The sequence below is a fragment of the Brevundimonas sp. MF30-B genome (assembly GCF_004683885.1).
In the GTDB taxonomy this organism is placed as follows: domain Bacteria; phylum Pseudomonadota; class Alphaproteobacteria; order Caulobacterales; family Caulobacteraceae; genus Brevundimonas.
Map to the genome: position 1 here is coordinate 2,706,420 of NZ_CP038440.1, position 94,707 is coordinate 2,801,126.

The window sequence follows — 94,707 nt, forward strand, 5'->3', positions numbered from 1 at the left end:
CATCTGATAGTGCAGTTCGAACTGGTCGTTATCCAGCGCCTCCCGCAGCTCCTGGGCCATGCGACGGCGGCGGCGCACCGCGTCGTCCATCGCCTCTTCATAGAAGCAGACATCCTGGGCCAGCGAGGCCTTGGCGCGGTACATGGCCAGGTCGGCGTTGTTGATCAGGGCCGAGGCCGCGCGGGCGTCCTCGGGCCACATGGCGATGCCGATGGCGGCCCCGCAGGCGATCTCGGCGTGGCCCAGGTCCAGCGGCGTCATGATGGCGGCGCGCAGGCGCTCGGCGGCCTCCATGGCCTCCAGCCGGCTCGACACGGGGGTCAGGCCGATGAACTCGTCGCCGCCCAGCCGCGCCACGAAGTCGCCCGGGTCGCGCGTGTCGAACATCCGGCGCGCGACATGGACCAGCAGGTCGTCGCCCACGGCGTGGCCGTGCACGTCATTGACCTCCTTGAACCGGGTCAGGTCGATCGAGAAAAGGGCGAAGCCCTGCGCCTCGTCCGCCTGTTCGATCTGGGCGTCCAGCGCCTCCAGGAAGGCGGCGCGGTTGGGCAGACCGGTCAGGCTGTCGGTGGTCGCCAGACGCGTGATGCGACGCTCCTGCTCCTGACGCGCGCGCAGGTCGCGCACGGCGAAGATGCGATAGTGGCCGTCGCCGTCCTCGCGCCGCGCGCGGCGCACCAGGACTTCGACCGGCACCGACGCGCCCTGGATCGGGCGGACCTGGCTCTCGACCAGCACGCCGCCGTCCAGGGCCTCCGCCTCGGCGATGAAACGTGCGACCGGCTGGCCGCTCAGCTCGGCGGCGTCCATGCCGCACAGCTCGCCCATGGCGGCGTTGGCGACCAGCACCTTGCCGTCACCCTCGACCAGCATGCCGTCGACGCTGCCCTCGATCAGCTGATGCAGGCGTACCCGCGACAGCTGCTGGGTCTGCTCTTCCAGCGCATGGCTGGCGACGGCGGTGCCCAGAATCAGGAAGCCCACGGCCGCGACGCCCATCGCCAGCAGCGCCTGGGCGGCGTCGGCGTTCAGCGCGCCGTCGGCCGACGCCAGCGGCAGAACCGTCAGGGCGCCCATGCCGGTGAAGTGCAGGGCCACGATGGTGATCACCAGACCGACGGCCGCCAGCAGCGGCGCGCGCTTATCGTCTTCGCCGGCTCCCAGATGGAAGGCGGCCGCCCCGCCCAGAACCGCCGCGATCAGCGAAGCGGCGACATAGCCTGGATGCCAGATCAGCAGCGCCTCGGCGGTGAAGGCCGACATGCCGACATAATGCATGCCCGCGACCGTCAGGCCGAACATCACGCCGCCCACTGCCGGCGCCAGGCGATGACGGCGCGAGGCCGTCCACATCGCCACGGCGCTGCCAGCCACCGCCACCAGCAGCGACAGGCCCGTCATCATCGGCTCATAGGTGGCGGCCACGCCGGGTCGGTAGGCCATCATGGCCACAAAATGGGTGCACCAGATGGTCGCCCCGCCCGACACCGAAGCCATGAACAGCCAGGCCAGATGCGCGTCGCGCCGGCTGATCAGCACTTTTCTATAAAGCCGCGCCGTAACCAGGCTGCCCGCCGCGCCGACCAGGGCCGCCAGCAGCGTCAGGAACAGGTCATGCTGCTGGGTCAGGCAATCAATGATGCGCATTGGAGGGGACACGTCCGCAGTTTCGACGACGGCCTTAGCGCTGCGCCCGTGTCCGGACGGTCAACGGACAGGCTTAACCGCCCTTAACGCACGTCAAAAAAAAGGTCGGGCGCTGAGCCCGACCCCTTTCATTCCGCTGGACCGTGCGATCAGCCCTGACGTGCCGTGTCGAAAAGAGCGTTGACCTTGTTCCAGTTCACCACCGACCAGAAAGCCTTCAGATAGTCGGCGCGGCGGTTCTGGTACTTCAGATAATAGGCGTGCTCCCAGACATCGGCGCCCAGGATGACCGCACCCTTTTCGTCGGCCACATCCATCAGGGGGTTGTCCTGGTTGGGGGTCGAGGTGACCTTCAGCTTGCCGTCCTGCCAGATCAACCAGGCCCAGCCCGAGCCGAATTGGCCGGCGCCGGCGGCGTTGAAGTCTTCCTTGAACTTGTCCATCCCGCCCAGGTCCTTGTCGATCTGGGCCGCCAGCTCAGCGGAGGGCTCGCCGGCTTCAGCCTGGGGCGCCAGCAGCTCCCAGAACAGGGCGTGGTTCCAGTGGCCGCCGCCGTTGTTGCGCACGGCCTTGGGCAGTTTCGACATGCCAGCGAACAGCTCTTCCAGCGATTTGCCCTGCAGGCTCTCGTCGGCGTCGACGGCCTTGTTCAGGTTGTCGACATAGGTCTGGTGATGCTTGTCGTGGTGGAAGGTCATCGTCTCCTTGTCGATGGCCGGTTCCAGCGCGTCATAGGCGTAGGGAAGGGGCGGGAGGGTGAAGGCCATGTCTGTCTCCTGGACGTCTGCTCAAGCTTGGCCTCCATCTAGTGAAGGCCGTCTGCCGATCCAAGGCGTCGGACCGGCTATTGTTCCCGCACGTTAAGCACGTTCCGCGGGAACCGAGATCCTCGGACAGCTGTTCTTCATGCGCACGCAACCTAAGAGCGATGTCGTAGATGGAACCCAAGAGCTTCCTGCAAGCCGCCCCGCCCTGCGCTGATTATCTGGATGACGCCCAGTTCAAACGCGCGTCGACCAAGATCATGGCCCTGGCCGAGAGGCTGGAGGACGAACAGGTGCTGTGTCTGGCCGACGGCCTCCACGACCTGCTGCGCCAGAGGCGCAGACTGCGGGCGCGGGTGTCTGAGCGGCTGGAGCAGAAGATCTGCGACGGCCCAGGGTCTAGATTCCCCAATTAGGGCGTGACGTGGGCCTTGAGGCAGTCGCGGACCGCCTTCTTCAAATCGCCCGGCGCATTGGGCTCGTCCACGCCCTCGGCCGCCAGCACGGCGCGCATGGCGGCGTCCAGACCCTTGGGCAGAGCTTCCAGCACGCGCTTCTGACCCTTCTCATGCAGGCAGAAGCCGACCTCGCTGCACAGGGCGGCGAACAGGGCGTCCGGATCGGCGACGGTGCTCATGCGGCGGGGCCTTTCAGGCGATCGGCGTGGAAGGCAAGGTGGTCGGCCACGAAACTGGCCATGAAGAAGTAGGAGTGATCATAGCCCGGCTGCATCCGCAGCGTCAGCGTCTGACCCGACGTCTTGGCTGCCTCGACCAGCAGCTCGGGCTTCAGCTGTTCGGTCAGGAAGGGATCGGCGTCGCCCTGATCCACCAGGATGTCGTCAAAGACGCCGCGCGCCGCGCCCGCTTCGATCAGCAGCGCCGCATCATGACGCGCCCAGGCCGCGCGGTCGTCGCCCAGATAGGCGCCCAGCGCCTTCTCGCCCCAGGGGCACCGCGTCGGCGAGGCTATGGGGGCGAACGCCGAAACGGACTGGAACAATTCGGGATGGTTCAGCGCCAGGGTCAGGGCCCCGTGGCCGCCCATCGAGTGGCCGAAGACGGAGCGCGTCTTCGTCGTCGGAAACTCGGCGTCGATCAGATCGATCAGCTCGCCGGCGATATAGCTCTCCATGCGGAAGTGGGGCGACCAGGGCGCCTGGGTCGCGTCGACATAGAAGCCGGCCCCCTGCCCCAGGTCATAGGCCGGATCGTCGGCCACGCCTTCGCCGCGCGGCGAGGTGTCGGGCGCCACGACGATCAGACCCAGCGCCGCCGCCGCGCCATAGGCCCCGGCCTTGGTGGTGAAGTTGTCCTCGGTGCAGGTCAGGCCCGACAGCCAGATCACTACCGGAAACGGCCCTTCCCCCGGCGGCGTGAACACCGACAGGGTCATGGGCGTGCCGGTCACGGCGCTGTCGTGCTTCAGATAGCGCAGGGTTCCGCCGTGGACGGCGTGGGTCTTCACAGTGATCATTCCTCTGACGTCGCCTCCGTCAACTCAACCAGGTCCAGGCCTGGCAGCCCGGAGAACTTTCTCGCCAGCTTCCTGTCGGCGGTGATCAGCGGCTTGGCCATTTCGATCGCCATAGCGACGTAGAGACAATCATACACCGCATGGTCCCGCTCTGCGGCGAGCCGAAAAGCGAAGGGCAGTAGGGGTCGTTCATCGTGCAGGCGTATGAGACGCGGCAGGAGACGTAGCTGGTGTTGGCACCAGTCCATCTCATAGCGACCCGCGCGGTGGTGATTCCTCAGGGCGTTGGCCACTTCGCTGCAAAGCAAAAAGGGCGCTTCCGCAACATGGGTCTCGGCGGCCTCGATCGCGGCGGCCGTCAACGGATCATCGACCATCCACCGGATGACGACGCTGGCGTCAAATATCGCCGATGATGCGTCGGTCGCGATCTGCCCGATCCCTTCGATTGTGCTCGAGAACGTCCTCGACCGTCAGGCCGGCGCCGCGCGTCGCTTCCCGCATGCGCGCGGCCAGCCTCCAGAAAGCGTCCCGGTCCGCTCGAGCCGCCTCAGCCACGAGATTGCGCAGCCGCTGCTCGACAGAAATCCCCTCGCTCGCGGCTTGCGCCTTGATTTCCGCCATGTCGGCATCGTCGATGTTTCGGATCAGGGCTTGAGCCATAGACCAACGCTATCACAGCGCTATCGTTTCGGCAAGATCACCCCGGGCGGTGCAGGGCGCAGATCTTGTTGCCGGACGGGTCGCGCAGATAGGCCAGATGCAGGGTGCCGAACGGTCCTTGGCGCGGGCCGGGCGGGTCTTCGATGGACGTCCCGCCGGCCGCGACGCCCGCGTCGTGAAACGCCTTCACCGCCTCCGCATCCCGCGCGCCAAAGCCGATGGTGCCGCCGTTGGCGTGGCAGGCAGGCTCGCCGTCCAGAGGCCGAGTGATGGCGAAGGCGCCGCGCGGCGTGCGCCACCAGACCCGTCCATATGCGTCGTCGGTTCCCGGCGGGATGCCCAAGGCGCCCAGAGCCGCGTCGTAGAATTTGCGCGACGCCTCGATGTCGTTGGCCCCGACGGTCATGTGCGTGAACATGGCGATCTCCTCCCGATCAGGTCCGTTGTTTTAAACAACGCACGGACCGACGCAAGACCCTAGAACACCACCACGCTGCGGATGCTCTTGCCTTCGTGCATAAGGTCGAAGGCCTCGTTGATGCGTTCCAGCGGCAGGGTGTGGGTGATCATCGGATCGATCTCGATCTTGCCGTCCATGTACCAGTCCACGATCCGCGGCGTGTCGGTGCGGCCGCGCGCGCCGCCGAAGGCCGAGCCGCGCCAGACGCGGCCGGTGACCAGCTGGAACGGGCGAGTGGCGATCTCCTTGCCCGCCTCGGCCACGCCGATGACGATGCTTTCGCCCCAGCCGCGGTGGCAGGCCTCCAGCGCCTGACGCATGACGGTGGTGTTGCCGGTGCAGTCGAAGGTGTAGTCCGCCCCGCCGCCGGTCAGCTCGACCAGATGGGCGACCACGTCGGAAACCTGCTTCGGGTTGACGAAATGGGTCATGCCGAAGCGGCGGCCCCATTCTTCCTTGTCGTTGTTGATGTCCACGCCGACGATCATGTCGGCGCCGACCATCTTCAGCCCCTGGATGACATTCAGGCCGATGCCGCCCAGGCCGAAGACGACGCAGTTGGCCCCCGGCTCCACCCTGGCTGTGTTGACCACCGCGCCCACGCCCGTCGTCACGCCGCAGCCGACGTAGCAGGCCTTATCGAACGGCGCGTCCTTGCGGATCTTGGCGAGCGCGATCTCGGGCAGGACGGTGTAGTTCGAGAAGGTCGAGCAGCCCATGTAGTGGGCGATGGCCTGGCCCTTGTAGGAAAAGCGCGAGGTGCCGTCCGGCATCAGGCCTTTCCCTTGCGTGCCCCGGATGGCGGTGCACAGATTGGTCTTGCGCGACAGGCACGACTTACACTGGCGGCATTCCGGCGTGTACAGCGGGATCACGTGGTCGCCGACCTCGACGCTCGTCACGCCCGGCCCGACCTCGACGACGACGCCTGCGCCCTCGTGGCCCAGGATCGAGGGGAAGATGCCCTCGGAGTCCAGGCCGTCCAGCGTGTAGGCGTCGGTGTGGCAGATGCCGGTGGCCTTGATCTCGACCAGCACCTCTCCGGCGCGCGGGCCTTCAAGGTCGACCTCGACGATCTCCAGCGGCTTCTTGGCCTCAAAGGCGACGGCGGCGCGGGTTTTCATCGGGGAGCTCCTTCAGGACGACTGGGGCGAGGGGTCGCGCAGACGCCGCGCCATTTCAAGCCTTGATCGAACTGAGACGCCGGGTCGCAGCCGTTTTACGGCAACGCTGAGGCCCCACAGGTGTTACGCCGCGCAATGATGCAGTCGCTTCCGCCCCCGCCTCCGCCCGCTCCCGCCGTTCAGGCCGCCCCGACGACCGTGTCCGATGTGATCGTCACCGCCGCGCGTCTGCCGCCGGCGGCCGGCGAGGCCGCGTTTTCGGTGGTGCGGATCGGCGAGGAGACGTTGCAGCGATCGGCGCGGCTGGACGAGGCCCTGGGCGGCGTGCCGGCGGTGTCGCTGTTCCGCCGGACCTCGAGCCTGGCGGCCAATCCGACGACCCAGGGGATTTCGCTTCGCGCCATCGCGCCGTCGGGGGCGGGCCGGACGCTGGTGACCCTGGACGGCGTGCCGCTGAACGATCCGTTCGGCGGCTGGGTGATCTGGTCCCAGGTCGCGCCGGAATCGCTGGAGGGCCTGGACATCACGCGCGGCGCGGGGGCCGGCCCCTATGGCGCGGGCGCGCTGACCGGCGTCATCGGCCTGCGCGAGCGGGCGTCGGGCGGCGTGCTGGACGCCTCGGTCGCCGAGCGCGGCGGACTGCGCCTGGCCGGTTCGGCCTCAGAACAGATCGGCGCGGCGCGTCTGACCCTTTCGGCCCTGCATGATCGGTCCGACGGCTACGTCCCCGTGCGCGGTCCGGCCGCCGGCGCGGCGGACACGCCGCTCGATCTGGAGGCCAGCTCGGCCGCCCTTCGCGCCGACCTGCCGCTGGGCGACGCCGCCGTGTCGCTGCGGGCCGGGATCTGGGACGAGGATCGCGGGGCGGGCCTGGCCGGCGCGCGCGCGAAGGCGTCGGGCCATGTGCTCAGCGCCACTGCTGCACGGGCGCCGTCGGGCGACGCCGCCGGATGGCGCTTGCAGGCCTGGCGCCGCGAAAGCGACTTCGCCAACACCTCGGCCGCCGTCGCCGCCGACCGCGGCTCGACCACCCCGGCCAACGACCAGTTCGAGACGCCGGCGACCGGCTGGGGCGTCAACGCCGCCGTGCGCCAGGCGCGCGAGGCGCTGGGCGGCCGGCTGGAAGGCGAACTGGGTCTGGACGCCCGCTTCAACGAGGGCGAGACGCGCGAGCGGTTCCGCTTCATGGAGGGCCAGTTCACGCGCGGCCGTGTCGCAGGCGGCGAAACCTCTGTGGCCGGCCTCTACGCCGAAGGGTCCTGGACGAACGACCTTTGGCTCGTCGCCGGCGGCCTGCGCGTCGATCGCTGGGAGAATGCGGCCGGACGCCGCTTCGAGTTCGACCTGCAGTCCGGCGCGCCGACCCTGGACGAAACGGATGCGGACCGGTCCGGCGAGGTGGTCTCCGCGCGTCTTGCCGCGCGGCGCGATCTAGGCGGCGGCTGGGCGGCGCGCGGAGCGGCCTACACCGGCTTTCGGCCGGCGACGCTGAACGAACTGCACCGTCCGTTCCGCGTCGGCAACGACCTGACCGAGGCCAACGCCGCGCTGGAGCCCGAGCGGCTGAAGGGCGTCGAGGCCGGCCTGGCCTGGACCGGCGAACGCGCCAGCTGGACCGCCGCCGTGTTCTTCAACGAGATCGACCGCGCCATCGTCAACGTCACCATCGGCGAGGGTCCAGGCACCTTCCCGCGCGCCGGCTTCGTGCCGGCCGGCGGCGTCCTACGCCAGCGCCAGAACGCCGGAACCATCGAAGCCGTGGGTCTGGAGCTGAACGGCGAGGCGAGCGCGACCGACCGGCTGACCCTGGTCGGCGCCCTGTCGATCACAGACGCCCGCGTAGACGGCGGGACCTCAGCGCCGCAGCTGACGGGCCTGCGTCCCGCTCAGGCCCCGATCTGGAGCGCCACGGCCGGCGTCGACTGGACCGCGACGGACCGCCTGACCCTGTCGGCCCGCGCCCGCTACGAGAGCAAGCGGTTCGAGGACGACCTGAACAGCCGCGTGCTGAAGGCCGCCGTGGTCGCCGACCTGCGGGCAGACTGGCGGCTGACGGATCGAGCCGCGGTCTGGCTGGCGCTCGACAACGCCTTCGACGCCGATGTGGAGGTGTCGATGACCGGCACGGGCGTCGCCGGCTATGCAGCGCCGAGGGTGTTGAGCGCGGGCATCCGCCGCGCCTGGTAGGCCTACCCTTTCAGTATTGAAAATCGTTCGCAACAATGGCACAGCGTCGCTCGTGACCGACGCCGCCGCCCCGCGAACCGATGCCGCGCCGCCTCCCAAGGCGAGCATGAACGCGCGCCGCTCGTTCTGGCTGAAGCAGCTGCACAGCTGGCACTGGATCTCGGCCGCCGTCAGCCTGGTCGGCCTGATCCTGTTTTCGGTGACGGGGATCACGCTGAACCACGCCTCGCAGATCCCGGCCGAGCCGGTGACGGTCGAGACCACAGCCGACCTGCCCGCGCCGCTGCTGGCCCGTCTGGCCGAGTTCGCGCCCGAGACCACTGACCCGGCGCCCGAGGCCCTGGCGCGGTGGATCCAGTCGGAGTTCGGCGTCGCCGTCGCCGGGCGCGCCACCGAAACGACGCCGCAGGAAATCTACATCGCCCTGCCCACGCCCGGCGGCGACGGCTGGATAACGGTGGATCGCGCCACCGGCGAGGCGCTGCACGAAAGGACCACGCGCGGCTGGATCGCCTACCTCAACGACCTTCACAAGGGCCGTAACGCCGGGGTCGTCTGGTACTGGTTCATCGACGTCTTCGCCGTGGCCTGCGTGATCTTCGCCGTCACCGGCCTGGCTCTTTTGTGGCTCCACGCGCGGGGTCGGCCCTCGACCTGGCCCATCGTCGCCCTGGGCCTGCTGATCCCCGTCGTCATCGCCCTGATCTTCATTCACTGACGAGTTTCGAGATGCGTTTCCTCCCCGCCACCCTCGCCGCCGCCGGTCTCGGTGCGATCGCCGCCCCGACGGCGGCGGCCGACCTGACCGTCACGGTCGAGATCCCGCGCATCGCCAGCGCCAGCTATCACCGCCCCTACGTCGCCATGTGGATCGAGAACGGCGAGGCCGCCCACGTCCGCACCCTGGCGGTCTGGTACGACACCGCCCTGCCCAACGCCGAGGGCAAGGACTGGCTGAAGGACATGCGCACCTGGTGGCGCAAGGGCGGCCGCGCGCTGAGCCTGCCCGCCGACGGCGTGTCCGGTCCGACCCGCGCGCCGGGCCGTCAGACCGTCCGCATTCCCGCCGCCCGCCTGGCCAGCCTGCCGGCCGGCCAATACACCCTGGTCGTCGAGGCCGCCCGAGAACTGGGCGGACGCGAAGCTGTGCGCGTGCCCTTTCGCTGGGGTGCCGCAAACGCTGGTCGAGCGACCGGATCCACCGAACTTGGCGCGGTCTCCGTCGCCGTCACCCGCTAAGGATTAGAGCCATGAAGAAGACCCTCGCCCTGATCGCCCTCGGCGCCGCGCTCGCCCTGCCGCTGTCGGCCCAGGCCCACCGCGCCTGGCTGGCCCCCACCGCCACCGTCCTGTCGGGCGGTGAGGCCTGGGTCGGCTTCGACGCGGGCATGTCGAACGGCGTCTTCATCCCCGACCACGCCGCCATGCGCCTGGACGGCCTGACCATCACCGCGCCCGACGGCTCGGCGGCTCAGGCTCAGAACAGCCATCAGGCGCGCTATCGCTCCAGCTTCGACCTGCACCTGACCCAGCCGGGCACCTATCGCGTCGCCAACGTCGGCTCGGGCTTCATGGCGACCTATATGGAGGCCGGCGAGCAGAAGCGCTGGCGCGGGCGCGAAGCCGACTTCGCCGCCGCCCTGCCTGCGGGCGCCACCGAGGTCCAGACCACGCGCATGAACAGCCGCACCGAGACCTTCGTCACCCTGGGCGAGCCCAACGACACCGCCCTGGCGCCGACCGGCCAGGGGCTGGAGTTGGTTCCCGTCACCCACCCCAACGACCTGGTGGTCGGCGAACCGGCGACGTTCAAGTTCGTGCGCGACGGTCAGCCCGCCGCCGACCTGGAGGTCACCATCGCGCGGGGCGGCACGCGCTATCGCGACAATCCCGAAGAGCAGACGGTGCGCACCGACGCCCAGGGCGCCTTCACCGTGACCTGGAGCGACGCCGGGATGTACTGGCTGAACGCCTCGGTGCGCACGCCCGGCGCCGCCGGCCAGCCGGCCCTGAACGCCAGCTACAACGGCGTGCTGGAGATCCTGCCCTGAGCCGCGCCGGCGACATCGCCCCGCCCCCGCTGGAGATCGGCGGCGACCGGTCGGAGAACCGCGTCCTGATCCCGGCCCTGAAGGCGCCGCCGCAGCGTCCGCCCAGCGATCGCGTCTGGACCCTGAAGGGCGAAAGCATGGGCACGACCTGGTCGGTCCGCTTGGTCCCGCCGCCGGGCGAGCGCGAGGAGACCTTCCGCGCCGCCATCGATCAGGAACTGACCCGCATCGTGGCCCTGTTCAGCCCCTGGGACCGCCGCTCGGAGATCAGCCGTTTCAACGCGGCGCCGGCGGGTACGTGGGAGCTGTCGCCCGAGTTCTGGGATCTGCTGAACGCCTCGCTGGACCTGGGCGACGAGACGAACGGCGCGGTCGATCCGACGCTGGGCGCCCTGGTCGATCTGTGGGGCTTCGGCCCGCCGGGACCGCGCGACGACGCGGCGCCCCTGCCGGCCGACGACGAGATCGAGGCGGCCCTGGCCGTCAGCGGCTGGGGCCGTCTGCGCCTGAACCGCGACGCGCGGGCGGCGATGCAGCCCGGCGGGACACGGCTCGATTTCTCGGGCATCGCCAAGGGCCACGCCGTGGACTGCGTGTCGGATCGTCTGACGGCGCTGGGCGCGACCTCGCATCTGGTCGAGATCGGCGGCGAGGTTCAGGGTCGCGGCGTCAAACCCGACGGGCAGCCCTGGTGGGTCGAGCTGGAGATGCCGGCCGGCACGCCCGCGCCGCGCACCGTGGTCGCCCTGGTCGATGTGGCGATGGCGACGTCCGGCGACTGGCGCCGCGCCTTTCAGGTGGACGGCAAGCTGTATCCCCACACCATCGACGGCCGCACCGGACGCCCGGTCGACAACGGCCTGGCCTCGGTGACGGTGTTCGACGCCTCGGCCATGCGCGCCGACGCCCTGGCCACCGCCCTGACGGTCATGGGGCCGTTCGAGGGGCCGGAGTACGCCGAGGCCATGGGCCTGGCGGCCCAGTTCGTCGAGCGCACGCCGCGTGGTCTGGTGGAGCGCCTGAGCCCGGCCTTCGCCGCCATGCTGGACGAGGGCGAGTGACGACTGAGCCGGAACGCCTGCTCTGGGCCGTCGCCGCCGTCGCCCTCTGGCTCCTGCTGACGGCCGGCGTCGTCTGGCGCGTGCGCCGAGACCGTCGCCGCGAGGCCGAGCGCGCCCAGGCCCTGGCCGGCGATGCGGGCCAGGACGCCGTGCTGGTCGCCTACGCCAGCCAGACCGGCTTTGGCGAGGAACTGGCCTGGATGACCGCTCGCGCCCTGTCGGACGGCGGCGTGGGGGCGCGGGTCCTGTCCTTCGCCGCGCTGGATCTGGAGACGCTGCGAAACGCGCGCCGCGCCCTGTTCATCGTCTCGACCACCGGCGAGGGCGATCCGCCGGATGCGGCCTCGGGCTTCGTGCGAAGGGTCATGAGCCAGGACGCCGCCCTGCCCGACCTGTCCTGGGGCCTGCTGGCGCTGGGCGACCGCAGCTATGACGCCTTCTGCGGCTTCGGCCGGGCGTTGGCCGCCTGGCTGGCCCGCGCCGAAGCCCCGCCCCTGTTCGACCCGGTCGAGATCGACAACGGCGACGCCGGCGCCATCCGCCACTGGCAGCATCAGTTGAACCAGATCACCGGGGCGACGTCAGCGCCGGACTGGACCCCGCCGGCCTACGACCGCTGGCGGCTGGTCGAGCGCCGCCTGCTGAATCCCGGCAGTCCCGGCGGCGAGGCTCACCATCTGGCGTTCGAGCCGGTCGGCGCCGCGCCGGACTGGGCGGCCGGCGACATCGCCGAGATCGGCGTGCCGGCGCGCGACGGCCAGGCCCCCGCCTCGCGCGAATACTCCGTCGCCTCCCTGCCCGCCGACGGCCGCGCCGAGTTCCTGATCCGCCTGATGCATCGACCCGACGGGACGCCGGGCCTGGCGTCCGGCTGGCTGACCCAGACGATCCAGCTGGGCGACGAGATCGACCTGCGCATCCGCGCCAACCGCGGCTTCCACGCCCCGCCGCCCGGCGCGCCTATGGTCCTGATCGGCAACGGCACGGGCATCGCCGGCCTGCGCGCCCATCTGAAGGCCCGCGCCGCCCAAGGCCAGCCCGCCGACACCTGGCTGCTGTTCGGCGAGCGCACCCGCGCCCATGACGCCTTCTACGACGACGAACTACAGGCCTGGCTGGCTGCGGGCGTGCTGACTCGGCTGGACCGCTGCTTCTCGCGCGACGGGGCCGAGCGGACCTATGTCCAGGCTCTGGTCGCCGAACACGCCCGCCCCCTCGCCGACTGGGCCGAGCGCGGCGCCTTCATCTATGTCTGCGGCAGCCTGGAAGGCATGTCGCGCGGCGTGCATGCGGCGCTGCAGGCCGTGCTGGGCGAAGTGGGGCTGCAGGCGCTGACCGAGGCAGGGCGATACAGGCGCGACGTCTACTGAGACCTGGCGTCGTCCGAGCGCGCACGCACCTGGCCGAACTCGGACGTCGGCTTCCAGCCCGGCCAGTCGCTGCCGTTGGCCAATTCCAAGCCCAGGCGATAGAGCAGCGTCAGGTTCTCGACCGCAGACGTCAGGTCCCAGTCGGCCGACCATTCGTCGCTAGGGCGGTGATAATCGGCGGCGAACTTGGCCTGCCAGGCCGCCAGGCCCGCCTCGCGTCCGCCCTCCACCCAATCGACGCCGTGCCACGGCATCAGGGCCGGCACGCCGGCGCGTGCAAAGGGGAAGTGGTCGGAGCGGTAATAGAAGTTCTGCTCAGGCTGGCGGTCGTCGGTGACGTAGCGGCCCTGCGCCTCCGCCAAGACGGCCAGCCGGTCTTCCAGCTCGTTCTGGCCCTTGCCGAAGATGGCCACATCGCGGGTCGACGGCGACAGGGGCAGCATGTCGATGTTGATGTTGGCCACCGTCGTCTCCAGCGGCCACACCGGATCGGCGGCATAGGCGTAGGCACCCAGCAGGCCCATTTCCTCGGCGGCCATGTGGGCGAAGACGAAGCTGCGCTCGGCCGGGCCGGCGGCCTTCAGCTGGCGCGCCATCTCCAGCACGCCGATGGTGCCCGAGGCGTTGTCCCAGGCGCCGTTGAAGATCTTGTCGTCGCCGGGCGCATCCTCTTCGACGCCGACGTGATCCCAGTGGGCGGAATAGACGATGGTCTCGTTCGGCCGCGTCGTGCCGGGGATCCGGGCCAACAGGTTGTGGGTGCGCAGGCTGTCGATGGTCTCGGCCGTCGCGACCGACAGGGCGACACCCTCCAGCGCCGTCGCCTTGAACTGGCCCGACGCCGCCTGGGCGCGCAGGGCCGCCAGGTCCAGTCCTGCGGCCGCGCCCAGGGCCTGGGCCGTGTCGCGGTTGATCGCGCCCGTGAACTCCAGATCGGCCGCGCCCGGCGTCAGGGTGCGCTGGCGGGCGTTGAACTGGGCCTGGCGCGTCCAGGCGGCGTCGCCCGCGCCCGCATCGACTACGGTGATGACGCCGACGGCGCCCCGGCGCTTGGCCTCATCGCCCTTGTAGGCGGCGGACTGGTAGTTTGTGGCGTAGGCGCCGTTGAACAGCTCGCCGTCGGGCTCGCCCGCCAGGACCAGGACGATCTTTCCGGTGACATCGACGCCGCCATAGTCGTCCCAGTTGCGCTCGGGCGCGGTGATCCCGTAACCGGCGAAGACCAGGCCGGCGTTCTGAATGGCGGCGCGGCCGTCGTTTGATACGGCGCGCAGATTGATGTCGGAGCCCGGCGTCAGGGCCTTGGCCGCGCCGTCCGGCCCGCTCCAGCTAACCGAGGTCGAGCCCTCGACGGGGGTGAAGCGTTTCAGGTCGATGGGCTGCAGCCACTGACCGTTCGGCCCGCCGGGCTCCAGCCCCATCGCTTCGTACTGCGCTTGAAGGAACTCCAGCGTCAGGCGCTCGCCGTCGGTGCCCGGATAGCGCCCCTGGAACGCGTCGGCGCTGATCGTGCGGATTTCGTCGCTGATGCGCTGGGCCGAGAAGTCCTGGGCCGAGACCGCGCCGGCGGCGAGCAGCAGCGCCACGGCGGCGGCGGCGGCGCTCAGACGGCGGGCGAAGGCGGTGCGGGGCATGACGTCGGTCTCCAGCGCGGTATGCGGCCGGAAACCTTCTAGGGCGAGGCCGCCTGGCCTCGCCCCTTACTTTTTCGTCATGTTCGTTCGTGGGTCAGCGGCGTGCGGCGGCGCTGACCTCACGCGCCGGGCCAAACTCCGAACCCGGCTTCCAGCCCGGCCAGTCGCGGCTGTTAGCCAGGGCCAGACCCAGATCGTGGATCAGCTGCAAGTCCTCGACCTGGCCGCTCAGATCCCAGTCGGCCGACCATTCATCGGCGGCTTGGTGATAGCGTTTGGCTCCGTACTCCTGACGCGCTGCGAGACGTTCGGCGATCGGCTCGTCGCGGAAGTCGCCTGCCGATCCGACATAGCCCATGGGCACGCCGCGCTTGGCCAGGGGGAAGTGGTCCGAGCGGAAATAGCCGCCGCCCGCGCCGCTGTCCGGCGCGACGGTGCGGCCTTGGGCCGAGGCTGCGGCGGCGATCCGCTCGTCCAGCTCGGACTGCCCCTGCCCCACCGAACTGATGGCGGTGGTACGGCCATAGACATTCATGGAATCGACGTTGAAGCCGCCGGCGGTCGTCTCCAGCGGATAGATCGGGTTGGCGGCGTAATATTCCGAACCCAGCAGGCCGCTTTCCTCCGCAGTGAAGCTGATCATCACGATCGACCGCTCCGGGCGCGGCCCGGCGGCGAAGACGCGGGCCAGCTCCAGCAGGCCAGCCGTACCCGTGGCGTTGTCCACGGCGCCGTTGAAGATGCGATCGCCCGTCTCGTCGGGATCGCCCACGCCGATGTGGTCCCAGTGGGCGGTGTACAGGACGGTCTCGTCCGGATGGGTGCGGCCCGGCAGGCGGGCGATGACGTTGCGCGTCGTGATCTGCGAGGTGGCCACGTCCATGCGGGCGTCCAGCGTGGCGTCCGCCAGGGCGACCGGCTGGAAGTCGCGGCTGCGCGCCTGGACCTTCAGCTGCTCGAAATCCTGGCCCGCGCGGCGGAACAGCTCAACCGCCAGATCGCGCTGGATCCAGCCTTCCAGCGGGATCCGTTCGGCCGAGGCGTTCTGGCGCAGGATGTCGAACTGCGGGCCCGACCACGAGTTGGTCACCGTCTGCCATCCATAGGAGGCAGGCGCCGTCTCGTGGACGATCAGGACGCCTGCGGCGCCCTGGCGCGCAGCTTCCTCGTACTTGTAGGTCCAGCGGCCGTAGTAGGTCATGGCCCGGCCGTTGAAGGTGTTCAGCTCGGGCTGTTCGAAATCGGGATCATTGACCAGGACGACCAGGATCTTGCCCCGCATGTCCTGGCCCTTGAAGTCGTCCCACTGGCGCTCAGGCGCTTTGACGCCATAGCCGACGAAGACCAGCGGCGCGTTCGTCAGGTTCACTGAGGCGCCCGGCAGGCGGGTCGAGAAGACGGCCTCGCGGCCCTGGGTCAGGTCCTGCGACCATCCGCCGACCGTAAGCCGGCCGCGCGCGTTCGAGGCGGTGAAGCGGTTCAGCGTCACGTCCTGGGTCCAGCCGCCGTTCTCGCCGCCGGGCTGGAAGCCGGCCGCCGCGTACTGCTCGCTCAGATAAGCCACCACCTTGTCCTCGGCCGGCGTGGCGATGCCGCGGCCCTCGAAGCTGTCGTCGGACAGGATGCGGGCGTGCTCGGACAGGCGCGCGGCGTCGAAGGCGGGGGCCTGGCCCGAGCCCGGGCCGGTGGCGCAGGCCGCCAGCAGCAGACTGGACGCCAGGGCGGCGACGGTGAAACGCATGAGGACCCTCTCGGACGGCGAAAACGAGGCCGCGACCCTAGCCCGTTTTCCTCCCCTGTCGATGCGCAACGGGCACGAAAAACCCGCCGGAGCGGGCTCCGGCGGGTCGATCGTTCAGCGGTGGGCCGTAGCTTAGTGCGCCACGCCTTTCCATATCCGGCGATAGCTGGCGTAGGTCAGGCCCGCGAACAGGAACAGGAAGATCAGCACGCCGACGCCGGCCTGCTTGCGCTCAACCATCTTGGGCTCCGAGGCCCAGGCGATGAAGGCGGCGACGTCCTTGGACATCTGATCGACCGTGGCCTCGGTTCCGTCGTCGTAGGTGACCTGGCCGGCCGCAAGCGGATTGGGCATGGCGATGAAGCCGCCATAGGGCACGTGGTCCGGATCGCCGGTCCAGAACGGCGTCATGTCGCCGGCCATATAGGGGTTGTAGTGCTGGCCCGGGGCCATCTGCAGACCCGCCGGCGGGTCAACGTAGCCCGAGAGCAGCGAGTAGATGTAGTTGGCGCCGTCGTGGCGCGCCTTGGCCATGACCGAGAGGTCCGGCGGATGCGCTCCACCGTTCGCGGCGGCCGCAGCCGTAGCGTTCGGATAGGGGTTGGGGAAGCGGTCAGCGGTCGTGCCGTCGCGCATCATCGCTTCGCCGGTCTCGCTGTCGATGTCGGCGATCTGGGCCTCGGCGGCCAGGGCCTTCACGACCGGGTTGTCGTTCGGGTTCGGATAGCGCGAATCCCAGAACGGCCCGTGCTTGTCGCCCAGGTTGCGGAAGTACAGCATGTCCATGCCGTGGCAGGACGCGCAGACTTCGCGATAGACCTTGTAGCCGCGCTGCAGCTGGCCCTGATCGAAGGTGCCAAACGGACCTTCGAAGCTGAAGCCGGCGTGGCGCGGGTGCTTGGCGGCGCCGGCGGCCATGGCCGGGGCTGAGACCGCCACCACGCCTGCGGCGGCCACGAGGGAGACGATGATCTTGCGCATGGTCGAAGCGGTTTTGTTGACAGTCATCGCGCTCAGACCTTCTCGGCGGCGACAGGGTCGGAGCCCGGCAGGACCGGCTCGGAGATGGTCGCGGGGATCGGCAACGGTTTCTCCCTCAATCCGACCACCGGCATGATGATCAGGAAGAAGACGAAGTAGTAGATCGTCAGGAAGCGCGTGGCCCACAGATAGGTGTTCAGGTCGCCGTCGATCAGGGTGAAGGTGGTGAAGTTGCCGATCACCGGGGCGTCCGGCAGCTGGGCCCCGCACCAGCCGAGGCCGAAGCAGACGAACAGGAAGATGATGAAGAAGGTCTTCATCGTCGGCCGGTAGCGCATCGAGCGCACCTTGGACGTATCCAGCCAGGGCAGGATGAACAGCACGCCGATCGCCGCGAACATGGCGACCACGCCGCCGAACTTGTCCGGCACCGCGCGCAGCACCGCGTAGAAGGGCAGCATGTACCACTCGGGCACGATGTGCGCCGGCGTCTGCAGCGGGTTGGCCGGGATGTAGTTGTCGGCGTGGCCCAGGGCGTTCGGCATGAAGAAGACGAAGATCGCGAACAGGATCAGGAACAGGATGATCGCGAAGCCGTCCTTGACCGTGAAGTACGGATGGAACGGGACCATGTCCTTCTTGGCGCGATCCTTGGGGATCAGGATGCCGACGGGGTTGTTCTGACCGGCGTGGTGCAGGGCCCACAGGTGCAGCACCACGCAGCCGGCGATGACGAACGGCAGCAGATAGTGCAGCGAGAAGAAGCGGTTCAGCGTGGCGTTGTCGATAGCCGGGCCGCCGCGCAGCCAGATCAGGATCGGCTCGCCGACGAAGGGCACCGCCCCGATCAGGTTGGTGATCACCTCGGCGCCCCAGAAGGACATCTGACCCCAGGGCAGGACGTAGCCCAGGAAGGCGGTGGCGATCATCAGGAAGAAGATCAGGCAGCCGACGATCCAGATCATCTCGCGCGGCGCCTTGTAGGAGCCGTAGTACAGCCCCCGCAGCATGTGCAGATAGACCGCGATGAAGAACATCGACGCGCCGTTGGCGTGGACGTAGCGGATCAGCCAGCCGCCGTTCACGTCGCGCATGATGCGCTCGACCGAGGCGAAGGCCATGTCGACGTGCGGCACATAGTGCATGGCCAGAACGATGCCGGTGACGATCTGCGTCACCAGGCACAGGGCCAGGATGCCGCCGAAGGTCCACCAGTAGTTCAGGTTCTTGGGCGTCGGCAGCGACATGTAGTCGGCGCCGAAGCGGACGATCGGAAGGCGGCTGTCCAGCCACTTCTCGACGCCGGTCTTGGGGACGTAGGTGCTCTCGTGATCGCTCATGTGTCTCGCGTCCGTCCTCAGCCGATCCGCACGCGGGTGTCGGAGACGTAGTCGTAAGTCGGAACCACCAGGTTCAGCGGCGCGGGGCCTTTGCGGATGCGGCCCGAGGCGTCGTAGTGCGAGCCGTGGCAGGGGCAGAACCAGCCGCCGTATTCACCGGCGTTGAAGGTGGGCACGCAGCCCAGGTGGGTGCAGGAGCCGATCACGACCAGATAGGGCTCGTGGCCCGGCTTGGTGCGGGCGGCGTCGGTTTCCGGCGGGCTGCCGACGGCGCCTTCGGCGACCACGCGTTGAATCTCAGCGGCGGTGCGGTAGCGCACGAACACCGGCTTGCCCTGCCACTTCAGTACGACCTGCTGGCCTTCCTGAACCTTGGTCAGGTCGAATTCGATCGACGCCAGGGCCAGGGTGTCGGCCGCCGGATTCATCTGATTGATCAGCGGCCAGGCGGCCATGACGCCGGCGCCGACGGCGGCGGCTCCTGCGGCGATATGAATGAAGTCCCGGCGCGTGGCTTCGGGCCCCTCGCCTTCAGGATGAACGACCGATTCGGCCACGTCTCACCTCATCAACGCCGTGGAGGCGTCGGAAAGGACGCCTGCCGGTACGGCACGAAACATCTGCGGACCTTGCTGGAGCACCGTCCCGGCCCGCGCCGCGCCCATCCATGCAAGCAGCTGACGCCACTTGCGAAACAGTCGCAATTTAGGCCGCGACAAGCCCCCGGGCCGCGCGTATGAGGGCCTTAGAATGCGTCTCGCCCTTTTTCAACCGGCCATTCCCCAGAACGTCGGCGCCTGCATCCGTCTGAGCGCCTGTTTCGGGGTCGAGCTGAATGTCATCGAACCCACCGGCTTCGCCTTCGACGACCGGGCGATGAAGCGCGCGGCGCTGGATTACGGCCCCTTGAGCCATATGCGCCGCCATGCGGACTGGGACGCCTTCCAGCGCGATCGCGGCGCGGGGCGGCTGGTGCTGTTCACGACGCGCGGCGCCGTGTCGCTGCCCGATTTCGTGTTTCAGCCCGACGACGTGCTGCTGTTCGGCCGCGAGGATGCTGGCGCGCCCGACCATGTCCACGAGGCGGCGGACGCCCGGGTGGTGATTCCCTTGAGGCCCGAGGCGCGGTCGCTGAACCTGTCGGTCAGCGCCGGCATCGCCCTGTTCGAGGCCCTGCGTCAGACCAACCGCCTGCCGGGCTCATAGCCGGCTGACGCTGATCCCCTGGGCCGTCAGGGCGGCGGTCAGCTCGGCCACAGCCTCTTCCACCGCCGGCGCGTCGCGTCCGCGCACCACCAGCTGAGTCCCGATCTCGCCGACCGAGCCGTGGCCGAACGGATAGCTGCCGAAGCTGAGGTCGCGCCGCGCGCGAGCCGCTTGGCCCAGGACGTCCGCCACCGCCCCCTCGCCCACGCCCGATACGCGCAGCGTCACGGCGTGCACCACTGCGCCGGTGCGCAGACGCGGCGCCACGTCCTCGAGCATGGCCTGCATGATCTTGGGCACGCCGGCCATGACGAAGACATTGCCGATCTGGAAGCCTGGCGCGTCGGTCACCGAATTGGCGATCAGCGTCCCGCCCTGCGGAATGCGCGTCATGCGCCGCCGCGCGGCGTTGAAGTCGTCGCCATATCGCCGCTCCAGGATGGCCACGGCCTCGGAATGCTCCGGCAGGGCGACACCGAAGGCCTCGGCCACGCAGTCGGCGGTGATGTCGTCATGGGTCGGCCCGATGCCGCCGGTGGTGAAGACATAGTCGTGGGCGGCGCGCAGGGTGTTCAGGGCCTCGACGATCTGACCCTCGCGGTCGCCGACGACGCGGGCCTCCAGCACGTCGATCCCCAACGCGCCAAGAAAGCGGGCCAGGGTGCTCAGATTGGTGTCCTGCGTCCGGCCGGACAGGATCTCATCGCCGATGATCAAGACGGCGGCGGTGGGCGGTGCAGACATGCCAAACCCGATAGCCTAGTCCAGCGACCGCGTCGCCGGGGTTGAGCTTCCGTGCTAGAAATACCATCTGACGGGGCTTCGCCGCCCGCCGAAAGCCGCCCCCAGAGAGCCGATATGTACGAGAGCCAGGACCTGGACACCGAGACCTTCACCCGTTCGCACGCCATCCGCGTCCATGACGCCGAGGGCTTCGAGGGCATGCGCCGCGCCGGCCGCCTGGTGGCCGAGGCGCTGGACATGATCGCCGCCCACGTCCAGCCGGGGGTGACCACGGGCCAGATCGACGACCTGGTGCGCGAGTTCACCCTGGACAACGGCGGCCTGCCCGCCTGCCTGGGCTACAAGGGCTATGAGAAGACCGTCTGCACCTCGATCAACCACGTCGTCTGCCACGGCATTCCCGGCGACCGCGTCCTGAAGGACGGCGACATCGTCAATATCGACCACACCGTCATCGTCGACGGCTGGCATGGCGATTCCAGCCGGATGTATGCGGTCGGAAACATCAATGCGCGGGCCAAGAAGCTGGTCGACGTGACCTATGAATCCCTGCGCCTGGGTCTTGAGCAGGTGAAGCCCGGAAACACCTTCGGCGACATTGGCTACGCCATCCAGAAATACGTCGAGAGCCATCGGATGTCGGTGGTGCGCGACTTCTGCGGCCACGGCATAGGCCGGCTGTTCCACGACAGCCCCAACGTCCTGCACTACGGCCGTCGCGGCGAGGGCGCGGTGCTGAAGCCGGGCATGTTCTTCACCGTCGAGCCGATGGTGAACCTGGGCAAGCCGGCGGTGAAGGTGCTCTCCGACGGCTGGACGGCGGTCACCCGCGACAAATCCCTGTCGGCCCAGTGCGAGCACACCATCGGCGTCACCGAAGACGGCATCGAAATCTTCACCGCCTCGCCGGCGGGACTATTCCGCCCGAACTGATTCCCGCCCCTTGATCTCTGTTCGATCCGCAACGCAATGTTGCATTGGACCAGATTCTCGCGTGCGCGAGGACCGCGCGGGAGGGGTATTTGACGGACAGCGCGCCCAGGACGCCGCCCCGCCATTCCGGCCATCGCGACCGACTGCGCGAGCGGGCAGCCAAGGGGGGGCTGAACGCCCTGCCCGACTATGAGCTGCTGGAGCTGCTGCTGTTCCGCAGCGTGCCGTACAAGGACACCAAGCCCCTGGCCAAGGATCTGCTGGCGCGCTTCGGCGGGCTGGAGGGGATAGGCGCGGCCAGCCACGAGGCGGTCGAGGATCAGGTGGCGCAGTCGATGGGCTATGCGCGGGGCAAGGCCTCGCGCGCCATCGCGCTGGATCTGCAGCTGATCTTCGACGTCACGCGGCGCATCGCGCGCGAGCCGGCGGCCAAGCGGCCGGTGATCTCGTCGTGGAGCGCGCTGGTGGCCTATGTCCGCGTCGCGCTTCAGCACGAGCCGCGAGAGCAGTTCCGTGTGCTGTATCTGGACCGCAAGAACCAGCTGATCCTGGACGAGGTGCAGAACCGCGGCACGGTCGATCATGCGCCGGTCTATCCGCGCGAAGTGGTGCGCCGGGCGCTGGAGCTGTCGGCCAGTTCGCTGATCCTGGTGCACAACCACCCGTCGGGCGATCCCACGCCCAGCCGCGCCGACGTCGACATGACCAGACAGGTGGTGGAGGCCGCACGGCCCCTGAACGTCACCATCCACGACCATCTGGTCGTCGGGCGCGACGGGGTGGCCAGCTTCAAGCAGCTGGGCCTCATGTGACGGCGTAGCCGGGCGTTAAGGTTTACGGCCCATGCTGGGGCGAACCTTCGCCGCACCTCGACGAGCCGCCCCATGCCCATGTCCGCCGAGACGCTTCGCGCCCACCTGGTCGAGGCCTTTCCCGACGCCGAGATCGAGATCACCGACCTGGCCGGGGACGGCGACCACTATCGCGCCCGCATCGTGTCCGAGGCCTTCGCCGGCCTCCCCCGCGTGCGCCAGCATCAGAAGGTCTATGCGGCGCTGAAGGGTCAGATGGGTGGAGAGCTGCACGCCCTGGCGCTGGAGACCGCAGCCCCTACGGAAGGGAACTGACATGCGCTACCGTCCGCTGGGCGCCTCCGGAAACGCCGTCTCGAACCTGACGCTCAGCCTGGGCGATCACACCCTGGCGCGAGGCCCCGCCGCAGCGCGCGAGCTGATCTACTGTGCGCTGGAGGCGGGCATAAACAGCTATCGCCTGGAGAGCGCCAATCCGGTTCTGGCGGAGGTGGCGGGCCAAGCCCTGTCCAACCTGGACCGAAAGCTGGTGGGCGTCAGCCTGACGCTGGGCCGCAGTGACGGCCGGCGCGGGCCGCAACGCGACTTCTCGGCCGAAGGGATGACCGCCGCGATAGACCGCGCCCTGCACGTCTCGGGCCTGGGGTGGATCGACATGGCCCTGCTGGAGGAGCCGGGCGAGGATGAACTGCCACAGTCCTCGTTGAACGCGCTCAAGGCCCTGCGTGCGACCGGCCGCGTTCAGTTGCTGGGCGTCGCCGGCGAGGGCGAAGTCATGGACACCTATGTGTCGACTGGCGCCTTCGATATTCTGGCGACGCCCTACCACGCCAACTCCGACTGGCGGATTCATTCGCGCATCCGCGCGGCGCGTGAGCGTGACATGGCCATATTCGGCTACGACTATTTCCCCGAAAGCCTGTCGAGCGAGAAGAAGGCGCTCGAGGCCAGCGAGGGCAAGAAGAAGCGCGGCCTGTTCGGCTTCGGCGGCCGTTCCAAGAACGACCCCCTGGCCGGCGCCGGCACCTTCGCCTTCCTGCACCGCACGCCGGGCTGGACAGCCGAGGAGATCTGCCTCGCCTACGCCATGGCCGAACCGTCGATCGCCAGCATCATCATAGCGGCGGATCGCGCCGAGCGGCTCAATGGCCTGGCCGCCGTGCCTGAGCGCGACATGCCTCCCGGCCTGGCGGCTCAGGTGGAAATGGCCCGGGTCGGCAAGGCGCGCACCGCGGCCTGATCGGGCCTTTCGCCTTGACCGGAGGGACTGGGCTTCCTAGCTGACGGCCGTCGAGCGACATCGGTCGGGAATGCGATCGCATGCCAACTCAGATATTCGCTCGATGCATTGATGCTTGGACCATTATCTGGATTCGGATCGATCCGATCCGAAGCGATGATGGTCGAGAAAGAGGCCTTCATGACCGACCAAGCCCCCGCCGATCCCGTCCACGCCTTCATCGGCCAGACGGTCGCCGAGCACGACGTCGTGCTGTTCATGAAGGGCACGCCCGATGCGCCGCGCTGCGGCTTCTCCTCCCTGGCCGTTCAGATCCTGGATCACATCGGCGCGCCCTTCGTCGGCGTGGACGTGCTGCAGGACGAGGCGCTGCGCGAAGGCGTGAAGAGCTTCACCGATTGGCCGACCATTCCCCAGTTGTATGTGAAGGGCGAGTTCGTCGGCGGCTCCGACATCGTGCGCGAGATGTTCCAGGCCGGCGAGCTTCAGGCTCTGATGGCCGAAAAGGGCGTGGCCCTTGGCGAAGCTTAAGCTGATCGAGGCCTGAGCCGCGCCATGGCCCGCACTCAGCTGACCCCGCCGGACGACCGCGAGGTTTTCGTGGTTCCGCTGGACGTGCGGCCCGAGCACATCGACGACAACGGCCACGTCAACAATGTGGTCTATGTCGGCTGGCTGCAGCAGGTCGGCACGCAGCATTGGAACGCGCGCTTCGCCGAGGCGACGCGGACGAAGTGGTCCTGGGTCGCCCTGCGTCACGAGATCGACTACCTGCGCGGCATCGCGCCCGACGCGACGGGCGTGGTGGCCCGCACCTGGGTCGGCACGCCCCAAGGCCCGCGTTTCAACCGCTATGTCCGCATTGAGGACGGCGAAGGCCGTCTGTGCGCGCAGGGCGTTTCGGAGTGGTGCCTGGTCGACGCCGCCACCCTTCGCCCCGCGCGCATTCCGCCCGACATGGTCGTCGCGTTCAGCCGCTAGACCGAATACCTGAGTTGACTTGGACTGCGTCCAACTGACCGATGTCGCTCTAATCCAGAGCGCAGATGTCCGGCAGGCCGCGAAGGCCGCCGGCGTGGTCCAGGCCGTAACCCACCAGAAAGCGGTTCGGCGCTTCCCAGCCGACGAAGTCGGGTTCGGGGGCGCGGGCCTCGGGCCAGGGCTTGCGGGCCAAGACGCAGGTCAGCACCCGCGCCGCGCCCGCCTCGCGCGCGATGCGCACGGATTCCGCCAGCGACAGGCCGGTATCGAACACATCGTCCAGAATCAGCACCGTCCGGTCCTTGATCGGGCGTTGGAAACCGGACCGCACCTCGATCTTGCCTCGGCTGGTCTTGTCGTCGCCGTAGGACGCCAACCACAAGGCGTCGAAACGGACGTTCCGGCCATGGCGCGACAGGGCGCGCGTCAGATCGGCGGCGAACCACAACCCGCCGGTCAGCAGGACGGCGACGACTGTTTCGTCGTCGGTTACGGGGGCGATGCGCCGCGCCAGATCGTCGACAATGCGGGCGATCTCGGCTTCAGGCAGAAGGACGGTGCGTTCGGGATCAGCCATGACCCGACGGCGATACCGTCTGGACCGCTGTGCTGTCGAGGGCCGGCGTGGCTTGAACCGGCGTCAGACCGCTCGGGGCATGAACGTCCATAACCAAGGCTGGACGCAGCCCGCCCTCCTCGGCGGTCGAGGCGCGGCGCACGGCTGGGGCGGGGCGCGCCGCCTGTTCGATGGGAGCCGGCTCGGCGTCGGCCGCGAAATCGACGCCCACCCCGGCGGCTCGACCGCCCGGGTCGGGGATCATGACGGCGAAGCCCTGGACGGCTCCGGGCAGCACCGGCGGCCCGTCCAGACGTATGATCCTGTGGCTGATCTCAGCACCCCGCTCGTCCAGGAGGGCCACGCGCAGCGGCGGGGCCACGATCTCGTTGTCCCGCACATTGCGCACGGCGCCCGAGACCAACACCCGCTCGGGGTCATAGGGCGAGGGCCGGCCGCCTACGGCTTCGAAATCCAGCCCGACGACGTTCACTTTCTCACCGACCATGGCATAGGCCTCGGCCGCGCGCGGGAACATCGTCACCACCTCGACGCGGAACAGCCATGCGCTGGCGAGCAGGCCCAGGAAAATCACCGTGAGACCGGCCCAGACGGCTCCGTGCGCGGCGGCGCGGCGCAGGCGGCGCTGCTGCTCGGCGCGGGCGCGGAAGGCCTTCGGCAGTTCCGGCGCAGCCGCCTCGGCCAGGGTTTCGGGTTCGGGCGCTTCGTCGCGGCGACCAAACCCGGCTGATTCGGGCGAATCATTCGCCGCGGCGGTTGTGGCGGTGAGTTCAAGGGGCTCGTCGGAGACCGCCTTCCACACCTCGCCGCACGACTGACAGCGGACCTTGCGGCCGTTCGCACCCACGCTGTCGTCGGGGACGAAATAGCTGGTGGCGCAGGCGGGGCAGGTCAGTATCATGCGCCCACTTCTCAGGCGCCCTGCGGCGCCGCTCCCCTGTCGAGGCGAACGCCTCGTTCCCGAAACCCAATGAACGCTTCGACCCGCCGCGCCGCCGATCCCGTCCCCGCGCCCGACACCGTCCGACTGACGGACGCGGGCTTCGGCTATGCGGACGCGCCCGGCGTGCTTCGGGGCGTTAACCTCATTCTGGAGCGTGGCTCTTTCCACTTCCTTACCGGCCCATCGGGCGCGGGCAAGTCGACCCTGCTGCGTCTGCTGACCCTGGCCGAGCGCCCCACCGAAGGCCGCATCCACCTTTTCGGCGAAGAGGTGACGTCGACGCCGCGCGCCCGAATTCCGCATCTGCGCCGCCAGATGGGCGTCATCTTCCAGGATTTCCGCCTGCTGGACCACCTGTCGGTCTTCGACAACGCCGCCCTGCCGCTGCGCCTGGCGGGCGGCCGCGCGCGCGATCACGGCGCCGATGTCGAGGAGATGCTGCGCTGGGTCGGCCTTGGGCGGCGCATGCACGCCCTGCCCCCGGCCCTGTCCGGCGGCGAGAAGCAGCGCCTGGCCATCGCACGCGCCGTCATCACCCGCCCCGGCCTGATCCTGGCCGACGAGCCGACCGGCAGCGTCGACGCCGCCATGGCCGACAAGCTGCTGCACCTGTTCCAGAGCCTGAACCGCCTGGGCGCCACCGTCCTGATCGCCAGCCACGACGAAGCCTTGGCCCACCGCTCGGGCGCCACGGTGCTGCGCCTCAGCAACGGCCGGCTGGAGGGCGCGGCGTGAACAGAATGCTGCCCGGCTCCCGCCCCGGCCTGCTGCCGCGCGACGCCGCCGGCGAGCCGTGGCTGGCCGTGGTCATCGCCGTGCTGTGCGCCCTGTCGTGTCTAGCCGCCGTCGGCGCCTCGGCGGCCGATCGGGCGGCCTTCGGATGGAGCGGCCGGCTGCGCGCCGAAGCCACCGTCCAGGTGCGCCCGCGCGTCAATGAGACCGGCGCCGTCGCCGCCGCTCGCGCCGCAGAGACCCTATCGGGGGTCACCGGCGTGTCCGAGGCCGAGGCCCTCGACCGCAAGGCGGCCGAGGCCCTGCTGCGGCCCTGGCTGGGCGACGCCGTCCTCCCCGACCTGCCGATCCCCAGTCTGGTGGTGGTGCGGCTCGACTCTGAGGATCCCGCCAGCGCCGCAACCCTCAGCCGCGCGCTGGCCGAGGCGGGGCTGGACGCCAGCGTGGACGATCACTCGCTGTGGCGCGGCGAGGTCGAGCGGTCGGCCGGGACCATCGCCGCCCTGTCGGGCCTAGCCTTTCTGCTGACCGCCTTCGCGGCCGCCTGCGCCGTCGCGTGGGCCACCCGCGCAGGCCTGGCCGCCCAGCGCCAGACGATCGAGACCCTGTCCCTGCACGGCGCCACCGACGGCTTCATCGCGGGCCTGTTCCAGCGACGTTACGGCCTGTTGGCGGCCGGCGCGGGCGCGGCGGGTGCGACGGGCGCGGGCCTGATGATCGTGATGGCGCGGTTCGTCGGCGGATCGGACGGCCTCAGCCCCGTTCTGCCGCTGGCCTGGGGCGACCTGCTGATCCTGCTGCCCTGCCCGATCCTGGCCGCTCTGGTCGCCGTGCTCGCCGCCCGCTGGACAGCGCTGGCACAACTACGCGGCGGCGTATCGCTCCGACCCGGCTGGACGCTTGGCGGCCGGCGCGCGCGCGGCTAGAGCAAATCCATGAAATTCCTCGCCCTGGTCGGCATCGTCGCCCTGATGTGGCTGGTCGGCCTATTCGTCTTCGCCGATCGGGTGCGCGGGCTGTCGCCCGCAGACGAGCCGGCGCGCGCGGACGCCATCGTCGCCCTGACCGGCCCCTCGGCCGAGCGGGTCAACGCGTCCATCCGGCTGCTGGAGCAAGGCAAGGGCGACCGCCTCCTGATCTCGGGCGTCAACCGCGAGGTCCGCCGCCAGGAACTGCGCGCCCTGACGCCGGGATCAAGCCAGCTGTTCAACTGCTGCGTCGATCTGGGCTTCGAGGCGGAGGACACAGTGGGTAACGCCCGCGAAATCGCAGCCTGGGCGCGGCGGCGGGGCTATGACAGCCTGATCGTGGTGACGTCTGACTATCACATGCCGCGCAGCCTGCTGGAGATCCGCAGCGCATTGCCGGGCGTTCGCCTCACGCCCTACGCCGTCTCGACGCCGTCGCTGGACGACAGCGAGTGGTGGCGCGCCGCCGTCACCGCACGGCGCATGACGCTCGAGTATATGAAGTATCTGACGGTTCTGGGCCGTGAAGCCGGGCACCGACTGCGCGGCGTGCATCCCGAACGCGCGGCGACATCCGCTTCGACGGAGGCGGCTTCCGAATGACCACCCTGCGCTCGCTGATCTTCACCCTGTGGCTCTATCTTTCGATGGCGCTCTACGCTGTCATCCTGTCGCCCGCGCTTCTGATGCCGCACCGCCAGGCGATGGGCGTGGTCCGGATGTGGGCCAAGGCGGTGCTGTGGGGCCTGCGCATCTTCGCCGGCGTCAGGGTCGAGGTGCGTGGGCTTGAGCACCTGCCGACCGGTCCGGCCCTGGTCGCATCGAAACATCAGGGCATGCTGGACGTGGTGGCGCTGCTGGCCATCCTGCCCGATCCGTGTTTCGTGCTGAAGAAGGAGCTGATGCCCCTGCCCTTCTTTGGCTGGTTCGCCTGGAAGACGAAGATGATCGCGGTGGATCGCTCGGGCCACGCCAAGGCGCTGAAGGACATGGCCCGGCAAGCGCGCGACCGTCTGTCCGAAGGCCGTCAGATCATCATCTTCCCGGAGGGCACGCGCACGACGCCCGGCCAGCCAGGCCACTACAAGCCCGGCGTGGCCGCCATCTATCGCGACCTCGACGGCCCCTGTTGGCCGGTGGCCACCAACTCCGGCGTATCTTGGCCAGCCCACGGCTTCCGCCGCTACCCTGGCCTGGTTGCGTTCGAGTTCCTGGACCCGATCCCGGCCGGGATGAAGCGAGCACCCTTCATGGCGTTGCTGGAAAGCCGCATCGAGACGGCCTCGAACGCCCTGCTGGAGCCAAAGACCCGGCCCGCGCATTTGGGATGACGGTCCGCGCATCGCGGACGTGTCGGAGCCTCCCCATGCGCCTTCGCGCTCTTGTTGCCGCCGCCCTCATGACCGCCGCGGCCTCGCCCGCCCTCGCCCAGACCCAGCCGTTCGAGCGCGTGACGCCCGCGCCCCAGGGCTGGACCGTCGATGTCGGCGTCGGCGCCCTGTACCGCAAGGATTCCAGCGGCGACACGGGCTCCAAGACCACGGTCCTGCCGGGTGCGATGATCAACTACCGCGACCTGGTCTATCTGAACCCCATCGAGGGCCTGGGCTGGAACGTCGTCAGTCAGGACGATTTCCGCGCCGGCGTGCAACTGCGCCCGCGCTTCGGCGCCGACGACATCGAGGGGCTGAACATCGACCGTCCCGGCTTCGGCGGCGATCTGGCGGCCTATGCCTACAAGCGCCTGCCCGGCAACATCGTTGTCGGCGGCCGCGTCAGCCGCGACATCTCCGGCGAGACCGACGGGACGGAGTACCAGGCCTCCATCGGCCATCAGCGCGTGACGCCGGTTGGCCTGCTGTCCGGCACCGTCTATGTGCGGGGCGGCGACGACAAGCTGGCGAATGCTTACTATGGCGTCAGCGCGGTCGAGGCGGCGGCCAACGGCATTCCCGCCTATTCGCCGGACGGCGGCCTGCAGGGCGCGGGCGTCAACCTGATCCTGCTGGCGCCGATCGCGCCGCGCTGGGCCGTGGGCGGACTGGTCGGCTACGAGCGCCGCCTGGGCGACATCGCCGACAGCCCGCTGTCACAGAATGACGACACCGTGCGCGCCGGCGTCTTCGTGGCGCGGCGCTTCGGGGGCTGATGCCTCCGTCTCGTCAGGTCGCTGCGAACTCGCTCAGGGCGTCGATCACGGCCCGGTTCTGGTCTTCGGTGCCGATGGTGATCCGCAGCGATTCCGGCAGGCCGTAGCCGCCCACCGGGCGCACGATGATGCCCTTGGCGTTCAGATAGTCGTTGGCGGCGGAGGCGCGTTCGGGCGTGCCGAAACGCACCATGACGAAGTTGCCGGCCGACGGCAGCACTTCGAAGCCGAAGCCGCGCAGGGCCTGGGTCAGGCGCGGCCGCCAGGTCTGGACCAGATCGCGCGACGCCTGTTGGTGCGCCTCGTCGGCCAGGGCGGCCGTCGCAGCCTCCAGACCCGGCACCGAAACGTTGAACGGCAGGCGGATGCGGTCCACCGCCTCGGCCACCGCCAGCGGCGCATAGCCAAAGCCGATGCGCAGGCCGCCCAGGCCGTGGATCTTGGAGAAGGTGCGCGTCACCACGATGTTGGCGGCGTCGCGCGCCATCGGCAGGCTGGTCTCCCAGTCGGCCTCGGTCACGAACTCGGCGTAGGCCTCGTCCACCACCAGCAGGATGTCGGGGCGCAGGCCCTCGTGCAGGCGGCGGATTTCGTCGGGCGTGTTGTAGCTGCCGGTCGGGTTCGACGGGCTGGAGACATAGACGATGCGCGTGCGCTCATCGACCAGTGACAGCAGGGCCTCGGGCGTCGCCTTGAACTCGGGCTCGTCGGCCAGACGGACCTCCGCCTCGCAGGCCTTGGCCGAGATTCGATAGGCCAGAAAGCCGTACTGGCCGGTGACGATGTTGTCGCCGGGCCGCAGATAGGTCTGGTTCAGCAGGGCGAAGACCTCGTCCGAGCCATTGCCGAAGATCAGCCGCTCGGGCTCCAGCCCATGGGTTTCGGCCACGGCGTCGCGCAGCTTGGAGGCCCGGCCGTCAGGATAGATGTGAATGTTCTTGAGCGCCGCCTCATAGGCCGCCCGCGCCTTCTCGCCGGCGCCCAGGGCGTTCTCGTTGGACGACAGCTTCATCGGCTCGGCCACGCCGGCGATGGCCGACTTGCCGCCGACATAGGGCGCGATGTCCAGGATGCCGGGCTTGGGCGTGGGAAGGTCGGTCATTCAGGTTTTCCGAAAGCTGTTCAGAACAGGGGCGCGGCGCCGATCACGCCGCTCAGTGCGCCGGGCGCATTCGTCAGCCGCCCGTCCTCGGCCTGCACATAGCCCGTCAGCATGAACAGCTTCAAGCCGCCCGACGTCGCCAGTGGTTCGGCCGCGAGGCCCGCAGCCGAAAGGGCCTCGACGATCTGGCCGTCCGGCCAGGCGCTGTCGGTGATCCAGAAGGTGCGATCGTCGCCGGTTGGCCCCGGCGCGTCGGTCGCGACCATCAAGGCGCGGGGCCGACCGGCCGGGTCGTCCGGCAGGGCGCCGATGACGAACAGGTCGTTGCGCGCCAGAAGCCGCCCCCACCAGGGCTTGGCCGCCGCCACGTCGATCAGGGCGCATCCGCCCGGCGCCAGGGCTGAGAGCGCCGCTTCGGGATCGCCGGTGGGCCGCACGGCGGCGAAGCCGAACCGGTCCGCCGCCAGCGCCGTCGACAAGCCGCCCGCCGTCAGCACAGTGCGCCGGCCCATCCGCCCCAGCAGGGCCTTCACCGCCCCCGCCTCGGCTGGCGTCGCTCCCATCAGCGCTTCGCGCAGCGCCAGGGCCTCGGCGTCCGGCGCGCCGCCCCGACCGGCCGCCAGCCGCGCCCGGACGGCCTCAACGAGGGCGCGGTCCAGTCGCGCGCGCTCCGCGTCGCGTTCCGGTTCGACCAGCATCAGAACAACTTCGGCGCAGGGGCCAGGGTGAACGGCCCCAGGAAGGTCCGGCCGTTGCGGAAGGTCAGCACAAGATCGCCCGCCCCCGGCGTCTGCGCCGCCGCCCGCGCTGCGCCGGGTCGGTCGACGGCCCCCGTGGCCGAATCCGCCAGGCCGGCGATGGCCGCAGACGGCTGTTCGGCCCGCAGCGTCACCTGGCCGATCAGGCGGCCCTCCTCGTCGGCGCGCAGGTCGTCGCTGGCCACGGTGGTGCGGCTGTCGCCGGCTTCGACCTCGCCTCGGATGCCGGTGAAATGGCCGCCGGCCTCGGTCCAGGCGCTGAAGACGCCGGCAGAATCCATGCCCCTCAGCCGAGAGGCGTCGGTGACCACCGCCTCCAACTGGGCGGTCAGCCGCCCGTTTTGGGCCAGGCCGCTGACCGGACCGTCGGGCCGCCCCTCGGCGTCCATCAGGCGAAACAGCACATCCACGTCGTCGCCGGGCGCGTTGCGGCCCTCGATCACATGCGGCCGCATATACAGTTCAATGCGCTCGGCGCCCCCGATGGGAAACACATCGGCGCCGGCGTGGGCGGTGAAGACCGGCTTGACCATTTCGACCGCCACATTGGGCCAGCGCTGCGTCAGGCCCGACACGCTCATGCGGATGGCGTCGCCGCGAACGGCCACCTCGCCCTTGTCGCCCCGACTCAGCACAAGTCCCTCGGGCGCTATGATGACCCAGCGCGTGGGATTGTAGGCATTGGCCTCGGCGATCAGTTGGGGCGCCGCGACGCCATGGCCGGACGGCGCGATCAGCCGCGCGTGCGGGATCGCCAGCCGGGCCCGAAACGGCCAGCCCGTCACCCGCACCTCGGCGTGCTCCACGGCCCAGCCGCTGTCAGCCAGCGTCTCGGCCTGGGCCATCACGCGCGCCTCCACCTGCTGGGCCAGGACGAACCACCAGGCGGTCCACGCTGTCAGCACGGCGAGGAAGATCCCCAGCGGAATATACAGGCCTTTGCGGCTGTGGCGGGGGGCCTGGGCGGGCGGAGTGTCGGACATGGCGCTCCCATAAACGCAATTCGCCCGGCGTCGAAGCAGGCGGGGTCGGAACGCGCCCGACGGCCGCTCGTTCGATGGGCGAAAGGGAGAGCCCTATGGAAATGCAGAGCCTGCATCGCGGACGCTTGGTCGATCACATTCAGCTGGTGGTGAAAGACCTCACCGCCAGCCGCCGCTTCTATGACGCCGTGCTGGGCGTGCTGGGCGTCCCGGTCGATTTCGAGATCGAGGGCATGTTCGGCGCCGACGAACTGGTGGTCTCGACCGCCGACAGCGAAGGCGCGCAGGGTCTGCTGACCGGCCGCACCCACCTGGCGTTCCAAGCCCGCGACGAGGCCATGGTGCAGGCCGCCCATGCCGCTGGCCTGAAAGGAGGCGGTCAGGACAACGGTGCGCCGGGTCTGAGGCCTTATCACCCCGGCTACTACGCCGCCTTCCTTCTGGACCCGGACGGGAACAACATCGAGATCGTCTTCCACGGTCCGGCAGACCGCAGCGCGGACAGCATCAAGATCAGCTTCGAGAACTGACGTCGGGAGCCAGGAACGCTCCCACGCTCTCCACCGCCTCGGCCAGGCCCATGCGTTGCACCTCGACGCCGGGCGGCAGGCTGGCGAACAGTCGGGTCGGGGCGGCCGCATCCAGCATGACGAAGACGCCCCGATCGTCGGCGCGGCGGATCAGCCGGCCAAAGGCCTGGGCGATACGGGCGCGGGCCAGGGCGTCGTCGTACCCCTTGCCGCCCAGACGCTCGCGACGGGCCTTGTGCAGCAGGTCAGGGCGCGGCCACGGCACGCGGTCGAAGGCCAGGATGCGAAGCGAGCGGCCGGGCACGTCCACGCCGTCGCGCACCGCATCGGTGCCCAGCAGACAGCTGTCCTGTTCGGCGCGGAACATGTCGACCAGGGCGCCGACCTCCAGCGGATCGACGTGCTGGGCGTAGAGCGGCAGGCCGTGCCGGGCCAGGTCCGGCCCCAGCCGCTCATAGACCGCCTTCAGCCGACGGATGGCGGTGAACAGGCCCACTCCGCCTCCGCCCGCCGCCAGGAACAGTTCGCGCAGCGCCGCCGCCGTCTGGCGCGGGTCGTCCTTGACCAGATCGTTGACGACGATGACGCGGCTGTTGGCCTCGTAATCGAACGGGCTTTCGACCTTCAGCGTGCGCGCCGGCTGGATCAGCCGCGCCGCGCCGGTGCGCATCCGCGCCAGGTCGAACGGCTCCTCGGCCGCCGGGTCCGACAGGGTGGCCGAGGTCACCAGCACGCCGTGGGCCGGCAGGATCACCGCCGCCTCCAGCGGCACGGTCGGATCGATCCAGTGACGGCGCAGGGCCACGTCGTGGATGCGGCCGAACGCCGTCTCGGCCGACAGCCAGTCCACGAAATCGGGGTCGGGCTGATCCGACGCCTCCTCCAGCGCCGCCAGCATGGAGCGCCAACCCGGCAGGGTCATGCGCGCACGCCGGTCCAGACCCCGCAGCGCGCCCTCGATGCGGGCGCGGGCCGAGCCGTCCAGCTCGGACGCCTCTTCGTCCAGAATATCCTCCAGGTGCCGCGACAGGGCCAGCAGAGGCGCCTCGACGGCGGCGATGGCGCGGGCGGCGGCGCGGGCGGCCTCGACCACCGGCTCGGTGACCGGACGAAGCGCGCACTCCATGCCGAACTCGGCCCCGCCAGGCCCCGAGGCTTCTGAGGTTCGCGCGCGCAGCTGGTCCAGCGCGGCGGCCAGGAACTGTTCGATCGGGCCGACCGGATTGATCTCTCCCGAGGCCGGGGCGATGCGGCCCGACACGCCCTCGCCCGGGAACGCGGCGGCGGCGCGGATGGCGTCGGTCAGGGCCGTGCGGGCGGCTTCATTGTCGGCGCACAGGTCGCCCAGCCGCTGTTCCAGCCCGCGCCCGCGTCGGCCGCGCCCTTCGGGCCCGCGAATCCAGCGGCGCAGCTCGGCCGCCTCCTGACCGGACAGGCAGGCTGAGAAGGCGCTGTCGGCGGCGTCGAACAGATGGTGGCCCTCGTCGAAGACGATCCGCTTCAGCGCCGCCGTCTCGCCGTCCTGCTTCTGACCGCGCGCCGAGCGGGCGCCGTCGAAGGCGGCCTGGGTCATGACCAGGGCGTGGTTTGCCACCACCAGATCGGCCCGGCGGCTGGCGCGGATCGTCTTTTCGACGAAGCACATTCGATAGTGCGGGCAGCCCGCGTGCACGCACTCGCCCCTCCGGTCCACCAGATTGGCGGCCGAAGCCTGATGCGCCGGTGGGGCGGCGAACAGGCCGGGCAGCCAGCCGGGATAGTCGCCCCCGGTCATGTCGCCGTCGCGCGAATGCAGCGCCCAGCGGCTGGCCAGGGCCAGGCCGATCAGGTCGCCGTTGCCCAGCTGGGCCGCCTGAACCATCTCCTGCAGGTTCAGCAGGCAGAGGTAGTTTTCGCGCCCCTTGCGGACGACTGCCTTCTTCTTGCGCTCGGCCGGATCGGGCCACAGGCTGGCGCTTTCGCGGTCGATCTGGCGTTGCAGGGCACGGGTGTAGGTCGACACCCAGGCCGCGCCTTGATTGCGCTCGGCCCACAGGCTGGCGGGCGCCAGATAGCCCAAGGTCTTGCCCGTGCCCGTGCCCGCTTCGGCCAGCAGCATGCGCGGCCGGCCTTCCTCGTCGCGCGGTGAAAAGGCGTAGGCCGCCTCGGCGGCGTAGTCGGACTGGGTCGGCCGCGCCTCGTCCAGCCCGCCGGCCTGAAGCAGCTTCTCCAGCCGGATGCGCGCGCTTTCGCTGTCGACGGGGGCCGAGCCCGCCTCGCCGCGCGGCGCCTCGTCTTCCCACTCGGTCAGGCGCGACCAGACGTCCAGGCCCGAGCCGCGAAGCCGTCGCTCGCGCGCGCCGGTCTCCAGCGCCGCCACGACGCGCGCGCCCCAGGCCCAGCCCGCGCGATCCAGTGTAAGAGCCAGGGTCAGCGCCTCTTCGCGCCCCGGATAGGCGGGCTCGGACAACTCGGCCAGAAGCGCGCCCGCCGCCTCGCGCAGTGCGACCGCCTGCGCCTCCGCGCCCTTGGGCTCAGCCCGCCCCAACGCCAGCGCCAGCCCCGCCGCCGACGGCGCACAGAACCGCGCCGGCCGCACGAAGGCGAACAGCTCCAGCACATCCATCATCTGATCGGAGCGCGCGGGCGGCGACAGGCCCAGCCGACGCGCCGTCAGGCTGGCGTGCGCGACCATGACCCGCCCGCCGGTGAACAGCCCCTCGGCGGCGCCGCGCCCGATCTTGCGCGCCCCCTGATCGTCGCACACCGCCCCGGCGCCCGGCGGCGTCGCCAGGGCGGGCGGCAGATCGGCGACGGCGTTGGAGCGCGCGGCGACCTTGGGGGTTTCAATGAGGGAGTCGTCGGTCACCGCCCCTAGATAGCGTCGAACCGGATGAAACGGAACGGGAACATGCTATGAGCCGGATGTGACGGTCGCCCAATCTCTCGCAACCTTGCCCAGCGCGGTCCTGCCGCCGCTGTTCGACGACTGGTTCGCCTCGCGCGGTTGGGCGCCGCGACGCCATCAGCTCGAGATGATCCAGGCGGCCGAGGGCGGCGACCACGCCCTGCTGGTCGCGCCGACGGGCGGCGGCAAGACGCTGGCGGGCTTTCTGCCCAGCCTGATCGAACTGGCCGAGCGGGGGCCGCGGCCCGAGCATGGGCCGGGGTCGGGGGTGCACACCCTCTACCTGTCGCCGCTCAAAGCCCTGACCACCGACGTCGAGCGCAACCTGATGACGCCCATCCGAGAGATCGGGCTGAACATCCACGTCGAGAGCCGCACCGGCGACACCAAACAGTCCAAGAAGCAGCGCCAGCGCGAAAGTCCGCCCGACATCCTCCTGACCACGCCCGAACAGCTGGCGCTGTTCTGCGCCTGGGACGGCGCCCGCGCCTATTTCTCTGACCTCAAGTGCGTCGTGCTGGACGAGGTGCACGCCATCTGGAGCGGCAAGCGCGGCGATCTGCTCAGCCTGGGGCTGGCGCGGCTGCAGCAGTTCGCGCCGCGGATGCGGCGGGTCGCCCTGTCGGCGACCGTGGACGATCCGCAGCTGATCGCGGACTGGCTGAGCCCTTCGAGGTTGGGCGACGAGGCGGTGCGGATCGTCAAGGGCGATCCGGGCGCGCCGCCGGTGATCGACGTGCTGGTCAGTCAGGGCCAGGTGCCCTGGGCCGGCCACACCGGGCGCCACGCCATCCCCGAGGTCTATGACGCCATCAAGAGCGCGCGGCTGGCCCTGATCTTCGTCAACACCCGCTGGCAGTCGGAGTTCGTGTTTCAGCAGCTGTGGGAGATCAACGACGATGATCTGCCCATCGCCCTGCACCACGGTTCACTGGCGGCCGAGCAGAGGCGCAAGGTCGAGGCCGCCATGGCGCGCGGCGATCTGCGCGCGGTGGTCTGCACCTCGACGCTGGATCTGGGCATCGACTGGGGCGACGTGGACCTGGTCATCCAGATGGCGGCGCCCAAGGGCTCCAGCCGCCTGGTCCAGCGCATCGGCCGGGCCAACCACCGCCTGGACGAACCCAGCCGCGCCCTGATGGTGCCCGCAAGCCGGTTCGAGATGCTGGAGTGCCAGGCCGCGCGCGAGGCGGTGGCCGAGAACGCCTTCGACTGGGAGCCCATCCACGTCGGCACCCTGGATACGCTGGCGCAGCACGTCATGGGCTGCGCCTGCTCCGAGCCCTTCAGCCTGGAGGACCTGCACGCCGAGGTGACGACCGCCGGCCCCTATCGCGCCCTGTCCTATGAGGCGTTCGAGGAGGTGGTCGATCTGGTGGCGACGGGCGGATATGCGCTGCGCAGCTATGACCGGTTCGCTCGCATCGTGCGCGACCGCAACGGCCGCTGGAAGGCGCGCAACGCTCAGGTCGCCCAGCGCCACCGCATGAACGTCGGCGCCATCGTCGCGGCCGGCACCCTGAACGTCCGCGTCGCCAGCCGACGGGGCGGCGGCGCCAAACAGCTGATCGGCGGCCGCAAGGTCGGCGAGGCCGAAGAGTGGTATTTCGAACAGCTGACGCCGGGCGACACCTTCATCTTCGCCGGCCAGGTCTGGGCGTTCCAAGGCATCACGGGCACAGACGCCCTGGTCACCCACGCCGAGGGCAAGGATCCCAAGATCCCGTCCTGGGGCGGGTCCAAGTTCCCGCTGTCGACCTCCCTGGCCAGTCGGGTGCGCGACATCATCCACGACCGCGACCACTGGCGCGTGCTGCCCGGCGACGTGCAGGAATGGTTGGAGCTGCAGGAGGCGCGTTCGGTCATTCCGACGGCGGACTCCATGCTGGTCGAGACCTTTCCGCGCGGCAGCCGCCATTTCCTGGTGGCCTATCCGTTCGAGGGCAATCTGGCCCACACCACCCTTTGCATGCTGCTGACCCGACGGCTGGACCGGATGGGCGCCGGGCCGCTGGGCTTTGTCGTGACCGACTATTCCCTGGCCATCTGGTCGATCCGGCCGATGGACCGGATCGACCTGGACGCGCTGTTCGAGCCCGACATCCTGGGCGACGATCTGGAGGCCTGGCTGGAGGAAAGCTTCATGATGAAGCGCACCTTCCGCAATTGCGCCCTCATCTCCGGCTTGATCGAGCGACGCCAACCCGGCGCCGAGAAGACCGGGCGGCAGGTGACCTTTTCGACGGACCTGATCTACGACGTGCTGCGCCGCCACCAACCCGACCATCTGCTGCTGCGCACCGCGCGGGCCGACGCGGCTGCGGGCCTGCTGGACGTGGGGCGGCTGGGCCAGCTTCTGAGCCGCATCCAGGGCCACATCCGACACGAACCGCTGACCCGCGCCTCGCCGTTCTCGGTGCCGGTGCTGGTCCAGATCGGACGCGAGCGCGTGTCGGGCGACGCCGCCGAAATGATCCTAGACGAGAGCGCCGAGGCCCTGATCGCCGAGGTTCTGGACGAAGAGGCCCCGGCGTGAACGCGGCCCTTCGCGAAACCCTGTCGCCGGCGCGGCGCGACTGCGGCTCGCTGAGCGTGCGGCTGAACGGCGAGCGCGCGCTGCTGCGCTGTTCCGGTGCCCTGTGGCTGATCGAGCACCGCACCCTGATCGCCGCCGACCTGCACCTGGAGAAGGGCTCGGCCTTCGCCAGGCGGGGCCAGATGCTGCCGCCCTACGACAGCCGCGCGACCCTGGCCCGGCTGGCCGAAGAGGTGACGACGCTGAAGCCCGAGCGCGTCGTGCTGCTGGGCGACAGCTTTCATGACCGCACTTCCATCCAGCGCCTGGGCGAGGACGAACGCGCCCTGCTGGCCGTCCTGGCCGAGGGCCGCGACTGGATCTGGCTGGAAGGCAATCACGACCGTGAAGCGCTCGGCGCCGATCTGGACGCCCTTCCTGGCCGGATCGTGGGCGATATGACTGTCGGCGCGCTGGAGCTGACGCACGAGCCGCGCCCCGGCCTGCGTCCGGGCGAAGTCGCGGGCCACCTGCACCCTTGCGCCGTCGTGGCCGCCTACGCCCGCAGCGTGCGCAGGCCCTGCTTCCTGACGGATGGACGCCGCGCCATCCTGCCGGCCTTCGGCGCCTTCACCGGCGGGCTGAACGCGCGAGACGTCGCCTTCGCCGGCCTGTTCGAACATCCGCCGATGGCCGCCGCCCTGGGCCGCGACCGCGTCCATGCCTTGAGCTTCGACCGTTTGCTGTAGGGTGCAGCCATGAGCCAGATGCGCACCCTCAAGACTGACGGCCTGACCCAGGCGATCCTGGAGGCCGGCGAAGGCCCGCTGGTCCTTCTGATCCACGGCTTTCCCGAACTGGCGATCAGCTGGCGAGCGCAGGTTCAAGCCCTGTCGGCGGCCGGCTATCGGGTCGTGGCGCCCGACATGCGCGGCTATGGCGGCACGGACAAGCCCGAGCGCATGGCGGACTACGGCATGCTGAACTTGGTCGGAGACATGGTCGATCTGGTCCGTGCCCTGGGCGAAGAGCGCGCGGTGGTGATCGGCCACGACTGGGGCGCGCCGGTCGCCTGGCACTGCGCTCTGATGCGGCCGGACCTGTTCAGGGCCGTCGCCGGCCTGTCGGTGCCGTTCCAGCCGCGCCGCGCCAGCGGCCCGCCGACACCCGCCATGGCCGCGATCTCCAAGCGCGCCGGACTGGGCGACCTCTACATCAGCCGCTTCCAGGCGCCCGACGCCCATGCGCCGATGGAGGCCGATCCGGCGACGACCCTGCGAAAGATGTTCTGGGCCTATGACGGTTCGACTGACGCCGCGGACCGCTCGACCGGCTTCCTTCCGCCGGGCCTCAGCCTGATGGACTCCATCGCCGACCGCGCCGCCCCGCCGCCGTGGATGGGCGCAGCCCATTTCCAGGAATATGTCGACGCCTTCACCGCCGGCGGCTTCCGGGGACCGGTCGACTGGTATCGCAACCTGGACGCCAACTGGGCCGCGACGGCCTTTTTGCAGGACGCCCGCATCCGCCAGCCCAGCCTGTTCATCGTCGGCGAGAACGACCCCGTGCGCCATTACGCCGGCGCGGCCGAGGCGTCGCTGAAGGACTGGCTGACGGACCTGCGCGGTCAGCCCGTGCTGCCCGGCGCCGGCCACTGGATCCAGCAGGAGCGCGCGGACGAGGTGAACGCCCTGCTGCTGGCCTTTCTCGGCCAGCCGGGCGTCGGCCGGGACTAGAGCCCCGCCATCGCCTCGGCCGTGACCTCCAGGCTGCGGACCCGGTCGTTCAGGTCGTGGATCATGCCGGTGACCATGACTTCATCCACGCCGGTCAGGGCGATGAACTCCGCCAGTCGGTCGCGCACGGTGTCGCGGCCGCCGATGGCGGCGTAGGTCAGGCGGCTTTCGACCGCCGCGATCTGGCGCGCATCCAGCACGGCCGTAATGTCGTCCACCGCCGGCTTCAACCGGCCGGGCTTGCCGGTGACGACGGCGGCGAAGGCCTGCTGCATCGAGGTCGACATCCGCTGCGCCGCCGCGTCCGTGTCCGCCGCAAAGACGTTGAAGGCGGCCATGGCATAGGGCGCGTCCAGTGCTCCGGGCCGGAACTCGGCGCGATAGACTCGCAGCGCCTGCAGCAGCAGCTCGGGCGCGAAATGGCTGGCGAAGGCGAACGGCAGCCCCAGGCGCGCGGCCAGCTCGGCGCTGAACAGGCTGGACCCCAAGAGCCAGATCGGCACCTTGGACCCCGCGCCAGGCCAGGCCGTGACTCTCTGGCCCGGCTGCGGATCGGCCAGGAAGCCCTGAAGCTCCAGCACGTCGCGGGGAAACTGGTCCGCCGCCTCGAAATAGCGACGCAGCGCGCACGCCGTCTCGCCGTCGGTGCCGGGCGCGCGGCCCAGACCCAGATCGATGCGGCCGGGATGCAGAGCCTCCAGCGTGCCGAACTGCTCGGCGATCACCAGCGGCGCGTGGTTGGGCAGCATGACCCCGCCCGAGCCGACGCGGATGCTGGACGTCTGGCTGGCCACATGGGCCAGGACCACCGCCGTGGCCGCCGAGGCGATGCCCGGCATGTTGTGATGCTCCGCCAGCCAGAAGCGGCCGAAGCCCAGCCGCTCGGCGGCCTGGGCGTAGGCGGTGGTTTCCAGCAGGGCGCGTCGGGCGTCGCCGCCCTCTACGATGGGCGACAGGTCGAGAACGGAGAATGCGGTCATGGTTCGTAGATCGGGCCGCGCGCGCCGCGATCAAGGCCCGCGACGGTTGCGATTGTCGCTCGGCGGCCGATAGTGGGGCGGGCAAAGGGGGCCGCCGTCATGATCACCAACCTCATCCTCGCCACGGCGGCCGTCGCCGCGATCCAGGCTGCGCCAGCGCCGGAGCTGGTCGGGCGCTGGGAAGGGCCGTTGACGGTCGGCGGCCAGTCGATCCGCATCGTCTTTCGCGTCGAGGCCGACGGAAAGGCGTTCGCCGACAGCCCTGACCAGGGCGCCAACGGCATACCGGCCCAGGCCAGCCTGACCGACGGGGTGGTGCGCTTCGCCGTCCCAGCCTTCGGCGGCGCCTTCGAGGGCCGGCTGTCCAGTGACGGCCGCACCCTGACCGGGGCGCTGAGCCAGGGCGGCATGACCCTGCCGCTGGTGCTGACGAAGGGCGAGGCGGCCGCGGCGCCCGCACCCGTCGCGGACACGGCGGCCGCGCCGAACCGGCCTCAGAACCCCCAGCCGCCCTATCCCTATCGCGAGGAACAGGTCGCCTATGACGCCGGGCCCGGCGTGCGTCTGGCCGGAACCTTGACCCTGCCGCAGGGCGAGGGCCCCTTCCCCGCCGCCCTTCTGATCACCGGGTCGGGCCAGCAGGATCGCGACGAGACCGTGTTCGGGCACAAGCCCTTCTGGGTGCTGGCCGACTCCCTGACCCGGCGCGGGATCGCCGTGCTGCGCGTCGACGACCGGGGCGCGGGCCAGTCGACGGGATCGCTGGATGGGGTCACCACCGCCGATTTCGCCAAGGACGCCGAGGCCTCCTTCGCCTGGCTGGCCGCGCGCGCCGACATAGACGCCGACCGCATCGGTCTGATCGGCCACAGCGAGGGCGGGACCATCGCGCCGATGGTCGCCCAGGCCGATCCGCGCGTGGCCTGGATCGTGATGCTGGCCGGGCCGGCGGTGCCGGGGGGTGATGTGCTGACCGAACAGTTGCGCCGGATACAGCAGGCGAGCGGGCTGTCGGCCGAAATCGTTGAGGCCAACACCGCCTTGCAGGCCCGGATCATGCAGGCGGTGGCGCAACACGCCGACGACGGAGAGGCCGCAGCCCGGGCCGCCCGAGCGATCCTGGCGGAAACCCCCGTCCCGGCCGCAGCGGCCGATCAGACAGCGACCCAAGTCGCCCTGCCCTGGACCCGCTGGTTCGTGGCTCACGATCCGGCCGAGAGCCTCAGGGCCTTCCAGGCGCCCATGCTGGCCCTCTATGGCGGCAAGGACGTGCAGGTGTCGGCGCAGCAGAGCGCCGAGGCCCTGCGCCGCCTCGCGCCTGACGCCGACATCGTGGTCCTGCCCGATCTCAACCACCTGATGCAGACGGCCGGAACCGGCCTACCCGACGAATACGCGCAGATCGAGGAGACGATCGCCCCCGTCGCGCTGGAGACGATCGTCGACTGGGTCGCGGCGCGGTCGCGCTAAACCCGCTAAACCTTGGCCGACCGGCTGCGGACCCAGGCGTAGAGGACGAAGGCCAGGCCGAAGAAGGCGATGACGCCGGCCACGCCCGCCGGCCAGCTCGAACCTTCGGGCAGCATGGCGAAGGGCGCGTCGTCGCGCGTGGCGACGATGACGCCGGCGGTCAGCACGCCGAACAGGCTCTCGCCGACGATCAGGCCGGACGCCAGCAGCACGCCCATGCGGCGGCCCACGTCGGCGAAGCTCGTACCCTTGATCGTGCGCTCGTACAGCCAGCCCGCGACCGCGCCGATCACCAGCATGGTGGTCACCGCCGCCGGCAGATAGAACCCGATGCCCACGGCCAGCGGCGGCAGCTTCATCCGGCCCTTGGTGGCCGACGAAATGATGACGTCCAGGATGATGACGACCACGCCGATCGCCGCGCCCAGGCCGATCAGATCCCAGCGCAGGTCGCCGCCGATGACGCCGCGCGCCAGGGCCGAGATCAGCGTCGCCTGAGGCGCCGCCAGGGTCTGGGTGCCTTCGACGATGGCGGGCGGGCCGCCCTCGAAGCCGAAGGCTTGGTTCAGCAGGTTCAGGATGAAGGGAATGACCAGGGCGCCGGCGGCCACGCCGACGATCAGCGCCGTCTGCTGGCGCCACGGGGTGGCCTCGACCAGTTGGCCGGTCTTGAGGTCCTGCAGGTTGTCGTTGGCGATGATGGCCACGGCGAACACCACCGAGGTCACGATCAGGGCGAAGGCGATGATGGACGGATCGGCCGGCACGCCCGCCACCGCCATCAGACCCACCATCAGCAGCGAGGCGATGATGACCGCCAGGATGCCGACGCCCGATACCGGGCTGTTGGACGAGCCGATCAGGCCGGCCATGTAGCCGCAGATCGCCGCCACCGCGAACCCGACCAGGACCACATAGACCAGACCGCCGGCCGTCAGCAGCACGGTCGATCCCGCCAGCGCCGGCGCGCTCTGGGCGAACCAGGACAGCAGACCGCCGATGCCGATCAGGCAGACCAGCGACACGCCGCCTACGATGTTGATGGGAATGTCCTGCTCGGTGCGGTCCAGCACCTCGCCGTGACTGCGCCTGGACTGGGCCGCCAGGGCCGAGGTCAGGCCGCCGACCAGCGGCGCGGCCAGCTTGATCAGGGTCCAGATCGCCGCCACGCCGATGACGCCCGCGCCCATGAAGCGGACCTCGTTGCGCCAGACGGTGGTCGCCAGTTCCTCGGCCCCCGTCCCCGCCGGAAGGGTCGCAGCGATGGAAGGCAGGCCCTGGGCCGTCAGCCAGGCGACCACGTCGGGCGAGGTCAGGATCGGCACGATGACGAACCAGGCGGCAAGGAGGCCGAACAACTGCGCGAGGCCTACGGCCAGCCCGATCAGGTGGCCGGCGCCCAGCAATGCGAACTGCAGGCCGAAGCCCAGCCCCGTCGCGCCGCCGCCCAGCCCGGCCGGCAGGGAGACGAACCGCGCCGCCTCGCCCGCGAAAACCCGCCCGGCGGTCAGAAGGGCATAGCCGGCCGAGGCCACCGCGCCGGCCACCACGACCCACAGGCCCGCCTTGTTCTCGTTGACCGCCTGCTCAGTCTGCTCGGCCCCGCGCGACCCGACCTTCAGCACCTCGGCGGCGGCCCGGCCCTCCGGATAGGGCAGCGGGCTGTTGACCACCAGGGCGCGGCGCAGCGGGATCGAGAATGTGACGCCCAGCACCCCGCCCAGGATGCAGATCAGGACCGACTGCCAGAAGGGAAACTCCATCCACCAGCCGATCATGACCAGGCCGGGCAGGACGAAGATGATCGCGCTCATGGAGCCGCCGACCGAGGCCACAGTCTGGACGGTCATGTTCTCCCAGATGGTCGAGGTGCGGAACGCCCGCAGCAAAGCCATGGAGATGACCGCCGCCGGAATGGCCGAAGCGAAGGTCAGGCCAACCAGCAGGCCCAGATAGGTGTTGGCGGCTGTGAAGACGACCGCCAGCAGGGCGCCCAGCACCAGGGCGCGCAGGGTCAGTTCAAGGCGGCGGGCGGGGCGCACGGCCCTGTCGGCGAGGTCGGTCATCGTCGCGGGCTCCTTGGGCCGGTGCGACGAAATGACGCTGAATCCGCCTCTGCGTCCAGAGACTTCAGCCGTCCGCCAGAAAACGCTCCACCGCCGCCATGAAGCGGCGCGGCTGATCGATCATGACCATGTGCTCGGCGCCCTCGATCCGCTCGAACCGGGCAGGGGTTCGCAGCGATCTATAGCCCGAGCGGAACAGCTCATCGATCCGCGCACGCGGGCTGCGGTCGTCTGCGCTCCAGCCGTAGACCACCGTCACCGGGGCGGTGATGTCCGGCAGGCGCGAGCGCAGATCGGTGGTCATCACCTCATACAGGGTCTGGGCGAGGACGCGCCTGTCGCCGCCTTGCCAGCCCAGAGTGCCGAACACCGCCTCAGCCGCCCCGCCCAGATCGGCGCCCATCCTGCGCCCCTGCAGTCTCAGGGCGTCGTCGCCCAGGAACATCACGGCCTGATAGGCGATGCGGGCGATGGGATCGACGTCGCCGACCGTGGCGCCTGGGCTGATAAGGGCCGGAAAGAAGGGAGAGGCGTCCACCACCATGACCCGGCCGACGTCGCCGCGGGCGTCGGCGGCGACGCGCAGCGCCACCTGACCGCCCATCGAATGGCCGATCACGGCGGGACGGTCGAGCCGATGCTCCGCGATGTAACGGCGGATTTCCTGCGCGACGGGCGCGACCACCACGCCTGAGGCGTTGGCGCCGGCGGGCACGTCCCCGAATCCGCGCACCGTGACCAGATGAACCCGTCGCCCGCTGAGCTCATCTGCCGTGCGCCGCCAGACGTCCGCTGTCGAGGCCAGGCCGGGGATCAGGATCACGTCGGGCCCGGACCCTCGGGTCTCCACCAGTATGCGGTCCGATCGGAAAGCCTCCGCGCTCCCCTGCTGTGCGGGGAAGGCCGTCGCCGAAAGCGCGTGCATCGAAAGGATGAGGGCGGCGGTCAGGCCCAGGAGAAGACGAATGATCATCAGACGATGCTGAACCCGCTTTCCGGCCTTTGGTTGACGCGCGATCTTGAAATTTTCGCGAGCCGGGCCTGAATGGTCTTCAGGGATCGGGAGGTTGTCATGATGAGAATTGCGGTGCTGATCGCCCTGGGGTGGGCTGTCGCAGGTTCGACGGAGGCTCGGCAGGCCGTTCCGCCGCAGGAAGAGACGCTGACTCTTCCCGGCGCTCAAGCGCGCTCCGGCCAGAGCCCGGAATGGCAGGTTTTCACACGCACTTCGCAAAGAGCCTATCTGGTCGATCCGTCGACCCTGCGTGAGACTGGCGGGGTCACCTCCATCCAGATCGCGCGCGCCCCCTTCGCGGTCGAAGACGGGGACCCGGCCTGGACGCTGGAGACCTTCGAGTTTCGTTGCAGCGCAGGCGAATACCGCACGACCCAGATCGCCGAGTTCAATGCGGACGGTTCGGCCGCAACCCCGCCGGAAACGCTGGACGAAGCGTTCGAGGCGATCGCGCCCAACGGTCTGTCCGGCTATCTGAAGGCGATCGCATGCGACGGCCAACGCGCTCGCCCGCCCTACTATCCCAGCCTGGCGGCCTGGATAGCCGCAGGTCGAAAATAGGCTAGCCTTGGCGCCCGCGCTGCGCGGCGGGGATAAGCAATCGGTCGTGCAGGTCGTGCAGGCGGGAGACATGGTCATCCCGCTCAGCAACCGGACTGGGGTCCGACGTCATCACCGAGGTAAGGCGCAGGTCTGGCGTGACGAACACCATCTGACCGCCATAACCCCAGGCGTATGCCGTCTGATGGTGTTCAGAGGTCTTGAGCCACCATCCATAGCCATGCGGGGCGCCGGTGAAACGCGAGCGGCCGCGCCCGTTCCAGGACGCCTCCACCCAGCCCTCGGGCAGGATGCGCACGCCGTCGTGGACGCCATCGTTGCGGTAGAGTTCGCCGATTCTCAGCAAGGCCCGCGGGCTCAGCCGCATCTCGTTGCCACCGAAGTAGATGCCCTGCGGATCGGCCGGCCATGAGGGCACGGTGATCCCCAGCGGCTCGCCCAGCCACTCGCGCGTCAACGCCAAGGTGGACCGCCCTGACGCGCGGGTCAGGAGGGCCGACGTGAGGTGCGACGTGCCGGTGGAGTAGATCAGCCTGCCGCCGGGTTCGGCCTCGAACGGCCGCGCCAGCGCCGCCCGCACCCAGTCCCGGCTGGACACCCAGGCGCCGTAGTTCGAGCCCGAGGTCGAGCCCAGCCCCGCCTGCATCGACAGCAGATGTCCCACGGTGATGGCCCGCAGGCGCGAATCCGGGTTCGCCGGGAACCGGTCGGACAGAAAGTCGGCGATAGGCTGGTCCACGCCGTCCACGATCCCGCGACCGATGGCGATCCCGGCAAGGGCCGCCAGCACCGACTTGGACGCCGACTTGACGTTGGCGGGCTGGTCCAGACCCGGGCCGCGCCAGGCGCGCTCGAACACGACCTCGCCGTCCCGAGCCACGATCAGGCTGTGCAGACGAGGCAAGCCCGCCGCTGTCGCCTCGGCCTGTCTCAACAGGTCGACATCGAGCCCGCTGGTCGGCGTCGGGGGCACGATCTGGCGCGCCTCACTGCAGCCGGGTGCGGCCGCGAGCGCAAGCGAGGAGACAAGGAACCGGCGTCTGAGCATGGCCTCAAGAACCCCGTCACGGCTCAGGGGTTGCAGCCGCCTGCGCCCTAGACGTCCACCTCGGCGTCCAAGGCGTTTTCCTGGATGAACTCGCGGCGGGGTTCGACCACGTCGCCCATCAGCTTGGCGAACAGGTCGTCGGCGTCGTCGGCGTGGTTGACCTTGACCTGCAGCAGGGTGCGGGCGTCGGCGTCCAGCGTCGTCTCCCACAGCTGCTCGGGGTTCATCTCGCCCAGGCCCTTGTAGCGCTGGATGGCGACGCCCTTCTTGCCGGCCTCGAGCACGGCGTTCAGCAGGTCCAGCGGACCTCGGATGGTCGTGGACTTGTCCTTGCGGCGATAGACGGCCGGCTTGTCGAACAGGCCGTGGAAGGCGGCGGCGCGCTCGGCCAGGCGGCGCGCGTCCAGCGAGCGAAGCAGCGTCTCTTCCAGGACGATCGATTCCGACACCGCTCGGCGCACGCGGTTGAAGACCACCGCGCCCTGGGCGCCCGGCTCGCCGGACCAGGGGCCGTCGCCCTCTTCGGCGTACAGGTTCAGGCGCTCGGCCGACAGGGCCGGATCGGTGTGGTCCTCGTTGAACAGACCCGCCAGAGCGGCCTGTTCGATGGCGAAGGCCGGCGCGCGCTGGCTGAGGCGGTCGACCGAGGCCTTGAACGCCTTGGCCTCGCGCACCAGGGATTGAAGGTCCATGCCCGTGCGGCGTTCGCCGCTGGCCAGGTCCAGCTCCGCCTCGGACGAGCCTTCCTCGATCAGATAGGCGTCCATCTCGGACTGGTCCTTGAGGTAGCGGCCCTGCTTGCCCTTGGACACTTTGTAGAGCGGCGGCTGGGCGATGTAGACGTGGCCGCGCTCGATCAGCTCGGGCATTTGGCGATAGAAGAAGGTCAGCAGCAGGGTCCGGATATGGGCGCCGTCGACGTCGGCGTCGGCCATCAGGATGATCTTGTGATAGCGCAGCTTGTCGGCGTTGAAGTCGTCGCGGCCGATGCCGGTGCCCAGCGCCAGGATCAGGGTGCCGATCAGGTCCGACGACAGCATCCGGTCAAAGCGTGCGCGCTCGACGTTCAGGATCTTGCCGCGCAGGGGCAGGACGGCTTGGTTCTCGCGGTTGCGCGCCTGTTTGGCCGAGCCGCCGGCGGAATCGCCCTCGACGATGAACAGTTCGGACTTGGCGGGATCGCGTTCCTGACAGTCGGCCAGCTTGCCGGGCAGGCTGGAGATCTCCAGCGCCGACTTGCGCCGGGTCAGTTCGCGGGCCTTGCGCGCGGCCTCGCGGGCGGCGGCGGCCTCGACGATCTTGGAGACAATCTGCTTGGCCTCGACGGGGTGTTCCTCGAACCACTGGGACAGACCCTCGGTGCACAGTCCTTCGACGGCGGGGCGCACTTCCGACGAGACCAGCTTGTCCTTGGTCTGGGAGCTGAACTTGGGGTCCGGCACCTTGACCGACAGCACGCAGGTCAGGCCCTCACGGGCGTCCTCGCCGGTGACGGAGACCTTCTCCTTCTTGGCGGCGCCAGCCTGGTCGATATAGCCGCCCATGACGCGCGTCAGACTGGCTCGGAAGGCCGAAAGGTGGGTGCCTCCATCCCGCTGGGGGATGTTGTTGGTGAAGCACAGCATGGTCTCGTGGTAGCTGTCGTTCCACCACAGGGCGAGGTCGACCTCGATCCCTTCCTTCTTCCCGCGAATGACGATGACGTCCTTCAGGATCGGCGACTTGGACTTGTCCAGGTGGCGCACGAAGGCCTCGACCCCGCCCTCGTAGTGCAGGATCTCTTCAAACGGCTCGGCTCCCCGGTGGTCCGCCAGCTTGATGACCACGCCCGAGTTCAGGAAGGCCAACTCGCGCAGGCGGTGCTCCAGCGTCTTCAGGTCGAAGTCGATATGGCTGAAGGTCGTGACCGACGGATAGAAGGTGACCTCGGTGCCGGTCAGGGGCTGCCCGGCCTTGGGGCCTTCGCTGCGGATAGGCGCGTCGCCGGTGACTTCCAGCGATTTGACGGTGTCGCCGCGTTCGAAGCGCATCTGGTGCGCCTTGCCGTTGCGGTAGATCTTCAGCTCAAGCCAGTCGGACAGGGCGTTGACGACCGACACGCCCACGCCGTGCAGGCCGCCCGAGACCTTGTAGGAGTTCTGGTCGAACTTACCGCCCGCGTGCAGTTGGGTCATGATGACCTCCGCGGCCGAGACGCCTTCGCCCTCGTGGATGTCGGTCGGGATGCCGCGGCCGTTGTCGGTCACGGTCACCGAACCGTCGGCGTTCAGGATGACCTGGACCAGGTCGGCGTGGCCGGCCAGGGCCTCGTCGATGGCGTTGTCCACCACCTCATAGACCATATGGTGCAGGCCCGAGCCGTCGTCGGTGTCGCCGATGTACATGCCGGGCCGTTTGCGCACGGCGTCCAGGCCTTTGAGAACCTTGATGGAATCGGCGCCGTATTCGGGCTGGTCTGCAATCTGATCGGTCATGAAAGCGTCGGCTCTGGGTCCGGGTGACGGACGGGAGGATCAGCGCCGCGGCAGGCGCTCGAATCGATGAGGAACGCGGTCCTCTCGACACCTGTCCGATATAGGAAATCCGGCGACGAAAAGCGAGGGAAACCGGGGCTTTCAGCCACCCGGGCGGCGACGGCGCAGACCCAGCAGCCCGGCCCAGCCGCCGCTGGTCAGAAGAGCGACGTCCAGGAGCGCCAGCGGCAGGGGCGTCGCCGCCGGCGCCGCGATGAAGCGAGAGCGCCAGACCGGGAAGAATTTCGACTTGTAGGTGCGCAGCCCCTGGAAGCCGTACAGCGCCCCGCCCTCCTCGAACACCAGGGCGCCGACGCGGGCGAACACCGGGGCCAGCCGTCGGTCCTCAAGCCCGGACAGCGGCGCCAAGCCCAGATCGAACCTGGCGAAGCCCTGGGCGCCGGCCCACTGGATCGAGCGAATGAACAGATAGTCCATCACGCCGGGCGGGGCGTCGGGCCGATGGCGCATCAGGTCGATGGCGACCTCGCCCGGCGCGCCCTGGGCCGCTGATCCCGGCAGCAGATTGGCGAAGGCGATCAGCGGGCGCCGGCCGGCCTCGTCGACCGCGCCCCACACCACCGCCAGCGGCGTGCGGTCCAGATAGTCCAGGTCGAAACGGCCCAGCGAAAAAGCCTTCTCTTGGCCCGTGTGTTCGTCCAGCCAGGCGTCGGACACCGCGCGCAGCGGCTCGGCCAGGGCGCCGGCCGAACCCGGCGGCAGCATCTCGAACGACGCGCCCTCGCGCTCGGCCCGGTTGATCGCCGTGCGCAGGTTCTGGCGCGGCTTGCCCTCAAGGGTGAAGGCCGCGATCTCGACCACGGCGGTTTCTCCGACCTTGCGGACCGCCAGGCCCATGGTCGCCAGATCGCCCAGCAAACCCTCGCCCACCGAATAGAAGACCGCCGCGCCGCCGTAGCTGTCGGCCATCTCGGCGAAGGCCCACAGAAGGTCGCGCCGCTCGGACGCCAGGCCGGCCGGCTCGCCCATGGCGATCCAGCGCCGTCCGCGCACGCGATAGGCGATGAAGCTGCGGCCCGACGGGCTGAACAGCAGGGCCTTGTCGCCCAGCATGGCCAGCCAGCCCTCGGGCGCGGCCTCGTCGGCCTGGGCCAGGGCCTCGCGCGCGCGCTCCACCTCGGCGGGCGAAGCCGGTCCATGCTGGCCCGCGCCGGGCGCCGTCAGCAGCGACCGCGCCGCCACCACCAGGGTCAGGATGGCCAGGACAGCCCCGGCCCTCAGGAAGCCCGAGGCCTGTCGGTCGGTCAGGAAGGTCCACCACAGTTCGTCGGTGTAGGCCGTGTCGCGATAGGCGAAGAAGCCAAGCCAGATCATCGCCCCTACCGCCGCCATCAGCAGCAGCAGCCAACCAGGCCTCAGCGGTTCGCCCAGGCGCGAGCGGCGGTTGAACGCGCCCTTGAACGGGATCAGCAGCACAGCGATGGCCGTCAGCTGCGCCGCCTCTTCCCAGTCCAGACCTTTCAGCAGGGAGAAGACCGCACCGCCCCCAAGAACCAGCAGGGCCGCCCAATAGGCCCCGCGCCGACGACGCCACAGGCCCGCCGATACGAACAGGAGCAGGAACCCCGCGATGCTGGCGGCGAAGTGCGACAGGTCGATCATCAGCGGATGGGCGACGCGGTCCAGAACCCTCAGCCGCTCTCCGAACGCCGGCGTGACCGCCGAAACCAGCATCACCGCCCCGGCCGTGAAGGCCGCCACGGCGAAGATCTGCGGCGTCAGCTCATAGACGAGGGCGGCGAACCGGGTGGCCAGCCGCCGGGGTTGCGCGTCGCGCTTCATAGGCTCGTGATTCCCGCCATCGCCCCATCATAGACCGTGAATCGGCCGATTGGGGCGCGCCGGGGGTCATTTCGGGGCGCCTGAAACAATCCGCAATCACGCGTGTTCACCTCTTTACGAGCGTCGGGCTCGCCTTTTGGAGAGAGTTCATGATCCGCAAGACCGCTTTGATGGCCGGCGTCGCCGGCGCCCTGATGTTCGCCGCCCCTGCCATCGCCCAGGAAGCCCCGCAGGACGCCCCGGCTGCACCGCCCGCAGCGGAGGCGGCTCAACCCCAAAGTCTGACGCTGACCCCGGGCGCGTCGGTGAAGTCCGAGGACGGCTCGGTTCTCGGCACGCTGGAAGGCGCCCGCAACGCGCCGGACGGCAGCCAGGAGCTGACGGTTCGCGGCTCTGACGGTCAGGTGCGCGCTGTCGCCCTCGCCGGTCTGCGCCAGGACGGCGCCGACGTGGTGGTCGCTCAAACCCAAGCCGACTTCAACGCCTCGCCGGCGATCGAAGCCGACGCCGCGCCGACCCCGTCGGCTCAGCCGGACGCTTCGCCCGAGCCGGTCGATCCGATGACCCCGCCGGACACCACGGCGCCGGCCCCGTCGGAGCCGATGTACGAACCGACGCCCTGATTATTCCCTGACTAAGGGAGCGACCGCGTCGCTCCCTTTTTTCTTGCCTCAATGCGCGGTGAGTTGACCGCTGCAAAACAGCCCCCGCACAGCTCAACATGGAGATCGCCATGCGCCATTCGTTTCTATTCGCCGTCGCCGCCGCATCCGCGGCGACCCTCGCCCTGCCCGCCGCTGCTCAGGTCGCCGGCGGCGTGACCGGCAATGTCGGCGGCCAGATCGGGCTGAGCCGACCTGATGCGGCGCCCCTGACCGGTCAGGTCGGCCAGACCATCCGCGACGCGGGCGGAATGACTCGCGACATCGTTCAAGACGCCGGCCAGATTCGCCCGCAAGCCGACGTTCAGACATCAATCGACGCCGAGGCGCGGACGGAGCCTGACGGCGCACAAGCGCGACTGGACGTCTCAACGGGCGCCATGGTGCACGCTTCGGACGGCGCCATGCTGGGCACCGTCCAGTCCATCACTCGGGACACGGCCGGGCGGGTTCAGAACTTCGTCGTTCGCACCGCCGATGGCGTCGTGCGCAGTGTGCCGGCCACGGGGGCCCGGATCGAGGGCGACGCGGTCGTCACGGGCTGGTCCCGCGCGCAGTTCGACCAGGCTCCCGCGAACTGACATCGACGGCCAAAGAGAAAGGGCGGTCCCGCAAGGGACCGCCCTTTTTTGTCGTCCGGCTGAGAACGCCGATCAGGCGCGACGCTTGATCAGGCCCAGCAGGAACAGCAGGATGACCGCGCCGATGGTGGCCACGATCGTCGAGCCGATCCAGCCGCCCCAGGTGAAGCCCAGAGAATTGGCGATGAAGCCGCCGATCAGGGCGCCGATGACGCCCACGACCAGATTGGTCAGCAGGCCGTGATTGCGGCCCATGATCTGTTCAGCGAGCCAGCCCGCCACGATACCGATAATAATCCAGGCGATAATGCCCATGTCGAAGTCCCTTCCTTAAGACCCAAGCTCGGCGAAGAAATGCGCCACCGCCGATACGGTTGCGCTTGAACGGCTCGCGGGATGGCGCGGGCCTTGCGGCGTGCGATCCGCCTCGTTCCATTCCGGGACGAACCGAGGGATCCGCGCCCCATGAGCAGCGATATCGATCTTCATCTCGGCCGCCGGCTGCGTCGCCGCCGCCGCCTTCTGGGCCTGACCCAGCAGCAGTTGGGCGTGCAGGTCGGGATTCGCTTCCAGCAGATCCAGAAATACGAATGCGGCGCCAACCGCATCTCGGCCGCGCGCCTGTGGCAGCTGGCCGAAGCGCTGGAGACGCCGATAAACTACTTCTACGAGGGCCTGGCCGAGGCCATGGAGCGCAGGGAGGCCGCCGGCTCGAACGGCGGCGAGATGTTTTCCCGCAAGGAGACGCTCGATCTGATCCAGGCCTACTATCAGCTCGAGGAAAGCCCCCGGCGCCGTCTGCTGGACCTCGCCAAGTCGCTGAATGGGCCCGGGGAAGCCGCCTGACGGACGGCGCACGCCGTTCGACGAGATTACGAAGATTTCACACGCTCTGAACGGAAGTCCCGCCTAGCCTCCCCTTAGGGAGGATTTGCAAATGACTTCACGCTGTCTCGCGGCGTGCGTCGCCGCATCCGCGCTGATCGCCGCGCTTCCGGCCCATTCCGCGGGCTCGCCGACCGGGTTCCGGTTTGAGGACGTGACCGAAACGCATCTGCCGGACGCGCCGGGCCGCAACACCATGGATGTCGTCGCCATCGATCTCGATGGAGATGGCCGACCCGATATTGTCACGGCCCAGGAGTTTCTCCTCAACAAGATTCTCATGAACGAGGGCGGCGGCCGGTTTCGCGACGCGTCCCACCTCCTGGAACCCCTCTCGGCCGAAGAGCTGGAGGCCGGACCGCCTCAGTTGCGCGGTCCCGGGTTCGGTCACGACAGCGAAGACGTCTCCGTCGCCGATTTCGACGGCGACGGCCTGCTCGACCTGATCATCGTCTCGGAAGACGATGTGAAGTTCGGCCGGCGAGAAGTGCATGAATACTATCGGGGAACGCCGGACGGGTTCAAACGCGTGCGCGGCGTCCTGCCCGATACGGAAGCGAACGCCGTGGCGCATGCCGACGTGAATGGCGACGGGTGCCTGGACGTGCTGATCGCCGGCGCGGGTCAGGATCGTCTTCTGATCGGCGACTGCAGGGGCGGCTTCGTCGACGAGAGCTCGGCGCGTCTGCCGCGAGAGAGCGCCACCGCCCAGGACGCCGAGTTCGCCGACCTGAACGGCGACGGCCATCTCGATCTGGTGCTGGGACTTGAGGGCGGCCATGCCCTGTGGATCAACGATGGCACGGGCGTTTTCCGCGATGAAACGGCTGAACGCCTGCCCGACCCCGGAAATGTCGAGGCGCGCAAGGTCGCGGCGGTCGATATAGACGGGGACGGTCATCTGGATCTGTACTTCAGCCATGTCGCCTGGCAGGGCCGGCAGGGTCAGGATCGGTTGCTGATCAACGACGGCGCCGGGCGCTTCCGCGACGAGACCGCCGAGCGCATTCCGGCCGAAACTCAGACCACGCTGGATGCGCGTTTCGCGGACTTGGACGGAGACGGCCATCTGGACATGGTGCGCGCAAATTTCGGGCCTGTGACGATCTGGCTGAACGACGGCCAGGGGCGGTTCCGTGACGTGACGGGAGAGGTCCTTGGGGACGCCATCACGGGTCCCAATCTGGCGATCAGCCTGACAGACTTCGACGGCGACGGCCGCGTCGACCTTTATGTCGGTCAGCTGAAGGGACCTCAGGGCGGTCCGGAAATCCGCGACAGACTGCTTCTCAATCGACCGACGGCCTGATCAGAGGCTGCGGACAGGCCCGGTCGGCAGGTGACGCCACGTCGTCAGCGGGCTAAGCCCCGCGCATGACCGAACTTGAAGCCTTCGCCGTCGAACTCGCCCATGAAGCGGGTCGTGTCGCCCTGCCCTTCTTCCGCGGCGAGTTCGCCTCCGAGAACAAGGACGTCGACGGTGGTTTCGACCCTGTCACAGAAGCGGACCGCGCCGCCGAGGCGGCCATCCGCCGCCTGATCTCCGCTCGCTATCCCGACCACGGCGTCGTCGGCGAGGAATATGGCGAGGACCGGCCGGACGCCGAGCACGTCTGGGTGCTGGACCCCATCGACGGCACCCGCGCCTTCATCGCCGGCCTGCCGCTGTGGACCACGCTGATCGCGCTCAACCGCGCTGGCCGACCCGAGATCGGGATCATCGCCCAGCCCTATCTGCAGGAAGTCTTCCTGGGCGGGCCATCCGGCGCGCGGTTGATCCGGCCCGACGGCGAGACGCCGCTGAAGACGCGCAACTGCGCGCGCCTGACTGAAGCGGTCATCTCCACCACCGATCCCGATATCTTCAACGGCGCCGAACTGGGCGCCTGGCGTCAGGTGCGCGCCGCCGCCCGCCTCGCCCGCCTGGGCTGCGACGCCTATGCCTACGCCATGGTGGCGGCGGGCCGCATGGACCTGGTGGCCGAGACCAGTCTGAAGCCCTGGGACTGGTCCGCTCTGGTCCCGGTCGTCGAGGCGGCGGGGGGCAAGGTCACCGACTGGCTGGGCCGTCCGCCCGCCGACGACGGCCGCATCCTGGCTGTCGGCGACGAGCGCCTGATCGACCAGGCCCTGATCACCCTGAAGCGGGCGGTGGTCTGAAGCTCAGCGAGTCAGGACGCTCTGGCGCAGGTAGCGGCCGTAATCGGACTTGCCCAGGTCGTCGGCCAGCCGCTCCAGCTGGGCGGCGTCGATGAAGCCCTGGTCGTAGGCGATCTCTTCCGGGCAGGCGATCTTGAAGCCCTGGCGCTTTTCCAGCGTCCGCACGAATTCTGCAGCTTCGATCAGGCTGTCGGGCGTGCCGGTGTCCAGCCAGGCGAAGCCGCGGCCCATGACCTCGACCGACAGCTGACCGCGCTCGAGATACAGACGGTTCACGTCGGTGATCTCGAGCTCGCCGCGCGCCGAGGGCTTCAGTTTGGCGGCCATGTCGACCACCTGGCCGTCGTAGAAATACAGCCCCGTCACCGCCCAGTTCGAGCGCGGCCGGGTCGGCTTCTCCTCGATCGTCAGGGCGCGCATGGACGGATCGAACTCGACCACGCCATACCGCTCGGGATCATGGACATGATAGGCGAAGACGGTCGCGCCTTCTGTCCGCGCCGTGGCGCTGGACAGCAGCTCGGTCAGGCCGTGGCCGTGATAGATGTTGTCGCCCAGGATCAGGGCCGACGGCTGATCGCCAACAAAGTCCGCGCCAATGATGTAGGCCTGCGCCAGGCCGTCAGGGCTGGGTTGGACCGCATACTGGATGTCCATGCCCCACTTCGACCCATCGCCCAGCAGCGCCTGAAAGTTCGGCGTGTCGCGCGGCGTGGAGATGATCAGCACCTCGCGGATGCCGGCCAGCATCAAGGTCGACAGCGGATAATAGATCATCGGCTTGTCGTAGACCGGCATCATCTGCTTGGACGTCGCCAGGGTCATGGGGTGCAGCCGGGTGCCCGAGCCGCCGGCCAGGATGATGCCCTTCATCGCGCGATTTCCTTGTTCAGTTCGGCGACGATCTCGGCCACGGCCGTACGCCAGTCCCGAGGCTCAATGCCGAAGTCGCGCGACAGTTTCGTGGTTTCCAGCCGGGAGTTGGCAGGCCGCTTCGCCGGCGTAGGGTATTGGTCCGTCGTGATGGGGTCGACCTCGGCCGAGGGACCGCCGGCCGCCTTTGACAAGGCGAAGACCTCGGTCGCCAGCCCGGCCCAGCTGGTCTCGCCAGCGTTGACGAAGTGATAGAGGCCGGTCGGCGCATCGGGATCGTCCATCAGCCTCAGGGTGATGGTGGCCAGGGCCTGGGCAATGTCGCGCGCGGAGGTGGGGCAGCCGATCTGGTCTCCGACCACGCCCAGCCGGTCGCGGCTGTCGGCCAGGCGCAGCATGGTCTTGAGGAAATTGGCGCGATGCACGCTCAGCACCCAGGCGGTGCGCAGCACGACCGAGCGCGGATTGCCCGACCGCACGGCCAGTTCGCCCGCCAGCTTGGAGGCGCCATAGACGCCCAGCGGCCCCACGGGATCGCTCTCGACATAGGGCCGGTCGGCTGAGCCGTCGAAGACATAGTCGGTCGACACCTGCACCAGGGGCACGCCCGCCTGGCGCGTGACCTCGGCCAGGACGGCCGGGCCTTGGGCGTTGGCCAGGAAGGCGTCCGCCACCGCATCCTCGGCCTTGTCGACCGCGGTCCAGGCGGCCGAGTTGATCACGGCCGCGTAAGCGCGCGCGGCGAAGGCGGCGCGCACCGAGGCGGGATCGGCCAGATCCAGTTCCTCACGGCCCGGCGCATGGACGACGACGCCGTCCGGCCAGGCGTGCGCTTGCAGCTCCAGCCCGACCTGGCCGGCGCCGCCGGTGATCAGGATATGACGCGGCTCAGCCATTCACGCCCAGCCGCTCGGTGGCGTAGCGGGCCTTGAGGATGTCGCCCCACCAGTCGCGATTCTCCAGATACCATCGCACCGTCCGGGCGATGCCTTCCTCGAAGGTCACCGACGGCGTCCAGCCCAGTTCGTCTCGGATCTTGGAGGCGTCGATGGCGTAGCGCTGATCGTGGCCCGGCCGGTCGGTCACATAGGTGATCTGTTCGGCGTAGGGCCTGCCGTCGGCGCGCGGCTGGACCTCGTCCAGGATGGCGCAGATGGCCTGCACCACCTCGATGTTCTTGCGCTCGGCGTTGCCGCCGACATTGTAGGTTTCGCCCGGCGCGCCCTTTTCGAACACGGCCTGAAGCGCGCGGGCGTGGTCGTCCACGAACAGCCAGTCGCGCACATTGGACCCATCGCCATAGACCGGCAGAGGCTCGCCGTTCAGCGCGCGGATGATGATCAGCGGGATCAGCTTTTCGGGGAAGTGATAGGGCCCGTAGTTGTTGGAGCAATTGGTCACCAGAACCGGCAGCCCATAGGTGTGGCCCCAGGCGCGCACCAGATGGTCGGACCCGGCCTTTGACGCCGAATAGGGCGAGCGCGGATCATAGGGCGTGGTCTCGGTGAAGAAGCCCTCGTCGCCCAGCGAGCCGAAGACCTCGTCGGTCGAGATATGGTGGAAGCGGAAGGCCGCCTTGTCGGTGTCCGACAGGCCGCGCCAGTAGCCCAGCGCCTGGTTCAGCATGACGAAGGTCCCGACCAGATTGGTCTGGACGAAGGCCCCTGGTCCGTCGATCGAGCGGTCCACATGGCTCTCGGCCGCCAGGTGGGCGACCACCTGCGGCTGAAACTCGGCCAGGGCCTGAGCCACCGCCTCGGCGTCGCAGATGTCGGCCTGGACGAAGCGATAGCGGTCGCTGTCCGCCACGGGCGCCAGCGAGGACAGCACGCCGGCGTAGGTCAGCTTGTCGAACACCAGGACCTCATGGTCGGTGTGTTCGATCAGGCGGCGCACCAGGGCCGAACCGATGAAGCCGGCGCCGCCGGTGACGAGGATTTTCAAGTTGGAAGCTCTCTACTGATGGCTCAGAGCGCGCTCAGGGGCTCGAGCGGCCGCCCGTCATAGTCGAAAGGACTGTCGAAGTCCGCAAGCGTGGGCAGGACCTTGTCCTTGTCCGACAGCACCGGCCCCGTCTCCGGCAACGGCCAATCGATGCCGATGGTTTCATCGTTCCACACGATGCCCCCGTCGCAGTCGGGCGCATAGACGTCGGTGACCTTGTAGGCGACCTCGGTGTTCGGCTGCAGGGTGACGAAGGCGTGGGCGAAGCCGATCGGCACCCACAGCTGACGCCCGTTCTCGGCGCTCAGCTCCGCCTCGACGAACCGGCCATAGGTCGGCGAGCCGCGCCGCACGTCCACCGCATAGTCGATGATGGCCCCGCGCACGCAGCGCACCAGCTTGCCCTGCCCGTGCGGCGGCCGCTGGAAGTGCAGGCCGCGAATGGTGCCGACCTGGGCGGACATGGAGTGGTTGTCCTGCACGAACCGCCCCTCCACCCCCTGCGCAGCCCACTTCGCCTCGGCCCAGGTCTCGACGAACCAGCCCCGGTCGTCGCCGAACCGGCGCGTTTCGATCAGTTTGACGGGCATGGGCATCCTTAATACGGCCGTAAAATCAGAGGTAGTCGCTTGCCGCTAGTCTTAGCAAGTCCGTACGGATTGACCGTCTCCGACCTGGTTTCTACATCATGAGTTCAAAGGAGATGATGATGGCTTTCGACGCTCAAGAGGCGCTAGACGCGCTCAACACCGACGGCTTTGTCGTAGTAGACAGTGACATGGCCGTTCTGGCCGACGCAGCCGTGGCTGAATTTCGAGCTATCGAGGCCGAGCATCCGGATCTTTTCAAACGCGAACCGGACGGCCGCTACCCCCGCCTGATCAACTTCCACCTGGCCAGCCCGGCACTGCGTCGGATATTCACCGACAACGAACGCGCGCTCGCGGTGCAGGACGCCTTTTTCGGCGAGCCGTCATCACTTTACACCACGTTGTTTTACGAAAAGGGCTCCGCTCAGGATCTTCATCGCGACACACCCTATTTCACCACCAGGCCGGAGCACCGCTACCTCGGCGTCTGGACGGCTCTTGAAGACGTGGACGAAGAGAATGGTCCCCTGATGGTAATGCGCGGGGGCCATTTGATGCCCGAAGAGCATCGCGAAGCGATCGCAGCGGAGGTCTTTCCCGACGGCGACATTCCTCACAGCTCGGACGAGCTCTGGGTCCGATACCAAGACAAGGTCGCGGCCTCGGGGCGCGAGCGCGGCCTGAAGATCGAAACCGTGCCCGTCAAAAAGGGCGACACCATCATCTGGCATCCCCAACTGCCCCACGGCGGCTCGGTCATTCGGGATCCGCAGCGCACTCGTCTGAGCCTAGTTCAGCACGTTACGCCGCTGAACGCCCAAGTCTACGGTCTGGACGCCTTTTTCAACCCAAATAAGACGCTGCCGAGCGAAGCGGGCTGGTCTTATGAAACCAGCAATGGACGGAGCTACATCGATCACGGCGTCGTCGGCATCGGTCACATGACGAACGTGCCCAGGATCACCTTTCCGCAGGGAATGGTGCCCCAGTCAGAGGTCAGGCCGGCCTTGTCGCACTAATGTAGATCGGCAACATATTGCCTTCGGGCACCGGGCATCCATTGGAAACCAGACCTAGGTCGGGGGCGTAGACCATCGTCGCGGCAACCTCTTCGAAGCCTTCTTCGCGAATGGCCGCCAGCAGATCCCAGCCGAAGTTGTAAAACGCCAGGATGCCCTCGGGCGACAGGGGATCGCCATGCCGCTCCTCGGTCATCAGATGCTCGATTTGGCCATCTTCGGCAATACGGGCGCGAACCCAGCCCTGGTCCAGGACATCGAAGAAGGGCGCCGTGAAGAGGGTCGCGCCGCCCGGCCGCAGAATCCGACGCGTTTCCCTAAGGGCCGCCCGGAAATCGGGTATGTGCTCCAGCACATCCTGGTGGAGCACCAGGTCGGCGGACGCGTCATCAAAGCTCGTACAGGTCAGATCCTCGTTGCGCACAACCAAACCGCTGGGTTCCAGCGTGACTTCCCGCCCCCTGGAACAGTCGTCAGCGAGATACTCGCAGAACGTAGTCGTTTCGGAACGCACGCGCCGCGCCCAATCGGCCCAACCGCTCATCGCGCCGAAGAAGTAGGTCCTGCTGGACGTCAGGAGGCGATCCCGACTGGCAAGCACCATCAACCTGTCGCGGTTCTTTGCGCCGCAGGGGCAGACCAAGCCCTCCCGAAGGTTTGGATAGCCCGGACCGAAATCAGGCCCGCCGTCAACCATCGCGATCTGCGGCCGATCGCAGATATTGCAATAGATCGGCGCGCGATTGCCGGCGCGGATGTCCGCTTCGGTTTGCGCAATCCACTGGCGGCGGTCCGCAATCTCGGTTCGAAAGGCCGCGCCGGACGCGCCGCTGGACAAAAGGATCATCGTTTCAGAACACCAACAAGCTGACCGTCCCGGTCTACAGACGCGACGCCGCGACGTCACTAGGCCGGGCGCTTGCCGCGATGGCGATGGTTCTCTAGATGAACCTCACACCTCGACTTCGACGGCAGGCGGGCTATTGGCTCACGATGATCGACTCGCGCATGTGATCCGGCAGCTGAACGGACATCTGCCCGCTTCGCTGCATGAAATTTCGGCTCCGCTGGACGTCCAATCTTGGGACGCCGCACGGCGTGATGTGTTGCGATGGGCGGCCGTCGCTCAGCGCGATGGCGGCGACCTGCAAGCAGCCGCCGACACCCTGAAAAAGCTCTCGAATATTTGGCCCGACGAGCCCTCCTTCTGGCTCGAACTCCTCGTCATCCGAGCACGGTTCGATCCGAACGTCGACATCGACATGTCCGCATGCCCGGCCTCGGTGAAGAACTATCCGGCCGTCACGCTTTTTCTCTGCGCTCAAGCGCACCAGGCGGGTGACGCAGATCAAGCTCGGGAACTGCTTGATCGTATCGGCCCTCTGGATCCGGTGTCGGCCCGGGCGTTTGCAGATCTTCACCAGACGGTGGTGGAAACGCTGAAGCTGCGCCCCGCCCTGGAAGCTCTGTCGGCGACGAACATGGACCTAGGTCAGGCGCGAGCCGACGCGTTGGAAGCGCTTGAGACGCTTGTACTCATCGCAGACACTTCTGAAGCTTTACGTCCGTTTTGCAGATCGGTGGGTTTCTTCAACATTTACGGCTTCGACCATCCCGCAAGTATTCTGATTGAGGCGATGGAGAACGTCCGCGATCGGTTGAGCGTTTCAGGGCTGGGTGTCTATCTTGGCCTTCTGATCGCCTTGCGACTGGACGACCGGGCGGAGACGATGGCGCGAGACCTCGTCGCCCGACCAGAGGCCCCGCTATCCTTCGAAATGCTTCGCGCTATCGTCCTGCTCGCCGCCAGGAGAGCCGATGCCGAGCTCGAGAACGAAGCTCTCCGGCGAGCTGAGAGGCTCTCTGTTGATGATCCGGTTCGTCACGCTGAACTGCATCAACGCGCGCGCAGCCTGGGTCTCGACCGCCCCCTCAGGGTGTTTATCGGACTGTTCGGCCAGATGCGGGATCCCGATCAGGTCATTCCAGCCTTGGTCGAGCACTTACAGCAGAGCCTTGCGCCTTCCGGAGCGGAAATTCGTTTCGGGCTCGCGACGTGGCCGCAAACAGGGTTCCGCCCCCTAAGCCTCGACGATAGCGCAGGTTTTTTTCAGCAGGTAGTCCCTCCCCCTCTGCGCCCTATGCTTTCAGATCAGCATGGCGCGGATGGTCATCGTCTCAGAGCGGTTTGGCCGGAAGTAGTGGATGCGCTCATGGACTGGTCCGGCAGCCAGACAGCGAGAACACCCGACATCGAAACGCTCGAAGGCCTGCTTCCCCAAGGATCCAGGATCGCCTTGGGCAATGAAGACGCCGTGCGCCAATGCGTGGATCAGATGCCTCCAGCAACCCGAAGCCTTGCTCGAGAACAGATCAATCAGTTGAAAATGTGGTCCCGTATCGCGGATCTCGGTCCATTGGCCAGAGCCTTCGAAGTCGAGGATGCGCGGCCGTTTGATTGTTGCATCTTGGTCAGATGCGATCTCGTCAACTTGAAGGGCAGCCCGTCGGCCTTGGCGGCTCGCTCGGCTTCGGCTCATGGCAGGACCATTGTATTCCACGATTACGATGCTCATGCCGAGTTTATCGAAGGAAGCGGTGACCGCTACATGGTCGCCTCTCGTTCAGCCGCCGAAGTGCTGTTTGCCGGCTTTGACCATTACATCGAAAGCCTTCAGACGGACGATCAACCGCTGCGTGAACGCGTGCCCTGCCATGAGGGAGTGCAGTCCTTGCTGTTCGTGAGCGGTCTGACGCCGGAACCGGTTTGGGCGATGGGTTATGAAATTCATCGCTCCGCGGCGCCTCGACAAACGCTCGCCGCGGCGCTGCGGAGCGAAATCGAAGCGTCGAGAGGAACATCTCGGCATGATGAAGCGACAGCCGCCCTGGCGGCGCTGGAGAGCGTGCGATGACAACCACGATCGTCATCCCGATGGCCGGACGCGGCAGTCGATTTGCGGATGCCGGATATACCACTCCCAAGCCGCTGATCCCGATCCACGGTCGGCCGATGATACAGGTTGTCATCGACAATATCCGCCCCTCGACACCGCATCGATTCGTTTTCATTTGCCAGGCCGAGGCCGTCGGCGAATACGGACTGCGCGATCAGCTTCAAGAATGGGCCCCGGGGTCGGCCTTGGTGGAGTTGAACGGCGTGACTGAAGGTGCGGCCTGCACCGTTCTGGAAGCCGATGCTCACATTGATCGTGATCAGCCGCTGATGATCGCCAACAGCGACCAGTATGTAGACATCGCCATCGATGACTATCTAGCCGAGATGGATCGCCGAGATCTCGACGGGCTGATCATGACGATGGACGCCGACGATCCGAAATGGTCGTTCGCGGCGCTGGACGACCAAGACCTGGTGACCCGCGTGGTCGAGAAGCAGCCCATTTCCCGACACGCCACGGTCGGCATTTATAACTACCGGCGGGGCGGGGACTTCATCGACGGCGCGCGCGAGATGATCGCGCGGGACCTGCGGGTGAACGGCGAATTCTATGTCGCCCCTGTTTACGATCAGATGATCGCGCGCGGCGCCCGCGTCGGCGTCTTTGGCGTCGGCGCCGAAGCCGACGGCATGTATGGCCTTGGCATTCCCGCAGACCTGGATAGGTTCGCGGCGCTGGAGGTGTCACGCCGGGCGGTCGAGGGCCTGGACTGATGGAGGTCCTGAGCCACCGGGGCTACTGGAAGACGGCACAGGAAAAGAACCAGCGCGTCGCCTTCGAGCGGTCCTTCGACCTGGGCTTCGGCACCGAGACTGACATCCGCGATCACTGCGGCCGCCTGGTCATCGCCCACGACATGCCCACTGGCGACGAGATGAGCCTGCCGGACATGCTGGACATCCTGGGCGACCGCGACCTGCCCCTGGCGCTCAACATCAAGGCGGACGGACTGGGGCCGGCGCTAAAGGCCGAGATGGCCCGGCGACCGCATCTGACCCGCTGGTTCACCTTCGACATGTCCGGGCCGGAACTGATCCGCCAACACCGAGACGGTTTGCCGGCGTTCACAAGACTTAGCGACCATGAGCGCGCACCTGTATTGGGCGATCAGGCCGGCGGCGTGTGGCTGGACGCCTTTGACGACGACTGGTTCACGCCCGACGACATCCGGGCCTTGCTGAACCGCGGTCAGGCTGTTTGCCTGGTGTCGCCCGAGCTTCACGGCCGTGACCCCGACGCAGTCTGGGACATGCTGGGGCAGGCGGGGCTGCACGACACGCCGCTTATGGTATGCACCGACCGGCCCGAGGACCTGCGAGCGCAACTGGAGACGACCCAGCGATGATCAAGGCCGTCATCTTCGACATGGACGGGGTGCTGATCGACGCCCGCGACTGGCATTACGAAGCCCTGAACCGAGCCCTGCGCCTGTTCGGCATGGAGATTAGCCGCTTCGATCACCTGACCACGTTCGACGGCCTGCCGACCCGCCGCAAGCTGACGATGCTGACCGCCGCGCGCGGGCTGCCGCCGGCGCTGCACGATTTCCTCAACGAGATGAAGCAGCGCTACACGATGGAAATCGTGGCGGCGGAGTGCAAGCCGACGTTCGGCCAGCAGTACGCCCTATCTCGCCTGCATGCCGAGGGTTATCGCCTGGCCGTATGCTCCAACTCCGTTCGCGACAGCGTCGAGGTCATGATGCAGCGCGCCGATCTGGAACGGTATCTGGAGTTCATGGTGTCCAATCAGGACGTGACGCGCGCCAAGCCGGATCCGGAAATGTATCAGGTCGCCATCGACCGCATGGGATTGGCGCCGCATGAGGCGCTGATCGTGGAGGACAACGAGAACGGCGTGGCGGCAGCGCGCGCTGCGGGCGCCCATGTTCTGGAAGTGGGCGGCGTCGAAGACGTGACCTATCACGCTATCATGGCTCGCATAGAGGCGATCCAGGCGGAGGCGGCGTAATGGCCAGAATCCTGATTCTCGGCGCCGCCGAAACGCCCGCCGGCGAAACCCCTGTCTGGATCGCCGAACACGGCGGCGAGATGGTTATCGAACATCTGGCCAACCGCTGCGCGCGGCTGAACGCCCAGCTGATCTTCGCGATGCAGAAATCCGACGTTCGGCGTCACCACCTGGACAGCATCGCCAGGTTGACCGCGCCGGACTGCGCCGTGGTCGAGATTGAGGGCGCGACTCAGGGCGCTGCCTGCACCGCCCTGCTGTGCATCGATCATATCGATCCAGACGGCGAGTTGATCGTGATGAACGCCAACGAAATGATCGACGCCGATCTATCGCGGATCGCTGCGGGGTTCCGCGATCAGGGTCTGGACGCCGGTGTGACGACCTTCGCCTCGCTGCACCCTCGCTATTCCTACGTCCGACTCGATGACGCCGGCCGAGTCGTGCAGGCAGCCGAGAAACACCCGATAAGCCGCTCGGCCATCGCCGGGTTCTTTTGGTTTCGCAAGGGTGCCGACTTTATCGAGGCCGCAATGGATATGATCCGCAAGGACGCCAAGGCCGACGACCACTTCTTCATCAGCCTGACGCTGAACGAACTGATCCTGAAGCAGAAGACGATCGGTGTGTTTCCCATACCGGCAGCAGACTATCAGCCGCTCAAGTCCAGCCGTCAGGTGTCGCTTTACGAAACTGAGGCCTGAGATGCGACACGCGCGCCTGGAGGACATGACCAAGGGCTGGTTCGTGGGCGACTTCGCTCCTACCGCGCTTCAAACCGATGTCTGCGAGGTCGCGGTCAAACACTATAAGGCCGGCGACCGCGAGGTTCTGCATCACCACAAGGTCGGCACCGAAGTCACCCTGATCGTATCGGGCCGCGTGCGGATGCTGGACAAGGAGTGGGGGCCGGGCGACATCCTGGTGCTGGAACCAGGCGAAGCCACCGCTTTCGAGGCCCTGACCGACGCCCTAAATGTCGTCGTCAAGACGCCCAGCGCCAAGGACGACAAATACGAAGGCGCGGCCTGACATCGTTCACGCCGACTTCAGACTCCGTTCGGCCAGTTCCACAAAACGTTCCAGCCAAACGTCATCGAAAGCCTCTTGGGGGCTGGTGGGCCAGTCGACGCCGCTGGCGGCCGCCGCGCCTGACAGCACCTGACGCACGGATGTGCAGAGTTCCGCCGCGATCGCCTCCACGTTCGGTTCCGCGACCCTCAGCAACGGCGATACGCCGGCAAGCGTGGCCGCCGTTTTCGACATGCAGGCGTTGGTGACCGTCACCAGGCCCGCCGCAGCCATCTCCAGGGGCACCAAGCTGGGGTGCGGCGTGTACATCAGCGCCAGCCCCACGTCGGACGAGGCCAGCATTTCCCGATAGCTGTAGCTGTCCAGCTTCTTGATCAGCCGCAGGGTCCGCTCCGACCCCAGGTCCATCTCCGCATTCCGGTCCGAGCCGACGCCGATCAGCTCCCATCCATTGAGAAGCGGCCCCAGTTCGGCGGCCGCAAGTTTCAACGCGGCCAGACCGAAATCGTACATGTTGCGCGCCTCGGTCGGTTGAGGCCGGGCGTAGAAAAGCAGACGCGGGCGCCGCGCGGGCGTCAAGGGAACGCGCTTGATCTCGCGAAGCCCCGTGATGGGGTTTCGGAAAGGCAACGACCGCGCGTCGCGGCGATCGGGCGCGAAGACGCCCGTCCTCTGATCGCGGAAGAAGCCTTCCAGGATTTCGGTCGAGAAGACGGCGTCATGCGGAAAGCCGTAGGTCTGCTCCGCCGCCCGGTACCAGGTTCCCAGCGAAAAGGTGTAGGGCTCGAATTCTTGGATGAAGTACAGGAAGCGGTCACGACCCAACTGGTGGCGCAACCCTTCGACCAGATGGGCCGACCACCAGGTGGTGGCCATGAGCGCGTCCCCGGGCCCGACGTCCAGCGGTCGATCGCGCAGCCCGACGGCCTCGATCAGGCTCTCGTCCAGCCCTCGCCTGAGTTCGGGAAAAGCGCCCACGATCTCCGACACGGCGTCGGCGTCGACCCGCGGTTCGTCCACCAGGATCAGGCGCGTCGGCACGCCGCGCTCGCGCAGCCTCGTGATCAGCGAAATCTTGCTGTGATAGCCGCCGAAGAAGTGGCCCAGCGTCAGTTCGGGTAGGAACAGGTTCAGCCGCAGATCCGCCGGCCCATCGACCGCTCGGGCGTTCAGGGGTTCGATCTTGCGTTCGAAATCGGTGCGGGTCCGGTCCGAGACCCGGCGGTCGAAACAGCGCTGGGCGTCGCCCTTGGCCTTGATGAAACGGGCCAGGTCTCGCGCTGAAACGACGCCCGCGTCGACCAGACCGCGCGCCAGCAGCATGGCTTCGATCAGGGCGTCGATCGACAGGAGGCCGCGCTCGCCGCCCGCCCGCCGCGCCAGTCGGGCGAAGCCGCGTTTCAGGGCGACGGCGTCGTACGGCCGACCCGCAATGGCGTCGCAGGCCTGTTCGGCCAGACGGCGAACTCGGGCGTCGCTCCACACCGGGGCGCGCGTCAGCGCCTCGCGCCACATGACGAAACGCTGCAGGACGCCGACGGTCTGCGACAGGGCGACGGCGACATGCTCCACATCGGACGAATCCGCCCGTCCGGTCCGCAGCGCGCGACGCAGCCGGCGCACCACATAGGGCCACTTGGCCGTGTCGGTCAGACGCGACCCGCTGAACCCAAGGACATTTCCGCCGTGCTGGATATAGTCGTAGAGCGGGCGATCCACATAGCCGATCCGACCGACCGCCGCGCTCAGCACGGCAAGCCACTGGTCGTGATACAGGCCGCTAGTGTAGCGCGGAAACGGCGTCAGCATCCGCGCGAGATCGGCTGGAAAAGCTGCCGCGGCGCCCGTCACCGTATTGGCCACGCCGACGGTCAGGGGATCAAAATGATGGACCGTGCGGCTGTTCCAGAACGTCGGAGATATGATCTCGCCGTCGTCCTTCGTGACCCGCATGTCGGAGAAGGCGCAGACCACACCCGTCGGGGCCAGGGCTTCGAGCAGGGCTTCGACCTTGTCCGGCCGCCACAGATCGTCCTGGTCTGAGAACAGGATCGTCCGTGCGTGCTCCGAGCACATGTAAAGGCTGCGCTCGAAGTTGATTATGAAGCCAGTGTTGGCGCGGTTCACGTCGATGTCGACGCGCGGATGGTCGGCGAACTGAGCCAGGCTGGCCCCGCCCTTGGGAGAAGCGTCATCCGAGATGACCAGATGCACGCCCTTGTTGGCCAGGATGCTGTCCACCTGCGCCCGGAAAGGCCCCATGGGCGGATTGTAGCTGGCCATCGCAACCTGCACTGGCGCGCGGCTTCGACTGCGCTCCGGCCGGGGATGGACGTGCACCGCTATCGCGGCGTTGGCGACCAGTTCGACGCCCTCGGCGCCCTCGAAGACGAACTCCAGATTGAGGCTGCGATCGCCGGGTGAGAGATCGGCTGCCGAAAAGGCGAACCAGGCCAGGAATCCGGTCTGTGGGCGCGCGCCGGCCCCGCCCAGCCAGGCGACCGCGTCCACCTCGTGCAGGCTGGCGTGGGTGAAGAACTCGCATCCGCCGCGCACGTCCGGCGAGCGGGTGCGGACAGCCTTCAGCGTCAGTGGGCCGAGCGAAGCGTAGCCGCTGACGTAAAGTCGGTTCACGTCGCCGACGTGGATGTGCTGCTCAGCCCCGTGCTCGATGCGCGCCTGCGCCTGTCCCAACTCCGTCAGGGCCTTCAGCGCAACAAGTCGGGCGGCCTCATCGTCCAGCCGTTGGTCCAGAATGGCGTCCGCCAGGTTCGGCAGCACGGGCCCTCGTGCGGCCTCCAGCACGGCTTCGGGCCGAAGATCGTGCACACGCCAGCGCCCGTTGTCGATTAGGTCGCATTGGGTGGGCAGGCGGCGACGGAAAACGCGGCCGGTGGCGGCCGCGACTCCGTCTCGCATGTCCCGCCCCTCTCGCCGTCCGTTCGACCAGTAGTGCCAGAACGGATTCAGACCCTTGACCTGCTTGAGGTCCGGATGACAGTCGAGATAGGCGTCAGCGTCGAAGAACGGCGAGGGACGCAGCCCCTGGGCTTCCCCCTCCTGAATGAAATGCGCGAAGGCGTTGGGCCAGGCGCCGGCGGACACGGCGCGCAGCGCTTCGGGGTGGGCGCGCAGGTACCAGAGCTCGTCGAACACGGGGTTGGGCTGGCGCCCGAGCCGCCAGCCCTCCTGGACATAGTGAGCGAAGGGCGAGCCATGCGCCGCCCAGGTCTTGGCGGCGACCTGACTGCCGTAGAAGTCCGCGTCGAAGTGCGAGGCGCCGCTGCGCCGTTCCGCCACATCCCGAGCAATCAGATGCTCAAGCCAGCCGTCCAGCCGGTTCTGGAGCACGATCGCAGGCAGATCCCCGTGGGCGCGGAGAAATGCACTCGGGTTGACGAAGGGGTTGGGCGGCCGGCCTTCACCCTCGCCGGTCTCGACATAGTCCTGCAGTCTCTCAAACCATCCCTTGGCTTGAACATTGAACCGCACGGCGTACCAGTCTGCATCGAAAAGCGGATTGGCGCTGAACCAGTCCAGATCGCCATAGCGGATCAGCGCCTCCGCCTGATCCAAACCGTCCAGGCCCCACCGCTGCAGCCAGCGGGAGTCAATCAAGGCGGATCGCCGGTCAAGCAGCCGATCGACGAACTTCATCTCCGTTTCGGAAACGTCGCGGGCCGGAAGGAAGCTCGCCGGTGAAAAGGCGAACCTGCGGCCGCCCATCACAGCGGACAAGAATTCCGGGTCTGCGAACAACGCCGACAGGACGGCGCGACGATCCGGAGCGGTCTCTATGGCGCCGCGCGTCGCGGGCAGAAGAGGCAAGGCCGACGCCCAGGACCGAACAGCCTTGCCCAAGGTTTCGCCGCGTCCGAAGTCCGGGTCATCAGCGCTTCTGGCGAAGCGGTCGGTGGACATCACGGACCGAACCGCATCCAGCCGGCCCCTGGTTTCCGCGATCAGCGCGCCCTTTTCGTCAGTTCCAAGAAACAGCCGCGCCGCTTGGCGGTCATCGGCGTCCCGGCCGCGTCCCGCCACGGCCTTCAGAGTTCGGACAAGGAGGTCGGACAAACGAAGCAAATCCTGATCAGCTGTGTCGCCACCACCCGCGCCACGCCCGGATACCGCTTCGCCATCCTAGGCGTAAAGCCGCAAGGTTGCCAAACCGTCGCGACCGTCTAATCGGTGGGAGTGACCCAGAGGTAGAGCATGAAGCGACGCATCAAGCGAACCATCAAGGCGCTGAAATCGCGGCTGAACGCCTCGCGGCGCGATGGCCCCCGCCAGCAGGGTGATCGCGCCCGCGATCGCGGCGACTGGGCGACAGCGGCCGACTTGTACAGCCGCCATCTCAGGGCGGCGCCCGATGATTTCGACATCTGGGTCCAGCTTGGCCACGCCATGAAGGAGACCGGCCGGCTGGATCAGGCCGAAGCGGCCTATGTCAAGGCGGCGCTGCTGCGTCCTCGCGACGCCGATCTTTGGCTCATGCGCGGCCATCTCGCTCGACTGCGCAATGATGAGCACACTGCAGCGAGACACTACGCCGAGAGCTATTCAATCGCCGGCGATCCCCGCGCTCGGGAAGAGCGCGACCGCAGCCGTGAAAGAGCGCTCGGACAAACCAGTTCGGCAGGCTCAGGCGCTCCGGCTTTGCGACGCGTGGGCGCCCTCGAGGTTCTCGAGGGCGGACGCATCAAGGGGTGGGCCATTGATCCGGATCGGCCGGGCGCGCCGGTGGCGCTTGAGGTGCTGATCGATGGCCTGCCCAGCGCGTCGGCCGCGGCCGAACTGACCCATGCCGAACAACCGGCAGCGCGGCGGTTCGAGATCGATCTCTCGACGCAGCTGGATCTTGCTGCGCGGCCGGAAGTCGAGGTCCGCCTGTCGCGCACAGGCGAGACCCTCGACGGGTTTCCAATAGTCTTCGGCATGCCGGAACGACTGCGCGAGTGGAGCCAACGCCCGCCGATCGTGCGCTCGGACGAAGAAGTCGACGGCCGCGTCTCCTTTGTCATGCTTGAGCCCTGGACGGCCGAGCGCGGAGCACAGCTGACCGCAGCCCTCAAGCGGCAAACCCACGCCGAGTGGGAGCTGCTGGCGCTTGTCGATGCGGATTGTAAGCCGGCGCGGCGCCCGGATCGCCGCATCCGGCTTATCCTCCAATCCGATGCCGGCGGCGCCTACGACCCCCTGTTTACGCAGAGCAAGGGGAACTGGATCGTGCCGCTTCAACCCGGGCAGACTCCGGAGCCGGAACTGGCGCACCGCCTGCTGGAGGCCTTCGCCGAAGGGGCGGACACGGTCATGACCGACGTCGCCCTGCATGGTCCGAATTCCGATGCACCCGGTGGATTCACGGCCCATCCCGCTTGGTCGCCGGAAGCCTTTCTCGCCGATGTCGCTGCGCCTCGTCTGGCCGGGTTCAGCGCCGATGCGTTGCGGCGCGCCGGAGGATATCGCCCCGACGCGTCGCTGCCCTTCGCCGACATGCTGCTCCGGGCTTGCGAAAAGTCCCGCACCATCACTCAGGTTCCGGCCCTGCTTGCACGCAGCCCGTATCCGACGCCGCCTTCCGCCGCCGATGTGGCCGCCACCCAGGCCGCTGCCTTGCGCCGGCAGGCGCGTGAAAACCACCTGGAGCCCGCTTCCGACGGCAGGGGGGCGCAGCCCCTTGAGATCGCCGACGCCCTCTTGGTCGTGGTCGAGGCGGATCGGCGACTCGACGAGATTGAGCCGCGCTTGCGCCTGGCTTGGCGTGAGGCCGGTGCGGCTGGCCAAGTGGTCCTGCTTGACCCCTATGCGCGTACCGCGCTGGAAGCCGAGCAGGTCCGCGGAATTGACGGCCGGCTGTCTTATATCCGCTGCACGCCGGATGACAGGACCGTCGCCTTGAACGCCCTGCTCTCCGAAAGGGCTTCGCAGTTCGACTCAGCTGTCCTGATCGGCGAGGGCGTCAAGCCGGAACCGGGCGCGGCGCGACGCCTCGCAGCCTGGCTGCGGGCGTGTCCGCAGGCGGCGCTGGCGGCTGGCGTGGTGCTGGACGGCGTAGGCCGTTGCGAGGGAATCGGCGTCATCGCAGGGCCGGGCGGCGGCCTGGCGCCAGCATGGTCGGGCCGCTTGCTCGCCGAGGCCGGGCCAGATGGCCGCCGCGCCCGGCGCTGTACGGGTGCCAGCCTAGACCTGGCCGCCGTGCGCACCGCCGTTTTCACCCAAGGCGGCGGCTTCAGCAGCCACCTGAGCGGTCTGTGGCGGGATGTCGACCTGGCGCTGAGGCTGGAGCCTACGGGCTGGAGCATTCTCGTCGACCCCGAAGCCGTCGCCCGGCGCATCGGCGACCCTGCCGAGCTTGATGCGGAGATGGCGCGATGGTTCCGCCATCGATGGAGTCAGCGTCTGGCGGCTCAGGACCCGTTCTACAGCCCCCTGCTGTCGTCCGACCTCACCCATCGCACCGGGACGCTAGAGTATGTTTGGTCGGCGGGACGCCGAACCAGCCGAGAGGGGCCTGCTGACTTGGGCCAGGCGCGGCCGCGTCTCAGTCCTTCGAGCTACCCGGTGGCGGCATGAGCTGGGGCAAGACCATCAAGCGCGGCCTGCGGCGCCTGGGCGTTCTGCCCGATGTCCGACGGTCTCCGCCCGACCCGTTGCGGGAGACCCGACGCCTCAAGCGCATCCGCGCCGAGAACGCTCGAGACGCCGGTGACTGGGCCGAGGCCGCGCGATTCTACGGCGAGGCGCTGGAAGGCGACCAAGACGATGTGTCCAATCGCGTGCAGTACGGGCACGCGCTCAAGGAATGTGGCCGGCTGGCCGAGGCAGAGGCCGCCTATCGCCGGGCGATATCTTTGAGGCCTGCGGACGCCGACACCTATCTGCATCTTGGCCACGTGTTGAAGATGCAGCATCGCCCCGAAGACGCCAAACAGGCCTACGCCGACGCTCTCGCCTGGAGCCCGGACCTGGCCGCCGCGCGCGACGAATTGATCGGCCTGGGCGGACGGGGCCGACTGCCGCACCATGCCTGGGGGCGCGACGCAGCCACCGAGCGCCTTGGCCAGTTAGGCCAAACGCTGGCCGCCGTCCGGCATCTGGCCGGCGAATGGCGGCTGGCCGGCAGCTACCCCGTGCAGGCCTGGGACGCCTTTCGGCGTGACCACCCGCTGACGCCGCCCCCGGCCTGGGCCGAAACGGCGCCGGGCGTGCATGTGATCGTCAACGCCGCCGACGCCCCGCCCTCCGATCTACGCGCCACGCTGCACAGCCTGCTGAACCAAGCCGCCGCCGAGTGGACGGCGGTGGTCGTCTGCGGCCCCCAGATGCGGGATCATCCCGTCGCCGGCCTGGCCTCGCGCGACGCCCGGATATCGTTCGACCACGCCGTCTCGACCAGCCCGGAAAGCCCGCGCCTGCTGATGGAGGCCGGCGTCGTTCTCGAGCCATACGCCCTGGCCTGGCTGACCCAGGCGTGGATGCGTACGGGCGCGCTGGCCGTCTACGCGGACCACGACAGCCACAGCCGTCACTGGCGCGAAGGGCGAGCCTGCTTCGATCCCGCCCTCTACGCGGCGCCGGACGCAGACGACCTGGCGACGACGCCGGTCGTTCCCTCGATCGTGCTGACCGCCCCATCCGCGGTGGTGGCGCCCCCGCAGGCGGACGTCGATGCGCGGCGCAGCGCGCTCGTCGCCGCAGCCCGGCAGGGTGCCGCGGCTCATCTGCCGCGCGTTCTGTCCAGCGTCTGGCGTGACGGGCCGGCGGCGGACCTGCCGTTCGAATCCGGACTGAAAACGGAATTGCCGCCAGGGCCAGAGCCTCTGAACGGCCGCATCCTGGTCGTCATTCCCACGCGTGATGCGGCTGACATGCTGCGCGCCTGTGTCGACAGTCTGATCGCCAAGGCCGCCGAGCCCGAGCGTGTGGAGCTGCTCATCGTCGACAACCGCAGCCAGGACGCCGCCACCGCCGCCCTGCTGGACGACTGGGCCGCATCGGGGCGCGCCAGGGTCGTCACACACGACGAGCCCTTCAACTGGGCCCGGATCAACAACCGGGCGGTGGCGGGCCTCGACCCCGCGATGCTCGTGTTCGCCAACAACGACGTGGAGGCCCTGTCCTCAGGTTGGGACGCGCGTCTTCGCCAGACATTGGCTCGCCCTGAAATCGGCCTGGTCGGCGCGCGGCTGCTTTACCCGGACGGCACGCTTCAGCACGCCGGGGTGGTGTTGGGCCGCGGGGAGGGACGGCCGATCCACGAGGGCCTGCACAGCCGTCCTGGCGAGCCCGGTCCTCTCGCGCGCTGGATTCGGCCGCGCGCTGTCGCGGCGGTGACGGGAGCGTTCATGGCGGTCCGCCGGGAGGTCTTCGAGCTGTTGGGCGGCTTCGACGAAGGGCTGGCGGTTGGCTACAACGACATGGATCTGTGTCTTAAGGCGCGCGCGCAGGGGCTGCGCGTCCTCTACGATCCTGCCCTGGTCCTGACCCATCACGAGTCAAAGACGCGGGGCTTCAATGACGGCGGAGAACGGACCCGATGGGACGACGATGAACTGACAGACCTTCATCGCCGCTGGGGCCAGGCCTTGTTCACGGACATGTCGTTGAACCCTCAATGGGTGTCTGCGCACTCAAGAGTGTTCGACGGCTATCGCGACCTCGGCCCCCGGGAGACGATCGAGTGGCTGATGCGCTCAGCCAGGCCCGACCCCTGGCGTATTCTCGACGAAGACCGAGAGGCCTCGGACGGCGCGTCCCGTCAAGCCTGAGGCCGCCCGGAACTATCGCCTTGTCCCTGCCAAAAGCCTGGACGAAACTGAGAACAATCACTTGGAGATACGCAGAATGGCTCGTCTCGCCGCGGCGCTCGTCGTCATAGGCTCTGTAACGCTCGCGGCTTGCGACGGGGAGCCGGCACGGGGCGCCGACGCCGCAGCGCCGGGCGCCGGAGCGGCTGAGGCGAGCGCGCCCCCGACCGACGTCCCCGTAGACGCCGCCTCGGGCTCCGAGGAGGCGCTTCCGGCCTTCGCCGAACTCTACCCCGGCGCGGACGTCAGCCAGCCACTGGTCTCCGCGGACGGCGCCTCCGGGCCAGGCGGCATGACGGCGTTCACCACCGATGCATCGCCCGAGGCGGTGATCGACTTCTATCGCCAGCGCGCCGAGAGCGCGGGCCTGACGTCGCAGACCGCGCTGAATCAGGGCGAAACCCGCGCCTATGGCGCAGTGGGCGAAGCAGGCGCGACGGTTCAGGTCGTCGCAGGCCCAGGCGAGAACGGCGTCACCTCGGTTCAGCTGACGTGGAGCGCGGGTCGGTGATTAGGGCTGCGGGGCTCCTTCTGGCGACCCTGCTGGGGCTGACAGCCTGCGCCGGAACGCCCGCCGCCGTGACGGAGGTTCCTGGCCTGCAGTCGGCGTCCAATGAAGGCTACGTCGGCGCAGACCTCTTGACCGAGCTCGCCCGCTCGATCCCTCCGCCCCCTTCCCCGGGATCGGATGTCGATCTTGCAGATCGCGCCGCATCGGCGGCTCTCCGGCCCTTGCTGGGCGGCGATCGGTGGCTGCTCGCCACCGCCCATGCCGAGGTTCGCCCCGACTTGGCCGCTCCGCATTTCGACTGCGCCCTGGGCGTTCGCATGGGCGGGCAGCAGACCCCCGCGCTCGAACGGATGCTCGCACGCCTCTTTCAGGACGCCGATCATGTCGCCGAGGCGGTCAAGGCGCGCGCGGCGCGGCCGCGCCCGGTGGCTGACGATCAGGATCGCCAATCCTGTCAGCGCATCACGGACGCGGGGCGAAACAGCCCATCCTATCCGTCCGGCACCGCGGCGGTGGGAGCAGCCTATGGGGAGGCCTTCGCCGCCCTGGACCCGGACCGTAGCGATGCGGCGCGCCGGACGGGCGACGAGATCGCGATAAGCCGGCAGGTCTGCGCCATGCACTATCCGTCGGACGTCGAAGCGGGCAAGGCGATCGGCAAGGCGGTCTTCGCGGCCGCAGCCGCCACCCCGGCCTTCGCGCAGGATCTGGCCGCCGCGCGCGCCGAACTGGCCATGGTCCGCGCCACGGGCCTGACCAATCCGGGCTGCGCGGCCGAGGCTGCAACCCTCGCCGTGCCGCTTCCCCAGCCTTGATCGGGATCGCGATCGGGCTGGTCCTGGCCGCTCAGGCGCCGCCCGGGACGCGCGATTGCTCGGCACAGGAGATAGACGCCCTAACGGCGGCCACCGACCAACCCTTCGCCTTGCGGTGCCGGGCCCGGCTTGGCGGTCGATCGGTCGTACGCCCTGTCCGCATCGAAGGGGCGGAAGCGTCGGGCGCCCTTCTGGACTGCGGCGGCGGATCGATCGGCCGGCCGGGCCAGGCCGTGACCACGCGTTCGCCCACCGTCGCCATCTGGTCGCGTGATCTGGGCGACGGGCGCTTCAGCCGTCCGCGCGGCGTCGCCCTGACCGACTGCACCGTTCACGGCGCGGTGCGCATCTGGGGCATGGGGGCGGGCGAGAGCATGGTCAGCCTGCACGCCGCGTCTCGCCGGCCCGACCACACCGCGCGCGCCCAGGCCGCCGCGCCGACCGACATCGCCCTGAGCCGCGTCACCTTCGCCGGAACCGGCTCCATTCCGCTGTATGTCGGGCCGGGCGTCACGCGCGTGACGGTCAGCGACAGCCGCTTCACCGGCCGCTCGGTCTCGACGGCCGTCTATCTGGACGCCGAGAGCGCGGACAACACCATCCGCGACAGCAGCTTCGACCTGCGCACCGGCCGAGAGGTCATCGCGGTCGACGGCTCGGCCCGCAACCGGATCATGGACAACCGCATCGCCCTGAACCGGATGGGCGGGGTCTTCCTGTATCGCAACTGCGGCGAGGACGGCGTGATCCGGCATCAGACGCCGTCGGACAACCGCATCACCGGCAACACCTTCACCCGCGCCGCCTGGCTGGTCCCGCGCGCCGTGGTGGTCGGATCGCGCGAAGGCAATCGGCGCTATTGCGGCGACGACGCCGGCTGGCCCTTCGGCTCCAGCGCCGACGACGGCGACAACGCTGCGGGCAATGTCGTCGCCGGCAACACCGTCAGCCGACGGTGATCGGATCGGGCCTCAACGCGCCGTAGAGATCGGTGCGGCGGTCGCGGAAGAAGCCCCAGGCCGCGCGGTGACGATCCAGGAAGTCCAGGTCGAAGGTGTGCGTCAGCACCCCCTCCTCCCGATCCAGGCTCTCGACCAGGTCGCCGCGGTGATCGGCGATGAAGGAGTGGCCGTAGAAAATCTGGCCCGCCTCGGTGACCTGTTCGTGGCCGATGCGGTTGGCGCCGACGACGGGCACGACGTTGGACACCGCATGGCCCTGCATGGCGCGCCGCCAGGGCGCGGCCGTGTCCAGGCTGTCGTCGTGCGGCTCGGTGCCGATGGCGGTCGGATACATCAGCACCTCGGCGCCCATCAGCATCATGGCGCGCGCGGTTTCGGGGTACCACTGGTCCCAGCAGATGCCGACGCCGACCTTGCCGAAGCGGGTGTTCCAGACGCGGAAGCCCGTGTCGCCCGGCCGGAAATAGTACTTCTCCTGATAGCCGGGACCGTCGGGGATGTGGCTCTTGCGATAGACACCCAGCGCCTCGCCGTCCGCGTCCAGCATGACCAGTGAATTGTAGTACTGCGGCCCGGCCCGCTCGAAGATCGACACCGGAATGGCAACGCCCAGCTCCTTGGCGACCGGCGCCAGCTGGGTCACGCACGGGTGCTCGCGCCATTCATGGGCGTGGGCGAACCACTTCTCCTCCTGGCTGACGCAGAAGTACGGCCCCTGGAACAGCTCGGACGGCAGGATCACCTGCGCGCCCTTGGCCGCCGCCTGGCGGATCAGGTCGATGGTCTTGTCGATATTGGCCTGCAGATCCTCGCCATACGAGGTCTGCAAGGCGGCGACGGAGATCGTTCTTGGAGTGGCGAGTGACGAGTGGCGAGTGGCGAGCGAGGTCATGACTTGCGCATCTCCAGCTTGTTGATGAGGCCAGCCAACATGCGGCTGATTTCGTCGGCGTTTTCCAGCAGGGAGGCGAGTTCGGCCTGCTCAACATAGCCAAGTCGTTCCGCGATGATCAGTTGCGTCTCCGCCTCGGCAAGAGAGCCTCGAGCGATCGATAGGAACCGAACGAAGTCTCCCGAACTGCGGCGCGCACAGCCTTCAGCGACATTCGACGGGACAGAAATCGCCGACCGTCGAACCTGGCTGGTCAGCCCATACTTTTCCTCAGGCGGCCACTCTCGCGTGATCGCATAAACCCGCTCCACCCAAGTGATCGCTTTTTGCCAAACGAGGAGGTCGCGATAATGGCGGACCTCGCCACTCGCCACTCGCCACTCGCCACTCATTCCGGCTCCTGCTGAGAGATGCAGTGGAACGAGCCGCCGCCGGAAAGGATCGCCAGGGACGGCAGAGCGATGATCTCGCGATCGGTGAAGACGGTCGCGAGGGCCTCGCAGGCGAAGCGGGCGGCGGTCTCGTCGCCATAGGTCGGCACGATGACCGCGCCGTTGGCGATCAGGAAGTTCATGTGGCTGGCGGGCACAGGGCGCTCGTCCTCGTCGCCGACGAAGCCCGGCGAGGGGACGCGCAGCACCTTGATCGGCGCGCCGTTGGCGTCGGTCATGGCGGCCAGGTCGCGGGCGACGGCGTCATAGACCTCGTCGTTCGGATCGTTTCGGCCCCACGCCACCGGACAGGCGACGACCCCGGGCGCCACGAAGCGCGCCAGGTTATCGACGTGGCCGTCGGTGTGATCGTTCAGCAGACCGTCGCCCAGCCACAGCACCTTGGCCGCGCCCAGCGCATCGGTCAGCGCGTCTTCCGCCTTCGCCTCGGTCCAGCCCGCGTTGCGGTTGGGGTTAAGCAGGCACTGGCGCGTGGTCAGGATGGTCCCGGCGCCGTCATGATCCAGCGCCCCGCCCTCCAGGATGAAGTCGTGGCGCGTCGGCGAAACGCCGGCGTGGTCGCCGATCTGGGCGGCGACAGTGTCGTCATGCTCGAGCTCGTACTTGCCGCCCCAGCCGTTGAAGCGGAACGCCTGGGCCTCGCGAGAGCCCTCGCCGAAGATCGGCCCGGTGTCACGCAGCCAGATGTCGCCGAACCGGCCGGGCATGACCTCGACGCCGTCCAGCCCAGCGAACCGCGCCTGGGCGTCGGCCACGGCCTCGTCCTTGCCGACCATCAGCCGCACCTGCTCGCGACCGGGACCGGCCAGCGCGCGCACCAGCGCCTCGACCTCGGCCTGGGCCGGTCCGAGATTGTCCTCCCACAGCTCCGCATGGCTGGGCCAGCCGACCCACATGGCGCGGTGCGGAGCCCATTCGGCGGGGACGGGACGGGTCATGGCGGCTTCAACTCCAGTCACGCCGGCCTGCGGCGGAACGAGGCCAGATAGGGCCTGCCGGCTTGAACTTCAACGCAACGAAAAAGGGGCGGTCCCGAAGGACCGCCCCTGATCGTTTCGCTGCGTCGGTTTTAGAAGGACAGACGGGCGCCGAACTTGATCTGCCAGGTCGAGGCCGGCAGCTGAGCGTTCGGACGACGAGCCTCGCCGGCCAGGTCGCCGGTGGCGCCGGCGTTCTGCAGCGTCGAGTACTGGTACACGGCGCCCGGCGCGGCGCACGAGGCGTTCGCCGTATTGGCCGCGTTTCGGCATTGCAGGACCACCGTGCCGACGCCGCGATAGAACGGATACTGTTCCGTCACGCCCCAGCGCTCGTTGATCAGATTGCCGATATTCTCGATGTCCATGTACAGCTTGACCTTGCCGGTCGGAACATACGGGACCGAGATCTCCTGCGACAGACGAACGTCGAAGGTGGTCACGGCGCCGGTGCGGAAGGCGTTCCGCGGCGCGATCGAACCGGCGTACTTCATCAGGCCGGTGTTGTTCAGGAAGGCGTTGAAGTCCGCCAGGTTGAAGCCCGACGCGTAAACGATGCGCGGATCGCTGGTCGCGGTCACGACACCGCTGGCGTCGGTCTGCGGCACGTAGAACAGCTGGTTAGAGGTGCCCAGAGCGCCCGAGTAGGACTGCGGCACCGCGTTGCCGAAGTCGTTGTCGAAGTTGCCCGTCCGGCTGTTGTGATAGACGTACGAGAACGGCAGGCCCGAGCGACGCTGAGCGAACACGTTGATCGAGGTCTCGTTGTCGCCGAACAACGCGCGGGTCCAGTTGGCGTTGACCGAGAACTTGTGACGGATCTCGAAATCCGAGGTCGCCAGGACCGGATTGTTGTGGTCGGCCGAAGCGAAGCGCACGAACGACGAGTCCGGCTGCGAGCTGGTCAGCGGGTTGCCGTCTTGAGCTTCGGTGTAGGTGTAGCTGGTGCGGACATCGAGGCCTTCGAACAGGCCTTCGTTCCAGCGCTTCTGAGCCGTGATGGCGCCCGAGGTGGACGATCCGCCCTTCTTGAGGTTGGACAACAGCAGGTCGAAGACCACCGGGCCGGCCGGACGCGTATAGACCGGGCGACCGTCAGGCGCCGTGCCCGCCACCGTCGGCAGCAGATCCGTATAGTACAGCGCGTTCTCGAACTCGTTGTGGATCACATCGGCCTGCAGGCGGAAGTCCTCGATCAGCGGCAGGTAGAAGCTGCGGCCGACCGTCAGGTTGTACTTCCAGGCGCTGGGGATCTCGAAGTCGGGATCCAGAGCCACCACGCTGCCGTTGCCGGGCGTGAAGGTGCAGTTGGCGCCGGCCGGAACGACGCTGAGGTCGGTCACCCCGGTGATCGGGCCGGTGCAGACAGCGTTCGTGATGCGCTGGCCGTCGTTGCCGAAGGGGTTGCCGATCTGAACGTTGGTGCCGATGGCCGAGAAGCGGCCGATGCCGCCCGACACGGTCCAGTCACCCGGAGTCCAGTTGAAGCCCAGGCGCGGCATGATCAGGTCGCGGCCGTCGAGGTTGGACGTATTGTCGAAGCCCTGGCGAGTGCGGAAGTTCGTGTTCAGCGTCGGACGATCGTCCATGCTGAACCAGTCGTAGCGCAGGCCGAAGTTGACGCGCAGGTTGTCGGACACCTGCCAGGTGTCTTCAGCGTAGATCGAGTTGACGTCATAGCCGAACTCGACCGCGCCATCGCGCGCCGTGCCGAAGGTGGCCGGCACCGTGCCGCCGTTGGGATCAACGGCGCCGCGGATGACCAGGCCGGAGGCGTTGCCGGCCAGGAAGTCGGCGTAGCTGGCGAAGGTCCACTGGCCCAGCGACTGGGACACGAAGACGTTGGTGAAGTCGCGCGTCTCCAGACGGATGCCCGCCATGAAGTCGTGCGAACCCCAGCTGTAACGGCCGATCAGCTCGGCGTTGCTGACTTCGCTGTACAGGTAGTTGTCGTGGCGGAAGTTGTCCGCACCGAACTGGATCTGCGGCGTGCCCGAGCCGGGCTCGACGCCGGCGAGGTCCGAAACGCCGACCGTCACCTGACCAACCGACAGACCGCCAACCGGCAGCTGGGTGGTTTCGGTTTCCTTGTAGCCGACGCGCAGCTCGGTCGAGAAGGCGTCCGTCCAGCGCGAGTTCAGCTGGGCGTTCCAGGTCGTGAGGCGCTCGTCCTTCAGATACTGGCTGGATTCCAGCGCCAGGCGCGGCTGGCTGGTCGAGCCGCCGTTGATGAAGGCCGACGAGGTCGAACCGTTGAAGGATTCACCGCGGGTTTCCTGGAAGGTCAGGGCCAGGCGGTGGTCCTGATTGATGTTCCAGTCGATCTTGGCCAGGTACTTCTCGTCCTGAACCGGCGGGGCCAGCGAGACGAACGAGCCCGGATCATAGCCGTAACGCGACTGGGTGGCGGCGCGGAAGGTGTCGACGGCGTCGGTGGTGATGCGCGGGATCGGGTTGGCGAAGCCGGCGTCGACCGGGCCCTCGTTGAGCGAGAACTCGGATTCGAACTTCTCGTACGACAGGAAGAAGAACAGGGTGTCGCGGATGATCGGACCGCCGAGGGTCGCGCCCCAGGTCTGCTCGTCGAACACGCGGTTGTAGTTCTGACGGGCGCGGAAGCCGGCGCCACGCGGGCCGTAGCCCCAATAGCGATCGCCCAGCAGGCTGTCGTTGGACTTCTCGTAGAAGGCCGAGCCGGTGAAGCTGTTGGTGCCCGAGCGGGTCACGGCGTTGACCGAACCGCCGATGAAGCCGTTGTTGATCACGCTGAACGGCGCGACCGAGACGTTGATGGCCTCGATGGCGTCAAGCGAGATGGGCGAGCGCTGGGTCGGATAGCCGTTGCCGTTCAGACCGAACTCGTCGTTCTGGCGGATGCCGTCGACGGTGAACTGGTTCAGACGCGTGCCGACGCCGGCGAAGCCCAGGGCGTCGTCGTTCGAGGGGTCGATCGTGACGAACGGATCGAGGCGCGCGATATCCTTGGGGTCACGGCTGATCGAAGCGGCGGCCGCGATGGCGTCGGCGCCGTAGTTCGACGAGCTGCCATAGCCGAAGTCGTTGGAGAAGCGCTGACGCGTCCCGGTGACGACAATGGCGTCCAGTTCAGCCGCCTGTTCGCCGACCACGATGTTGCCGGCCACCGGATCGCCCACGCCGATGCTGCCCAGCTGAAGCCCGCCGGCGCCCGCCGCGCTGCTGACCGTCACCGTATAGGGACCGCCCGCGCGCAGGCCGCGCGCGCTGTAGAAGCCCGACGCGTCCGAGACGGTGGTGACCGTGGTGCCCGTGGGTTCGTGAGTGATCGTGACCGACCCGGCGACCCCGGCGCCGCTGCCGTCCGTGATCCGACCGCGGATGCCGCCGGTCGTTTCCTGGGCGATGGCGACGCTGGAGGTCGCCATGAGGATCGCCAAGGCGGAAGCGCCACAGGCGAAATTGCGGTTGAACATTGTCTTTATCCCCTGGGGAAAGACGCTCGGCCTGGTCCGAGCGCGATTCCTGTCATCGATGGGGGGCGTTTAGGCTCGCGAACCAAAGGTCGGGCGACAGTTTGATGACAGACTCATGACAGCGGCCGAGGGTGGCTCCAGCGCCACACCCTGGATCAGCTGTAGATTTCGATGAAGTCGGCCACGCCTCGAGCCGTAGCGCCCATTGCGCGGGGTTCATGGTAGTTGCCGTTCACCTGACTGCGCGCGATTACATGGGCGCGGAACCGGACGAAGAGCTCGACGTCCGGCCCCTGTGGCGCGCCCCAGAAGGCGTCCAGCGGCTGTTGATCGGTAAGACCTTCGAAGTCGAAGAAGGCCTCGCCCAAAACCTTGACGGGCGTGTGAAACCCCAGGGCAGACAAGGCGGCCGAGGAGTTGTTGACCACCATGCCCTGAGAGGCGCGGCACAGTTGCGCCAGATTTCCCCCGTCGATGAAATCGACCCGGTCCGCCAGCCCGCGCTCTACGGCCAGGCAGCGTGTGATATGACGTAGGTTGACCAGCCCCGGATCCAGCGGATGGTTTTTGACCACCAGCCGCGCGTCCGCAGGGGCCTGTCGGGCGAAGCTGCTCATCACCTCAGCCAGGAAGGCGGTGTTGTCAGCATACTGCGAATACCGCAGCAGCTGGGCGTCTCCTTCGCGCTGCAGACACGCAAGGAAAAACGGGCCCTTGGCGGCGATCGCCTCGACCTCGCAGGCCGCCTTGGATTGGAAGGCGAGGCTCACATAGCGCCTCACATGGCCGAGGAACTGCAGCCAGGCGGACTGGGTGTAGGGATAGCTGTACTTGGGGAACATCAGCCGACCGGGTAGCTGGCAGGCATGATACAGGCTGATGTTGATGATGTGGTGAGGCAGTATGCGCCCTACGGGGCGAACGACCAGGGTCTCGGGCGCCGGCGCTGCGTACCCTGACCTGTGGCGTGGCAACTGACTGGATGCGTTGACGCCGTTCCGCTCGAGCGTGATCCAGTCCGGCCGGAAGTATCCGTTTTCGAGAACCCACACCTTGGCTTTCAAGCCGTCGGCGATGGAAAGGACGGCCTGATTGTACGGGCCGCTCTCGCCGAAAACGATTATGTCGGTGAACTCATCGGCCAGGGCCTCGAACAGAGCCGGCCATTGTTCGACGCCATCCGTGAATCTTATGCCGTTGGGTCGCCGCCAGAAGGCCAGGTCGCCGGCGTTGAACATCATCCGCGAGACGACGGCGCCGCGCTCGCTCAGGACATCCGCCAACGAGCGGCCGAAGCGGCCGAAGGGCGCGGTTACGATCAGAAATCGCCGGCCTTGCAGACTATCGGCCACGTCGCCCTGCGGCAGACGCGGAAGACGCAATTGCGCCCTGACCGCCGATTCTGAAAGACGCTTTGCCTGGCCTGCGGTGTCATCGAGCACATCCGCCATGCGACTATCTCCGCACATCATCGACGGCAACCGATGATAAGCGCTCACTCACAATCTGGCGCAGCATCGTCATCCGCTCCTTGTCGCCCCCCAGCGGTCAGGATCAATCGTAATAACCGCAAGCGCGCACCGTAGGAAGAAATGCGCCCGCGCGGTGCGGACGCGTTTCCCCGCGCTCTCGGTCTGGTCGGCCGGCCGGACTTGGAGCCCGGCCGGCCTTTCGACTTAGAAGTTGATGTTGATGGTGGCGCGACGGTTGAGCGGCTCGCGCACGCCGTCGGCGGTCGGGCGGGCCAGCTGCGTTTCACCGCGGCCGTCCAGCGAGATCACGCCGCCGTTGACGCCTTGGGCGACCAGGGCGTCGGCCACGGTGCGGGCGCGACGGTTGGACAGACCCAGGTTGTAGGCCGCCGAACCCGAGGAGTCGGTGTGACCGACGACCAGGATGCGGGTCGGGGTGCCCGACTTGGCGTGGTTGGCCGCTTGCGTGATGATCGAGCGGGCTTCGGCCGTCAGGTCCGAGCGATCCCAGTCGAAGTACACCACGAACTCACGCGCCTGGACCGGCGCAGGCGGCGGCGGCGGCGGCGGGGGAGGAGGCGGCGGGGGCGGCGGCGGCGGGGGCGGCGGGGGCGGAGGCGGCGGCGGCGGCGGAGCGTCGGCGCCGAACGCGTAGCGCAGACCCAGGGTCACCGTGTGCGACTGGTCGTAGTCGCCGTTGAACGTGCCGAGGCTCGCACCGGTCGAGAAGGTGTCGAACTCCATATCGCCCGTCAGATAGCGATAGGTCAGGTCGATGTTGGTGCGCTCGCCCACGGCGAAGGCGACGCCGGCGATCGCCTGGGCGGCGAATTTGGTGGAGTTGTCGTCTGCGGAGATGGTCGCTCCGCCAGGCGTCGGCTGACGCACGCGGCCGACGGTGTCGGTGCTGACGCGATTGACGCCGGCCCCCAGACCCACGAACGGACGCAGGCCCCAGAACTCGGTGCCGAAGTCGTAGATGACATTAGCCATCAGGGTGGTGGCTTCGATGTCGCCCTCGGGCGAATGGCACGGACCCGACGCCGGCGTCAGGTTGCAGAGCCCCGACGGCGGATTGTCGTTGGCGCGGCGCACGGTGCCGATGTCGCCCGAGCGGTAGCCGCCTTCGAGTTCGACGCGCCAGTTCGGGTTGAAACGATAGCCAAGACGCGCGAACGCCGCCCAGCCGTCATTGATCTCCCAGTTCCACTTCACGCCCGTGGTGGACGATTCCAGATTGACCGGTTCGATCGTGTGCCAGCCAGCGTCGATCGCGCCGTACCAGCCGTTCGGCTCCGCCGAAGCGGCGCCGGCCGCAAGCAGCCCCGCCGTTGCGACACCTGCCAGAAGTTTCAGCTTCATAGCCATCCTCATGCTCAAAAATTGTCCGATAGGCGACGCACAAGCGCCGTTCTCGAGTGGCCGAACGGAGGCAGCCGCGACTGGTTCCCGCGTTTACGACAATGATCCTGTGAACTGTGGCGCCGTCTCCACACATTGAGCCCTCGCGAAACGATAGGGCATGAGTAGGCTTCCGCGCGCTGACAGGAGAGAACCGAATGGCGATGAACTTTGAGGGCCGAGTGGCGATCGTCACAGGAGCCGGCGGCGGCCTTGGCCGAGAACACGCGCTGGCCCTGGCGAAACGCGGCGCCAAGGTGGTGGTCAACGATCTGGGAGGCGCGCGCGACGGTTCGGGCGGTTCCGCCACAGCGGCCGAAGCTGTCGTGGCTGAGATCGAGTCCCTCGGCGGCGAAGTCATCGCCAACGCCGCCTCCGTCACCGACTTCGCCGCGGTTCAGGCCATGGTCGACCAGGCCATGACCAAGTGGGGCCGGGTCGACATCCTGGTGAACAACGCCGGCGTCCTGCGCGACAAGACCTTCGCCAAGATGGAGATCGAGGACTTCCGCTTCGTCGTGGACGTGCACCTGATGGGGGCGGTCAACTGCACCAAGGCGGTGTGGGAGATCATGCGTCAGCAGAACTATGGCCGGATCGTCATGACCACCTCGTCGTCGGGCCTGTACGGAAACTTCGGCCAGTCCAACTATGGGGCTGCCAAGATGGCCCTGGTCGGCCTGATGCAGACGCTGTCGATCGAGGGCGCCAAGAATGACATCCGGGTCAACTGCCTGGCGCCCACAGCCCACACCCGCATGACCGAGGATCTGGGCGCGGCGCTGCCGCTGGAGCATCTGGGGCCCGAACTGGTGTCGCCCGGTCTGCTCTATCTGGTCAGCGAGAACGCCCCCAGCCGCTGCATCCTGGCCGCCGGCGCCGGCGGCTTCGAGCGGGCCTATGTCACCCTGACCCAGGGAACGCGCGCCGTCGGCGACGATGCCGCCGAGCAGATCGAGGCGGCCTTCGCCGACATCTCGGACCGCACCGGCGAGATCGTGCCCGACATGGGCGCCGCCCAGGGCATGATCGAACTGACCAAGCTGCAGAAGGCCCTGGGCTAAGGCGGCCGCCTCGCCTCTTGCGTTGACGCCACGACACCCGCCTAAAAGCGGTTCATCCGCGCTCAAGCCGCGAGCGACCGCGTCGCGAGCCTAGCGCCTCGAAAGGAGCATCGCAGATGCGCGAAGCCGTCATCGTCTCCACCGCCCGCACCCCGATCGGGCGCGCCTATCGCGGCGCCTTCAACGACACCCAGGCGCAGCAGCTTGGCGCCCACGCGGTCAAGCATGCGGTCGCCCGCGCGGGCGTCGATCCGGCCGAGATCGAGGACGTGGTCATGGGCGCGGCCCTGCAGCAGGGTTCGACCGGCACCAATGTCGCGCGCCAGATCGCCCTGGCCGCCGGCCTGCCCTCCTCGGTTCCGGGCATGAGTCTGGACCGCCAGTGCGCCTCGGGCCTGATGGGCATCGCCACAGCGGCCAAACAGGTCATCTTCGATCAGCAGAAGATGGCCGTCGGCGGCGGACTGGAAAGCATCTCCCTGGTCCAGAACCAGCACATGAACCTGTACCGCGGCAAGGACGAGGACCTGCTGAAGCTGTCGCCGCACATCTATATGTCGATGCTGGAGACGGCCGAGGTCGTGGCCCGCCGCTACAACATCAGCCGCGACGCCCAGGACGAATACGCCCTGCAGTCCCAGCAGCGCACGGCTCAGGCCCAGGCCGAGGGCCGGCTGGACGCCGAGATCGTACCCATGACCTCGATCATGCTGGTGATGGACAAGGCCACCGGCGAGACGTCGAAGAAGGAAGTCACCCTGTCCAAGGACGAGGGCAACCGCGCCGACACCACGCTGGAAGGCTTGAAGTCGCTGAAGCCCGTGTTCGGTTCGGGCGAGGAAATCCAGCAGGGCGAGTTCATCACGGCCGGAAATGCGTCCCAGCTGTCGGACGGGGCCTCGGCCTGCGTGATCATGGAGGCCAGCGAGGCGGTAAAGCGCAATCTGCAGCCGCTGGGCGCCTATCGCGGCATGGCCGTCGCCGGCTGCGAGCCCGATGAAATGGGCATCGGCCCGGTCTATGCGGTGCCCAAGCTGCTGAAGCGCCACGGCCTGACCGTGGACGACATCGGCATCTGGGAGCTGAACGAGGCCTTCGCCGTGCAGGTGCTCTATTGCCGCGACACCCTGGGCATTCCCAATGACCGGCTGAACGTGTCGGGCGGCGCCATCTCGATCGGCCACCCCTACGGCATGTCGGGCGCGCGGATGACCGGCCATGTCCTGATCGAGGGCAAGCGGCGCGGCGCCAAATACGGCGTCGTCACCATGTGCGTGGGCGGCGGCATGGGCGCGGCGGGTTTGTTCGAGATTTTCTGACGGCCTCGCTCGACCGTTACAAGGTAACAAACTATAGGACCGGCCATGTCGACCCCCGGCCTGGCCGAACCCCTTTTCCTGACCCTGTTGGGCGGCGGCTTCACAGCCGCCTTCCTGCACGCGGCCCTGCCGACCCACTGGCTGCCGTTCGTGCTGGTGGCGCGCGCCCAGCGCTGGGGCGTGGGCAGGATGCTGGCTGCGGTTGTCGCGGCGGGCTTCGCCCATATCGTCACCACCGCGGTCGCCGGCTCGCTGATCGTGGCGGCAGGGCTGGCGCTGAACCAGTGGGTGGCCGGACTGCTGCCGCATCTTTCGGCCGCGTTGCTGTTCCTGTTCGGCGCCTTCTATCTGGCCCGGTCCAGCCTGCGCCGGCCCCAACTGGCCTCGGGACCGCAGAGCGAACTGTCCGAGCCGGCCGTTTCGGATCGCGCGGCCTTTCTGGGCCTGGTCGCCATCATGGCCCTGTCGCCGGGCGAGGTGCTGCTGCCCATCTATCTGTCGGCGGCGGACGAGGGACTGACACTGCTGGGCCTTCTGACCCTGTGTTTCCTGCTGGGCACCCTGGCGGGGATGGTGCTGCTGACCCTGGCGGTGCGAGCCGGCGCCTCGATGCTGAAGGTCGAACGCTGGGCCCGGTACGAAGGCGCGGTGCTGGGCGTCGCCCTGATCATCCTCGGCCTTCTCGTGGCGACGCATCAACACTAACGTCGCCGCATGGCTCACGATCACCACCCGCACGTCCACGCGCACGATCACCCTGAGCACGGGCATGGGCATGGGCATGGGCATGGGCATGGCCATCACCACCACGGACCGACCGACACGGGCGACTGGCGCTATCTGGTCGCGCTGACGATCAACCTGGCCTTCGTGGCCATCGAGTTCGGGGCGGGGCTGTGGACGGGCTCGACCGCGCTGATGGCGGACGCGGGGCACAATCTGTCCGACGTGCTGGGGTTGGCCCTGGCGGGCGGAGCAGCCTGGCTGTCCCGCCGCGCCGCCGGGGAGCTGCGCACCTATGGCTACCGCAAGGCGACGGTGCTGGCGGCGCTGGGCAATGCGCTGCTGCTGATCTTCGCCTGCGGGGCCATCGCATTCGAGGCCGTGCGCCGTCTCAACGAGCCGGCCCCGGTCGCGTCCGGGGTCATCATGGCGGTGGCGGGCGTGGGCTTCCTGATCAATCTGGGCACCGCCCTGCTGTTTCTGAAGGATCAGCACAAGGACCTGAACGTGCGCGGGGCCTATCTGCACATGATGGCCGACGCGGCGGTCTCGCTGGGCGTGGTGGCGGCCGGCGCCCTGATCCTGTTCACGGGCTGGTCGATCGTCGATCCCCTGGTCAGCCTGGGCATCGTGGCCGTCATCCTGATCGGCACCTGGGGGCTGCTGAAGGATTCGGTCAGTCTGGCGCTGGACGCCGCGCCGACCGGGGTCAGCGTCTCGGGCGTGCGCGCGGCGCTGGCCGCCCTGCCCGGCGTGACTTCGGTCCACGACCTGCACGTCTGGGGCCTGTCGACCACCGAGACCGCCCTCACCGTCCACCTTGTGCACGACCGCGCGGACGCCGCCGTGCTGCTGGCCGAAGCCCACGCGGCTGCCGGCCGCTTCGGCATCGGCCACGCCACGGTCCAGCTGGAGCAGGGTCAGGCGATGAACTGCCCGACCTGCTGATCCGCCTTAGCGCGAGATGCGCAGCCGGGTGATGTCGCGCCCGATGGCGCGGAAGGCGTCCGACAGATCCGCATTGCTGGCCGGCAGGAAGGCGAAGGCCGGCCCGGTCGCGCAATCGCGCATCAGCTTGGCCGCGTTCCCGCCCGACGCCACCTGGAAGCCCACGGTGTAGACGATGACGCCTCGCGCCTTCATGGCGTTGCACAGTCTCAGCGTCTGGGCAAACGGGTCACCGTTAGAGGAGTTCTGATTGATGTGATCGGAGTTCGCGCCCGATCCCGTCCCGGCGTCTCGCGCGATTACGCCCTCGAAATACGGCGTGTTGAACTCGCCGTCGGTCATGAGAATGACCGCCTTCAGCAGGTTCTGCGGCTTGTACTCGCCGGCCGGATTGGATGGCCACAGCGTGTTGAAGTTGGGCGACACCGTATACCAGCCCCACGCCGCTCCGATCTGTCCGGCCGTGGAGCCGCCGATCTTCATGCTGTCGATCAGGTCCGTCAGCGAGTTCTTGTTCGCGCTCAGGGGCCGGATTGTCGCCTCCGGGCAGGGGTTGACGGAGTTGGTGTAGTCCTTGGCCGCCGGATAGTTGCGCCCCACCCGCGCGGTGGAAGGCGATGCGTCCGTGTAGGCGTGCGTCCCGACTCGCTCGCTGACGCAGCTTGACGACGGCAGAACCTTGATGGCGTTCGACATGTTCAGGAACACGCGCCACTGACAGCCGTCCCGACCACACCACGACCGCCCGCCGGAGGAATAGGTCCCCCAGCCCGCGCCGTTCTGATTGATCGAATAGGTGTTGCTGGTGAGGGTGGTGACGATGAAGCCCTTGTTGTTGAGGCCCGTCATGCCGTTCACATTGTCGATATAGACGCCGTCGTTCGTCGCGAGGCCGTGGTTGTTGGCGGTGATGACGACCGAGCAGTCGCTCTGGACGCATTTCGTCACGGTTCCGTTCGAAGAATATTTGCTGAAGTTGGAGGACGTAGACAGCGTGTTCCACCGGTTGCTGGACCAGTGCTCGAGCGAGAACTTGTCATTATCGATCTTCACCACGCGAAAGGCGCGATTGTTGATCTGCGTCATGCCGCTGACGTTGTTGATCCAGACGAAATCACCGGTCGAGAAGCCGTGCTTGCTCGACGTCACGACGCCCGGATTGGCCTGAGTGATCCCGCTGATGGTCTTTCCGGAACCGCTGGACCAGACCGCGTTGCTGATATTGACGGATTGGGTCAGGGCGCCTCGCGCGCCGGCCGCGTAGGAACCCATGTTCACCCCCATCGAATAGGGGATGATCGACATGCGCGAGTAGTAGGGCGACTGCTGGTCCTGAACGACGGTTTCCACAAGGTCCTTGGCGGCCGCCTTGAGCGACGTGATGCGCGAGCCGTCCATCGAGCCGGTGATGTCCAGCACCAGCGCGACCTCGACATCCTTGGACGAGCGGTTGACCTCGGACTTCACCCCGACCTGCAGCGTTTTGTCGAAGAACTGACCATAAGGCGGCAGCACCAGGCCGGCGACGACGGTGTCGATATCGACCTGTGCGTCGGCGATCACGATGTTGTCGGCATTCAGAACGAAGGTGGCCTTGGGCTCTGCGACCTTCGGATAGGCCGCCATATTGGCCAGCAGGGCGACCATGCCCACGCGCTGGATGTTCTCCGCATCGCTGTACGGTGAACGCGCCGCCGCCAGAGCGGCCGCGTCCAGCGCGTCCTGAAGACTCATGCGCACGGTGGAGGCGCGATGGATGTCCACCCCGCCCATGGTCATCAGCAGCAGAGCGGGCACGCTCAGCGCGAAGATCATCGCCACATTGCCGCGTGTCTGTCCCGCCAGCCGCGCCGCGAACGCGCGCGCGCGCTGAACGATCGAGCGTCCGGTCCCCATGCCCTGCTGAATCCCGCGTACGACGGACCTTCTCCGCCATAGGCCAGAATGAAGCCCGCGCGGTTAGGGAAGCGCCAAGAAGAACAGTTAGCGGCGCGTTAGCCGTGTTCTCAGCCGCGCCGGATCACGCAGGCGGCCAGACCTTCATTGCGCACCACGCGCGCGGCGGCTTGCACGCGGGCGGCGCGGCGGCGCACATAAGGGCCCGGCTGGGCCGCCCGGTAGCGCCGCGGGCTGGGCAGGATCGCCGCCAAGCGCGCCGCCTCCGACGCCGTCAGATCGCGGGCGCTCTTGCCGAACCAGTGGCGGGCGCCGGCCTCGGCGCCATAGACGCCCGGCGCGAACTCCGCGACGTTCAGATAGACTTCCAGGATGCGGCGCTTGCTCCAGGCCGTCTCGATCAGGACGGTGTAGCCGGCCTCCAGCCCCTTCCTGACCCAGTCGCGACCGGGCCACAGGAAGACGTTCTTGGCCGTCTGCTGGCTGATGGTGGAGCCACCGCGCACCCGCCCGCCGCGCTCGTTGGCCTCCAGCGCCTGGCGTATCGCCGCCATGTCGAAGCCGCGATGGCTGCAGAAGCGCGCGTCCTCGGCCGCGATCGCCGAATAGACCAGGTTAGGCGAGATGTCGTTCAGCGACCGCCAGCGGTAGTCCATCCCCTGGCCCTTGATCGCCTGCTGCCACATCAGAAGCGTCGGCGGCGGCGGCACGAACCGATGCAGGGCCACGCCGATGAACGGCAGCAGGCACAAGACGACCAGCAGCGTCAGCAGCGGCCGACGGCGGCGTTTCGGTTTCGGCGTTTCAGCGGCGTCCCCCATGACGTCCGGTGTCCGCGATCCCGCGCGCGGACGCAAGCGCGCGTCAGGCGCCGAGAGTGACGACGCCGGCGTTTCCATCCTCGTCGGCCCAGGCCACGCGGTCGGCGGTCGGGCTTAGCGCCAGGGCCGTGATCTCCGCGCCCCGCTCGGCCTTGATGAAGTCCAGCCCCTGCCCGGCCGGATCCGCGACCCAGACCCGGCCGTCGTTCAGCCCGGCCGCCAGCCGCCCCTGCCCCGTCACGCTGGCGATGCGCGTCACCAGGCTGTTGTCGTCGAAGCCGATTTCGGTCGCTTCGCGGCCCATCGGCCCGTTCGATCCGATGAAGGGCCACAGCACAGCCCCCTGCGCCCCCGAGGTCGCCATCAGCTGGCCCTTGGACAGAAAGCCGATCGACTTCACCTTGGACGGATAGCCGCCCATGCGCAGGTCCTTGTGATCCTTCAGCCGCCAGCCGTGGAGCTGGTTGTCCTGCATGGCGGTGATCAGGAAGGCACCGTCCGGCGACCAGGCGACGCTCGTGTGCGAGCCTGCCCATTTCAGCAAGGTGGGCTTTTGCTGGGCGATGCGCGCGAACCAAAGGGCCGCGCCGTTGTAGGTCGCCGTGGCGATGCGCCGCCCCTTGGGATCGAAGGCAAGGTCCGCGACCGTCCGCTCATGTTGGAACTCGCGACGGAAGGCTGGATCGGCGCTGTCCAGCACCGTCAGGGTGCGACCGGCGGAAAAGGCGATCAGCCCGGTGTCCGGCGCGGCATCCACCGCGTCGATCCACTGGCCCTTGGTCGTGGCCAGCACGGCCGACTCGCCGCGCCTGGACCACACCAGCCGCCCGTCGTCGCCGCCCGTCACCACCCCATCGCCCGAGGGGTGGACGCAGGCGCACAGCACCGCCCCGTCATGAGCCTCGGCCCGCTCGCCGTCGACGAAGACCACGGCTCCGTCGCCCAGGGCGAAGACCGCGCCCTGCCGGTCGAACAGGGCCGCGGTGACCTGGGCGTCGAAGGTGATTTGCATTGGGGGTCCAGCGATCCGATGATGCGAGCGCGGGTTCATAGCCGTCTTGGCGTCGCCTGTCGCCTGCGCGAACGGACTCGCGTTGACCCTCGCGCCGCCTTCGGCTATAGGCCCGCCCTCTTGAGATTTCCGCGCCGTGGACGGGTGTCTGCGGCGTTATTCGTTCGAAGGTTTGACTGATGGCCAACAACCCCGGCGCCCGCAAGGCGATCCGTAAGATCGAAGCGCGGACCGAAGTGAACAAGGCCCGCCGCACCCGCGTGCGCACCTATCTGCGCAAGTTCCAGGAAGCGGTGACCGGCGGCGACATCGACGCCGCCAAGGCCGCCTTCATCACGGCCCAGTCCGAACTGATGCGGGCCGTCTCCAAAGGCGTGGTTCACAAGAACACCGGCTCGCGCAAGGTGAGCCGTCTGGCCGCCCAGCTGAAGAAGCTTTCGGCCGCCTAAGGCGCGTCACGCGGGCTTCGCCCGACAGGGGTTTTCACAGCCCCGTCATAGTAAAAATGAGTGATTACAACGGCGAGGGCGCGCAAGCTCCCTCGCCGTTTTGCGTGTTCGCTGCAAGTGCGACAGTCGTCATCAACCGCTGCGATTGTGGCGAAACCGTCATTTTCCTAGGCGGGATCGACCCTTAGCGGAGTCAAACGATTTAAGTGCGAATCGGGAGTCGAATCAGCGTTGACCCTCCCGGTCTGCGGCGTAAGTTTTGGCCTCTCAACGCCCTTCCGACCCGGCGGCCTCCGCCGGGGA

89 protein-coding genes (1 of these 89 cut by a window edge) are annotated in these 94,707 nt (G+C 68.3%); 47 read left to right on the forward strand and 42 right to left on the reverse strand.

The genetic code is table 11. The features are described 5' to 3' along the window. A protein-coding gene (locus E4M01_RS13750; protein ID WP_135065630.1) for an EAL domain-containing protein crosses the window boundary here: on the reverse strand, positions 1 to 1,650 show its 5' portion. 708 nt of this gene lie to the left of the window's left edge; 1,650 of the gene's 2,358 nt are visible here — the first part of the coding sequence; its start codon is at positions 1,648 to 1,650; its stop codon lies beyond the left edge, outside the window. A gap of 149 nt (positions 1,651 to 1,799) precedes the next feature. Next, positions 1,800 to 2,417 carry a superoxide dismutase gene (locus E4M01_RS13755; protein ID WP_135065633.1) on the reverse strand — a complete coding sequence of 206 codons (618 nt, stop codon included), beginning with the start codon at positions 2,415 to 2,417 and terminating at the stop codon, positions 1,800 to 1,802. Between the two features lie 170 nt (positions 2,418 to 2,587). Here E4M01_RS13755 and E4M01_RS13760 point away from each other — a divergent pair, with 170 nt between their 5' ends. After that, positions 2,588 to 2,830 carry a hypothetical protein gene (locus tag E4M01_RS13760; RefSeq protein WP_245158308.1) on the forward strand — a complete coding sequence of 81 codons (243 nt, stop codon included), beginning with the start codon at positions 2,588 to 2,590 and terminating at the stop codon, positions 2,828 to 2,830. Here E4M01_RS13760 and E4M01_RS13765 read toward each other — a convergent pair. From E4M01_RS13765 to E4M01_RS13790, 6 genes are read right to left on the reverse strand one after another with little or no spacing between them, the layout of a single operon-like run. After that, positions 2,827 to 3,051 carry a hypothetical protein gene (locus E4M01_RS13765; RefSeq protein ID WP_135065636.1) on the reverse strand — a complete coding sequence of 75 codons (225 nt, stop codon included), beginning with the start codon at positions 3,049 to 3,051 and terminating at the stop codon, positions 2,827 to 2,829. The genes E4M01_RS13760 and E4M01_RS13765 overlap by 4 nt on opposite strands. Continuing rightward, on the reverse strand, positions 3,048 to 3,890 hold the full coding sequence (gene fghA / locus E4M01_RS13770) for an S-formylglutathione hydrolase (protein WP_135065639.1): 843 nt from the start codon (positions 3,888 to 3,890) through the stop codon (positions 3,048 to 3,050). Before fghA ends, E4M01_RS13765 begins: the two co-directional genes overlap by 4 nt. Then, positions 3,887 to 4,252, reverse strand: coding sequence for a type II toxin-antitoxin system VapC family toxin (locus tag E4M01_RS13775; protein ID WP_245161284.1), 366 nt, complete (start codon positions 4,250 to 4,252; stop codon positions 3,887 to 3,889). The genes fghA and E4M01_RS13775 overlap by 4 nt, the downstream gene beginning before the upstream one ends. A 37-nt stretch (positions 4,253 to 4,289) precedes the next feature. Then, positions 4,290 to 4,553 carry a hypothetical protein gene (locus E4M01_RS13780; protein WP_135065645.1) on the reverse strand — a complete coding sequence of 88 codons (264 nt, stop codon included), beginning with the start codon at positions 4,551 to 4,553 and terminating at the stop codon, positions 4,290 to 4,292. Between the two features lie 37 nt (positions 4,554 to 4,590). Further along, positions 4,591 to 4,971 (reverse strand): VOC family protein, encoded by a 381-nt coding sequence (locus E4M01_RS13785; protein WP_135065648.1) that lies wholly within the window; start codon positions 4,969 to 4,971, stop codon positions 4,591 to 4,593. A 59-nt stretch (positions 4,972 to 5,030) separates the two neighbouring features. Continuing rightward, positions 5,031 to 6,137: an S-(hydroxymethyl)glutathione dehydrogenase/class III alcohol dehydrogenase gene (locus tag E4M01_RS13790; protein ID WP_135065651.1), complete on the reverse strand. Its 1,107-nt coding sequence runs from the start codon at positions 6,135 to 6,137 to the stop codon at positions 5,031 to 5,033. Between the two features lie 138 nt (positions 6,138 to 6,275). Here E4M01_RS13790 and E4M01_RS13795 point away from each other — a divergent pair, with 138 nt between their 5' ends. The 6 genes from E4M01_RS13795 (at position 6,276) to E4M01_RS13820 (ending at position 12,806) form a co-directional block, all read left to right on the forward strand. Beyond that, complete coding sequence (locus tag E4M01_RS13795; RefSeq protein ID WP_135065858.1) at positions 6,276 to 8,324, forward strand: TonB-dependent receptor; 2,049 nt, start codon at positions 6,276 to 6,278, stop codon at positions 8,322 to 8,324. A gap of 106 nt (positions 8,325 to 8,430) precedes the next feature. Then, a complete protein-coding gene (locus E4M01_RS13800) occupies positions 8,431 to 9,042 on the forward strand; it encodes a PepSY-associated TM helix domain-containing protein (protein WP_135065654.1) in 612 nt (203 codons plus the stop codon). Positions 9,043 to 9,053: 11 nt separating this feature from the next. Continuing rightward, complete coding sequence (locus E4M01_RS13805) at positions 9,054 to 9,563, forward strand: DUF2271 domain-containing protein (RefSeq protein WP_135065657.1); 510 nt, start codon at positions 9,054 to 9,056, stop codon at positions 9,561 to 9,563. An 11-nt stretch (positions 9,564 to 9,574) separates the two neighbouring features. Continuing rightward, positions 9,575 to 10,375 (forward strand): DUF4198 domain-containing protein, encoded by an 801-nt coding sequence (locus E4M01_RS13810; protein WP_135065660.1) that lies wholly within the window; start codon positions 9,575 to 9,577, stop codon positions 10,373 to 10,375. A gap of 137 nt (positions 10,376 to 10,512) precedes the next feature. Further along, complete coding sequence (locus E4M01_RS13815; RefSeq protein WP_167765436.1) at positions 10,513 to 11,436, forward strand: FAD:protein FMN transferase; 924 nt, start codon at positions 10,513 to 10,515, stop codon at positions 11,434 to 11,436. Beyond that, the gene (locus E4M01_RS13820) at positions 11,433 to 12,806 is read left to right on the forward strand and encodes a sulfite reductase subunit alpha (RefSeq protein ID WP_135065666.1); all 1,374 of its coding nucleotides are present in this window, start codon (positions 11,433 to 11,435) and stop codon (positions 12,804 to 12,806) included. The genes E4M01_RS13815 and E4M01_RS13820 overlap by 4 nt, the downstream gene beginning before the upstream one ends. Here E4M01_RS13820 and E4M01_RS13825 read toward each other — a convergent pair. The 5 genes from E4M01_RS13825 to petA all read right to left on the reverse strand — a co-directional run bounded on the left by E4M01_RS13825 (position 12,800) and on the right by petA (position 19,059). Beyond that, complete coding sequence (locus E4M01_RS13825) at positions 12,800 to 14,440, reverse strand: M28 family peptidase (protein WP_135065669.1); 1,641 nt, start codon at positions 14,438 to 14,440, stop codon at positions 12,800 to 12,802. The genes E4M01_RS13820 and E4M01_RS13825 overlap by 7 nt on opposite strands. Positions 14,441 to 14,534: 94 nt before the next feature. Next, the gene (locus E4M01_RS13830) at positions 14,535 to 16,181 is read right to left on the reverse strand and encodes a M28 family metallopeptidase (RefSeq protein ID WP_135065672.1); all 1,647 of its coding nucleotides are present in this window, start codon (positions 16,179 to 16,181) and stop codon (positions 14,535 to 14,537) included. Between the two features lie 132 nt (positions 16,182 to 16,313). Continuing rightward, positions 16,314 to 17,189 carry a cytochrome c1 gene (locus E4M01_RS13835; protein ID WP_135065675.1) on the reverse strand — a complete coding sequence of 292 codons (876 nt, stop codon included), beginning with the start codon at positions 17,187 to 17,189 and terminating at the stop codon, positions 16,314 to 16,316. Positions 17,190 to 17,194: 5 nt separating this feature from the next. After that, positions 17,195 to 18,502 (reverse strand): cytochrome b N-terminal domain-containing protein, encoded by a 1,308-nt coding sequence (locus E4M01_RS13840; protein ID WP_135065677.1) that lies wholly within the window; start codon positions 18,500 to 18,502, stop codon positions 17,195 to 17,197. Between the two features lie 17 nt (positions 18,503 to 18,519). Beyond that, positions 18,520 to 19,059, reverse strand: coding sequence for a ubiquinol-cytochrome c reductase iron-sulfur subunit (gene petA, locus E4M01_RS13845; RefSeq protein WP_135065680.1), 540 nt, complete (start codon positions 19,057 to 19,059; stop codon positions 18,520 to 18,522). Between the two features lie 193 nt (positions 19,060 to 19,252). Between petA and E4M01_RS13850 the strand changes: the two genes are divergently transcribed. Continuing rightward, a complete protein-coding gene (locus E4M01_RS13850; protein ID WP_135065683.1) occupies positions 19,253 to 19,708 on the forward strand; it encodes a tRNA (cytidine(34)-2'-O)-methyltransferase in 456 nt (151 codons plus the stop codon). Here the strand turns inward: E4M01_RS13850 and E4M01_RS13855 are convergent. Further along, on the reverse strand, positions 19,703 to 20,452 hold the full coding sequence (locus E4M01_RS13855) for a molybdopterin-binding protein (protein ID WP_135065686.1): 750 nt from the start codon (positions 20,450 to 20,452) through the stop codon (positions 19,703 to 19,705). The two genes, E4M01_RS13850 and E4M01_RS13855, sit on opposite strands and share 6 nt — an antisense overlap. A 114-nt stretch (positions 20,453 to 20,566) precedes the next feature. Between E4M01_RS13855 and map the strand changes: the two genes are divergently transcribed. The 6 genes from map (at position 20,567) to E4M01_RS13885 (ending at position 24,418) form a co-directional block, all read left to right on the forward strand. Next, positions 20,567 to 21,385 (forward strand): type I methionyl aminopeptidase, encoded by an 819-nt coding sequence (gene map, locus E4M01_RS13860; protein WP_135065689.1) that lies wholly within the window; start codon positions 20,567 to 20,569, stop codon positions 21,383 to 21,385. 89 nt (positions 21,386 to 21,474) lie between these two features. Further along, the gene (gene radC / locus E4M01_RS13865) at positions 21,475 to 22,197 is read left to right on the forward strand and encodes a DNA repair protein RadC (protein ID WP_135065692.1); all 723 of its coding nucleotides are present in this window, start codon (positions 21,475 to 21,477) and stop codon (positions 22,195 to 22,197) included. 72 nt (positions 22,198 to 22,269) lie between these two features. Beyond that, positions 22,270 to 22,512, forward strand: a complete 243-nt coding sequence (locus E4M01_RS13870; RefSeq protein WP_135065695.1) for a BolA family protein — start codon at positions 22,270 to 22,272, stop codon at positions 22,510 to 22,512. A gap of 1 nt (position 22,513) precedes the next feature. After that, a complete protein-coding gene (locus tag E4M01_RS13875) occupies positions 22,514 to 23,437 on the forward strand; it encodes an aldo/keto reductase (protein WP_135065698.1) in 924 nt (307 codons plus the stop codon). Positions 23,438 to 23,617: 180 nt separating this feature from the next. After that, positions 23,618 to 23,968 (forward strand): Grx4 family monothiol glutaredoxin, encoded by a 351-nt coding sequence (gene grxD / locus E4M01_RS13880; RefSeq protein WP_135065701.1) that lies wholly within the window; start codon positions 23,618 to 23,620, stop codon positions 23,966 to 23,968. Between the two features lie 24 nt (positions 23,969 to 23,992). Continuing rightward, positions 23,993 to 24,418 carry a thioesterase family protein gene (locus E4M01_RS13885; protein ID WP_135065704.1) on the forward strand — a complete coding sequence of 142 codons (426 nt, stop codon included), beginning with the start codon at positions 23,993 to 23,995 and terminating at the stop codon, positions 24,416 to 24,418. Positions 24,419 to 24,467: 49 nt separating this feature from the next. Here the strand turns inward: E4M01_RS13885 and E4M01_RS13890 are convergent, their stop codons facing one another. After that, the gene (locus E4M01_RS13890; RefSeq protein WP_135065707.1) at positions 24,468 to 24,995 is read right to left on the reverse strand and encodes a phosphoribosyltransferase; all 528 of its coding nucleotides are present in this window, start codon (positions 24,993 to 24,995) and stop codon (positions 24,468 to 24,470) included. Next, positions 24,988 to 25,896, reverse strand: a complete 909-nt coding sequence (locus E4M01_RS13895; protein ID WP_135065708.1) for an MJ0042-type zinc finger domain-containing protein — start codon at positions 25,894 to 25,896, stop codon at positions 24,988 to 24,990. The genes E4M01_RS13890 and E4M01_RS13895 overlap by 8 nt, the downstream gene beginning before the upstream one ends. Positions 25,897 to 25,965: 69 nt before the next feature. Here E4M01_RS13895 and E4M01_RS13900 point away from each other — a divergent pair, with 69 nt between their 5' ends. From E4M01_RS13900 to E4M01_RS13920, 5 genes are read left to right on the forward strand one after another with little or no spacing between them, the layout of a single operon-like run. Further along, a complete protein-coding gene (locus tag E4M01_RS13900) occupies positions 25,966 to 26,673 on the forward strand; it encodes a cell division ATP-binding protein FtsE (protein ID WP_135065709.1) in 708 nt (235 codons plus the stop codon). Positions 26,674 to 26,678: 5 nt separating this feature from the next. After that, positions 26,679 to 27,596 carry an ABC transporter permease gene (locus E4M01_RS13905; RefSeq protein WP_135065861.1) on the forward strand — a complete coding sequence of 306 codons (918 nt, stop codon included), beginning with the start codon at positions 26,679 to 26,681 and terminating at the stop codon, positions 27,594 to 27,596. 9 nt (positions 27,597 to 27,605) lie between these two features. Continuing rightward, the gene (locus E4M01_RS13910; protein ID WP_135065710.1) at positions 27,606 to 28,241 is read left to right on the forward strand and encodes a YdcF family protein; all 636 of its coding nucleotides are present in this window, start codon (positions 27,606 to 27,608) and stop codon (positions 28,239 to 28,241) included. Next, the gene (locus E4M01_RS13915) at positions 28,238 to 28,969 is read left to right on the forward strand and encodes a 1-acyl-sn-glycerol-3-phosphate acyltransferase (RefSeq protein WP_135065711.1); all 732 of its coding nucleotides are present in this window, start codon (positions 28,238 to 28,240) and stop codon (positions 28,967 to 28,969) included. The genes E4M01_RS13910 and E4M01_RS13915 overlap by 4 nt, the downstream gene beginning before the upstream one ends. 35 nt (positions 28,970 to 29,004) lie before the next feature. Further along, positions 29,005 to 29,787: a MipA/OmpV family protein gene (locus E4M01_RS13920; protein ID WP_135065713.1), complete on the forward strand. Its 783-nt coding sequence runs from the start codon at positions 29,005 to 29,007 to the stop codon at positions 29,785 to 29,787. A 13-nt stretch (positions 29,788 to 29,800) separates the two neighbouring features. On the opposite strand, the gene hisC is transcribed toward E4M01_RS13920, so the two are convergent. The 3 genes from hisC to E4M01_RS13935 are packed head-to-tail and all read right to left on the reverse strand — an operon-like array spanning position 29,801 to position 32,630. Further along, positions 29,801 to 30,889: a histidinol-phosphate transaminase gene (gene hisC / locus E4M01_RS13925; RefSeq protein ID WP_135065715.1), complete on the reverse strand. Its 1,089-nt coding sequence runs from the start codon at positions 30,887 to 30,889 to the stop codon at positions 29,801 to 29,803. Positions 30,890 to 30,909: 20 nt separating this feature from the next. Continuing rightward, positions 30,910 to 31,587 carry a hypothetical protein gene (locus E4M01_RS13930; RefSeq protein ID WP_135065717.1) on the reverse strand — a complete coding sequence of 226 codons (678 nt, stop codon included), beginning with the start codon at positions 31,585 to 31,587 and terminating at the stop codon, positions 30,910 to 30,912. Next, positions 31,587 to 32,630 carry a DUF2125 domain-containing protein gene (locus tag E4M01_RS13935; RefSeq protein WP_135065720.1) on the reverse strand — a complete coding sequence of 348 codons (1,044 nt, stop codon included), beginning with the start codon at positions 32,628 to 32,630 and terminating at the stop codon, positions 31,587 to 31,589. Before E4M01_RS13935 ends, E4M01_RS13930 begins: the two co-directional genes overlap by 1 nt. A 95-nt stretch (positions 32,631 to 32,725) precedes the next feature. Between E4M01_RS13935 and E4M01_RS13940 the strand changes: the two genes are divergently transcribed. Beyond that, positions 32,726 to 33,160: a VOC family protein gene (locus tag E4M01_RS13940; RefSeq protein WP_135065723.1), complete on the forward strand. Its 435-nt coding sequence runs from the start codon at positions 32,726 to 32,728 to the stop codon at positions 33,158 to 33,160. On the opposite strand, the gene E4M01_RS13945 is transcribed toward E4M01_RS13940, so the two are convergent. Next, positions 33,144 to 35,834: an ATP-dependent DNA helicase gene (locus tag E4M01_RS13945; RefSeq protein ID WP_245158312.1), complete on the reverse strand. Its 2,691-nt coding sequence runs from the start codon at positions 35,832 to 35,834 to the stop codon at positions 33,144 to 33,146. The two genes, E4M01_RS13940 and E4M01_RS13945, sit on opposite strands and share 17 nt — an antisense overlap. 232 nt (positions 35,835 to 36,066) lie before the next feature. Here E4M01_RS13945 and E4M01_RS13950 point away from each other — a divergent pair, with 232 nt between their 5' ends. Genes E4M01_RS13950 through E4M01_RS13960 form a run of 3 tightly spaced genes read left to right on the forward strand, consistent with a single transcriptional unit; the run spans position 36,067 to position 40,298 of the window. Beyond that, positions 36,067 to 38,583, forward strand: a complete 2,517-nt coding sequence (locus E4M01_RS13950; protein WP_256359959.1) for a ligase-associated DNA damage response DEXH box helicase — start codon at positions 36,067 to 36,069, stop codon at positions 38,581 to 38,583. Next, positions 38,580 to 39,311, forward strand: a complete 732-nt coding sequence (pdeM, locus tag E4M01_RS13955; protein ID WP_135065729.1) for a ligase-associated DNA damage response endonuclease PdeM — start codon at positions 38,580 to 38,582, stop codon at positions 39,309 to 39,311. The genes E4M01_RS13950 and pdeM overlap by 4 nt, the downstream gene beginning before the upstream one ends. Positions 39,312 to 39,320: 9 nt before the next feature. Beyond that, positions 39,321 to 40,298 carry an alpha/beta fold hydrolase gene (locus E4M01_RS13960; RefSeq protein ID WP_209316048.1) on the forward strand — a complete coding sequence of 326 codons (978 nt, stop codon included), beginning with the start codon at positions 39,321 to 39,323 and terminating at the stop codon, positions 40,296 to 40,298. Here E4M01_RS13960 and E4M01_RS13965 read toward each other — a convergent pair. Then, on the reverse strand, positions 40,295 to 41,278 hold the full coding sequence (locus tag E4M01_RS13965) for an LLM class flavin-dependent oxidoreductase (protein ID WP_135065732.1): 984 nt from the start codon (positions 41,276 to 41,278) through the stop codon (positions 40,295 to 40,297). The two genes, E4M01_RS13960 and E4M01_RS13965, sit on opposite strands and share 4 nt — an antisense overlap. Positions 41,279 to 41,377: 99 nt before the next feature. Between E4M01_RS13965 and E4M01_RS13970 the strand changes: the two genes are divergently transcribed. After that, complete coding sequence (locus E4M01_RS13970) at positions 41,378 to 42,748, forward strand: S9 family peptidase (RefSeq protein ID WP_135065735.1); 1,371 nt, start codon at positions 41,378 to 41,380, stop codon at positions 42,746 to 42,748. Positions 42,749 to 42,753: 5 nt separating this feature from the next. Here the strand turns inward: E4M01_RS13970 and E4M01_RS13975 are convergent, their stop codons facing one another. Continuing rightward, positions 42,754 to 44,814 (reverse strand): OPT family oligopeptide transporter, encoded by a 2,061-nt coding sequence (locus E4M01_RS13975; protein ID WP_135065738.1) that lies wholly within the window; start codon positions 44,812 to 44,814, stop codon positions 42,754 to 42,756. A 64-nt stretch (positions 44,815 to 44,878) separates the two neighbouring features. Further along, on the reverse strand, positions 44,879 to 45,787 hold the full coding sequence (locus tag E4M01_RS13980; protein WP_135065740.1) for an alpha/beta fold hydrolase: 909 nt from the start codon (positions 45,785 to 45,787) through the stop codon (positions 44,879 to 44,881). A 99-nt stretch (positions 45,788 to 45,886) separates the two neighbouring features. Here E4M01_RS13980 and E4M01_RS13985 point away from each other — a divergent pair, with 99 nt between their 5' ends. Beyond that, the gene (locus tag E4M01_RS13985; RefSeq protein WP_135065743.1) at positions 45,887 to 46,390 is read left to right on the forward strand and encodes a hypothetical protein; all 504 of its coding nucleotides are present in this window, start codon (positions 45,887 to 45,889) and stop codon (positions 46,388 to 46,390) included. Between the two features lies 1 nt (position 46,391). On the opposite strand, the gene E4M01_RS13990 is transcribed toward E4M01_RS13985, so the two are convergent. The 3 genes from E4M01_RS13990 to E4M01_RS14000 all read right to left on the reverse strand — a co-directional run bounded on the left by E4M01_RS13990 (position 46,392) and on the right by E4M01_RS14000 (position 51,754). Beyond that, positions 46,392 to 47,438, reverse strand: coding sequence for a serine hydrolase (locus E4M01_RS13990; protein ID WP_135065746.1), 1,047 nt, complete (start codon positions 47,436 to 47,438; stop codon positions 46,392 to 46,394). A gap of 47 nt (positions 47,439 to 47,485) precedes the next feature. Further along, a complete protein-coding gene (gene gyrB / locus E4M01_RS13995) occupies positions 47,486 to 49,912 on the reverse strand; it encodes a DNA topoisomerase (ATP-hydrolyzing) subunit B (protein WP_135065750.1) in 2,427 nt (808 codons plus the stop codon). A 141-nt stretch (positions 49,913 to 50,053) separates the two neighbouring features. Then, entirely contained in the window at positions 50,054 to 51,754 is a 1,701-nt protein-coding gene (locus E4M01_RS14000) for a phosphatidylglycerol lysyltransferase domain-containing protein (RefSeq protein ID WP_135065753.1), read from the reverse strand. 149 nt (positions 51,755 to 51,903) lie between these two features. On the opposite strand from E4M01_RS14000, the gene E4M01_RS14005 reads away from it, so the two are divergent. Continuing rightward, positions 51,904 to 52,377, forward strand: a complete 474-nt coding sequence (locus E4M01_RS14005) for a superoxide dismutase (protein WP_135065756.1) — start codon at positions 51,904 to 51,906, stop codon at positions 52,375 to 52,377. Between the two features lie 110 nt (positions 52,378 to 52,487). Further along, positions 52,488 to 52,997: a hypothetical protein gene (locus E4M01_RS14010; protein ID WP_135065759.1), complete on the forward strand. Its 510-nt coding sequence runs from the start codon at positions 52,488 to 52,490 to the stop codon at positions 52,995 to 52,997. Positions 52,998 to 53,069: 72 nt separating this feature from the next. Here the strand turns inward: E4M01_RS14010 and E4M01_RS14015 are convergent, their stop codons facing one another. Further along, a complete protein-coding gene (locus E4M01_RS14015) occupies positions 53,070 to 53,312 on the reverse strand; it encodes a GlsB/YeaQ/YmgE family stress response membrane protein (RefSeq protein WP_135065762.1) in 243 nt (80 codons plus the stop codon). Between the two features lie 150 nt (positions 53,313 to 53,462). On the opposite strand from E4M01_RS14015, the gene E4M01_RS14020 reads away from it, so the two are divergent. From E4M01_RS14020 to hisN, 3 genes are all read left to right on the forward strand, one after another. Next, the gene (locus E4M01_RS14020; RefSeq protein WP_135065765.1) at positions 53,463 to 53,843 is read left to right on the forward strand and encodes a helix-turn-helix domain-containing protein; all 381 of its coding nucleotides are present in this window, start codon (positions 53,463 to 53,465) and stop codon (positions 53,841 to 53,843) included. Positions 53,844 to 53,934: 91 nt separating this feature from the next. After that, positions 53,935 to 55,191, forward strand: coding sequence for a VCBS repeat-containing protein (locus E4M01_RS14025; RefSeq protein ID WP_135065768.1), 1,257 nt, complete (start codon positions 53,935 to 53,937; stop codon positions 55,189 to 55,191). 65 nt (positions 55,192 to 55,256) lie between these two features. Then, positions 55,257 to 56,042: a histidinol-phosphatase gene (hisN, locus tag E4M01_RS14030; RefSeq protein ID WP_135065771.1), complete on the forward strand. Its 786-nt coding sequence runs from the start codon at positions 55,257 to 55,259 to the stop codon at positions 56,040 to 56,042. A gap of 3 nt (positions 56,043 to 56,045) precedes the next feature. Here the strand turns inward: hisN and rfbA are convergent, their stop codons facing one another. The 4 genes from rfbA to rfbC are packed head-to-tail and all read right to left on the reverse strand — an operon-like array spanning position 56,046 to position 59,449. Next, complete coding sequence (gene rfbA, locus E4M01_RS14035; protein WP_135065774.1) at positions 56,046 to 56,915, reverse strand: glucose-1-phosphate thymidylyltransferase RfbA; 870 nt, start codon at positions 56,913 to 56,915, stop codon at positions 56,046 to 56,048. After that, on the reverse strand, positions 56,912 to 57,811 hold the full coding sequence (rfbD, locus tag E4M01_RS14040) for a dTDP-4-dehydrorhamnose reductase (RefSeq protein ID WP_135065777.1): 900 nt from the start codon (positions 57,809 to 57,811) through the stop codon (positions 56,912 to 56,914). The genes rfbA and rfbD overlap by 4 nt, the downstream gene beginning before the upstream one ends. Further along, on the reverse strand, positions 57,804 to 58,859 hold the full coding sequence (gene rfbB, locus E4M01_RS14045; protein WP_135065780.1) for a dTDP-glucose 4,6-dehydratase: 1,056 nt from the start codon (positions 58,857 to 58,859) through the stop codon (positions 57,804 to 57,806). The genes rfbD and rfbB overlap by 8 nt, the downstream gene beginning before the upstream one ends. A 23-nt stretch (positions 58,860 to 58,882) precedes the next feature. Beyond that, positions 58,883 to 59,449, reverse strand: a complete 567-nt coding sequence (gene rfbC / locus E4M01_RS14050) for a dTDP-4-dehydrorhamnose 3,5-epimerase (protein ID WP_135065783.1) — start codon at positions 59,447 to 59,449, stop codon at positions 58,883 to 58,885. Positions 59,450 to 59,562: 113 nt separating this feature from the next. Here rfbC and E4M01_RS14055 point away from each other — a divergent pair, with 113 nt between their 5' ends. Further along, positions 59,563 to 60,468 (forward strand): phytanoyl-CoA dioxygenase family protein, encoded by a 906-nt coding sequence (locus E4M01_RS14055; protein WP_167792138.1) that lies wholly within the window; start codon positions 59,563 to 59,565, stop codon positions 60,466 to 60,468. Here the strand turns inward: E4M01_RS14055 and E4M01_RS14060 are convergent. Further along, complete coding sequence (locus E4M01_RS14060) at positions 60,446 to 61,315, reverse strand: methyltransferase domain-containing protein (protein WP_135065789.1); 870 nt, start codon at positions 61,313 to 61,315, stop codon at positions 60,446 to 60,448. The genes E4M01_RS14055 and E4M01_RS14060 overlap by 23 nt on opposite strands. A 163-nt stretch (positions 61,316 to 61,478) precedes the next feature. On the opposite strand from E4M01_RS14060, the gene E4M01_RS14065 reads away from it, so the two are divergent. Genes E4M01_RS14065 through E4M01_RS14090 form a run of 6 tightly spaced genes read left to right on the forward strand, consistent with a single transcriptional unit; the run spans position 61,479 to position 66,431 of the window. Further along, positions 61,479 to 63,383 (forward strand): lipopolysaccharide assembly protein LapB, encoded by a 1,905-nt coding sequence (locus E4M01_RS14065; RefSeq protein ID WP_135065792.1) that lies wholly within the window; start codon positions 61,479 to 61,481, stop codon positions 63,381 to 63,383. Further along, entirely contained in the window at positions 63,380 to 64,141 is a 762-nt protein-coding gene (locus E4M01_RS14070) for a glycosyltransferase family 2 protein (RefSeq protein WP_135065795.1), read from the forward strand. Before E4M01_RS14065 ends, E4M01_RS14070 begins: the two co-directional genes overlap by 4 nt. After that, positions 64,141 to 64,773 (forward strand): phosphodiesterase, encoded by a 633-nt coding sequence (locus E4M01_RS14075; RefSeq protein ID WP_135065798.1) that lies wholly within the window; start codon positions 64,141 to 64,143, stop codon positions 64,771 to 64,773. Before E4M01_RS14070 ends, E4M01_RS14075 begins: the two co-directional genes overlap by 1 nt. Continuing rightward, positions 64,770 to 65,399 carry an HAD family phosphatase gene (locus tag E4M01_RS14080; protein WP_135065801.1) on the forward strand — a complete coding sequence of 210 codons (630 nt, stop codon included), beginning with the start codon at positions 64,770 to 64,772 and terminating at the stop codon, positions 65,397 to 65,399. Before E4M01_RS14075 ends, E4M01_RS14080 begins: the two co-directional genes overlap by 4 nt. Further along, positions 65,399 to 66,103: a glycosyltransferase family 2 protein gene (locus E4M01_RS14085; protein ID WP_135065804.1), complete on the forward strand. Its 705-nt coding sequence runs from the start codon at positions 65,399 to 65,401 to the stop codon at positions 66,101 to 66,103. The genes E4M01_RS14080 and E4M01_RS14085 overlap by 1 nt, the downstream gene beginning before the upstream one ends. Position 66,104: 1 nt before the next feature. Then, complete coding sequence (locus tag E4M01_RS14090; RefSeq protein ID WP_135065807.1) at positions 66,105 to 66,431, forward strand: hypothetical protein; 327 nt, start codon at positions 66,105 to 66,107, stop codon at positions 66,429 to 66,431. 6 nt (positions 66,432 to 66,437) lie between these two features. Here the strand turns inward: E4M01_RS14090 and E4M01_RS14095 are convergent, their stop codons facing one another. Next, positions 66,438 to 70,505 (reverse strand): glycosyltransferase, encoded by a 4,068-nt coding sequence (locus E4M01_RS14095; protein ID WP_135065810.1) that lies wholly within the window; start codon positions 70,503 to 70,505, stop codon positions 66,438 to 66,440. 138 nt (positions 70,506 to 70,643) lie between these two features. On the opposite strand from E4M01_RS14095, the gene E4M01_RS14100 reads away from it, so the two are divergent. From E4M01_RS14100 to E4M01_RS14120, 5 genes are all read left to right on the forward strand, one after another. Next, positions 70,644 to 73,004 carry a tetratricopeptide repeat protein gene (locus E4M01_RS14100; protein ID WP_135065813.1) on the forward strand — a complete coding sequence of 787 codons (2,361 nt, stop codon included), beginning with the start codon at positions 70,644 to 70,646 and terminating at the stop codon, positions 73,002 to 73,004. Beyond that, positions 73,001 to 75,199 carry a glycosyltransferase gene (locus E4M01_RS14105; RefSeq protein ID WP_135065816.1) on the forward strand — a complete coding sequence of 733 codons (2,199 nt, stop codon included), beginning with the start codon at positions 73,001 to 73,003 and terminating at the stop codon, positions 75,197 to 75,199. Before E4M01_RS14100 ends, E4M01_RS14105 begins: the two co-directional genes overlap by 4 nt. 76 nt (positions 75,200 to 75,275) lie before the next feature. After that, positions 75,276 to 75,749, forward strand: a complete 474-nt coding sequence (locus tag E4M01_RS14110; protein WP_135065819.1) for a hypothetical protein — start codon at positions 75,276 to 75,278, stop codon at positions 75,747 to 75,749. Further along, positions 75,746 to 76,564 (forward strand): phosphatase PAP2 family protein, encoded by an 819-nt coding sequence (locus E4M01_RS14115; protein WP_245158309.1) that lies wholly within the window; start codon positions 75,746 to 75,748, stop codon positions 76,562 to 76,564. The genes E4M01_RS14110 and E4M01_RS14115 overlap by 4 nt, the downstream gene beginning before the upstream one ends. Next, positions 76,561 to 77,523, forward strand: coding sequence for a right-handed parallel beta-helix repeat-containing protein (locus tag E4M01_RS14120; protein ID WP_245158310.1), 963 nt, complete (start codon positions 76,561 to 76,563; stop codon positions 77,521 to 77,523). The genes E4M01_RS14115 and E4M01_RS14120 overlap by 4 nt, the downstream gene beginning before the upstream one ends. On the opposite strand, the gene aguB is transcribed toward E4M01_RS14120, so the two are convergent. From aguB to E4M01_RS14150, 6 genes are all read right to left on the reverse strand, one after another. Next, positions 77,510 to 78,418 carry an N-carbamoylputrescine amidase gene (gene aguB / locus E4M01_RS14125; protein ID WP_135065822.1) on the reverse strand — a complete coding sequence of 303 codons (909 nt, stop codon included), beginning with the start codon at positions 78,416 to 78,418 and terminating at the stop codon, positions 77,510 to 77,512. The genes E4M01_RS14120 and aguB overlap by 14 nt on opposite strands. Beyond that, complete coding sequence (locus E4M01_RS14130; protein WP_135065825.1) at positions 78,415 to 78,810, reverse strand: four helix bundle protein; 396 nt, start codon at positions 78,808 to 78,810, stop codon at positions 78,415 to 78,417. The genes aguB and E4M01_RS14130 overlap by 4 nt, the downstream gene beginning before the upstream one ends. Then, on the reverse strand, positions 78,807 to 79,808 hold the full coding sequence (locus tag E4M01_RS14135; protein WP_135065828.1) for an agmatine deiminase family protein: 1,002 nt from the start codon (positions 79,806 to 79,808) through the stop codon (positions 78,807 to 78,809). Before E4M01_RS14135 ends, E4M01_RS14130 begins: the two co-directional genes overlap by 4 nt. Before the next feature lie 131 nt (positions 79,809 to 79,939). Next, on the reverse strand, positions 79,940 to 83,299 hold the full coding sequence (locus E4M01_RS14140; protein WP_135065831.1) for a TonB-dependent receptor: 3,360 nt from the start codon (positions 83,297 to 83,299) through the stop codon (positions 79,940 to 79,942). 155 nt (positions 83,300 to 83,454) lie between these two features. Then, positions 83,455 to 84,681 carry a capsular biosynthesis protein gene (locus tag E4M01_RS14145; protein WP_245158311.1) on the reverse strand — a complete coding sequence of 409 codons (1,227 nt, stop codon included), beginning with the start codon at positions 84,679 to 84,681 and terminating at the stop codon, positions 83,455 to 83,457. Positions 84,682 to 84,975: 294 nt separating this feature from the next. Beyond that, positions 84,976 to 86,133 carry an outer membrane beta-barrel protein gene (locus tag E4M01_RS14150; RefSeq protein WP_135280334.1) on the reverse strand — a complete coding sequence of 386 codons (1,158 nt, stop codon included), beginning with the start codon at positions 86,131 to 86,133 and terminating at the stop codon, positions 84,976 to 84,978. A 203-nt stretch (positions 86,134 to 86,336) separates the two neighbouring features. On the opposite strand from E4M01_RS14150, the gene E4M01_RS14155 reads away from it, so the two are divergent. The 4 genes from E4M01_RS14155 to E4M01_RS14170 all read left to right on the forward strand — a co-directional run bounded on the left by E4M01_RS14155 (position 86,337) and on the right by E4M01_RS14170 (position 90,226). Then, positions 86,337 to 87,236, forward strand: a complete 900-nt coding sequence (locus E4M01_RS14155; protein WP_371682926.1) for an SDR family NAD(P)-dependent oxidoreductase — start codon at positions 86,337 to 86,339, stop codon at positions 87,234 to 87,236. A 116-nt stretch (positions 87,237 to 87,352) separates the two neighbouring features. Then, positions 87,353 to 88,555 carry an acetyl-CoA C-acyltransferase gene (locus E4M01_RS14160; RefSeq protein ID WP_135065882.1) on the forward strand — a complete coding sequence of 401 codons (1,203 nt, stop codon included), beginning with the start codon at positions 87,353 to 87,355 and terminating at the stop codon, positions 88,553 to 88,555. Between the two features lie 45 nt (positions 88,556 to 88,600). Continuing rightward, positions 88,601 to 89,260: a hypothetical protein gene (locus E4M01_RS14165; protein WP_135065885.1), complete on the forward strand. Its 660-nt coding sequence runs from the start codon at positions 88,601 to 88,603 to the stop codon at positions 89,258 to 89,260. Between the two features lie 9 nt (positions 89,261 to 89,269). After that, a complete protein-coding gene (locus E4M01_RS14170; RefSeq protein ID WP_135065888.1) occupies positions 89,270 to 90,226 on the forward strand; it encodes a cation diffusion facilitator family transporter in 957 nt (318 codons plus the stop codon). Between the two features lie 6 nt (positions 90,227 to 90,232). Here the strand turns inward: E4M01_RS14170 and E4M01_RS14175 are convergent, their stop codons facing one another. The 3 genes from E4M01_RS14175 to E4M01_RS14185 all read right to left on the reverse strand — a co-directional run bounded on the left by E4M01_RS14175 (position 90,233) and on the right by E4M01_RS14185 (position 93,955). Beyond that, a complete protein-coding gene (locus E4M01_RS14175) occupies positions 90,233 to 92,122 on the reverse strand; it encodes a ubiquitin-activating E1 FCCH domain-containing protein (RefSeq protein WP_135065891.1) in 1,890 nt (629 codons plus the stop codon). A gap of 110 nt (positions 92,123 to 92,232) precedes the next feature. Next, positions 92,233 to 92,943 carry a monofunctional biosynthetic peptidoglycan transglycosylase gene (gene mtgA / locus E4M01_RS14180; RefSeq protein WP_135065894.1) on the reverse strand — a complete coding sequence of 237 codons (711 nt, stop codon included), beginning with the start codon at positions 92,941 to 92,943 and terminating at the stop codon, positions 92,233 to 92,235. A 43-nt stretch (positions 92,944 to 92,986) separates the two neighbouring features. Continuing rightward, the gene (locus E4M01_RS14185) at positions 92,987 to 93,955 is read right to left on the reverse strand and encodes a WD40 repeat domain-containing protein (protein ID WP_135065897.1); all 969 of its coding nucleotides are present in this window, start codon (positions 93,953 to 93,955) and stop codon (positions 92,987 to 92,989) included. Positions 93,956 to 94,134: 179 nt separating this feature from the next. Between E4M01_RS14185 and rpsT the strand changes: the two genes are divergently transcribed. Beyond that, positions 94,135 to 94,404, forward strand: coding sequence for a 30S ribosomal protein S20 (rpsT, locus tag E4M01_RS14190; protein WP_135065900.1), 270 nt, complete (start codon positions 94,135 to 94,137; stop codon positions 94,402 to 94,404). Positions 94,405 to 94,707 lie beyond the last annotated feature (303 nt).

What these genes read in the sequence shown, in the direction of transcription:
- E4M01_RS13755 (WP_135065633.1), bottom strand. Translation starts at nt 2,417, where the DNA reads ATGGCCTTCACCCTCCCGCCCCTTCCCTACGCCTATGACGCGCTGGAA.
- E4M01_RS13760 (WP_245158308.1), top strand. Translation starts at nt 2,588, where the DNA reads ATGGAACCCAAGAGCTTCCTGCAAGCCGCCCCGCCCTGCGCTGATTAT.
- E4M01_RS13765 (WP_135065636.1), bottom strand. Translation starts at nt 3,051, where the DNA reads ATGAGCACCGTCGCCGATCCGGACGCCCTGTTCGCCGCCCTGTGCAGC.
- fghA (WP_135065639.1), bottom strand. Translation starts at nt 3,890, where the DNA reads ATGATCACTGTGAAGACCCACGCCGTCCACGGCGGAACCCTGCGCTAT.
- E4M01_RS13780 (WP_135065645.1), bottom strand. Translation starts at nt 4,553, where the DNA reads ATGGCTCAAGCCCTGATCCGAAACATCGACGATGCCGACATGGCGGAA.
- E4M01_RS13785 (WP_135065648.1), bottom strand. Translation starts at nt 4,971, where the DNA reads ATGTTCACGCACATGACCGTCGGGGCCAACGACATCGAGGCGTCGCGC.
- E4M01_RS13790 (WP_135065651.1), bottom strand. Translation starts at nt 6,137, where the DNA reads ATGAAAACCCGCGCCGCCGTCGCCTTTGAGGCCAAGAAGCCGCTGGAG.
- E4M01_RS13795 (WP_135065858.1), top strand. Translation starts at nt 6,276, where the DNA reads ATGCAGTCGCTTCCGCCCCCGCCTCCGCCCGCTCCCGCCGTTCAGGCC.
- E4M01_RS13800 (WP_135065654.1), top strand. Translation starts at nt 8,431, where the DNA reads ATGAACGCGCGCCGCTCGTTCTGGCTGAAGCAGCTGCACAGCTGGCAC.
- E4M01_RS13805 (WP_135065657.1), top strand. Translation starts at nt 9,054, where the DNA reads ATGCGTTTCCTCCCCGCCACCCTCGCCGCCGCCGGTCTCGGTGCGATC.
- E4M01_RS13810 (WP_135065660.1), top strand. Translation starts at nt 9,575, where the DNA reads ATGAAGAAGACCCTCGCCCTGATCGCCCTCGGCGCCGCGCTCGCCCTG.
- E4M01_RS13815 (WP_167765436.1), top strand. Translation starts at nt 10,513, where the DNA reads ATGGGCACGACCTGGTCGGTCCGCTTGGTCCCGCCGCCGGGCGAGCGC.
- E4M01_RS13825 (WP_135065669.1), bottom strand. Translation starts at nt 14,440, where the DNA reads ATGCCCCGCACCGCCTTCGCCCGCCGTCTGAGCGCCGCCGCCGCCGCC.
- E4M01_RS13830 (WP_135065672.1), bottom strand. Translation starts at nt 16,181, where the DNA reads ATGCGTTTCACCGTCGCCGCCCTGGCGTCCAGTCTGCTGCTGGCGGCC.
- E4M01_RS13835 (WP_135065675.1), bottom strand. Translation starts at nt 17,189, where the DNA reads ATGACTGTCAACAAAACCGCTTCGACCATGCGCAAGATCATCGTCTCC.
- E4M01_RS13840 (WP_135065677.1), bottom strand. Translation starts at nt 18,502, where the DNA reads ATGAGCGATCACGAGAGCACCTACGTCCCCAAGACCGGCGTCGAGAAG.
- E4M01_RS13850 (WP_135065683.1), top strand. Translation starts at nt 19,253, where the DNA reads ATGCGTCTCGCCCTTTTTCAACCGGCCATTCCCCAGAACGTCGGCGCC.
- E4M01_RS13855 (WP_135065686.1), bottom strand. Translation starts at nt 20,452, where the DNA reads ATGTCTGCACCGCCCACCGCCGCCGTCTTGATCATCGGCGATGAGATC.
- map (WP_135065689.1), top strand. Translation starts at nt 20,567, where the DNA reads ATGTACGAGAGCCAGGACCTGGACACCGAGACCTTCACCCGTTCGCAC.
- E4M01_RS13870 (WP_135065695.1), top strand. Translation starts at nt 22,270, where the DNA reads ATGCCCATGTCCGCCGAGACGCTTCGCGCCCACCTGGTCGAGGCCTTT.
- E4M01_RS13875 (WP_135065698.1), top strand. Translation starts at nt 22,514, where the DNA reads ATGCGCTACCGTCCGCTGGGCGCCTCCGGAAACGCCGTCTCGAACCTG.
- grxD (WP_135065701.1), top strand. Translation starts at nt 23,618, where the DNA reads ATGACCGACCAAGCCCCCGCCGATCCCGTCCACGCCTTCATCGGCCAG.
- E4M01_RS13885 (WP_135065704.1), top strand. Translation starts at nt 23,993, where the DNA reads ATGGCCCGCACTCAGCTGACCCCGCCGGACGACCGCGAGGTTTTCGTG.
- E4M01_RS13890 (WP_135065707.1), bottom strand. Translation starts at nt 24,995, where the DNA reads ATGGCTGATCCCGAACGCACCGTCCTTCTGCCTGAAGCCGAGATCGCC.
- E4M01_RS13895 (WP_135065708.1), bottom strand. Translation starts at nt 25,896, where the DNA reads ATGATACTGACCTGCCCCGCCTGCGCCACCAGCTATTTCGTCCCCGAC.
- E4M01_RS13900 (WP_135065709.1), top strand. Translation starts at nt 25,966, where the DNA reads ATGAACGCTTCGACCCGCCGCGCCGCCGATCCCGTCCCCGCGCCCGAC.
- E4M01_RS13905 (WP_135065861.1), top strand. Translation starts at nt 26,679, where the DNA reads ATGCTGCCCGGCTCCCGCCCCGGCCTGCTGCCGCGCGACGCCGCCGGC.
- E4M01_RS13910 (WP_135065710.1), top strand. Translation starts at nt 27,606, where the DNA reads ATGAAATTCCTCGCCCTGGTCGGCATCGTCGCCCTGATGTGGCTGGTC.
- E4M01_RS13915 (WP_135065711.1), top strand. Translation starts at nt 28,238, where the DNA reads ATGACCACCCTGCGCTCGCTGATCTTCACCCTGTGGCTCTATCTTTCG.
- E4M01_RS13920 (WP_135065713.1), top strand. Translation starts at nt 29,005, where the DNA reads ATGCGCCTTCGCGCTCTTGTTGCCGCCGCCCTCATGACCGCCGCGGCC.
- hisC (WP_135065715.1), bottom strand. Translation starts at nt 30,889, where the DNA reads ATGACCGACCTTCCCACGCCCAAGCCCGGCATCCTGGACATCGCGCCC.
- E4M01_RS13930 (WP_135065717.1), bottom strand. Translation starts at nt 31,587, where the DNA reads ATGCTGGTCGAACCGGAACGCGACGCGGAGCGCGCGCGACTGGACCGC.
- E4M01_RS13935 (WP_135065720.1), bottom strand. Translation starts at nt 32,630, where the DNA reads ATGTCCGACACTCCGCCCGCCCAGGCCCCCCGCCACAGCCGCAAAGGC.
- E4M01_RS13940 (WP_135065723.1), top strand. Translation starts at nt 32,726, where the DNA reads ATGGAAATGCAGAGCCTGCATCGCGGACGCTTGGTCGATCACATTCAG.
- E4M01_RS13945 (WP_245158312.1), bottom strand. Translation starts at nt 35,834, where the DNA reads ATGGTCGCGCACGCCAGCCTGACGGCGCGTCGGCTGGGCCTGTCGCCG.
- E4M01_RS13960 (WP_209316048.1), top strand. Translation starts at nt 39,321, where the DNA reads ATGAGCCAGATGCGCACCCTCAAGACTGACGGCCTGACCCAGGCGATC.
- E4M01_RS13965 (WP_135065732.1), bottom strand. Translation starts at nt 41,278, where the DNA reads ATGACCGCATTCTCCGTTCTCGACCTGTCGCCCATCGTAGAGGGCGGC.
- E4M01_RS13970 (WP_135065735.1), top strand. Translation starts at nt 41,378, where the DNA reads ATGATCACCAACCTCATCCTCGCCACGGCGGCCGTCGCCGCGATCCAG.
- E4M01_RS13975 (WP_135065738.1), bottom strand. Translation starts at nt 44,814, where the DNA reads ATGACCGACCTCGCCGACAGGGCCGTGCGCCCCGCCCGCCGCCTTGAA.
- E4M01_RS13980 (WP_135065740.1), bottom strand. Translation starts at nt 45,787, where the DNA reads ATGATCATTCGTCTTCTCCTGGGCCTGACCGCCGCCCTCATCCTTTCG.
- E4M01_RS13985 (WP_135065743.1), top strand. Translation starts at nt 45,887, where the DNA reads ATGATGAGAATTGCGGTGCTGATCGCCCTGGGGTGGGCTGTCGCAGGT.
- E4M01_RS13990 (WP_135065746.1), bottom strand. Translation starts at nt 47,438, where the DNA reads ATGCTCAGACGCCGGTTCCTTGTCTCCTCGCTTGCGCTCGCGGCCGCA.
- gyrB (WP_135065750.1), bottom strand. Translation starts at nt 49,912, where the DNA reads ATGACCGATCAGATTGCAGACCAGCCCGAATACGGCGCCGATTCCATC.
- E4M01_RS14000 (WP_135065753.1), bottom strand. Translation starts at nt 51,754, where the DNA reads ATGAAGCGCGACGCGCAACCCCGGCGGCTGGCCACCCGGTTCGCCGCC.
- E4M01_RS14005 (WP_135065756.1), top strand. Translation starts at nt 51,904, where the DNA reads ATGATCCGCAAGACCGCTTTGATGGCCGGCGTCGCCGGCGCCCTGATG.
- E4M01_RS14010 (WP_135065759.1), top strand. Translation starts at nt 52,488, where the DNA reads ATGCGCCATTCGTTTCTATTCGCCGTCGCCGCCGCATCCGCGGCGACC.
- E4M01_RS14015 (WP_135065762.1), bottom strand. Translation starts at nt 53,312, where the DNA reads ATGGGCATTATCGCCTGGATTATTATCGGTATCGTGGCGGGCTGGCTC.
- E4M01_RS14020 (WP_135065765.1), top strand. Translation starts at nt 53,463, where the DNA reads ATGAGCAGCGATATCGATCTTCATCTCGGCCGCCGGCTGCGTCGCCGC.
- E4M01_RS14025 (WP_135065768.1), top strand. Translation starts at nt 53,935, where the DNA reads ATGACTTCACGCTGTCTCGCGGCGTGCGTCGCCGCATCCGCGCTGATC.
- hisN (WP_135065771.1), top strand. Translation starts at nt 55,257, where the DNA reads ATGACCGAACTTGAAGCCTTCGCCGTCGAACTCGCCCATGAAGCGGGT.
- rfbA (WP_135065774.1), bottom strand. Translation starts at nt 56,915, where the DNA reads ATGAAGGGCATCATCCTGGCCGGCGGCTCGGGCACCCGGCTGCACCCC.
- rfbD (WP_135065777.1), bottom strand. Translation starts at nt 57,811, where the DNA reads ATGGCTGAGCCGCGTCATATCCTGATCACCGGCGGCGCCGGCCAGGTC.
- rfbC (WP_135065783.1), bottom strand. Translation starts at nt 59,449, where the DNA reads ATGCCCGTCAAACTGATCGAAACGCGCCGGTTCGGCGACGACCGGGGC.
- E4M01_RS14055 (WP_167792138.1), top strand. Translation starts at nt 59,563, where the DNA reads ATGATGATGGCTTTCGACGCTCAAGAGGCGCTAGACGCGCTCAACACC.
- E4M01_RS14060 (WP_135065789.1), bottom strand. Translation starts at nt 61,315, where the DNA reads ATGATCCTTTTGTCCAGCGGCGCGTCCGGCGCGGCCTTTCGAACCGAG.
- E4M01_RS14070 (WP_135065795.1), top strand. Translation starts at nt 63,380, where the DNA reads ATGACAACCACGATCGTCATCCCGATGGCCGGACGCGGCAGTCGATTT.
- E4M01_RS14075 (WP_135065798.1), top strand. Translation starts at nt 64,141, where the DNA reads ATGGAGGTCCTGAGCCACCGGGGCTACTGGAAGACGGCACAGGAAAAG.
- E4M01_RS14080 (WP_135065801.1), top strand. Translation starts at nt 64,770, where the DNA reads ATGATCAAGGCCGTCATCTTCGACATGGACGGGGTGCTGATCGACGCC.
- E4M01_RS14085 (WP_135065804.1), top strand. Translation starts at nt 65,399, where the DNA reads ATGGCCAGAATCCTGATTCTCGGCGCCGCCGAAACGCCCGCCGGCGAA.
- E4M01_RS14090 (WP_135065807.1), top strand. Translation starts at nt 66,105, where the DNA reads ATGCGACACGCGCGCCTGGAGGACATGACCAAGGGCTGGTTCGTGGGC.
- E4M01_RS14100 (WP_135065813.1), top strand. Translation starts at nt 70,644, where the DNA reads ATGAAGCGACGCATCAAGCGAACCATCAAGGCGCTGAAATCGCGGCTG.
- E4M01_RS14105 (WP_135065816.1), top strand. Translation starts at nt 73,001, where the DNA reads ATGAGCTGGGGCAAGACCATCAAGCGCGGCCTGCGGCGCCTGGGCGTT.
- E4M01_RS14110 (WP_135065819.1), top strand. Translation starts at nt 75,276, where the DNA reads ATGGCTCGTCTCGCCGCGGCGCTCGTCGTCATAGGCTCTGTAACGCTC.
- aguB (WP_135065822.1), bottom strand. Translation starts at nt 78,418, where the DNA reads ATGACCTCGCTCGCCACTCGCCACTCGTCACTCGCCACTCCAAGAACG.
- E4M01_RS14130 (WP_135065825.1), bottom strand. Translation starts at nt 78,810, where the DNA reads ATGAGTGGCGAGTGGCGAGTGGCGAGTGGCGAGGTCCGCCATTATCGC.
- E4M01_RS14135 (WP_135065828.1), bottom strand. Translation starts at nt 79,808, where the DNA reads ATGACCCGTCCCGTCCCCGCCGAATGGGCTCCGCACCGCGCCATGTGG.
- E4M01_RS14140 (WP_135065831.1), bottom strand. Translation starts at nt 83,299, where the DNA reads ATGTTCAACCGCAATTTCGCCTGTGGCGCTTCCGCCTTGGCGATCCTC.
- E4M01_RS14150 (WP_135280334.1), bottom strand. Translation starts at nt 86,133, where the DNA reads ATGAAGCTGAAACTTCTGGCAGGTGTCGCAACGGCGGGGCTGCTTGCG.
- E4M01_RS14155 (WP_371682926.1), top strand. Translation starts at nt 86,337, where the DNA reads ATGAACTTTGAGGGCCGAGTGGCGATCGTCACAGGAGCCGGCGGCGGC.
- E4M01_RS14160 (WP_135065882.1), top strand. Translation starts at nt 87,353, where the DNA reads ATGCGCGAAGCCGTCATCGTCTCCACCGCCCGCACCCCGATCGGGCGC.
- E4M01_RS14165 (WP_135065885.1), top strand. Translation starts at nt 88,601, where the DNA reads ATGTCGACCCCCGGCCTGGCCGAACCCCTTTTCCTGACCCTGTTGGGC.
- E4M01_RS14170 (WP_135065888.1), top strand. Translation starts at nt 89,270, where the DNA reads ATGGCTCACGATCACCACCCGCACGTCCACGCGCACGATCACCCTGAG.
- E4M01_RS14175 (WP_135065891.1), bottom strand. Translation starts at nt 92,122, where the DNA reads ATGGGGACCGGACGCTCGATCGTTCAGCGCGCGCGCGCGTTCGCGGCG.
- mtgA (WP_135065894.1), bottom strand. Translation starts at nt 92,943, where the DNA reads ATGGGGGACGCCGCTGAAACGCCGAAACCGAAACGCCGCCGTCGGCCG.
- E4M01_RS14185 (WP_135065897.1), bottom strand. Translation starts at nt 93,955, where the DNA reads ATGCAAATCACCTTCGACGCCCAGGTCACCGCGGCCCTGTTCGACCGG.
- rpsT (WP_135065900.1), top strand. Translation starts at nt 94,135, where the DNA reads ATGGCCAACAACCCCGGCGCCCGCAAGGCGATCCGTAAGATCGAAGCG.